This is a genomic window from Streptomyces sp. NPDC055025 (assembly GCF_053608565.1).
Genome location: NZ_JBSGVS010000017.1, coordinates 1 through 104,729, shown reverse-complemented (window position 1 = coordinate 104,729; position 104,729 = coordinate 1). Strand labels below are relative to the sequence as shown.

Here is a 104,729-nt window from a genome sequence, read left to right as displayed (position 1 = left end):
CGGCCCGAGCCCGACTCACAAGATATGACCGGAGCGGGAGCCGCGACCGCTGCCGTCCACGACCCAGGCCCAGTCCCCGGCCCCGGGAGCCGTGGACCGACCCTCCCGCTGGCACTCGCCGATCTGCCCGGCGGATGGCTCGACCTGGTCCGCCGGGTCGGCTCCGTCTTCGCGCTCGACGTCTACGGCGTGGATCTGATCGACGCGGGCGGCGGCGCCCCGCTGATCGTCGACATCAACGCCTTTCCCGGTGTCAGGGGACAGACGGGTGCGCCGGAGGCACTCGCGGCGCTGGCACTGCGGGCGGCGACAGGAGAGGCGACAGGCAGGACGCCAGGCGAGGCAGCGGGCGAGGCGGCAGGGGAGGCGGCGGGAGAGGCGGAGGCGGCCACTGTGCCGGGATGAGACCCGGGTGGCGTCCGGAGACCCTCCTGACTCCCGTGTCTCATGGGTAAGTAATACTCACTTCATGGGCGCGAAGATTACGGGGAAGAGCGCGGACGTGCGCGGCGAGACGTTCGGGGGCGAAGCCGTACGGATCAGACGAGCGGTCGCCCGCGACGCCAAAAGGCTCACCACCCTCGTACGCCGCTCCCGTGCCTACGAGGGCCCGTACGCGCCGATGATCGCCGGATACCGGGTCGGCCCCGACTACATCGAGGCCCATGAGGTCTTCGTGGCCATCGGCCCGGCTGACCGGATCCTCGGCTTCTACGCCCTCGTCCTGCTCACTCCCGCTCCCGCTCCCGCCACTCCCGCCACAGTCGCTCCTGCCACGGCGGAACTCGATCTGATGTTCGTGGCCGACGACGCGCAGGGTCTCGGTCTCGGCCGTCGGCTGATCGAGCATATGAAGGCGGGGGCGCGCGAGGCGGGGCTCGATCGTGTCCGTATCGTCTCGCACCCGCCCGCCGAGGGCTTCTACCGCAGCGTGGGCGCCCGTCGGACCGGCACGGAGGCCGCGAATCCGCCCGCCGTGATGTGGGACCGCCCCGAACTGTTCCTCCCGGTCACGCGTGAGGAGAACGCCTACGCGCCCGTCACGCGCGAGGGAAGCGGTTACGCGGCCTCGTCCACATGACCGACGCCGTCGTGCAGGGCGGCGGCCCACTCCCGCAGAAGCACTTCGTACGCGTCCGAGGGCCACGTGCCGTCGGCGGCGTCGGCCGCGTCGACAAGCGCGCGGATCCGCTCATTGGCCGCGACGGCGTCGCGGGCCGAGGATGCGGTGGCACGAGTGGAGGACATATGACAAGCCTAGAGGCAGGACGGATGCCGGGAGGCCGTTCGGAGCGCGTCCTTGCTCACACTCCGCCGCCCCACCTCACCCCCGCGACAACAGGACGGCGATCGCGCAACTACCGCCGGGCTTTCCAGCTTCCCCAGGCCAGACAGGCGAGGATCACGGCGATCGCGAGGTCGTCGATGCCGCCGGTCCGGTTCGCCGTCGCGAGGGCGCCGACGGTGAGAGCGGCGAAGAGGACGGCGAGGATGGTCCAGAACCTGATCACGTCGCCCCCTGGTGACAGTTGTGGAAGTCACCGTAGCCGACCGCCTGCCGGCACGGGCCCCGTCCTCGTTGCCGCCCCCGTCGCAGTTGTGACCGAAGGGTGGAGGGGCCCGCTTCGTGAGCGCCCGGCGCACCAGTAGCGATGGCGGGGGGACGGCTCCCAGCCTCTGCGGGCACCAGGGTCTTTCGTTTGGGTCAGGCTGGGTGAGGGAGCGCCCGTCGCGGCAGCGGCCGGTGTCCGGGCGGCTGTTTCACTGGCTGCGCCGGCCGGGGGTGAGTGAGTTGAGTCCGGTGTCGATGGGTTGGGCTGCGCGTTGGACGTCGGCGCTGACCGCGTCGCGCAGTTCCTCGGGGGTGGGGCGCAGCCCGCATCGCCTATCTGCTCGGCGTCGGCCACCTCGTCGGGCTCGTCGGTTACGACGCCCGCCGCTCGCGGAGCTCGTCCAGGAGCGACGGGTTGACGATCGTGACGATGGCCTCGATGTCCCGGTCGTCGACGGCAGCCCATAGGACGTCGCGTGCGGCCCGGTACTTCGCGGCGAGCCGGTCCCGCTTCTCCTCGGGGAGTCGGGCTGCTCGGTCGGGGTGGCTGTTGTGGGCGTTGTCCGAGATCTTCACCAGTGTGGCGTTCCGGTCGCTGACGATGTGCCGGATCTTTTCCTCGTAGGGCACGCCGCGCTGATTGGTCACGGCCTCTACGACAGAGACGACGTGACGCGGGACGCCGGCGTCGCGCAGCTGGCCGGCAGTCCAGTCGGTGTCCTCGATGACGTCGTGCAGTAGTCCCGCCATGACCCAGTCGTCACCGAACGGTGCGAGTCCGGCGGCGACCGCGCGGACGTGCCTGATGTACGGCACCCCGATCTTGTCCACCTGTCCCGCGTGCGCGCCGAACGCGAGCGCGTCGACCTCGCTGACCGTCTTCATCGAACCCCTACCAGGGAGCCAGGAGTACAAGCGGCCCCAGAACAGTCCCCGGTCGAACAGTAGCGGAGGATTCATCGCGGGGACTTCCTGGACCACGGCACCGGATGCCGCCAGTGCTCCACCGGGGCCGGCCACTAAGAACGACCCTACTGGTCAGCCCGCCGATTCGCCCGCGTGGGGGCTCAGGGTGTCCGTGCCGATCAGTACGAACAGGGCGATGCCGAGCAGTATCCGGTAGATCACGAACGGCATGAAGCTCTTGGTCGTAATGAACTTCATGAACCACATCATTGATTGACGCCCTCTGCGGTCCTGATCTGGGCTTTCATCCATCCCTCAAGATCGACTGGGAGGGGAGTGGGAGATACGGGAAGCCAATCCGGGGTCAATGTCACCACGAACCGTTCCCACCGCTCCTGCAGTGAGTCCATGATACGGCGCTCCATGGCTGCCGTGACGTTGCTGTACAGCCCTTCAACGCCAGCAACCTCGTGACCCATCCGCGACTCCACTGCGATCCGGGAGTGCATCCCACCCGCCTCGTCAATCCACTCCTTGTGGCCGTGCCGCAGCAGGTACAGCCGCTTCCCCCCGTAGCTCGTTGTTGGGATCTTGGGCACCGGGCGGCGCGACCTGACCTTCTGTGGCTGCCCCAGGCGGAGCCGCTCGAACTCAGGTGATGCGTCCCGGCCGTCGGCGATGGGGCGCCAGTAATGGTAGGTGAAGTTCGCATTGGCCAGCAGTCCGCCTGTGATCGACCGGAAGACGTACTCGCCGTCATGACTTGCCAGCAGCAGTTCCAGCAGTTCGGCCAGGAAGGGCGGCACCACAAGCGTGCGTCTCGACTCGTATTTTGGCGGGAACAGCTTCAGCATGCCGCCCTCCCGTTGGTGCTGCCACTGCACTCGGACGGCGGGCATTATCGCTGGGCCGTACCGCTCGACGTCTTCGGCATGCCGCTCCTTGCGGTCTTCTTCTTCCGGGTCGTCCAGTGGATCGGAAGCTGGCCATGTGGGGTGTGAGTACACCCGCTGCAGCGCATAGAGCTCGGCTGGCCGCATTCCGGTAGTCGCCATCGTCCAGACGAACACGAAGCCATCCAAGCCCCAGAAGGTCAGCGCGTTGCAAGCGAGTTGGTGGACGTCCTCGATGCGCATTTCGCGCTTCCGTTCACGCGGCTTCTTCTTGTACTTTCCTCGCTTCTGCTTCTTCCCCTTTGGGACGGGAGAGGAGGTTCGTAGTTCATCGTCGACTGCGTCATCCATGAGCATGGAGAAGACGGTGAGGATTTCTTCTCCGTACTTCTCGCCAATGTTGGGCAGTGCCTTGAGTTGCTTCTTCCATGCCCGGTAGGCGGTGGGCTTGATGTCGCCAACAGCGGTTTCGCCCCATCGGGGCACGATGTAGAGCCTGAGCATGGAGCGGATCGCCTTGTCCCGAAGGTGCCCGACATCAAGGGTGTCGAGCCAGGTGCGGCAGTAGTCCCGCATGAGGACCGCTCCGTCACGACGGCTGATGTACCTGTCGTTGCGAACGTCCGACTCCCGGTCCAGCCCGTAGTCGTATGCCTCCTCCTCGGTCCATTTCGTACTGGACTTCGAGTCGAAGAGCTTCTTGCCGGTCTCGGGGTGCAGCTTGCCCGTTTCCCATCGGACCCGACAGCTGTTCCCCCGCCACTCGACCCACGGCATGTGCGTACTCCCTGGTGAGTTAAATGCGGATCGCCAGCAGGCACCCCTGACTGCCGGCCTCCGCGTGACTGCCTCTACTCTGCCGTGCCCACGGGGCATCCGGAGCACGCTCGGCAGTCAACACCCTGGCCCTTGAGGAGTTGCCTGATGCGCTCCTGAATAGCGCGGTCGGCCGCTGCCTTAGGGGTCAGGACGCACACTCTCGCGCCGTCGACGAGCCGGTAGGTGTTGGCTATGTGTCCCGGTCCGAGATCTAGCTCGATGACTGTGCTCATAGGTCCCCCTGTCTACTCGCGGAGAACCCCTCCAGGTAGACAGAGCGTGCCACGTCGGGCACGCGTGTGACACCCGTTGCCCAGTGATTCTTTTCGGACGGGGCGTCACAATCCCGTCACACGCAAATGGTTGTACGGGAAGTGGGACGAATTAGCGATTGTCGGGACCGTCGGGGAGGAGTCCGCGCTCGCGCAGGGCGGCGAGTGCCCGGTCGCTGATCTCCTGAGCTTGGCCCATGGTCACGCCGGGGGTTGTGATGCCGACTGCGTCTCGGATGATCGCCCGGACGGTGTCGTCGACGTCCACGGGCAGTCGCCGGCTGCGGGCGTCGCGCGCGAGTTCGCCGCCGTCCGTGAGCCGGATGGTGTCGGCGCCGTTTAGGACTGCCAGGCAGGAGCCGGGGATCATGCCGAACCCGGTCTCGATCTTCGCGTAGGTGAGATCGGAGGCGGAGACGCCGTTCTCCACGTTGCGGTAGGGCATGTGGCTGAGGCCGAGCGCCGCAGCGGCTTTCTCCTTGCTGGAGTAGCCGAGGGCGATGCGCTGCTGCTTGACCAGGTCGCCGAGCAGTTGGAGCTGCTGGGCGGCGCTGTCGGTGGGGGCGGCCATGGCCGTCATCTTCTCAGCTACCTACAGCTACCGCTAGATGCGACTTGCGCCATGGCAAGAACGTGACCTTTGGGTAGCGGTCCCTGTGGAGGAGTTTGGAGCCTTCGGGAGTTATTTAGAGGTTACTCACTAGTACCTCTAGAATCCTCTTGGTTGGGGCGCTACGTTCTCTGCATGGAACAACCCCCAGCCACCACCTACCAGGTGGACGGGGCGGAAATCCGCACCCGCCGCATGGAACTCGGTCTCAGCCAGGCCGAGTGCGCCGCCCGAGCCCGGATAGCGAGGCCCTACCTCTCGCAGCTCGAAACCGGAGAACGACGGCACCTGAGGCCCCCCACGTACAAGGCGCTCCGCGCCGCCCTCGCACTCACCGACCACCGGCTCCTCGCCCCAGACGAGAGCCGGCCCAGAAAGGAGAGACATGGCAGCCCCCACGAAGCCGAAGCCGGTTCTTGAGAACTACTACAGCGTCTCCGAGGCCGCGGTTCGACTCGGCCTCCGCAAGAAGGAGGACCCCAGCAAGAAGGGGGAGAAGTGGCTCCGCGACGGGGTCAACCTCCACGGCTTCCCCAAGCGCCGCATGGCCGGGCAGTTGCTCTTCAGCGAGTCCGACCTCGCCGAGATCGCCGAACTGCACAGCAGTCGAGTTCACGGCAACACCGGCAAGCGCAAGAGGCGCACGGTGAGCCGTAAGCCGACGGTCAAGGCCGTGATCGGCGGCGTCGCACTCGCTGACGACGCGCTCGCCAACGCCGCCTAGCAGCAGGTCGGCCCCGACCGCCGGGGGCCTAAGCCCGGCAGCGGGGGCCTGGAGCACCACCCCTCTACATGCAATCCATCTGCAAGAGAGAAGAGGACTCGTGTCCGACATCATCCCATCCGCATCGCCGGATGACACCAACCCCAGCGCCCCTGAGAGCGCAGTCCAGTCGCTGATCAACGGCGGCTACGGCGAACGTCAGGCGCGGGAGATCCTTTCCTTCGTTCGCGGCGAGGCTCGCGAACAGGGTTACGCCTCCGGACAGGCCGCCGCCCGTAAGGAAATCGCCGCCGACTTCGACCGGTGGGCCGCGAGGACCACGGACTCCCTCACGCCTGGGCAGGCCAGCGTGATCGTGCTGCACGGTCTCTGCGAGTGCAGCGGCGGCGTCAAGCCCTGCTATATGGGCGGTACGTCGTGACTGCGAATCCGATCGAGCGTCTGGACGTGCCGCTGACCGTGGTCGCCGACCAGACCACCGCGTACAAGCGGGGCCGCCGGATGGCTGGGTTGACTGCCGAGGACCGGCACCTCATCGACCCCGCCGACACTGCGTTCGCCGCTCTGGCCTGCGAGCACCCCAACGCCTGCTCCACCAACGCCAGCTACCCCAACTGGACCCCCGGGAGGGCGGCATGAACTCCTTCACCGCAACGTACTTCCTGGACAAGAAGAGCGACTTCCGAGGTAACTCTTCGGTCCATCCGGTCTTCTACGTGGAACCGAACGGAGAGCACCGGAACGGCTACATCACCCTGCAGATCGACGCGAACCTCAGCGCGGACGAACAGCTGAAGATCGCCGACCGCCTCGCGGATGCTGCCGGGGCCTGGCGCGACGGACTCGCTGCCCGTGCCGACAGCGAGCGCACGGCCGCCGACGAACTCGCCGAGGCCCACGCCGAGATCGCCCGCCTCAAGGCTGAGGCCGGTGAGGACGCATGAGCGCCACCCTCGCCCCCCTGTTCCGTAGCGCCGCTGCTGAGCTTCGCACCCGGGGTCACCATCAGGGCCACTACACCTGCCCGACCGGCGAGGTGTGCACGGTCGGCGCCCTGTCCGCAGCCGCGACGGGCAATCCGGTTCCGGCTGGCACGATTGATGCCCGCACGTGGGCCGCAATCGAGTACCTGTCGCCGCGTATCGACTCCGCGATCGTCGACGAGGATCCGATCGAGCGGATCGCCGACTGGAACGACCGCACCTCGACCACCCCGGCCGATGTGCTCACCGCCCTCGAAGCCGCCGCGAACGCGCTCGAATCGGAGCTTGCCGCAGCCGATGCGGCCGTCCACCGCACGTTCGACCGCGACGAGTCCCGGTGGACGGCCGGTCAGCGCGGCAGCTACGTGGAGGCCATCGCGACCGTCTACCAGCAGCACGGACAGGCGGCGGCGTGATGACGCTCCTGAGCCCCGAGACGGCCGCCATGTCGGAGCTGCTGTCCGACCTCCCGGACGCGCCAGTGGGCGTCCGCCGGGTGGTCGTGTCTCCGCTGGTGCGGGCCCTCGGCCTGGTGCCGGTGGAACCGGACTTCCAGGCGTCGGTGGATGCCGGGTTCGTGGAATGGCCCGACGAGTGGGCTGCGCGTGTCCTCGGGGAGGCGTGATGGGCCTGGAGCTGATCGGCGGCCCGATGCCGGAGCGCGGCACAGCGGAGGAACGGCGGCGGGCGGCGGTGCATGTCGCCGACCGGATCGCCTCGGAACACCCGCACCTCACCGGCCGCGAGCTGGCAGCCGACCCGCAGGCCCGTGCCGGGCTCCTGCACCTACTCGACCTGCTCGGTCTCAAGCCCGAGCCCGCTCCTGGGGGAAATCGCAATGCCTGAGTTGCTGGTCCGGATCGACGGGCAGACCGTGCCGCTGAGCAGCTGCTTCTGGGTTATCGCCGACCCCACCGGCTGCGTCTACTCCTCCACTCGCGGCACCACCGCAGTCGACGAAGAGGCCGCGCACCGGCACTTCACGCCCCGCCAGAACGACCGTGCCCGTCAGAACAGGCAGGTTTGGACTGTGCGGCTCCTCACCCGCGAACAGTGGCGCGAGCAGGCCAAACCCTGCTTCCTGGACCGCTGCCAGCACGCCAAGCCCGCCAGGTGACTGTCCTGATTCCGGCTGGGCTGGTCGGTATCGCGCTCTGCGCCCTCGCCGTCTGGCCCAGCCTCTGGCCCCACCGCACCACACCACCAGGAGACGAGCCGTGAGCCTCATACCCACCCTCAACAGGCACGGACGGCACCGGGCCGTCGGCGCCCTGGCCAACCTGGAACACCAGGTCCGGCAGCAGCGGATCCAGCTCGTTGGAGCCAGCGAAGCCATCCGGAAACTTCAGCAGGACCGCCGCAGCGCACTCGATGCAGTCGATCACCTGCGGGTCCGCCTCGGCCACGTTGAGCAGGAGAACGTCAGGCTCGGCCGTGCGGTCGAAGACCTCACCCTCGAACGCAACCAGCTCGACGAGGAACTCGCCGCGGTGAAGCGCAGGTTCGGCGCCCAGCTCGCCGCTGACGCCAACCAACACGCGGTCACCGTCCCGGCAGGCATCCGCGATACCAGCGCCCCCGAAGACCAAGCCACCGCACCCATCGACGTCATGCCGCTGTGGCAGGCCCTCGGCGTCAGAGCCACACGCGGCAACCCCAACCCAGCACACATCCCGCCGGCTGCCTGACCCGCCGGGCCGCTGGCGGCACACACCCAGCGGCCCGGCGCCCAACACGAACGCCCCGCCGAGGCGAATTCGGCAGGGCATCCACCATCAGCATCCCAGGAGAAGACATGCCCGTCACCATCAACGCCCACCAGCTCGGGCGCCTCATCGACAAGGTGCGCGGCCACATCGGTAACGAGTACATCGAGGTCCTGCACGGTATCCGGCTCGACGTCGATGCTGCCCACCTGCACGCCGTTGCGTCGGACCGGTACACCGTCGCTGCTGCCCGCTATCGCCTCAACCACGACGACAAGGACCAGGCGCCGTGGGGGCGCACCATCCCCGCCAGCTGGCTGAAGCCGCTCCGCGAATGGACCAGCGCCCACGGCGGTGGAGACACGATCACGATCAGCACCGAGCCGGGGCGCGTCAACTTCACCACCAACCACACCGAGATCCGCATCCCGGTCTCGGACGACCAGGAGTTCCCGAACTGGCGGGCCCTGCTGCAAGGTATCGCCGCCGAGGTTCCCACGATTTCCGCGTTCCCGGCCGTCGACTCCCGCATGCTGACCCGTTGGGCGGCTGGCGGAGATACTCTCCGCGTTCAGGTCACCTCCAATCTGAAGGCGTTCATGGTCTTCGGTGAGGGTTTCATCGGAGCCCAGCAGTCTGCGCGGTACGCCGGGATCGGTCCGTGCGAGGAAGAGACATTCGAGCAGGCGCTCGCTCTGTGGCCCCACGTCTTCACTGGCGACGAAGACATCGCCGACATGGCGAAGGACATGCCCGCCGAGGAACGACCCCGCTGGGAAGTGGCCTCTACGGTCCCCGACACGGTGGAGGACCTGCTCCGGCAGACGCTGCGGTCGACCAGTGAGCTACTGGGTGCCCCGAGTGAGGATCCGGGCGCCGTGGCCTCCTACGCCATCGCAGGGGTCAACGCCTGGTCCGCGTACCGGCTCCTCAACGCCCTCCACACGGCCGATCCCCGCCTCGCCGCGCAGACCGTCGCCGAACTGGCCGAGGAACTCGACGCGGGCGACTTCAGCGAGACCGCGTGGGACATCGCCGAGAAGGCCGGTCACGACCCGCAGAAGTGGCACGACGACTACGAGGCCCACGTCAAGAAGCTCGCGGCGAAGCGCGCCGCAGACGCGGCCTGACCGACCACCCTCCCCGGCGGCGCGTCGAGACCCCCGCTCCGCGCCGCCACCCCGGGCCCGGCACACCCCCAGCCGGGCCCGGGGCCACCACCGAAAGGCCAGCACATGAACACACCCATCCCGGCAGCCACCGCCCGCCACGTCCTCTGGATGTACGGAGCCGACGGAGGCACCGAACCCGGACTGTTCACCCACCAACTCCTCCGGCTCATCGGATACGCCGACCACGACAACAAGACCAAACTCGCCAGCCTCTACCCCGCCGAAGCTCGGGCCGTCCAGATGGCACAGCTCGACCCCGACGGCATCAAGACTCTCCTGAAGATCGCCGCGGGCGGCCCGTCCATCTACTGCATCCGCTGCCGGAACGCCGACGGACCCTTCACCCCGGACGACCTCTGCGAGGGATGCGCCCGGCCGATGCCCCTCGGCGGTGTCATGTGACCACCACCATCGTCGAGCCGGCCGTAACCGAGGCGGTTGCGCCGGGCCTGTACGACATTCCAGCGGATCTCTACCACTCCGATCCCATACCTGACGGCAGCCTGTCCTCGACCGGAGCCCGCAAGCTCGCCACCGAGTGCCCAGCCAAGTTCAAGTACTGGCTCGACAACCCAGAACCTCCGAAGCGCCACCTCGACCTCGGCACCGCCGCCCACAGCGTGGTCCTCGAAGAAGGCGAGAACGTCGTCGTCACCGACTACGACGACTGGCGCACGAAGGCGGCCCGCGAAGAACGGGACGCAATCCGCGCTGACGGCGGCCTGCCGCTCCTCTTCCACGAGGGCGAGCAACTGACCGCCATGGTCGCTGCACTACGCGCCGATCCCGAGGCGTCCCGCCTGCTGGAGCCCGGCTCCGGTGTTGCCGAGCAGTCCTTGTTCTGGGAGGACCGCGGGATTTGGCGCCGGGCCCGCTTCGACTGGCTGCGCCACGACGGCCAAATCGTCGACTACAAGACCACCAAGTCGGCGAACCCTCTCGACCTCTCCAAGGTGTTCCACGACTGGGGCTACCACCAGCAGCAGGAGTACTACATCGACGGGGGCATCGCCCTCGACGTGATCGACCCGGAGAAGCCGTTCCAGTTCGTGCTCCAGGAGAAGGAGCCGCCGTACCTCGTGGTCGTCACCACCTGCGACCCGACGGCCCGCGGTATTGGCCGGCACCTCAACGAAGTCGCGCTCAACACCTACGCCATCTGCCGTGAACGTGGCGAATGGCCCGGCTACCTCGAAGCACCTCTCACCGCGCTCCCCGTCTGGGTTGAGCGCCAGTACGCCTAGGAGAACCCGCATGAACCAGATCCTCGGCCAGCCTGTGCGCGCCGGCCGGCAGAACCAGCAGTCCCAGAGCAACGAGTACGACGACGGCCCCTTCGTCTTCCGGCCCGCCACCAAGGACGGCTTCAACGCCACCATCGCCATCCAGGGCCCGTCCGGATCCGGCAAGACATGGACCGGGCTCTGCATCGCCAGCGGACTGGCCGAGGGCCAGCGCTTCGCAGTCATCGACACCGAGCGAGGCGCCGCCGCCCTCTACGTCAACGACCTCCCCGCCACCTTCGACACCCTGCCGATGCACCGCTACGACCCCCGGGACCTACAGAAGGCCCTGGCCGCCGCAGCCCAGGCACGCTACCCGGTCGTCATGGTGGACAGCCTCTCCCACTTCTGGAAAGGAACCGACGGCACCCTCGACCAGGTCGAGAAGGCCAAGTCCAAGTACGGCGGCAACAAGTTCGCCGGCTGGAAGGACGGCACCCCCCTCCAGAACGAAATGATCGAAGCGCTCATGGCCTACCCCGGGCACGTGGTCGTGACCATGCGGTCCTACGTCGACTGGGTTCTTGAGAACGGCCAGCCCGTCAACAGGGGCATGCGCGTCGAGCAGCGCCGCGGCATCGAGTTCGAGTTCGGCGTAGCTGCGGAGATGGACAAGAGCAACCGGCTTCGCTTCATCAAGTCCCGCTGCCCGTCGTTCAGGGGACTGGTCCTTGACCAGCCCAACGGCGCGCGCGATATCGCCAAGCCCTACCTGGACTGGCTGCGCGACGGCGGCAAGGAAGTCGACCCGGTCATCTGGATCGACGCGGCGAACTCGCCAGAGGCCACCCCGGACAGCCTGCTTGCTCTCTACCGCGAAGTCGAAGCGGCCAGCGCCCTCGCCACTCCGCTCCTGCACCCGGACACCGGAAAGCCGACCAGCCTCGGCGACCGCATCAAGGAACGCGGCGCCTCGCTCAAGGCCGCAGCCGCTGCCTAACCCACCTACCTACGGGGCCGTCGTGGCCCGAACCTACGACGGCCCCGCCCCCGGAAGGAAATCACATGACCGTGCTCCAGATCTGGTACTGCCAGCGTTGCCGAAGCTCCTGCAAGGTCCAGCCGCCGACCGAGGCACCCGCCTGCCGCTGCAAGACCCCGGTACCCAGCCTTCACCCCACCGAGGTCACGGTCATACCGCAGCCGAAGCGTCGCCCCATGCACGCCCTCAGCAACGAGGAAGCACGCCTCCGGGCGATGGCCCGCAAGGGCACTCGGGTCCGCGTCACGTTCGAGGCCGAGATCACCGACGCCGTGCAGTGGACCGCCGGCGACCAGCGAGGCCTGGAGTTCGACCTCGCGACCTCTGACGGCCGCCGCTACACCATCGACCCCCAACTGCCCGGCCTCCACATCGAAGCCATATCCGCAGACGAGGAGACAGCGTCATGACCGACCTCTCACCCGACCTCGCCTTCACCGAATCCCGGACCATGCGGGCCCACACTGCCGGTCGCGTCGATGTCCTCGACAAAGTCAAGGCGCTGGCGCTACTGCCCGACGGCATGCACGCCACCACCGAGATCGTCGCCTCCTATTACGAGGTCGACGTCGAGGCCGTCAACAGTCTCGTCCGCAGGAACCGCGCAGAGCTGGAAGGGAACGGTCTCCATAAACTGACTGGCGCCGAACTGCGGCAGTTCGAGCTGGTCAACCTGACCAGCTCGGAGGCGGCTCCAAATCGACGCTCACTTCGGCTCTTTACGCGCCGGACCATGTTGAACGTCGGCCAACTCCTCGCCGAGTCGGACGTTGCCCGCCGGGTTCGCACCTACCTGTTGGACATCGAGGAGCAGGCCACTCCGGAGCAGAAGGCCACGGCGATCGAGAAGGCCGCCGAGGCTGAGGCTCAGCTTCGGGCGATCGAGGTCTTGGCGCGGATCGACGGCAACAGCTCCTACGCCCGAGCGATCAGCCGGCACATCGCCGCCCGGATGCTCGGCGAGGAGCCGGATGTCGACCCGGCAGACATCACGATCACCTGCGACGAGTACCTGAGGGACAAGGGCGTCCGCGACGAAAAGCAGCTCCGATCTGCACGCACACGATTGGGCACGGCGGTCGCCGCTCTTTACTTCGCCAGGTACGACATGAAGCCCCAGAAGATCGACCGCCCCATCAACGGTGTCCACCGCAAGGTTGCCGTCTACACCCGCCGCGACATCGATCTCTTCGACAAGGCGTGGGCCGAGGTCGGTCGCCACTACGACATCCAGACCCGGCTTGACGGGAACGCGGCGTGACCACTTCCGAGCAGCCCGCCCTTGACGGCACCATCCCCGCCGCAGCACCGGTCCGCCGCCGGGTCGACAACTACGAGACGTGGATCGACGAGGTGCGGCCCACGTTCGAGACTGTCGCCCGCTCCGGCCGCCGCTTCACCTCATACGAGATAGCCGACGAATACGACCTCCCCGAGCCGCCCAACCCGAAAAGCCACTGGGGCACCTTCGTCCACCGCCTCGCCGGGGACGGCCTGATCGAGCACGTCGGGTTCGAGGAAACCGCCCGGCCGACGGGCGAGCACTCCGCGGTGAAGGTGTGGCGCGGCACCCGGGCGACGCGCCAGGGGAGGGCGGCATGAACCTCGCCTGGATCTGGCCCGCCCTCATTGCCGTCGGCCCGATCCTTCACGCCCTTCACCTACACAACCGACGACGCGCCGCGCGAAATGCGGCCCAAACCGTCACCGCCGACACCCGGCCCGGCACCGACACCAAGACCCTCGCCACCTGCCACGCCATCTGGAACACCAGCCGAAAGGAAACGCCGTGAGTCGCCGCCCCATCCCCGCCGAAGCCTTCGACCACGGCGACCAGCGCCGCTACAACCGCGGCTGCCGCTGCCGCCCATGCACCCGCAGCGCAACAGCCGCGAGCCGCCGTAACCGCTACCTCCGCGACACCGGCCGCGGCAGCCTCACCACCCCGGACCGGGCCGCAGCCCACATCGCCCGCCTACGTGCCAGCGGCACACCCGACGCCGCGATCTGCACGACCGCAGCCGTCGTTCCCGACGTCTTCTACCGGATCCTCCGTGGCGAAGGACGCATCCGCTACGCCACCGAACGGCGCATCCTCGCCGTCAACGTCCCGACGGGGGAGACCTCCAGCCGGTCCGGCGCGCACGTCCCGAATCTCGGTACTGTCCGACGGCTGCGGACACTCGCCGCCGATGGATGGCCGTCCGCCGAACTCGGACGCCGCGCCGGCAAGCAGAAACAGTTCATCGTCTACCTGCAGAACTCCAGTACTGACGCGCGGGTTCGCCTGTGGGTCGCCGGCTACATCCGCGACCTTTACATCGACCTTCACGGCCTCATCCCCGAGGCGGAGGGCGTGCGGTCGGCATTCGCTGCCCGAACTCGTGGTGCCGCTGCACGCAAGGGGTGGGCGCCCAGCGCGTACTGGGATCTCGACGACTTCGACAACCCGAACTTTGAGCCTGCCGCGGTAGACACTGCCGGCCGCAACGAATTGGCGGCTGCCCGCCGCTCTGAGGTCGAGCACCTGGACAACTTCGGGCTTCCCGAGCGCGAGATCGCCGCGCGCCTCGGCATAGCCGTGTCGACGGTCCACGCCATCGTCCGTGAGCTGCGCACCGGGCAGCGGCGGGACCGGACGGGGTTGGCCGCATGAGCGCCCCGGCCCGAGACCCGGTCACCGGGCGGCTCATCCCGCCCGCACTCCGCCGACCGATCCCGCACAAGTGCTCCGCCGGGGTGACCCCATGCGGGAGGCCAGCCCGGTTCTACGCCTGCGGCTGGCGGTGCGTGGATCACGCGCCCGGCGTGAAAGCCGCCTGAACACACGAGCGCCCCGCGTCTGCGGGGCAGGGAGGGAGGGAACGTGTCAGTCGTCGGACTCGGCGGATGGCTTCTTGCGGCGCACCACGATCTTGCGCTTTGGGGCGGGCTCGTCCGCCTCGATCAGTTCGCGCTCCTCGCCGAGGGCTTCCAAGGCGCGCTCGTAGAAGTCCACGCCGACGATGACGGCGACACGTTTCCCGCGACTGGTCATGACGGTCGTCTCGTCGAAGTAGCGGGCGCGCTCGATCGCGTCGGCGAGCGAGTTTCGCACATCGGCGATCTTCTCCTGGTGCTCCTTCTTGGGCGCGGTCATGTCGGTACTGTACCTCACAGACTTCATGTACATCATCGCGTTGAGCGCTATTATGTACATGAAGTCGACGGGGTGTACGCCTCGAACCCGATGGCCCAACAGGGCCTGGTTCCGTGCGCCCACTCGGCCCCCATATCCACTCACACCCCCAAGGGGGACCCCTTGATCGTCGAAGGCTTCCACGGCCCCGGAGGCTGGGCAGAAGGCCGACGCCTCCTCGGCCTCAAGACCCGCGCCGTCGGCATGGAATGGGACGCCAACGCATGCGCCACTGCCAAGGCTGCCGGACACACCGTCATCCGCTGCGACGTCTCCCAGTACCCCACCGCGCCGTTCAAGGGCATCGTCACGGACAAGGTTGACAGCCCGCCCTGCCAGGCATGGTCGAAAGGCGGACACCAACTCGGCCTCATAGACCAGCCCCTCGTCCACCAGGCCGTCGAAGACCTCGCAGCCGGACGCGACACGCGCAAAGAACTCGGTGCCGCCTGCCGCGACCCCCGGTCGATCCTCGCCGCCGAACCCATGCGCTGGCACCACGATCTGAGGCCCGACCGGATCCTCATGGAGGAAGTACCGGCCGTACTGCCCCTCTTCCAGCAGTACGCGCGCATCCTCCGGTCCTGGGGATACAGCGTTTGGGTTGGTGTCCTCAACGCCGCCGACTACGGCCTCGGCCAAGCCCGTCTCCGCGCCGTCCTCATTGCCTCACGCGTCCGCGACGTCACCGCCCCCACTCCGACGCACACGCAACACCCGGCCGATGACTTGTTCGGCGAACGGCTCTTGCCGTGGGTGACGATGGCCGACGCACTTGGCTGGGGCTACACCCGCCGCCCCGCACCGACCGTAACCGGCGGCGGCACCGAGACCGGCGGAGCCGAGCCTTTCTCCTCGACCAGCCGCGCGGCGATGCGCGCCGCGATGGACGACCCCGGGCACTGGGCTTGGCGCAAGCCGGCGCCGACCGTCACCGGAACGGTGGGGCACGTCGGCGGCAAGCAGGCTGGCGGCCACCTCAACCTCACCATCCCGGAGGCCGCGCGCCTTCAGGGCTTCCCCGACGGCCACCGGTTCGTCGGCAACAAGGGACAGCAGTCCCTCCAGGTCGGCAACGCCATCCCGCCGCCCCTCGCCGCACACCTGCACGCCGCGGCCAACGGCATAACCGTGCTGCCGCAGCACGTCCAGGCCGCTGCGTGATCTCGCCCCGCGTCCGCCGCCGCGCACACACGTCGCCCTAACCCCGCCGCGCCAAGGCCCCGCCGCAGACCTATCCGAACCTGCCCGAAAGAAGATCCGATGCCCTGGTTCAAGATCGACGACAAGGCGCATTCCCACCCGAAGATCATGCGGGCCGGGAACGCGGCGCTCGGTCTTTGGGTGCGCTGCGGGTCCTACGCCGCACAGCACCTGACCGAGGGCATCGTTCCCGGCGTCGTGGCCCAGTTGTACGGCACCGCCCCACAGGCCAAGAAGCTCGTCAAGGCCGACCTGTGGCACGAGCGCGGCCACTCCTGCGGCCGCTGCCCTCAGCCGGGGGAGGGTGACTACGTCATCCACGACTTCCTCGAAGACGGGCGTAACACCTCCCGCGCGAAGCACGAAGCCGAGCGGAAGAAGGCCCGCGACCGGCAGGCGAAGCACCGGGAATCGCGAACTTCCGGGAGCGAAAGCCCCTTGAAAACGGATCGATTTGAAGTCGATTCATCCTCGAAAAAAAGCGAAAGTGCCTCAGAAAAAAACGAGTTCTGGGACTCCAGTGCAGGTCAGGGGCATGAGTCACGGCGTGACGAAATCGTCACGGGTATCCATGCCGGTGCCGCTCCTGTTCCTAACCCCAGTACTTCCTACGGAAGTACTGGTGCTGCTGCCACCGACGACCGTCGCCCCGGCCTCCCCGATCAGCTCGCCGAACTCAAGCGCGGCATCGCCGCAGCCGGCCTCGCCGGAGTCGCCTGGGACCTCCGCGAATCCGGCTGGGAGTACACACGGCAAGCCATGAACCGCGTCGGCGTTCCGGCGATGGTCGCCCACGCCGTTAATTCCGCCCGGCTCAAGGGCCTTCCTGCCGGTGCCTCCGCCTGGGTTCAGGGCTGGCGCTCCCTCGAAGCAGCACCCGACAACAGCGAAGACGTCACCTACCTGCCTGCCGCAGTCGGTGGGTTCCCACAGACGAACCGCCAGCAGCAAGAGACCGACGACCTCTTCGGCCGCGCCATGCAGCGTGCCAAGACCCGCATGACCCAGGAGGGATCATGACCCCCGACGAGACCGTCGTGCTCGCCCGCTACGTGCGGGCCCTGTGCCCCCAGCAGAAGTTCGACGAGTACACCCCCGACGCCTGGCACGACGTACTTGGAGACTGGCCCCTCTCCGCAGCGCGAGCCGCGGCCGCCGCCGTTGCCAAGCAGCAGCCCTTCGTCAGCCCCGCCGAGATCATCGGCGAGATCCGCAAGCAGCGCGACGCCAAGGCCGACAGCTTCCAAGGGCCCGGCCTGCCCGCAGAAATTCCCGACGCGGACCCGGATGACGTTCCCGCCTATCTCGCCGCTCTCCGTGAGCAGCGCACCCGGGCTGCGGATGGCCAGGAGCTGAAGCGGCGACCGGTTGCCGAGCTGATTTCCGGCGTGGTCTCCAGCTTTGGCGTTGTCCCCGGCAGCGACACGGAGGAAGCTCCGTCCGTTCGTCGGCCTGGGGCATTGTGCGTTGAGTGCCCGGTGTGCCATGCGGCGATCGGCCGCCCGTGCCGGTTGAAGCTCCAGGGTGGCGCACGTCACGAGCTGAGGAAGCCGCACTCGGCCCGCGGCCGTGTGGCCCGCGGCGAGCCTGCGACCACCGAGTCCCCGGAGGAAATTGAGCGTCGTCGCGCCGTGTCGCTGGCCCACCTTGATCGGCTCGCCGCCGACGAGGTTGAGACACTTGGGGAACCGTCGTGACCGACTTGGATCCGGATGACGTGCGGGCGATGCGCCGGGAGAACGGCGGCTCCGACTTCCGCCTGTACCTACGCCAGCAGATTGCCGCCGGCCGCGACCGCAGAGCCCAGCCCCAAACACCGGCCGCCCGGCCATTACCGCCCGGCCGCCGCCCGGGCGCCTGGCCCCCCCGGGCTCAGCCCGCCCCCGCCGATACCCGAAGCGCCGTCCGGCGCGTGGGATGCCGCGGTCGCCCGCTACCGGCGCGACGGGGACCCCGATGCCCCGCCCTGTGAATGCCACGGATGCACAACCACCACCAGCGAGGAGAACCGATGACCCGCCACATTCCGGCACCCATGCCGGCCAGCCTTCGACCGTCCCGTGTCCCGGCGCATCCGGCGCGGGGTGTGGTGTGCCCGTGGTGCCGGGCCCAGCCCGGCAGTCCGTGTGTGGTGCCGTCGTCGCGGCGCCGTACCGAGCAGGTACACCAGCAGCGCATGGCGGCCCGGGCGCAGTTCGTGGCGTGCTGCCCGACGTGCCAGGTGGAACCGACCGTGCCCTGCCACCTCGACGGGTGGCCGTTGAAGGACGGTGCGGTGCACGCCCGCCGGCACGAGGAAGCCGAGGTGGCGGCATGAACCGCGACTGCGAGATCCCCCAGTGCCCGAGTCTGGCCCGCCCGAACCGCCGCACCTGCGCCACCCACCGGGCCCGAGTCCACCGGGACGCGATCCCCGCCGAGCCCGTCCCGCTCGTCGACCTGGAGGAGGTCGCGTTCGTGGTCTACGAACGGCTGTCGGCGGCTGGCATGCCACGGCCCGAGCAGCGGCTGGTTGTTGTCGAGTTGACGGAGCGCAGTGTGCCCGCCCTGGAGATTGCGCGGCTTGTGGGTGTCAGCGAGCGCACTGTCCACCGCTGGAGAAGTGTCGCGTGATGGCCGCCGACGACCGGGACCGGTCGTGCCTGCTGCCGCGCCCGCGACGGTTTATCGGCGGGCCGAGCCGGTCGCCACATCTGCCCGCCGACCTGCCGTTTCCTTCGTCCCAGCCTTCCAATTCCCGCCCGATCAAGGTGTTTTGGCTGGGAGAATGAAGTACCGCAAACACCCATAAACCTTCCATCGGCGTGTGGGCTTCGAGGGAGCCGACGAACCGGTTCCCCGGCCCGACCGCCCGCACCAACCGATATGCCCTGAATGTCCAGACCGTTGACCGACCAGAGGAACCCGACATGACCCTGCCCGAACTCACCGTCCAGCCGACCGGCTACGTCGTGACCTGCCTCCCCGAAGGCCACGACGACCGATGGACCTTCACCATCCAGGTCCGCTACAGCGGCCACGACCAGTGGGCCATCAAGCACGGCATCCGCCACTACGGCACCGACGGCACCTGGTCCTACGAGCCCGACTTCGACGAAGACGACAAGGCCGAAGCCAAGTGGCTGGCCGCGCACCGCTTCGACCACGACACCGCGCTGAAGCTGGCGCGTGAACTGGCGCCGACGCTCACCTACCGCGGCGTGAGCGTGGCCGACGCCCTGGCCACTCCCACCCCGTGACACGCAGTACGCCCCGCCCGGGTCCTAACCGGGCGGGGCGCCCCGACAGCCTTCCACACACCTTGGAGAACCCGATGACCGATCAGCAGCACAACCCCGGAGCCTTCTACTGGAGCGCCAACTCCGACCTTTGCAAGCACGGAGCTGAACCCGACTGGGAAATCGACGGCGAGGCATGGGACGCCTGGTCCGACCGGCACCCCGTCAGCGACGACGGCCACATCTGCCTCGACGCCCCGGCCGGGGAAGCCTGCCTCGACTGCTCCGCCGACGAGGTCGGCATGGTCCCGTGGGCGGACTGCCGTGTCCGAGAGCACGCCCGGCCGAAGCGCGGCATGGTCCCGAACCCGGACGTCAGACATCAGCCGGTGACGGTCTGGGTCGGCACCCACGAGTGCCTGGACCGCGAGTGTGACGAGTACTTCACCGACGACGGTGACACCGACCCCGGCGTGGAGGGCTGCTCCCACATTCGCGAGGAGCGGGCGTGCTCCTGCCAGCGGGGCGACGACGGCGAGTACAGCAGCGCCCCGTGCCCGGCTGTCGTCCCTGCTGCGTAACCCCGCGTGTCCCCGCCCGGCGGCTATCCGGGCGGGGACCCCGCGACCCCGCAAGCCCACCACAGACCCCAGGAGACCCCGTGACCACCCAGCCTGAGCCGTACACGTACACGTACACCGACCCCGACGGGGACACCTTGAGCATCCGGCGGACCGTCACCATCGACGGCTCTGCGATCCCCGCAGTGTCGATCAGCGCCCGTGAGCGTGACTCAGCGGCGGGGGTGATGATCCCGGTCGCCGACGTGGAGCGGGTGGTGGCCGCGATCCGTACCGCCGCCGGGCAGCCGGCCGACCGGGCCGCCCTTCGCGAGCACATCGCGGAAGCGTTCGCGCGCTACGACTGGAACGTGGCCCCCGTGTTCCGGAGCGTCAATCCGAACGCGGACCACTACGGTCTGGCCGATGCGGTGCTGGCTGTGCTGCCCGAGCCCGCCGCCGACCGGGGCGCCGACCAGACCGCCGAGATCGAGCGGTTGCGGACGGAGCACGCGACCTGGCGGAAGCTCGGGCGGCGCAACCTGGAGCGGGCGCACGAGGAGAACGCACGCCTACGTACCGACCGGGCCGCCGTCCTGCGGGAGGCAATCGCCGCCGTTGAGGACCCGCAGCAGCGGGCCCGGACGACGACCGGTCTCGGCCTCGGCTGGGAGGCGGCGCGCGACGTGCTGCTCCGGATGGCTGCCGAGGCGCAGCAGCCCACCGCCGAGGAGCGGTCCAAGCCGGTCAACCCTGCCGCGCTGGTTGAGGTCCGCGACCGGTGCCCGCACTGCCGCGACCAGCAGCTTGTACCGCGCCGTCAGATGGCCGAGCACCTGGCGCGCCTCCATCCCGACCAGGCCACCGCCGTGGAGCAGCCCGACACCCGGTCATCGCCAGCCACCGAGCCGACGCCCGCCGAACTGATCCGGGACCAGGTCCGGGAGTGGCAGAAGGACTGCGTGTGGCTCGACGTGGACGGATCGCCTCTGGTCCTCCCGGGGTCCTGGCCGGACGCTCAGTCGCTGATCGACGCGATTCGCACTGCCGTCGTGGAGGAGTGCCGGGATGGCGGGGATGGCTCACAGCCCGACGCCCGGCGCGAGCGGTACGTGGCCGCGGTCCTCGCGGCTCTCGCTCGTGACACGACGAACGGCCCGAACTGGGGCGCTGCCGCCGACGCCGCCATGGCCGTGGCGGACGAGGAGCAGCGGGAACTGCGTGCCGAACTTCACGAGTCTCGGGCCCTTGCTTCCCGGCGCGAGTCCGAGCTGATCGGCCGCCGCGCCACCATCAAGAGCCTGCGTGCCGAGTTGGAGCAGGCCCGCGCCGAACGCGCCGTCCTGGCCCCGATGCTCGACGGCCTCGCGCGACTCGTCGCCACCAACTCCCGGGACTGGGGCACCGACCGGGTCGACGCGTGGCTGTGGGCCGTCATCTGCGGCTGGGACTGCGAGGAAGCCGAGCACACCGACACCTGCACGCACGGCGCCATGGAGGAAATGGCCGCGCGCCACGGCTGGGACGAGGAGACCGTGGCGAAAGCCCGGCGGTACCGCGCCGTTGTCCGGACCGTTGAGGAGTCGGGCCCGGTGTCCAAGGGCGGGGCGCGCGAGCCCCACGGCGGGGCGTGACGGCCCCCAGGAACGCCCCACACCCCAAACCGGCACCCCCGAGTGACACCCCGCGCCTGAAAGCCCGCCAGGCGGGCGCACAGCCAATCCAGAACCGAACGCACAGCCGAGGAGCGCCAGATGACCGACCAGCCCGCCCGCTACGCCGTGTACGGCGAACTCATGTGGCCCGAGTGGAACCAGACCTCCGAGAGCTACGGCGTCGACGGCAAGGACACCGCCGAGGCCCTGCTGGACGCTCACGCCGCTGAGGTCCAGAACGAGACCATCCCCGACTGGGAAGCCGTGTACGAGCCGGGCAACGTATCCGACTACCTCATCGGCTACGCGAACAGCGAGGCCGCCGCGAAGGGCGCAGCCGTCGCATGGGTCCTGTCCCAGACGGACAAGAACGCCGCCCGCCTGGAGTGGGAAGAGCTGCCCACCGGGGAGCGGCACGACCAGTGGTTCGACCTGACCGAGCGGCACGACGACGGGATCGGCACGGCCACCGGGGTCACCGTCCGCCGCCGGTCCCGGCCGTACACCGCTGCCGAAATCGCGACAGTCGACACCACCGAGTGACACCAGCGGCCCGCCCCCGGGTCGAACGGGGGCGGGCACCCAGCCACCACACCACACACCCCCGAAGGAGAACCACATGCTCACCCCGGACAACTGGCAGATCATCCGCGACCTGACCACCTGGGTCGACATCCACAACGGCCGCTCGGAGCACGAGATCGCCATGCGCATCATGAAGATCACCGAAGAAGCAGGCGAAGTCTCGCAGGCGTACATCGGCATGACCGGCCAGAACCCCCGCAAGGGCGTCACCCACTCGCTTACCGACCTGCAGGGCGAACTGTGCGACGTGATCCTCACCGCCGCTGTCGCGCTCGCGTCGATCAGCGACGAGCCGGCGGCCATCTTCGACGCGAAGGTTGCGCACGTTGCCGAGCGCGCGATGGGGGTGACCCGATGACCGACCAGACCCGGCCGACTCCCGGCAACCGCCGCTTCTACCAACTGCACCGCCCCGTCGACGTCTCCGGCATCTCCGGCACCGGATTCCCCGCCGAGGTTGCGGTTTTCAGCGACGGACACGCCGCCATCCACTGGCCCGGCAAGTTCCCCACCACCACCCCGCACCCCGGCGGCTTGGCCTGGACAGAGGGCATCCACTGCCACCACGGCACCACCCTCCAGCCCCTCACCGACCCGCGCCTGGCCCGCATCGCCGAAGCCCACACCAAGCACGTCGGAGAGGGCGGCCTCACCGACGGACTCTGCACCGAATGCGACCACCCGCACCCGTGCCCGACCTACGTGTGGGCGACGACCGACCGCGACCCGCTTGCGACGTGGGACCCGGCCGACGGCGAAACCGAGGTGACCCGATGACCACACCCGCCGACGAACTCCGCACCGCCGCCCGCCGATGCCGAAGCGGCATGCTCGCCGTCCACATCGACTTCGACGTGCCCCTCGCCGACTGGCTGGACGTGGCAGCCGACCTGATCGACAGCTACCCCGACCTCGGCCGCACGCACATCGACGGCGAGCCCTGCACGGACCTCGCCTGCCGCACCGTCCACGCCGCCCTCGCGGTGGCCCGGCAGATCAACGGAATACCCCGGTGACCGGCCCGTCATCCACGCCCCGGGGCGAGCGCGCGCGTCGCCCCGGGGCCACCTGGGACACCACCCTCGTCCGTACCGAGGCCGTGGTGGCAGACGGGGAGCCGGAGCCCCAGCCCAACCGGGCCGCGCGCCGCGCCATCCGGCGAGCAGCCGGGAGGCGGACGTGACCGCCGCCCGGGTGCTCGGCGCCGCGATGCCCCTGCTGCTCCTCACCGCCGCAGCCGCCGTCGCCGTGCTGCTCCACGCCGAGGACCGCGCCATCCGCCGGCGCGAGGCCCGTGCCGCGGAGCAGCGCGCCCGGCCACCCTGCGCTCCGTGCCGGGCCGTCCTCGACGAGTTGGAGCTCCACCGCGCCGCCGTCCGGCACGCCTGCTGCCCCGGCTGGTGGACACCCGCCCGCACCTACGCCCACCACCCCGACTGCACCAAGGAGCGAACCCCGTGACCACCCGACAGTTCACCCGCAACGAACTCGCCGCTATCGGCGTCCCGCCCGACAGCCCCGACGACATCGAGTACGACGACGACCTCCTTGCCGACGAACCCGTCACCACACTGAAGTACACCGCCCTACGCCGCGTCGTTTTCCGGGCTCCCGACGATGGCAAGAGCTATGCCGTCGAGTACGAGACCCGGCTCGACACCGGCGACTTCGAGGTCAACGAGTACAGCCCCGAGGACCACGGCTGGTACGGCGACACCGTGGAGGCAGTCGAGGTGGAAGAGCGGCAGGTTCTCGTCACCCGCTGGCTTCCGGTGGAGGAGGCCGATCATGCCTGACCCGTACCGGATCCTCGTCACCGGAAGCCGCGACTGGGACAACTACGACCTCGTGCGTGACTCGCTCACCATGGCGATCTACCAGAACGTTCCCGCGATCATCGTCCACGGCGCGTGCCCGTCCGGTGCTGACGCGATCGCCTCGTGGTGGATCCGCCGCTACCGCTTCCTCGGCCTGACCGAGGAGCGCCATCCTGCGGACTGGAAGCAGTACGGCCGCGCTGCTGGGCCGCGCCGCAACGAGCACATGGTCCAGCTCGGCGCCGACCTCTGCCTCGCCTTCATCAAGAACGGCTCCCGGGGCGCGAGCCACACCGCCGCGCTCGCGGAGCAGGCGGGCATCACCACCAGGAGGTACACCGCATAACCACCACTACGGAGTGCGCCACGTCACACCCCAAGAGGGACATGTGTCCGCATCCCCCCAGTGCCGCAGCGGCAACCTGAACAGGAACCCAAACGCCGACCAGGAGGCGAAATGACGGATCCTGCCGAAGACCGCCAGACGGTAATCGAGACCATCGTGACTGCCGCTGTCGCCGCCGACCCCGACCCGCACGCTTCATACCAAAAGTGGGCCGACCTCCTCGCTGACGCCCCCGAATCCGTGCACTTCCTCGCGGTGTTCCGCGCCGCCCTCCCCGAGGGCACACCCGGCTCCGCAGCATCCTGACCACAGACCGCGAAGCACAACGCCCGTCGCCCACATCAGGGCGACGGGCGTCGCCGTATGACTGATCACCCCCTGGACGACCCTGCCAAGGAGCACTGACCATGCAGATCGACTTCGTCCGCCTCGCCACCCCCAACACGATGACCAGGGACGCCTACCGCGAGTTCTGCTGGGGTCTCAGCCTGCCCGAGACGGACACCGGGTACGGCCTGCTCTGCGGCCATCACGGCGACGGCCGCCTAGGCAGCGTGATCCTCGACGACGTTGAGTACGTGCGGCTCCTTGCGCAAAGCGGCGGCGGTATCGAGGTCCCGGCAGAGAAAGCTGTCGCTGTCCTCGATGACTGGCCGAACCTTCGTGCCGACGCCGACAGCGTCTGGGACTGAGGTCAACCCCCGGGGCGGGCGGCTGCGGTACGACTGATCCACCCGCCTGGGTGACGCGCACGCGGAACCCAGCCGAGGACGCCCACTGCGCCGGTATCAACGGGCACATGATCACGATGCTCGCGCGTGGCCTTGCCGCCGCCGCCCTCCTCACCCTCCCGCTCACCGTTCCCACCCCGGCCGCCGCCGACCGGAACCCGATCGCCATCCCCATGACCCTCACCGACGGCATCCGCGCCCTCCCCGGCGCAAGCGAACTCCGCGACGGCTACAAGCGCACGGCCTTCCGGCACTGGGTCGACGCTGACCGGGACGGCTGCACCACCAGGGCGGAGGTACTCATCGACGAATCCCAGACCCCGCCAGTGGTCGGCGCCGGCTGCAAGGTGACCACCGGCGAGTGGCTCAGCTACTACGACGGCGTCACCGTCACCGACCCGGCAGGGCTCGACATCGACCACATGGTTCCCCTCGCCGAAGCCTGGGATTCGGGCGCGTCCGCCTGGACTGCAGAGAAGCGCGAGCAGTACGCCAACGACCTGACGGCCGACCGCAGTCTCGTCGCGGTAACCGCGAAAACCAACAGGTCGAAGGCCGACCAGGACCCGTCCACCTGGATGCCCCCGCGGGCTGGCGCGCGCTGCCAGTACCTCGCGGACTGGGTGTCCACCAAGCTGCGCTGGGCGCTGACCGTCGACTCGGCCGAGCGGGCCGCGCTGACCCGGCTCGGGGCGGGCTGCGAGGAGCCGGTGGAGTACGAACCTGCGCTGTAACCGCCAGATGAGCCGCGCCCGCCCTCCCCGTGGGAAGCAATGTGACTCGATTCGGTGAAGGTTAGGGCAGACGCCTTCTCCGTTTCCTGATCACTGGATACGTTCGCCCTCTGCCAACGGGGAGGGGGGCCTCTAGTGGACCCGTTAGACGACATCGACGCACGAAAAAGCAATGAGGATGATCTTGTAGACGGCCAGCTGCCGATGACAGCCAGGCAAGAGAACATCAGTCTGGCCTTCACTCGCTTGGTTACCTACGCGGCCGGCTGCGCCGTCAAGACGCACGACACGGACTACGAGGGGGTAGACCTGACGCTGACGTCGTCAGCGGACTACAAACGCTACTGCGGAGTTGAGTTTGAGCTGCAGCTCAAGGCGACAACACAAAGCAGATACCTGACCGACACGCACATGGCGTGGCCCATGAAGGTGAAGCCATACCGCAAGCTCACGAGGCCAAAGCGCTACATCAGGGCATACCTCGGCGTGCTCCTCCTACCGGAGGATGCAGATACGTGGCTGACCGTAAACGAAGATCGACTGATCGCGGAAGGTCGCATGTACTGGGAAGCTGCCGACTTGTTTCCATCGGCATCCGGAGACGCTGCGACCAAGACGGTTCACCTACCGCGCAGTAACCTCTTCGTGGGGGAACAACTTCTTGGCATCATGAAGACCATCGGCGACATCGAGGAGGGCCCGCGGTGAGCACCTCAACACTCGACGAGTACGCCGATGCGGCTGCCAGCCTCACGCCGTCGGCCGTCGCCCAGTTCCTGGCGATCCACGACTGGCAGCTTGAAACCCAGCAGCCGCACGTCAAGGAGGTTTGGCGACTTCCAGGACCTGACGGCGACGAGGGACGCGTCATGCTCCCTCTGGCAACTGACTACACGGACTTCCCTCAGCGTTTCCGCGACACCCTGGTCTCCTTGGGGCACATCCACGCGCTCGACGCCGTCACCCTCTACGAACGGATCATCGCAACCAGAGCCGACTTGTTCTTCGTCCGCCTGGACCAGAACATGATCGACGGAACGATCCCCTTCAGCCAGGCCGAAAAGTCCCTTCAGGCGCTGCTCCGCATGATGCGTGCCGCCGCCACGACGGCTGCCGACCCGAGCCACACCCACCGCGGCCGTCGCCCAACGAGCGTCAATGAGTTCCTGGAAGACGATGTCCGCTTGGCCCACACCAAACGGGGGAGCTTCGTTTTCACTGTCGTAACCCGGCTTGGCGACAGTCCTCCGCAAAACGAGGACGATCCAGTCACGCCTTTCCCCCGCAAGGTTATGGAAACGCTGGCCCGAGGCCTTGAAACCACTCAGCGTCTTACCCGGGAATGGGACTCAACCGTTCTCGAAAACCCCGCAGGGGAGGGCGTCAGTGCGAGCCTTGTTGAGTCGCTCGAAGATTTGACCCAGCCTGATCACCTGCGACAAGTGGATCTTTCCTTCGAATGGGCGGCGACGGAGCCGCGACCCGATGTCGGCTTGGCGACTCTTCGCTTCGACCGGGACGTCATGACCGAACTGCCGCGCGTCCGCGAACGGCTCATCCGCCAGGAAGAGCCACCACGCCGGGTCACATTGCGCGGCTTCGTAAAGACTTTGAGCCGCGATGACGCAATTGGCGAAGAGGATGAAACCGCTTCCGTGGTGCTTTCCGCCGACGTGAACGGCAAGCAGCGCCAAGTTCACTCCACGCTGTCCGGCGAAGATCACGAGTGGGCCATCCGGGCCTACCGGCAGAAACTTCCCTTCACCGTAACCGGAGATCTCGCCTATGAGCGCCGATCGTGGCGCCTCACGGGAGACATTGAGGTCGACGCCAGCTTCCTCCAACATCAGACTCAGCAACTCCTGCAGGTTGAAGACACCAACCCGCCTGACGGTGACTCTGCCGGACCGCTTTAACCATCGCCCGCTCCACCCCCGGGGGCAGGTGATCTCGTGCCACACTGGGCGCAACGGTGCGGGGTCAGGGGGGCCTCGCCGATCGAACCGCCAGCGGGCAGGGAGTCGCGACCCAACCGCAGCAGAACGCCCGCCCGGGGAACTGGGCGGGCGTTCTGGCATCCTGGGAGTGCGCGGCCTCGCACTAGACAAGAGCTGTTCCAAGGCCAGCGGGCAACCGTGAAGAGTGCTGACGAGGGCAACTGCCGCGCGCACCACATGTATTACGCGAGGCTCGGGAATCGCGCGACGTGCATGTTCGCTGTCGGGCCCCACGCAAGATTGAAGCGCATCGTGCTTCCCTGCTGCCCCGCAACATGGGCAAACAGCATGCCGATCGTCGCGGAGCCACCGATTTTGTCCGGCCGACCGCTCTCCCCCTGCGCGGCCTCAGGGCTGGGCTCGAAGGTGGTGAACTCAAGGTTCTGAGTCTCTGGCCAGTACACCGCCACCGTTACAGGAGGTGACTGGCGTGTCATCCTTGCGTACACGTCATTGATCGTGTCGCTCTCAAGGGCAACCACAACGTTGTCGCCAGAACGATGTCCGTGGCTGGCAAAGAGAGCCCGCGTCTCGTGACTGGCCAGCGAGCGCGCCACGGCAAACGCGGCCTTGCGGCGTAGCTCCCGCTCACTTGCCACTGCGCCACCTCCGCAAAAGGTCTTCCCAGTTGTTCTGCATCTCGTCCAGTGCCCCCTCGTAGCTATGGTGCACGACATCCCATGAGCCGTCGCCATCGGGGATGTCACGAATCGGATCGTGGTCCTGGAGAATTTCCCCGCCGCTCGTGAACAGGTGGCGGTGGATGGTTCCGCCGCAGCAGTCGATACGGCCCACCTCTTCCCAAGCGCCATACTCCCTGGTCAGCAACATGATGGCGAAGTCGACGATCTTGTTGCGGTACGTCCGCATCCGTATGCGCAGGAGCTCATCCTCGGCGCACGAGATGTCGAAGTCGGTCTGTTCAGCCGGCGGTACCGGCGGCGGGCGGTAGACCTTCCGCTCAGCCTTACTGCCCATGTCAGCGAGTCTGCCCCGACGCCTGTTGCTGTTGTTTGCCAACGTTCACCCTCCCCCCTCGAAGGAGTGACGAACGGTACCCGTTCGGGTCACCCGGCATGAGCAGGTTTCGGGAACTTCACCCCTGCGCTGAAGCCTCTGCCGGCCAAGAAGACCCAGCCAAGACGGCTGCCGAGGAGGGGCTGGTACAGCGCCCCCGGAGGCCGTCATTCCGGACGCGGCTACCATCGAACACATGACCGAACATTCGGCCCCGCGCGTGACCGTCACCCTCCCCGGGGAACACGTGACCGAGGGGCGCCTCCACGCCCGCCGGCAGGACGCGGACGGCCGATGGTGGTACCAGGTCACCGTCGAGCTACCGTCCGACCTCGTCCACCCCATCGACAGCGAGGACTACAGCCAGGTGGTCACCGACCGGGCCGCCGCCACGGGCTGGGTCCTCCAGACCTTCCCCGCCGGCCACGCCGTCGTCCACGAGGCCACCTGCTGGGTACCCTCCGGGCACCTCGCCGCAGTGGACGGCGAGCGGGCCGCCGACCTGATCGCGGGCGGACGCGCCGAGGCATGCGACGTCTGCAAACCGACGCCCTAGCCGGTCACTGGAGTGCGGTACGGGCCAGGACCTCCGTCATACCGTCGGCAGCCGCCACCAGCCGTGCCGACTGCTGCGGGTCGGTGACCACCTCTCGACCAGCGGAGAAATGCAGCAGCCTGACCGCATGTTCGAGCGCGCCACGCAGGTCGGTGATCTGCTGGCGCAGGTCGGCGGTGGACTGATCGGGGACCTCGGCGCGGTCGGGTGTGATGGCCATGATCGGATCTCCTGTGCAGAGCGGGACCGGGCGTGCCGATCGCGCCCGGAGTGAGCGGGGAAACCCCCGGCGGGGCCGTCGCGTGCCTAGCCGAGGTGGCTGATCTGCAGAATGCGTACCGTCTTGCTGGGCGCCTGAGTGATGAGTAGGACAGCGAAGGTGTGAGCGAGTGCGAGCATGCGGGTGACGCCGTCGTCGATCCCGTAGGGCTCCGTAGCCTCGAAGGGATCTTCGCAGACAGTCAGAATGGCCTGGTCAAACTCTTCCCGTGCCGACTCGAGAAGACTGTCCCAGACGGCTTCGATGATCGGGTCATAGCGCAGCTCGTACACGAGCTACAGCCTGTCATCTCAGGCTGCGCCCTGTGACCGGAATCGGGCAGCCGCCTGCTGGAGACGCTCACTGCCGTTGATCCATTCGCCGGCCGGCTCCTCGCCGCGGGCTTCGGCGGCGGTGATGTTCCGCCCGCGTTCAACTGCGGCGAGCGTGTCCTTGGCGATGCGCTCCCAGCGGGCAAACACCGAGAGCAGCTCATGGGCCGGCGCCCGGTTGATCTCACCAAGGAAGCGCTGAGCCAGGCCAGGGCTGCCGAGGGCGTCGCAGATGGACTCGATGGTCCAGGGTTCGCTCATCCCGGCCTCCAATCAACTGGCAGTGCTGTTGGCAGGCTACCGGACCACAGGCCAACTGCACTGGCAATCGCTTGCTAGACAGTGCACCGGCATGCCGCTTGCCGCTACAGAAAGACGCTACAACGCTGGCAACTGAAACGAGCCCCCTCAGAACCGCAGCGCCGGATGACAGTCCCCACGCAACCGCCGCACCCCCAGCTCGGTCTCGTCCGGCTCCTCCCGGCTGCGGGTGACCTCGTCACAGCCCGGGTTCCCGCACCACGGCACGCCCTCCCAGCCGACAGGCCGGCGCCCCTCCCGCACGTCCTCGTCCAGGCGCGCCCGCATGTCGTCCCTGTACGGCTTGTGGGCGACTGTCTGGCGGCCCAAGGGGCATCCAGCCGTTCACGACGGCGTCAGTGCCCTTCAGGCGCGCGCGCTGGGCATTCCGGAAGGTCTGGGCGTCGAGCGCCCCGCATCTTTTGAGTCGGTCTGCCACTGATTGCTCGAACTATGGCGCGCCGTCACGTACTTCCTGTCAGCCTGCTTGCGACGTCTGCGAGTACTGCGAACAGAGAGGATTGATGCTTAGTGGCTTCTACTGGCTACCAGGCGAGGCGTGCTCGTTTGGTGAGGGCCGCAGGGGTCGGCTCGGCCGTCGTGCGCTGTCACGAAGACACCTGGAAGTTCATCACCGGCTACTGCTGGACGAAGTACAACAAGTTCCCCCTCGTCACCAGGGATCACGAAGCGGCCGGAGAGGGGATGAAGGAAGTATCACTTTCCGGCCCGAATCTGGCCATGATCCTGACTCGTATGGGCTTGGTCGGGGCACCAGTCAATCCGTTCACCTACAACCGGTCGGTCGCCCGTCGGGTCTATGAGGCCGTAGCTGCCGTGGTCGACACCCTCGATCCCGACACAGAGCACGGAGACATCCCAGTGATCGTCATCGACGACAGGCCGCCACCTTCCTCGTAAAGGAAGCGTGAAGACGTCCCGCCCACGGGAGATGGGCGGGACGCCGCTCTTGGGTAGAACCACTCACCGTGGGAACTGTGCCAACCAGTCGGGCACCGGCTTCCCCTCCGCGCAGTAGTGCAGCAGGGCGTACTTGTAGCTGAGAAGGTCGACCGTGCGCACCGAATGCAGAGCGTCAGGGTCTTCCCTCCCGAGTTGCCCGAGCGCCGCCTGGCGCTGCTCCCGATAGATCCGCGGGCGCTTCCGCTCGAACTGCAACAGCAGCCGTCGGAGCCGACCGTCGTCGAGCTTGTTCGCAGCCTCGTACAGGCGGGCGAGCCCCTGCCGCTGCGCATCGCCATCGTCCCCGTCGCGACCCGCGCGAGCGCCAGCGAGTGCGGAGGAATGTTCTAAGCCTCCCTCTTCTCGGTCCGTCTTCCAGTCAGTGTTCTGGTCCGTCTTATACGTAGTTAGGGACTGGTTGACCGTCTGCTGGTCGGCCGCATGATTGTCCACACCAGTCCAGCCCGTGTCCGGGAGCACGCGTATCACCTTCACGCACCCACCGCCCCAGGGCAGCCTTCGGCGCCCGCCTGTACAAACATGAAGCTCCTACAAGTTCCACGGGCCCACGACCCGCTCAAGTGCGAGACGGCCGGGGAGCAGAAGCTCACCCGGCCGTTAACGTCACAGAGGCCGATCAGCCCAGGTGGCCAAGCAGGACAGACACCGCGCCGAAGAAGCCATTGATTTGCGGCAAGTACACGGCGGCCTCTGGCCCCGACAGCTCCACCTCGGACTCGCCGCACAGGTAGAACGTGGGCCGGCCCAGCACGCCCCCGCTGTCCGTGCGGATCAACGCCACACGAAGGACCGTTTCGTCGCCGCCAGACAGAGGCCTCGGGTTCGGCAGCGAGTACTCCGCCGACAGATGCGTCAACACACCCGTCTGCGCTGCGTAGTCGGCGTTGTGGCCACCCAGACACCACGACGGGCACGGCGGCAGAGATGCGGCGGGAGCGGGGGAGAGGGGGGATGAGAGCGGCGACGAGTCGGCCGGGGCACTGGCCGACGCAGTGTCAGTTAACGCGGTGTCAGCTACCATCGAAGATGAACCTTCTTCCGGGTTCGAAGCAGATTAAGTGACCAGCGGGTGATGTCGCTGGTCACGGGCCGGGCGCCTGATGAACGCCCGGCCCTTTTGCGTCCCCGAGGCGCACCGCGCCCTGGGGCCTTGCGGAGTCGGCTGATGAGACCGGCTTGATCGAAAGACTAGAACGGGCCAGGGTCACTGCCGGGTGTCATGGACTGTTACAAGAAGCGTGTGACACTCCCGACTGACCCCAATGACTTGATTGAGTTAGCAGGTCAGGACAGGTTTTATGTGTCACGGGGACGCTCTGACCTCGGAAGTTTCCCAGAGGAAACCCACTCGCATATTGCGTAATTGGACTTACTCGGACCGCTTTGGACTCGACTCTCTTGTCCTGAAAACACCCTCAGCCCTCCTCCCGTCAGCCGCGCCAGCGAACCCCCGCCCCGCCGACCAGCGAGGTAATGACTCGCTGGTCCAACCAGCAGACCCACTCGGTCGGCACGGCCGCCCTCCTGCACTTGCCGAGCGCCGGTCCACGACTACCTCGAAGCGATTGTCCGCATCGACAGACCGACGCACCCCGCTGACCACAACGTCCTCCCAGGGATTCGTGAACGATGCGGACAGCCGATCCGTCCGCATCGCCCGGCTGGCGAGCCCGTCCCGGACAGTGACACAAACTGGCGTGATCACGTTCGGGGGGTCTGTATGTCGCCGACCCGATCGCTGGTGATCAGCTTTCACGAACAACCCGCCATTTCCTAGGAAGAGGGTCTTCCTGTCAAAGAATTGCGTATTCCACTTCATGGCGTGACCTGCGGAAACGACACGAGTAACTAATCGAAACTCATCCCGGCAGCCCCCCGAACGCAAGCAGCGCAAACAGCCGCCCCACCCGCACAACCACCTGGCGAAAAACGTAGACCAGTCGGCGGGAACCCACGCCGCTGAGAGACCAGATCCGGCGAGGCCCAGCGCTCCAACCCAACGCACTGAACAGTGCGTTCACGCAGGTCCGTGAGCTGTACGGTTTCCCAGAGGCAACCGCACGCCCACGGAACTTCCGAGCACTTCCGAGAACTTCCGAGCACATCCGAGACGAGAATCCTGGCCGGAAAACGACGATCACGCGACACCGGCAGACCTCCTCTCGCGGACGGGATCGGTTGATCACGCTAGCCGGATCCGGACAGTCGACCCTCTGTCTGCGTCGGGAACCGGAAGCCTCAGAGTTGGTAATTTAGTTACCACTAAGTGACCACCTTTCCGCAGGTCACGCCACCACCAGCACGTTCCCGGAGGCCGCCGCCCCGGTGCGCCACGGAAGCCGATTGAATGCGAGATTTCTACCGATTCGACCGTGACCGGAAAACGACGGTAGAGAGAGCAGGGGTCCGGGAGGTGCTACTCGACGGCCGAGCGGTACTGGCGCTGGCAGAGATGACCGGGCTCGATGGTGAGGCGTCAGTCTCAACGACGAACTGCTCGCGCTGAACGGACTTGCCAGCATCGATGTTGAGGGACCTTGCGACCTCGGCCGACGCTGATGCCTCGCCCGACCCGATGAGTCGCGCGGTATGGCTGTTGGGGTCAGCAGCTTCGCTTGGTGTCGGTGATGTGACGTACACGCCAGCTCCCGCTCGCCCGATGGCGAACCCTTCGCTCTTGAGTGCGGTCAGCGCGCGTTGCACCGTGACGTTCGAGATGTGGTATTGCGCCATGAACTCGGCGGTTGTCGGTAAGGAATGTCGCCGGACATGATCAGGGATCGAAGGTCGGCGGCCACGCGGTGAGATGCCGACCGCTCGTCTTCCTCTACTCGCTGCAACTTCGGACGCATTGGTGCCTTGACGGCGGCGGGGAGAAGGGCGAGAAGCCGAGAGGGTCTGTAGTTGTGGGTGCGGTTGTGGAGAGGTTTCTCGCTGGTGATGGCGTTGACCTCGGCGGCGCTCGCCTGTTCCCGGGAGTCGAACCACTCGACGTCTCGCGTGGCCACCTCGGGCCACCATTCCTTGTCGGTGGCGTGTCGGTACCAGCGGTTCTTCGGGTCACTGGCAATGCCCACGTAGAGCAGCTGGTCGGTCTTGTCGTAGAGGCGGTAGAGCGCAGTGCGTTCGGCGGGTTCGGTCATCTGGACCCTTCCTCTTGGTGCGGAGCCACAGCTCGTTACACGTGGAGGTTGTGCGTACAGTGGTGAAGCGGGCATGGCGACATGGCCTGACGGTGGACGGCTGTTCGCCGCAGTGCAGGTCAGCGCTTTGAGTGCTTGTGGAACTACTGGACTACGGTCCGCTACGTAGACGTGTAAGTCAAGCGGGTCGCTGAAAGATCCTGAGGAGGAGACTTGGCTGGGAGTAAGCCGGGCTACAAAGAGATCGCGGGAGAGCTGCGCGCTCAGATCGAACGTGGAAAGTACCGGCCCGGCGAAAAGATCCCCAGCCAGTCCGCCCTCATGGCCGAGTTCGCAGCTGGGAGAGAGACAGTCACCAAGGCCCTGCGTCTACTCGAAGACCTGGGCCTGACCGACAACACTCAAGGCCGCCAGGCGGTAGTTCGCGAGTTCAAGCCGATCCGGCGGTCGGCGGTCGAGCGCCTCTCCAGGGAGGTGTGGGGTGGCGGTGCGTCAATGTGGTCAGTTGATGTGAAAGACGCCAAGCCGGTGGTGGCCGGCTTGGAGGTTCACTCGCTTGAGGCATCCCCCCGCGTCGCTGAAGTGCTCGGGGTTCGGCGCGGCGAGGCGGTGGTGCTGCGCAGGCGGTACTACGTCCTCAAGGGGAAGCCGGTATTGATGGCCGACTCGTACATCCCTGGCGACCTGGCCGCTGGAACGCCTATCGCCGAGGCGGACACAGGGAAGGGCGGCATCTATGCGCGACTGGAGGACCTGGGTCACGGGCCGGTTCGCTTCAAGGAGGAAGTGCGCACCCGGATGCCGCTCCTTGCCGAGGCTGAGCTACTTCAGCTCCGACCCGGCACGCCAGTCCTGTGTATCTTCCGTTCCGCCTTTGACGCGGATGGGCGCACGGTGGAGGTCAATGACATGGTCTTGGATGGGGGCTCATACATCGTCGACTACGTGATCAACGCCTGACCCCCTTTGAATCTTGGCCCCCGCCGTGAGCGGGGGCCTTTTTTCGTTTCTCGGAGACTGTGACCCATGGCGCTTGACCTAGACGTGTAAGTGCAGGCACTCTTGGAACACGCCGACATACACGTCTAAGTGTGTCGGTCGATCCATGCCCTTCTATCCGGGAGCAGCGATGCGCCACGAGACCCAGCGGGCCACGGAGAACGTGGCCACCACCCCCATCAAGTTCCTGAACGCGACCGAGACCGCAATCCGCCTCGACGTCTCCCGTTCCACCATCTACAACCTGATTGCCTCCGGGAAGCTCACGGCTCACTGCATGGGCGGCGGCAAGATTCGCCCGCGTGGTTTGCGTATCCCAGAGTCGGCGGTCACTGACTACCTGAACGGGTCGGTCGTCGCACCGCCCGAGGCGTCTGCCGCCTAGAACCAAAAGAACCCCCGGCCCGGCGTTGCAGCGCCTTGTGGACCGAGGGGGACCCACCCACAACCCATGAAGGAGCGGATCCGTATGGATCTTACCTACCCCACCCCCACCCCGACTCTCTCCCCGGCGGATATCGCCGCTCATGAGGCGTCGTCGTATGTCCGCCGTTCGGCTGTCGTGTCGGCCGATCCGTTCGCGGATGAGCTGCTGCATCGGGCCCGCAACCCGCGCTCCGCCACCGTCGTCGCTTCGGACAACGATGTGCAGCGGGAGGATGAGGCTCTGCGTCGGGCCCGTGCCCCTCGTTCGGTCGTGCTGTCGTCGGAGGGTGGTTCGTCTTCGGAGGGTGAGTCGACGCGGCGGGAGGATGAGGAGCTGCGCCGGTTCCGTGGCCCGCGGTCGGCTGTCGGCTCCCGGTCTGTGGCGGTGGCGGCGTGAGCGCGGATACGTCTGCCGTGCTGAAGGCTGCCGCCGAGATCAGCGCGAAGAACAACTACTTCTGGGTGGGCCGGTCGGGCGAGCTGGCGGCCGGCCCGTCGGTGGCGATCTTCCTGGATGCGGTTGCGGAACGCCTCACGCTGGACGGCTGGGCGCGCACCTACGACACGCAGGACGAGGTGTCCACAGCCAGCCTGGCCGTGGCTTCGGATGCGTCGATCCGGTCGATGCTGCGTCAGCTGATCGGCTTCTTCGTGGAGGAGTTCGGCAGCAGGCGGGAGCCGCTGACGCTGTGGTCGGCGATGTCCCGGACGAGTGCCGGGCGGTTCGGTGACACCGATCTGCTGGCAGTCGGCGACCGGATCCTGGACGCGATCGTGCAGGCCCGCACCGGATCGGATCGGGCGCAGTCCGGGGCGTGGTCGGAGCGGCTGGGCCGCACCCACGACGAGATCACCGAGCTGCTCGCGGCCGGCGCCGAGTTCGCCCGTACCTACGGGCCGAGTGGGGTGTCGTGATGGCACCCGCAGTCCGGGGTGACATCGCCGAGCAGCAGGCGGCGGACAAGCTCACGCAGCAGCGGATCGCTGCCGCCAAGCAGGCGGCGAAGGACGCGGAGGCCGCGCGTAAGGCCATTCAGGTCACGCGTAAGACCAACACTGCCCGCCGCTAACCCCCGTTCGGCCGGGGCCGCGTAGTGACACCCCCGCCTCCGCGGTCCCGGCTTTCCATCCACTCTTCTCACAGATAGGCACCCCCATGTCTTCGAACCTGTCCGTCGCGTCCGCTTCCGATCGTCTCGCTGTCTCGCTGCTCTCTGAGGCGCGTGCCGCCCAGGCCACCGGCGACCGCGATCGGATGACCGGCGTGATGCTCGCCGCGATCGACCTCGACCAGGCCAGCCCCGACCAGCCGCGGCTCATGGACGAGATCCGCGGACTCCAGCTCCCGGCCGCCGCCTGACCCGGCCCGCCCTGTCGGCCCCAGGCCTCCACGGCTGCGCGGGAGATCGACACCGACCCGAAACCGGACCAAGGAGTCCTGAGATGAAGAACTGCACCTTCTGTTCCATCGCCGCAGGGGAGGCCCCGGCTGTCATCGTCCGCGAATGGCCCGATGCCCTTGCGATTCGCCCACGCAGCGGCGGCGTGAACGACGGGCACGTCTTCGTGCTGCCGCGCGTCCACGTTGAGGACGCCGGCACCGATCCGGAGGTGACCGCCGCAGTGATGCGCCGGGCCGCCGAGCTGATGGCCGAGCACCCCGCCGCGAACATCATCACCAGCAAGGGGGAAGCGGCGACGCAGAGCGTCTTCCACCTCCACGTCCACGTCGTGCCCCGCCAGGAGGGCGACCGCCTGCCCCTGCCCTGGACCCCGCAGCACACTGCCCGCGCCATCGCCGCGCGGACTGGAGAGACCCGATGAGCACCGTCAGCCTCGTCATGGCTCGCGAGCCCATCCCCGCTGGCCCCACGGTGTTTCTGGCCGGACCGACCCCCGACAAGAGTGCCCCAGTCCCGTCCTGGCGGCCCGAGGCCCTCGCCCTCATCACCGGCCAGTGGACCGGCCCGGAGCCACTGACCGTCCTGACCCCCGAGTCCCGCGATGGCGTCCGGGCCGAGCACTACGAGCAGCAGGCCGACTGGGAGACCGAGGCCCGCGCCAGCGCCACGGCGATCCTCTTCTGGATCCCCCGCGACATGCGCACGATGCCGGGCATGACGACCAACGTCGAATTCGGCCTGGACGTGGCGACCGGCAGGGCGGTCCTCGGTTGTCCGCCGGACTGCCCCAACCCCGAGCGCAACAGGTACTTGATCTACGTCGCTCGCCGTCATGGCATCCCCGTCTGCGACACCCTGCCGGCCACCGCTGCGGCTGCTCTCGGCCTCGTCACGGTCCGGTACTAGCCCGTCATCAACTGCCAACCCTTTCAAGGAGACCAACATGTCCTCTGCCCGTCATTTCTTCCCCAAGGGCACCCTCAGCTCGGAGGCGCTCGACGCCGACATCAAGGCGGACGTCTCGACGTCGCGCACTGCCCAGAGGGACCTTCAGGAGGCTGGCCAGCATGGGCTCGCCGCCGACATGGGCCGCAAGGTCGACGAGCACCTCGACGAGCTGAACGACGCGAAGACCGACTCCTGGAAGCCCCGGCATTCCGCCTGACCCGGCCCGTCCTGCCGCCCCCCAGGCCCCCACGGCTGGTGACGGCAGAGAGGGCCGGAACAGCCGACCCGACTACCAGAGGAGAACCGATGTTCGGCAAGAGCGACAAGCGCTGCGCCCAGATTGCCGTCGCCGCCGCGGCGGTCGGCAAGACCGACCAGACCGCTCAGCTCCTGATCAAGGAGACCTTGACCCCGGAGGAGATGGAGCGCGCCACGGAGTACATCAAGTCCGGGCAGACCCTCCTCGGCCGTTGACCTTCGGCCGTTTCCTCACCTCCACCCCACAACCAGCAGAGAGGAGCCCGTAATGGGTCCGTTCGACTACCTCCGTGGTGAGCCCGTCACCGTTGAGAACACTCAGGAGGAACTGACACTGCTCTCGCAGGCCGCCCAGGCCGCCGAGATCAAGGGCAACAGGAACCTTGCGGAAGGCCTCCACAAGGACATCGACAAGGAGCTGGACACACTCAGCAAGCTGAAGCGGGGCCGCTGACGTGTGGTCCGCGATCGTCGCGGTCGTCGGCACCCTCCTCGGCGCCGTCGTCGCCGGGGGCATGCAGCACCTGGCCGCAGCCCTGGCTCGCCGGGACCAGCGGCGGCGAGAGGTTGCCGCGGCAGCCGAGGGCCTCCTCGGGGCGGCGACGGACCATCGGAGCCACCAGTACCTGAAGCGCGTGGCCCGGCGGGATGGCCTGCCGGACACGGGCGAGGCCCGTGAGAAGCGGTACGCCGCGCACTCAGCCACCACGAAGGCGATGACCGCGCTGATGGTGGCGACGTCCGACCGCCGACTCATCTCCCTTGCCCGCGATCTGGTCAACGCGTCCTTCGCCCTGGGTGACGCGGACGATCTGGACGCGGCCGGCGACCTAGCCCGTCACGCGCACAACGCCTTCCAGACGGCAGTCGCCGACTACATCCACAACTGACCCGCACCACCCACCGATCCACCTACCGAAAGGGGCCCTCATGGCTCTGTTCAGCAAGCCGACTCCGTCGGCAGAGAAGCCTGACCTGACCACCCCGGAGAACTTCGCGAAGGGCCAGGAAGTCTACGGCCGCATGGTGCGCGGCGAGATCACGGACGTCACCGCGGAACTCCACAGGGTCTACGGCACAACCCCCGCCGAGTGACTGGAGATCAAATGGCCGACGTGACGATGCAGGACGTTCTGGTGGCGCTGTACAGCGTCCCGCACAGGATCACGATCCACTCCGAGATCGGCGGCTTCCACTACACGTGCAGCTGCGGATCCCGCAGTCATCGCTTCAACTCCGAGGCCGCCGCGAAGAGGGCAGGCCAGGGGCACAAGCAGCGCAAGTCGCAGTAGCCGCCCGCAGGAGCGCCACCACCACCGCTGTCAACTATCCGTCCGTCTGACCGCCAGCTGCGGACACTTAACGACCAATCGAATCAAGGAGTACCCCATGTTCGGGCGCAAGAACAAGCCCAGCGCTGCCGAGGTGGTCAACCGGACCGCGCAGGGAGTCCGCCAGGCCGTCGCCGGGGACCGCGGCTTCGACGCCCTCAACAAGGTCACCAGGGCCCTTGGCCTCGGCCACCTCGAAACGTGCGACGACCCCAAGTGCACGGCCTGCAACTGACCCACAGCCCTGGTCCGGTCACCACGGACGTCGCCGCGAAGGCAGACCAGGGCACGTACCCAAACCACCTCCTCGCCCTGGAAGGGCCTGCCATGAAGAAGCTCATGTGGATCCTCGCCGCCCTGGTCGCGGTGGTCCTGTTCCCCGGCCTGCCCGGAGTCGTCGCCGCGATCGCCGCTCAGGTCGCCGTGTGGGCGTCCGGTGACCGGTTCCTCGTCGGGCTGATCTTCGGGCTCGTCGCCCTCCCGCAGCTGCGGCAGGCCGCCTACCGCATCAAGTACTGACCCACCCACCACCCCAGGAAGGACTTGACCGTCATGACCGCCCCGCCCCAGGTGAACGGCCACACGCGCCCCGCCGCAGCCCTGCCCGTAATCGGGGACTGGCGGCCCGTCCAGATCAGCGGCAACGCCACCGTGTGGGAGAAGCCCACCCCCGTCCAGGAGCAGCCCGAAGTGCCCCCCGCCCCCCAACCCGAACTGGCGCCCACCGAGCCGGCCCTCGACCACGAGGCCCTCGCCAAGGCCGAAGCCATCCGCATTGCCGCCGCGGCCGACGCTGAGGCGAAGCGCATCCAGGCCGAAGCCGACGCCGCGGCGGTCGTCGCCAAGGCGGAGGCAGAGGCGGAGAAGCAGCGCATCGCCAACGAACGTGCCGTCATGAAGCTGGACGCCGACCGGGCCGCGAACGACAAGCGGATCGCCGACCTGGAAGCCCAGCGTGCAGCAGCCGAAGCCGCCGCGGCAAGGACCCGCAAGGAAGCCGCCGCGGAAGCGCAGCGCGAAGTCGACCGCGGCAAGGAGCAGCAGCGCACCGAGAACCTGTGGAAGTGGGGGGCCCGTGCGATCTACCTTGTCGGACTGATCATTGCCGCACCGATTCAGTTCATCGCGTTCTGGGACGAGAAGCGCCCCTTCCTTGTCGCCGCCCCGGCCCTCCTTGAAGGGCTGGCCTTGGTCCTTGCTGCTGGTGCTGCGTGGGCGGTCGCGCACCGGCGGGACGTGATGCCGTACCGCGTCGGCATCATGATCGGTGCGCTCATCGCTGGTGGCATCAACATGTGGCACGGGCTCACCGATCAGGCGATCGGTCTGAACGCCGGCCTCATCGGCACCCTCGCCTCTCTCGGTGGCCCGATCGTCCTCATGGCTTACGAGCACGGCATCGCCCAGAAGGCCGACGGGATTCCCTCGGGTCGGGAGCTCCGCGCCGCCAGGAAAGCGAAGGCTGCGGAGGAAGATGCCCGCGCCAAGGCGAAGGCGGAGAAGAAGGCTGCCGAGGACAAGGCGGCAGCTGGCAAAGCGGAGCAGCAGGCCCGCGCGCTGGCCGAGCAGCAGCGTCGTGACGACGACCGCAAGGCCGAGCACGAGGGCGTGTGGCTGGTCGCCAACGCGATGCGGTCGGCACGTGGCGCCGAGTTCATCACCGAGCAGATTTGGGGCGACGCCTGGTACCGCGTCACCGGCTCGAAGCACGTCGGCATCACCGCTGAGATCGAGGCCCAGACGCGTGCCGCTCAGGCCCGCATGAAGGCTGCCACAGAGTGCCCGGCCGACGACCCTAAGTCGCAGGTCGAATCCCATTACCCCACACGTTCGAAGAAGGACCCGAACGCCCCCGACGGGCGCCGCTTCAACGGCGGCATCCCGCCCCTCCGGCAGCCCGGAGACGCCCTCCCGAACAGCGACGCGGCACGCAAGGCCGCCTCCCTCGCCGCCCGCCAGGACAACACCACGGAGGAGCAGAAGTGACCACCATTGACTGGACCGAAATGAAGGTCATTCAGGGGGAGGTCATCCGCCCTGCCGAGCCCACGGTGAGCGTTCGCAAGACCCGTTCCCGGTCGGCCTCTACGGCGGCCATGGTGGTCGCCGCAGCAACCGGCCGCGGTTTCCGTCGGCTCGGCCGGGCGTGGGTTATCGGCTACCGGGATGACTACCCGCAGATGATCCGCACCGCCAAGGCTGAGCTGCGTGCGGCCGAGGGATCCGTGCGTGAAGAAGATGCTGCGAAGACCGCGGTCCAGCAGCGGCGTGAGGCGTACCTCAAGCACCGCCTGTTCTACCTCGCCAAGACCGGCGGCGGGGTTGTCGGCGGAGGGGTTGTCGGGGGTGTCGGGCTGATCGTCAGCGGGTGGGTTGACGTCGCCCTCCTTCTCGGAGGGTTCGCCACCGCGGCCTGGCACGGCCGGCACCCGGCCGCCAACGCACAGGCTGCGGCGGAGATCCTGACGGCCGACGGCGCCGCCCCGGTGATTGGCGGGGATGCCCTCCTCGATGCGCTTACGGCCATCAAGGTCCCGGCCGGATCCGTCATTGTTGGGGTCACCCCGGGCCCGGATGACACCAGTGAGACCGTCGTGAACCTGCCGGCCAACTTCACCGTCACCAGCCTGCGCGGCAAAGCCGAGGAGCTGGCGGGTGCGCTGGGCCGCGACACCACGATGATCGACATTCGGAAGGTGGCGCACGCCAACCAGGCCGCCGTGTGGGTCTCCAGCACCGACCCGTTCGAGACGCCGCGGCGGTCCCCGCTGATGGACCAGCAGGTCGCCATCGACGCCTTCCGCGATGGGGTACCCGTCGCCTGGGGGAAGCGCGGCAACCCCATCCGGCTGCCGATCAACAACTCGAACTTCCTGATCGCGGGCATGACCCGGTCCGGGAAGGGTGTGGGCGCAGCCAACCTGGTCGTTGGCGCCGCATTCGACCCACGGATCAACCTGCGGATCGTCGCGGGCAAGAACAACGGCGAGTGGGACCCGGCCGCCAAGGCGGGCCTGGCCGCAACGTACTTCAAACCCAACCCGCACCGCCTCAACGGGCTCCTCAAGGCCCTGTGGGCGGACAAGGACCGCCGTGAGCGGATCCTCGGCAAGGCCAGCAAGAGCAAGATGACCGCAGCCACGATCATGGAGCTGGGTGGCATAGAGCTCCTCGTCGTTGACGAGGTCGCCACGTACACGCGGTCCGGCAACGAGCTGCGCGACGAGAACCTGAAACTGCTCACTGACCTGTCTGCGGTTGCTGCGGCGGCGGGCATCCTCATTGTGCTGATCACCCAGTACCCGGAGGTCGACGTCATCCCGCAGGCGTTGGCCATGAACTGTGGCACCAGGTGGGCGATGCGGGTCGACAACGGCACGCAGTCCAACGCCATCCTCGGTGGCAGCGCAAGCTCCTCCGGGCGGGACGCGTCGAAGTTTGACCCGCCGCGGCCGGGTCTCGGTTGGATGGTCAACCCGTTCGCCGGGGTAACCGGCCTGGCCCGGTCCTTCGACCTGGATGAGGACGAGCGGGAGGAGATCACCCTCCTCATGGGCCGGGCGGCAGACATCCGTGAGTCGGCGGGCCGGCTGGTCGGCCAGTGGGACGACCCGATCGAGCAGCAGCTCCTTGACGCCACGGGCCTGTCGTCAGCCGCGGGAGGCCCGAAGCAAAACGGCGTCCCGGGGCGGAGTCTTCAGCACCTGACCCCGGAGCAGAAGTTCCAGATCAAGTGCTGCGAGCAGGCACTGAAGGCCATGGACCACCTCGGCCGCGATGTGGCGCAGACCGACGAGATGGCCGACTTCATCGGCGCCATCAAGGGCGACGAGCTTGGGAAGGCGCTTCGCGCAGCAGGTGCCGGATCCACAGTGAAGATCACGCTCCCGGGCCGCGAGGGGCAGGTCCGCGGCTATCAGCGGTCTGACATCAAGGACGCGTTGAGCATGCTGCTCGGTGACTAATTGCCCCCATTTAGCACGTCTTGTCGGTTACCTGATCGACCACTTTGCCCCATCTTGCGTGGCGTTCGGTGCCCGGATTCAATCCGGGCACCGTTCACCCTCGAAGATCCATTACCCACCCGGCAAGTCGGGTCAAAGTAGAGCAAAACCACTGCCAGTGGTGCGTAGACCACCCCGAAATCAACCGAAACATCCCACACCAAGGAGGCGACCATGACCACCTGGCAGCCCACCCGCAAGGGCCTCAAGGAGTTCCTCCGCGACGTCGCGAACAACCCCGGCAAGAGCTACTACTCCATCTCCGACTGTGCCCAGCCCTGGGGCGACACCCGAAAGTACCGGGAGATCGTCTTCAAGCCGTCCCGGCTCTGGGTCGGCACCTGGGGCCACCACGGCGCAGAAGGTGTCCTGTCCCTCTACGGGCCAATCAGCGACGTCCAGCCTGCCGGGCTCAAGTCCCTCTTCGAGAAGGGCGGCCCCCAGTACTTGCCTGACCCGGAGAAGGTCGCCAAGGACGCGCAGCCGAAGCGCCCCCGCATCTTCGCCCGCCAGCCGATCGGCTGACGCATCCGACAACGATCAAGGAGAAGCCATGCAGGACACCCGGCTCTTCGAGACCGCAGTCCGTGACGCCGTCGTGGTCCTCAAGCTCATTCGGGAGGACGTCTTCACCGGCCCCGCCTACACCACAGCCGACCTCAGCACCGAGAACGCGAAGGCGGCCGGCTGGACTTTCGAGCAGATCGAGGCCGAAGCAATGCGACGCCTCGGCACGTAACTCAACCGGGGCGCCCCTCCCAGCCTGGCAGCAGTCAGGGGCGCCCCTTCCGCCCGCCACGCGCTCGCGCGCAGGGAGCGACCCAACATGACCACGATCACCCACGCCCCGACAAGTCCGCCCGTTGCGGCAGTGCCCACCCTCGACCTGGACGCCCGGCTCGCGCTCGCGGACGCGGCCATGACAGTCCGCCTCGACCACGCCCAGCTCGCCTTCGCCGTGAACACCGCCCACCTGCCCGACACCGCAGCCGAGGTGCCGATCGCTCCGATCCGGCCCGAGCCGGCGTCCACCCCCCCAGCGAGCCCGCTGGCCGCCTGCCTCACCCGCGCCGCCCACATCCTCCAGGAGCGCGGATGGGTCCGCGGCGGACTCCGCGACAACAACGGGGCCGTGTGCGCGATCGGAGCCATTCGAGCCGCCACCCACCCCAACCGAGATCTCGCCGACGACGCCTGCGTCCTGCTGCTCGACGTCATCCAGCGACACCACCCAAACGCCGAAACCGTGCCGTCCTGGAACGACGCCCAGACTCACGCCGGCTCCGTCGCCAGCATGCTCCGCGCAGCTGCCAACACCGCCTGATCGAAAGGAAGGGCCGTGGAAGACGAGTGCATCCTCTGCGGAGCCCCCGGAGGCTATCCGTACTGCGACGACGACTGCCGTGAGGCTGATTGTGACGAGGACGAGCAATGACCTGGAACCCCGACGAGAAGCCGCCGCGCGACGCCAGGGACGGAGACAGCCGCCGCCCTCAACCTAACGGCCGCCCCGACCAGCCCACAGCCCCCGGCGACTTCGCGAGCAACGGCCGCACACCCGCCCCGTCCATTCGCCGCGGCGAAGACACCCGCATGCACCGCCGCCCCCGCGTCACCGCCTCCTGAAAGGAGCCCTCCTTGGCACCGACCTCCACGGCCTGTCCCTGCTCTTCGCAATCATCGGAGCCGTCGCCCTGGTCGGCGGCGTAACCCTAGCCCTCCTCGCTATCCGCCCCCGCCTCAAAGGCAAACGCATCAACGACCACGCCAGCTACGCCAGAGCCGAACCCGATGCGATCACGCAAGCCCTGGCAGAAGACCGCCGCCCGGCCCGCCTCCAGGCACTGTCGACGCTGGCACTCCAGAAGATGCAGCTGCTCCGCATCGCTGGCGACACCACGCTCGCGGCGGTGCTGACCATCGCCGCCGCCATCCTCACCCGCTAACCCAGCCCGCTGTCTGAAGGAGAAGACCGTGACCGTTCGCCCCGCTGTCGCGGAGGGCCAGCTCTACCGCGACCTCGCCCCCGACATGAAAGCCCGCGACCGACGCCTGCGAGTCACCGAGGTCGGCCCCTCCCAGGCAACTCTCATTGTCGAGCACGACCGCGAAGGTACAGCCGGGCGCACCACCCGAGCCAGTCTTGCCCGCCTTCGCGGCGGCGCCTTCGAGCTTCTGGAGGACCCGGCCGACACCGACCCCCTGTACCTGGCTCTGCTCGCCGCCATGTCGCGGGTGCGCGGCGCCAAGGCCACCCCCGCCGACTACGCCCGTGCAGCTCTTAACGTCGTCCGCACCGAAGTGAGGAATGGAACCATGACGGGCAACTCCCCGAACACCCCATCGAACCAGGCGCAGACACTCAGTGGCGACCCGTGGCTGTGCGAGGTTCCCTGGCACAGCCACACCGACACCGAGCGCGGGCCGACTTGCCGACCCGACACCATCCACCACGCCGACCTCGATCCCACCCCGGAGCCCCAGCGATGATTCAGCCGGGCCAGATCTACCGGTCCGTCGCTCCGATCCCTGGCGAGCCTGCCAACTACCGGCGCATCAGGGTCGTCGGCAGGCCCATGACCATCACCGGCGTCTACAGATTCGGCACAGTCTCGGTCGCCACTCTCACCGAAGACGGCCGCGAAACCCGGCACCGCAACATCAAGATGAACCAGCTCCACGCCACCGCCACGACCCGCGACGGGAAACCCCGACCCCAACGACCCCCACGGCGAGGACGACTGCTGCGAAGCCACCTGCGGCTGCTGCCCCCGAGTCAACGAGCACGGCCACTGCCGACTCGCCCCCGGCAGCGAAGACGACAGCACGTACTGCGACCAACACGGAGAAGGCTGGCTATTCGACCGCTCACCCGAAGCCGAACGGCGCTACCAGATCCTGCGCAGCACCTGACCACCGGGCCCGCTCCCACCCCGGAGCGGGCCCGTCTTTATCTCGGCTTGTCATCACGGGTGTGCACAATTGGCTCACAACGTGCTTGCTTCCCGAACCACCGCCGAGGAGCCCGCCATGCACCACCCCGCCGACGAAGACGCCTACCAGTGGCCCACCTGCGTGACCCCGAAGTGCGGGCGGCAGTTGTGGGCCAGCGAGAGCGGCCGTCAAGCCTGTAGGCCCTGCGAAGACCAGACAGCGAAGCGACTCGCCGAACTCGGCGGACTCTTTGGTCGGCTCAACGAAACCGCCACGTTGATGCGCGGCGCCCGCCGGCCCGGTGGAGCAACCTCCGGATCCCGCACCCCGCCTATTCCGCCCCGGCTCGAAGTCCTCGCCCTCACTGCCAACGGGGGCATAGCAACCCGGCTCCAAGCCATCGAAGACTCGTGGCGGCAGGCCCTCGGATGGCCCACCCCGCCCACCGTCGACAACCGCACCACCTACCCGGTTCACCGAGACGCCGAAGGTCACCTGCGCCTCGGCCAACCGGTAAAGGGCGATCGTGTCTACCCGCACTGGCGCACCCAGCATGCTGCAGCGGCCGTTCCAAAGCACCTCAAGTTCCTGATGAACAACCTGCTGTGGGCGGTCGACTCCTACGAGTCCGTCGGTCAGGACATCGAAGACCTTCGCCTCCTGCATGCCGAATGCACGGTCATCGCGGCAGATGAGCGGCGGCCCGGCCGGGTCTCGATCGGCCGCTGCCCCGCCGTGAGCGACGAAGGGCCGTGCGGGGCGCAGTTGACCGCAAGCGCGGCCAGCCACCGGGTACGTTGCCAGGCATGCGGGGCCCGGTGGGAGACGCTGGGGGAATGGCGGGAGCTGAGGGCAGCTCAGGAAAAAGCGCTGGCCGAAGCAGCAGGACTTGCGGCATGGCAGATGAGCAACTACCTCTTACCGTCCGATGCGGATGCGGGCGAACCATGACCCCAGAAGCACGAAGAGGCGCCGGATACTGCCGGCGCGTCTGCGGGGCCCGCATCCAAGCAGCCCCCATCCAACTCTGCCGCGCCTGAGCTGATGAAGATGGTCAACGACCTGAGGCGCGCCGAGAGACCTCCGCCCATTGAGGCGTGACTTGACAGAATGATGTGTAAAGCGGATTCTTGATCGTGGCCTACGAGTCACATCACGCTTCCTGAGACCCTCGCTGTGGAAACCCCGGCGGGGGTTTTTGTGTACCCCGGGAGGTGCTGTGGTCGCATTCCCCAACCCCGACAGCATCGAGATTCACTTCGCCCAAGTCAACGGACAACGCGACATCGGCGACCTCTGGGAAGCCGCCCGGGAAGCTGGGGTCAAGCCCGGAACCATCAGCGTCTGGGTAACCCGCAAGAAGATCGAACCCGTGCTCGTCGGCCCGGCAGGCACCTACTTCCACCTGCCGACCGTCCGAGAAGCCGCAGAAGCCCGGCGGAAGTTCAAGCCCGCCGACCCTGCCGCGAACAGCCGCCGCCCGCACAGCCGGGCCGCTGCCTAGTCTCCTGCGCTGGTGGGCGCAGGCCGGGCCTCGAAGCGCCCCCAGCGCTCGGCCCACCTGTCCGCCCAGCCCTGCGGGGGGCTGGGCGGACACAAACCCAGGGCCCAGTCAGCCCCGACGTCCCGCCGCCACCAACCCCCAGGCCACGGCGGCGGGACACCCCAAACGAGGACGCCGTCGGCAGACGAAGGCCGTCGTCTCAAGCTGGCCAGCAACCGGTTCGAATCCGGAACGGCGGCGATCCTTGAACACCCCGAGACGCCTGCCGAGGAGGTGCCGTGTTCCCCGAAGGTACCCCCACCGTCACCCTCACCGGGACCCTCCCTGGCGCGGCCGTCGGCACCCCCTTCGCCGGACGCATTGTCCTCACCCCGTCGGCGGTACTCATCGACCCCGACCGGCACGCCATCTACCCGGGCGGCGGACGCGTCGACTTCGATGAGAACGGCACGTTCGAGGTGGAACTCATTCCCAACAACGCGGCAGGCATCGAGCCCGACGGATGGCTGTGGGAAGTCGACGTTCAGCCCCTACGCGGACGGCGCACCACCTTCTGGGCGGACATTCGCGGGAACGACGGGGCAACCATCCACCTCGACTCACTGGTTCCCATGCCGGCACCCGGTGGTGGGCCAGGACCAGGACCCGCAGGCGAATCCGCCTACGAGGTAGCGGTCGATGAGGGCTTCGACGGGACCGTCAGCGAATGGCTGGCTTCCCTCATCGGACCGGCGGGTGCCACCGGACCGCAGGGTGATCCTGGCCCCAAAGGCGACACCGGACCGCAAGGCGCGACAGGGGCCGCTGGGCCACAACCCCCACTCGGGGCGGCCGGCGCCGGGGCGACCATCGCACTCCGCTCCACAGACGCCACCACGACGAACGCAAGGACACCCACCGCCCACGCCAGCACCCACGCCGCTGGCGGCACCGACCCGGTCACGCTCACCCAAGCGCAGATCACCGGGCTCGCCTCGGCACTAGCCGCGCTCGCACCACTGGCCGGAGCTCACTTCACCGGAGCCGTGGTAGTCGACGACGCCGCGTTCAGCGTTCTCGGCACCGGCAAGGGCTACAGGTTCCGCCCTCTCGGGTCACGGCTCGACTGCGAAGCAACCGGATCCGACTGGATGTTCTCCGTGTTCTCCGGGCCCGCGTTCGACGGCACCCAACGGACCTACCTGCGTCTCGAAGCCGGGGTGCAGCTCGCCCACGCCGTAGGCCGCTGGGAGTTCTCCGCCAGCCCCGACTCCGGGGCTGTTCACACCCTCGACGGCGAAGCCGGTACCGCCGGGTTCTTCGGCGCCTCACCCGTCACCCGGCCCACCGTCTCCGGATCCTGGTCCGACGGAACCGCCCAGGCCAGTCTCGCCGCGGCACTCGACACGCTCGGGCTCATCAACGACACCACCACCCCGTAGGAGGCCCGCGCCATGGCCGACGACCTGCTCGTCATCATCCCCACCCGCGGCCGGCCCCAGGCCGTGCCGGAGATCGTGCAGGCGTGGGACGACACCGGGGCGACCGCGGACCTGTTGTTCGCCGTGGACACCGACGATCCCGAGCTGGCCGCGTACAAGAAGCACGCCGTGGCGCTGAAGGCCGACGGGCGTGTGCGGTTCACGTTCAGCAAGCGGCGCCGCCTGTGCGGCACGCTGAACACGCAGGCGGTCAAGGCGGCCAAGCAGTACCGGTTCCTCGGGTTCATGGGCGACGACCACCGGCCCCGGCCCGCAGCGATGTCGTGGGATGCCCGGATCCGGGAGTGCCTGTCCGGCGGCCCCGGCATCGTCTACGGCAACGACCTGCTGATGGGCGAGCAGATGCCGACCGCGGTCGCGATGACGTCGAACATCGTCGAGACGCTGGGCTACATGGCCCCGCCAGCACTGGTCCACCTCTGTCTGGATCTCTGCTGGCTCGACTGGGGCCGGGGCATGGGGCGGATCACCTACCTGCCCGACATGGTCATCGAACACCTGCACCCTGCGGCGTTCAAGGCCGAGATGGACGCGGGCTACGAAGAGGTCAACAGCTCCGAAATGGTGTCCGCCGACTCGGCCGCCTACTACCAGTACCGGGACGGCGGCGCACTCCAAGCCGACCTCGCCCAGCTCCGGACGCTCGTAGCGGGGACGGTCTGACCATGCCTCTGTCATCTCTGAGCCCGAGGCTTCTCCAGCCTCCGTCGCCGACTCACGTCCGCGTTTTCGCCGAGGCCAAAGTCGCCGGATTCCCCTACATGGCATGGAAGGTTGTCACCACCGAAGAGTGGGACGCCTCAACACCCGAACAGCGACGGGGCTGGCGAGATGAGGCCAGAGACTGCCTTCTCGGGACGATCGCCATCGAGAAGGGCCAAGAGGCGGCAGACGCCGCGCTCGTGACCTACTGACCGCCGATCCGGAACTGACATCTTGAGCGACTCCGAGGAGGCCCCTATGCAAGTCCTGCTGACCGGCGCCTCCGGGTTCGTCGGCCGACACCTCGAACGTGCCATGGTTGACCGAGGCTGGACTGTCACCAGCATCGAGCTGCGCTACCCGTTCCTCTACGACGCCCTCGACTTCTTCCGCAAGGACGATCAGCGGTTCGACCTCGCCATCCACTGTGCGGCGGTCGTCGGCGGCAGGGCCAGCATCGACGGCAGCCCCCTCGGGGTTGCCACCAACCTGGCCCTGGACTCCTGGTACTTCCGGTGGCTGATCCGCACTGGCACCCCACGAGCCGTGTACTTCAGCTCGTCTGCCGCGTATCCGGTGGCGCTTCAGCAGCCGGGCCTGGTCCGTCGGCTCGTCGAGACGGACATCGACTACGACCAGCCCGGACAGCCCGACGCGACCTATGGCCTCGCGAAGTTGGCGGGGGAGCAGCTCGCTGGGTACGCCGAGGCTGAGGGCTGCCGCGTCCACATCCTCCGGCCGTTCTCCGGCTACGGCGAGGACCAGGACGACTGCTACCCGTTCCCCGCATTCATCGGCCGCGCCAAGCGACGCGAAGACCCGTTCGAGATCTGGGGCGACGGCAACAGCACCCGCGACTGGATCCACATCAGCGACCTTGTGGGCGCCACCCTTGCCGCCGTCGACCAGGACGTCACCGGGCCCGTCAACCTCGGCACCGGCAGAGCGACCAGCTTCGACGAACTCGCCACCCTCGTCACCGCCGCAGCCAGATACCGGCCGCAGTACAAGCACCTTGCTGACACGCCCCGAGGCGTCCATCACCGGGTGTGCGACCCGTCCCGGATGCTCGACTTCTACCAGCCGCGCGTGCCCCTCGAAGAGGGAATCCGGCGCGCGCTCAACACCTGACCACCCCACCCGGAAGGCCCGCGCCCATGGCCCGCTACTTCATCACCTTCGACAACGGGATGAAAGCACCCGTCGTCGCCGCCGAGGTCGAGCAGAACGTCGACGGAAGCGAGTACCGCTTCCTCGACGTTGACGGCCGGATCGTCGCCTACGTCCCCGTCATCAATGTCCTCAGCATCATCCTCACCGAGGACGTCACCGTGAAGGCGGTGACCGGCTGATGGCTCGCCTGCAGATCCTCGAACTCCCCGAAGGCGCCGGAGACGACCGGCCGCCATACCTACTCATCATCGACCAAGTCGACGAGGCCACCGCCGACGACATCGCCCGCTGGCCCAACGACAGCGCCGAGCGGACCGGCGCACGCCACATCCTCTGCTTCAGCGAAACCATCGACATCCCCGCGAACGAGATCGCCCTCAGCGACCTCAACGACGCCGCCGACGGCAACGTCGTGCGGCTCCGGGTCGAACCTGACCTCACCGGATTCCACGAGATGGTCATGGCCGAAGTCGCACGGGCACAAGCCACCGCACGGGCCGCTGCACTGTGACCGCCTACGCCATCCAACTGGACAAGGCCGACGACCTGGTGGTCGACGACGAACATCTCACCATCGACCTCACCGCCGGCTGGGCCGTGTTCAACGACCCTTTCGGCACCGCACTCGCCATCCCCGCCAGCCGCATCCGCAGCATCCAACGCCTCGACGAACCAGAAGACGAGCACGTCGAAGGAGCGTGAGAGCAATGGCCGCTGGCCAGGAAGCGACACCAGCCGACTTCAAGGCAGCAGAGAAACTCCGCGAGTACTGGACCACCGGACCAGGCGGAATCAAGATCGCATGGAACACCCCAGGCGACTTCGACCGCTGCGTCACACTCCTCGACAAACACATGCCCGGCAAAGCCCAGGGCTACTGCAACCTCCTCCACAAACGCAGCACTGGTACATACCCAGGCCAGCATGCGAAGGCATTGCGCGACAGCAAGGTGGATGGCTGATGGGCAGCCAAGGCCGGCGGACAGCACCCATGCCCAAAGGCTGGGATCGCACACGCCAGGCCATCCTCAGGCGCGACAACTGGATGTGCCAATGGGACGTATCCACTGGCGGCAAGTGCGTCGAGCCGGCCAGCGAGGTCGACCACATTATCCCCGTCTCCATGGGTGGAGGCGAGCAGCACTCAAACCTCCAGTCCCTCTGCCGCTGGCATCACGCACAGAAGACCGGCAAAGAAGCCAGCACTTTTGCACACGCCAAACCACCCAAAGAAAGACCCCGAGAACAACACCCCGGAATCATCAGCTGAGTTGAAACAATGGGCAGATGAAGAGCTGCCCAATCTGCGCTCAACCCATCGAGCGAGATGACCGCAAGGGCGGCCCGCTGCCCACCTACTGCTCGACCGCCTGTAAGAACCGAGCCCGCAGCGCACGCGAGCGAGAGAACGGCACAGCTCAACGCCGCCAGCAGCAAGCGCGAGCGAGTGCTGAGGCCCAGCAAGTGCAGCGACCCTGCGTCGTGTGCGGCGACCTCATGGCCAGTGCGCTCCGCAAGCAGTGCGGGAAGCCCGAGTGTGTGAAGCGACTCAAGGCTGATCGCATGCGTGACTACATGCGAACCCGTCGCGCCGATACGGAGCTCGCAGCTCAGCATCGCGACTACGACCGCCGGTCACAGCTCAAGCGACTGACAACGCACGGCCACTGGCGGCAGGTGTACCCCGCGCGGGCCCTGCGCACGGACGCGCTGCGGCGGGCCCGGTTGCAGGCCGCCCTGGTGGAGGCGTTCGCCCCGCGCGCCGTGCTGGACCGCGACGGGTGGGTGTGCCAGCTCTGCCTGCAGCCCATCGACCCTGCGGTTGCATGGCCGGCTTCGCTCAGCCCGTCGGTCGACCACGTCATCCCCCTTGCCAAGGGCGGACTGCATGCCATGACCAACGTCCAGGCCGCCCACCTGGGATGCAACAGTCGCAAGGGTGATCGAGTCGAAGATGATCGCGAGCTTGTGGATCATGGCTTTTACTCGGCCAAGATCACCCTGGGGGGAGACTCCTAGATCATCTAAATCTGCGGATCGGACTGGTTAGCCATGCCCAGCCTGCGCAACACTGGGACTTGTTGATCAAGCTCTGACCTGCGGGGATGTCGGCGCCTTCCAGGCCGTCGGCCCTCCGGATCCTGTCGCCCAATTCGACTAAGGCGATATGGCTGGTCCGGTAGGCAAAGGTGTAACGCGACAGGTAGTCTGGATGCATGTCGAAGCCGACCTCCGCGCAGTGCGCCAGCCCCCGTTGTGGTGCCGCACTGCCTGCGGGGAGCTTGGCGCGGACCTGCTCGAATCGGTGCCGCCAAGCCGCCTATCGGGCACGTCGGCACACGCAGGGTGTCCCGGCTGAGATGGCGAGGCGCCGCCAGTGGGTGCGTCGTTCGAAGTCGAAGGTCCCGCTGACGGCAACCGGTTCAATCGCATCCAGCACGGATCCGTCAACGTGGACGACGCGTCGCCAGATCGCACGATCCAAGGTCGGTGCCGGCCCCGGCTTCGTACTCACAGCCGAAGACGGCATCGTCTGCATCGACCTGGACCACTGCCTCGTCGACGGGCGGCTCGCCGGATGGGCTGAGCGGATCCTGACGCAGGCCGGCCCGACGTTCGTAGAGGTCTCGGCCTCCGGATCCGGGCTGCACATCTGGGGCCGGGGGGTCGTCGGCCGCGGACGGAGGATCCGCTGCGGTGAGATGGCTGTTGAGGTGTACGACCGGGGCCGATACATCGCGATGGGCAGCCGGTACGAGGACGCCCCACTGGTCCTTGCCGATCTAAGTCCGCTGATTGCTTCGTTGAGCTGAACGGTCTGCCGGAGGGGGTGATCCCCAATGGCTGGTCGTGGATTCGCTCCGAAGGAGACGCGCTCCCGAGCGCGGGACGCCAAGTCCAGAGACGCCGAGATGCAGCGGCTGGAGGATGACGGCGCCGCCCGCGGGGATCACCTGCCGGAGGGAGTGCTGCCCGACCAGGAGTCGTGGCACCCGATGACGGTGCGGTGGTGGGAGACATGGCGTTGCTCGCCGCAGTCGCAGACATTCGTCGCGACGGACTGGGACTTCCTTTTGGACACGGCGCTTCTGCACCACGTCATGTGGACGAAGGGGCGCTGGGAGTTCGCTTCCGAGGTGCGGCTGCGGGCCGCCAAGTACGGGGCGACGCCGGAGGATCGGATGCGCCTCAAGATGAAAATCGAGACGCCGGCAGACCGCCAGGTCCCGACCGAGACGCCACGTTCAACATCGGATCGTCGCAAGAACCTGCGGATCGTGTCGGAGGATGTCGGGTAGGGGGTGCCATGCCGTGGCGCGGGCCCCAGTACGACGGCGAGTTCCCCTCTCTCGGGCACGAGATCGTCGAGCACATCGAGCAGTACCTCTGCCATGGCCCTGGCGATGTCATGGGCGAGGATATCGACCTCGATGACGAGTTCTACGCCTTCATCGTCAAGGCATACCGCCTGGAGCCAGAGACAGGGCAGCGCGTCTATCGCCGGGCATTCCTGTCGAGGGCAAAGGGGCGCGCGAAGTCCGAGATCGCCGGGATGCTCGTGTGTGCTGAGGCGCTGTTCCCCGTCCGCTTCGCGGGATGGGACGCGAACGGTGATCCTGTTGGGCGACCGGTCCGGTCGCCCAACATCCGGTGCATGGCCACCGAAGAAGGCCAGTCCGGGAACACCTACGACAACGTCACCGTAATGATGGAGCACGTTGCCGAACACTTCGGTGACGAGTTTCCCGGCATCGACTTCGGAAAGTCGACCGCGTCGTCAAGCCGAGTGATCCTGCATCAGCAACGTGGTGAAATCGCGCCGTCGACATCCTCGGCCGGCGCCAAGGATGGCGGCAAGGAAACCTTCACGGTTTTCGATGAGACTCACCTCTACATCACGCCCGAGCTGCGGAAGATGCACAAGACGGTGCTGCGGAATCTCCGCAAGCGGTTCGCGGCGCAACCGTGGTCCCTTGAGACGTCGACGATGTACGAGCCCGGACAGGACTCGGTTGCCGAAGCCACGCACGCCTACTACAAGGCGATCAAGGAAGGGCGTATCCGCGACGCTGACGCGGCTGGCCTGCTCTTCGATCACCGGCAGGCTAAGGACGGAACCGACCTGGGTGATCGCGATGCACTCCTGGCCGGGCTGAAAGAGGCATACGGGCCCGCTGCGGCTTGGATGGATCTGGACGGCATCATCGCCGAGATCTGGGATCCGCAGTCGGCGCCTTCGGACTCGCGCCGGTACTGGCTGAACCAGCCGGTTGCCGCAGAGGATGCCCTACTGGATCCCGCCGAGTGGACCAAGTGCACGTCGGATCTGCGGCTCGATGACGGCGACGACATCGTCCTCGGCTTCGACGGCGGCAAGTCGGACGACGCGACTGCGCTGATTGCGATGCGCGTGTCGGACCGCCTGGTGCAGCCGCTGGGGATCTGGGAGCGCCCGGAAGGCCCGCTAGCGAAGGGCTGGGAGGTCGACCGCAAGCAGGTCTCCGACCTGGTTGCGCACGCCTTCGGGCGCTGGCAGGTCCGGGCGTTCTTCGCCGACGTCAAGCTCTGGGAGTCGTACATCGACGAGTGGGCCGACACCTACCGGGACGAACTAGTGGTGCGGGCCTCCCCGAAGGCTGCGGTTGGCTGGGACATGCGCGGCCGGCAGCAGGAGTTGACGCTGGCAACCGAAGCGCTGGTGCAGGCCATCCGAGATGGCAAGTTGCCGCACACCGATCATCCGACGCTGAACCGGCATGTCGGCAACGCGCGCCGGCGCCCGAACCGTTGGGGCGTCAGCTTCGGCAAGGAGTCGCGTGAGTCCCCGAAGAAGGTCGACGGTTTTGCCGCCATGCAGCTGGCCGACATGGCGCGACGAGCGTTGCTTGCGTCGCCGGATTGGGCGAAGCGGCAGAAGAAGCGGCAGCGAACAGGCCGGGTTCACGGGTTTGCGTGAGGAGGTGGGTGGCGCGTGGTGATGTCGAACGAGGATGCGATCTCCACAGCGCGTCGCCTGCTGACGCTCCGGGAGTTGGAGCAGCCGCGGCTACAGCGGATCAAGAACTACATGGGCGGCAAGCACGACTCGGTGTACGTCCCGAAGGGTGCGCGCGCTGAGTATCGGTGGCTTGTCGAGCGGGCGAAGGTCAAGATCCTCCCGCTGATCGTCACCGTGGTGGCCCAGAACCTGTATGTGGACGGCTACCGCCCCGCTGGCAAGGACGAGAACGCCTCGCCGTGGGAGGTGTGGCAGGCGAATCGCCTGGACGCCCGCCAGCACGGGGTCCACAGGGCGGCGCTGACCTACGGTGCGGCGTACGCCCTCGTGATGCCCGGCAAGCCGGTCCCTGTGATCACGCCGTTCAGTCCGCGCCGGATGACCGCGGTGTACGCGGACCCTGTGAACGACGAGTGGCCGATCTACGCGATCGAGGACCGGCTGGAGAACACCGCGGATGGCCAGCGCCGCGTGGTGCGGGTCTATGACAATCAGGCCCGGTACACGCTGCGCGGGAAGCCTGACGGGTCCGAACTGGCCATGGACGGCGCCGATGCCATCATGACGCATGGTCTGGGCGTGTGCCCGGTCGTGCGGTTCGTCAACACCGAAGACCTGGACGGCGACGGCGTGCTCGGCGAGATCGAGCCGCTCATCGATGCCCAGGACCAGCTGAACATGACGACGTTCAACCTGTTGATGGCCCAGCAGTACGCCGCCTTCAGGCAGCGCTGGGTCACTGGGATGGCTCCGCCTCAGGATGAACAGGGCAACCCCCTGGAGCCCTTCCGCTCCCGCGTGGACGGCCTGTTCGTCGCGGAGGACGCGGATACGAAGTTCGGGGAGTTCGGGGCCACAGACCTTGGTGGGTACCTCAACTCCCGCGAGGCGACGATCCGGCACATCTCCACACTGTCGCAGGTACCCCCCTATCACTTGCTCGGGCAGATGGTGAACCTGTCGGCAGAGGCCCTGGCCGCCGCCCGTGACGGACTCGACCGGAAGATCGACGAACGCGAGTCGCTCTTCGGTGAATCTTGGGAGCAGACGCTCCGCCTGGCCGCCCTTGCCGCGAAGGACACGGACGCCTGGAACGACACGGCCGCCCAGGTCGTCTGGCGTGACACGTCAGCGAGGTCTCTGGCGCAGACTGTTGACGCCCTCGGGAAGCTGGTCACGATGCTCGGCGTGCCCCCGCAGGAGCTGTGGGAGCGCGTACCAGGTGTCACCCAGACCGATGTGGGCCGCTGGAAGGTGGCCGCAGAGGAGGGGGACGCGATGAACCGGCTGAACGGCATCATCGAGAAGCAGATGGCGCCCCCGCCGGCGCTCACCGCAGCCCCGCCGGAGGCCGAACTGCCCCCGGCGGCCTGACGTGGCTGGACTGAGCGCCCGACTGGCGCTCCAGTACCGGCGCCGACAGGCCCTGATCTCCGCTCGCCTGGTCCGCCAGATTGCACGGACCTGGCGGGACTTGGTGCATCCGGCGCAGGTCGACGCCATGTGGCCGACTCTCCGCTCCTTGCTGGCCACCGAGGTCCGTCAGGCGAGAGTCGAGTCGGCCTCCCTGGCGCAGAAGGCGTACACGGAAGCCAGGGAGTCCTCAGGGGTAGCGGATGACCTGTTCATCCCCTCCCCGCCAAAACTGCTTACCGACGACGAACTGTTCCGAACCCTCGACATCACCGGCCCCGTCGAGTTCAAGAGGGCCATTGCCGCGGGGAAGACACCTTCGCAGGCGGTGGACGCCGCCGCGGTCCGCATGGTCGGCTCATCCCAGTACCTGGCGCTCGAAGCCGGCAGATCGGTGATGAACCAGTCCATCGACCGTGATGAGCGCGCCACCGGCTACTCGCGGGTGACGGACAACGACCCGTGTGCCTGGTGCGCAATGCTCGCCTCCCGCGGGCCGGTGTACAAGACCGCCAAGACCGCTGGTGACCCCCGCCAAGGTGGCAATAGGTACCACGATCTTTGTAACTGCCAGGCGTGGCCTGCGTTCACTCTTGACGAGCCGTTTGTTGGTGTAGCCGAGAAGCTCTACGAGGACTGGCTCCAGCAGACACGGGGCCATGGCGGGAAGCACGCGGTCAACGCGTTCCGCCGCTGGTGGCAAGCAGAAGGCCGGGCCGCCTACACAGCACCCGACCGACCCTAGCCCTCTTCGCCCGGACCGCTGACAGGCGGCCCACCCAGCAAAAACATGGCGCTCGCCGACACGGTGGGCGCCATTTGCATGCCCACCTCCGCGTCAGCCGACAGGCAGGCGCCATCCCGACATGGGAGTCAAAGATGCCCGAGAACAGCCCGGAGGCAGGCGCCACGCCGGCCGTCCCGACCCCCGCCGAAGCGGTAGCCGCAGGGCAGATTCCCGCCCGGGCGCCCCAGCCGGCCCCTCCGACGTCGCCCACCCAGGCGGTTGACGGCAAGGCCGAAGTGACGGACTGGGAGTCCGAGGCGACCAAGTGGAAGGCCCTGGCCCGCCAGCACGAGAACAAGCACCTGGGTGCGCTCGGCTTCAAGTCCAAGGACGAGATCGAGCAGCTCCGAACCTCCGCCAAGAAGTACCAGGAGGTCGAGGACGCCCAGAAGACGGAGATCCAGAAAGCCACCGAGCGGGCGCAGACCTACGAGCAGAAGCTCGCCGACATGCAGGCCACGAACGCCCGCCTGCTGGCCGCGGCCTCGCACAACATCCCTCCGGAGCTAATCGACCTCCTCGGAACAGGAACAGACGAGGAGATCAACGCCCGAGCCGAGGTGCTCGCCGAGCGACTCAAGCCGGCCGAGCCCGCCCCGGCGCAGCAGCGGCCCGTGGAGTCCCTGACCCCCGGCGCCGCCCCGGCATCCAGTACGGCCGACACCACCCCGGATCAGTGGATCCGGCAACTGGCCGGCCGCAACACCTGACCTAGCACGCAGCATCCGGAATACCCCGCCATGGGTCCGGGCCAGCTGCCCATCCGTAAGGAGATCCCATGGCCACGTACAACCAGCTCATCAGCCGTGACGCCAGCAACGACCCGCTGGTGCCGACCCCCGTGTCGGCGCAGATCATCCAGGAGATGCCGGCGGCTTCGGCGCTCCTCCAGCGGGCCGCGCAGGTGCCGATGTCGACGCGCACGCAGCGGCAGCCGGTCCTCGACGTCATGCCGATCGCGTACTTCGTGGGCGGCGACACCGGTCTCAAGCAGACCTCGGCGCAGGACTGGAAGAACGTCGACCTCATCGTCGAGGAAATCGCGGCGATCGTCCCGATCCCCGAGGCGTACCTCGACGACGCCCAGATGCCCATCTGGGAGCAGGTGCGTCCCCGCCTCGTCGAGGCCATCGGCGCCAAGCTGGATGGTGCGGCCCTCTTCGGGACCGACAAGCCGTCCACGTGGCCCACAGCCGTCTACCAGTCTGCGGTGGCGGCTGGCAACGCCGTCATCTCGGGTGCTGGCGCCGACTTCGCGGTCGACGTGGCCTCGGTCGCCGAGAAGGTTGCGGCGGACGGCTTCGCGGTGAACGGGTTCATGTCCCGGCCCGGCCTCACCTGGAAGCTGAACGGCATCCGCTCCGACCAGGGTGTGCCGATCTACCAGCCGAACCTCCAGGGCACCCCGGGCGGAACCCTGTACGGGTACCCGATGTCCGAGCTGACCAACGGTGCGTGGGACACCTCGGAGGCCGAGCTGCTGATGGGCGACTGGCGGAAGGCCATCGTCGGAATGCGCCAGGACATCAGCTTCAAGATGTTCACCGAGGGTGTCATCTCCGACGACGACGGCAAGGTCATCCTCAACCTCATGCAGCAGGACTCGGTCGCGATGCGGGTCGTGATGCGGGTGGCGTTCGCCACGGCCAACCCGGCGACCCGCCTGAACACCAACTCGGCAACCCGCAGCCCCTTCGGCGTGGTCCAGTCGACCACCGCCGCTTCCTGATCCACGGTCGGCGCGCCGGTTTGCACGGGCCGGCCGCCCCTGCGACAGATCGGAGTTCCTCTTGCGGGTCCTGGCGATGTTTCACGCCTACCCACCGGCCCACAATGCGGGCGCCGAGTGGGCGGCACATAGCCTCCTGAGGGAGCTTGTGGTCCGCGGCCACGAGGTGGATGTCCTTCTGTCGCAACCAGCTTCCTCGTCAGTGCCCTACCAGCTCGACGGGGTGGCCGTTCACCCGTATCGAGGTAAGGCGGATCCTGGGCCGTGGATGCGGGGAGACAGGCGCGCACAGGTGATCGTGACGCACCTGGAGAACACTCCTCGCGCCTCCATTCTCGGGGAGTTGAACCGGATTCCGGTCGCTCACCTGCTGCACAACGCCTACGAGAAATCGAAGACATGGCTGTTCAAGGGCAGCCCGTCCTTGGTCGTGTACAACACGGACTGGATGCGCGCCGACGCTGAAGCGTGGTGGAAAATTCACCGCGGCGACCGGCCCATGCCGTGGGGCATCACAGTCCACCCCCCAGTCGCAGTCGCCGACTACCAAGCGTCCCCGGGCGACCGCATCACCCTGATCAACCTCACCGCGGAGAAGGGCGCCAACACCTTTTACGCGCTTGCCGAGCGAATGCCCCGCCGAAAGTTCCTGGGAGTTGTCGGCGGCTACGGAGAGCAGATCATTCGGGACCTGCCCAACGTAGAGATCGTCCCGCACACGCCGGGAGACCGGATGGCGAAGGACGTGTACGCGCGGACACGGATCCTGCTTGCGCCTTCCTCCTACGAGTCCTACGGCCGGGTGGCAGTTGAGGCCATGTGTTCTGGGATCCCCGTGATTGCTCACCCGACACCGGGTCTCATGGAGTCTCTCGGAGACGCGGGCACGTTCTGCGACCGCGACGACCTGGACGCCTGGGAGTCGGTGATCAAACATCTGACGACGCAGGCCGCCTTCCCGAAAGCGTCAAAGGCGGCGTTAGCGCGCGCGGCGGGCCTCGACCCGTCGGCGGAGCTTGACGTCTGGTGCGCGGCCATGGAGGGGGTGGCGAAACGTGGATCCTCTCGCTGATGTGACAGCTCTGGAAGACCGCATCGGGCGCCCCCTGACATCGCCGGAGGTTGCCCGAGCGCAAGCCCTCCTGGCGGACGCCTCAGCACTGGTGCGGGCATTCACGGGCCAGGACTTCAGCCGCACGGATGGCGAGACGCTCATCGTCCGCTCCCAGCAGGGCGAGATCCGGCTGCCACAGCGGCCAGTACTCGCCGTGACATCGGTTGTCGCCGTTGGCGCTGGCGGAGCCCCCGACCTGCCCGTCGTCGGCTGGCGTTGGGACGGCCTGGACATTGTCCGAACGTCCTCAGACAGTCCGGTTATCAACCTTCCTGAGCTGTGGTACGAAGACGACCTCGACGCCTACCCGGGCACGTACCGGGTGGTCTACAGCCACGGCACCGACAGCGTGCCGTCCAACGTGATAGCGGTTGTGGCCGCCATGGCTTTGCGGACGCTGACGGCACCGTCCTTGGCCGGCGGGGTGACGGGTGAGTCGATCGGTCCATACAGCTACCGTACAGATGGGTCCAGCATCGGGACCGCCGTGGTGCTGGGCGAGGGCGACCGCCGGATCCTGGCGCGCTACCGGCGAACGTCGGGCATGTCGATGGTCAGGTTCCAGTGACCGCGCCCCTGCGGGTAGTCGCCCGAGTCCACGCCATGCCTCCGCAGCACAACGCGGGCGCCGAGCACATGCTGGTTGCGATGCTCCGACCGCTGGTGGAGCGTGGCCACGATGTGTCGGTGTGGCTGTCCCGCTTCGAGCGAGGCGTGAAGGAGTACGAGTACGACGGGGTCCGCGTCGTACCACTCGGCGCGCGCCTGGACTTCGCGTCGGCTGTGCGCCACTCATCTATCACCTTGTCCCACCTGGAGAACGTCCCGCCAACCGCAGCGCTTGCCCGCGGGTACGGGAAACCGCTCGGGGTGATCTGCCACAACACGTTTCCGGAGACCTTCCGCAACGTAGCGGCCGGCGCAACCGCTCTGGCCGTCTACAACAGCGAATGGATGCGGACCGCAGCGGACATTCACTTCGTCGACCACCCAGAAGGCGTCCGGCCCTCCAGGTCGCTGGTTGTCCGCCCGCCTGTGACTGCCGCAGAGTACGCCACCAAGAAGCGCGGGGACCGCATCACCCTGATCAACCACAGCAAAGCCAAGGGCGGCGAAGTTCTGCGCCGGCTGGCTGAGCGGATGCCTGACACGCGGTTCCTTGCGGTGACGGGCGGCTACGACGAACAGGTCCCGTTGGATGACCTGCCCAACGTTGAGACCGTGCCCCACATGGACGGACACAGCATGAGGGACAAGGTGTATGCGCGCACCCGGATCCTCCTCATGCCCTCCGCCTACGAGTCGTGGGGTCGGGCCGGCGTTGAGGCCCTCGCGAGCAGCATCCCTGTCGTTGCTCATCCGACGCCAGGGTTGTGCGAGTCCCTCGGCGACGGCGGGATCTTTGTCGAACGCGCCGACATCGACGGCTACGAAGCAGTCCTCCGCAAGCTTGAAAATCGCTCGGAGTACGCCTTGGCGTCGAAGAGAGCGAAGGCCCGAAGCGCCGAACTCGATCCGGGCGCGGATTTGGCCGCTTGGTGCGACGCCGTGGAGGAGGTGGCCAATGCGGGTTCTTCCCGAGGGTGACACCGTCACAATCGTGCGCCCCGGCGCTTCCACCGAGGACAACTACGGCAACGATGTTCCCGGTCCGCCCGACGAGATCGTCGTGCACGGCTGCGCGCTGGAGCCGAGGGACGGAACCGGCGCGGGCGCCAACGAAATCGTCGACGCGCGCGACACCGTTTTGGCCGGGGTGAACCTGTACGCACCCTACGGGACGGACATTCGCCCCACAGATAGGGTGCGCATCGGCAATGTCCTGTACGACGTCTATGGGCAGCCGGGTGGGTTCCGATCGCCCTTCACTGGGTCGACGGGACCGGTCGTCGCAGCCCTGATTGTCGTCACGGGCTGACAGGCCGAGCCCGCTCGACAGCTGCGACCAGTGCCGCAGCTGCCTTGTTGGCGCTGCGCCGGATGGACAGGCTGTGCGGGTCCGAGTGCGGTGGCCGCCCGCCGGTGAGCAGGCTCTTGGACTCTGCGGCTGGCGCGCTGCCAGGCAGAACGAACTGCACATACCCGTGGAAGAGGCGGGTCCCCGGCTTGAGCCGGGTGCCTGTGACATCGGCCGCGCGTATGCGGAACTCCCGCGCCTGTTGCCCCACGTCCTTCTTCGTGATGGTGATCCATTCGCCGTCGAACTTGATGGATCCCAGTACGCCCTTGGCTTCCATGCCGCCCCCTGTTATGCGAGTCGAGGAGGCGGATCCTAATGGCAGCACGCTTTCGTGGGTCACACAAAGGCATCGGACAGCTCCTTCGTTCGCCGATGATCCAGGCAGAGATGGTCCGCCGCGCAGGCAAGATCAAGGCCGTTGCGGAATCGGCTGCGCCGGTCGGGACGCCTCCCGGCGATCCTCATCCAGGTCTCTACAAGGGGTCGATCATGGTGACCTCCACAGCGCATGGCGGACGGAAACGCGATCGCGCGACCGCGACAGTCACGAACCGCGCCTACTACGCCCGTTGGGTCGAGTACGGGTCGGAGAAGGTAGTCGGCCGACACGTCATGCTGCGCGCCGCTCAGACGGGTGGTCGGAACTGATGGCCGACGTTGGCAGTGTCGACGTGGAGATTGCCCTCGTCGCCTGGTTCAAGTCGACCCTGTCCGTGCGAACTCTGACCGACCTACCCGCCGCCCTCGTCGAAAAACTCCCCGTTCTCCAGATCCAACGGGTTGGCGGGGATGACGACGGGCTCCGCCTGGATCGGGCCCTGATCGACCTCAACGGATATGCAGCAACCCGCCTGGCCGCCTCGGAGCTGATGGCCCTGGCGCGCGGGGCGCTTCTGACCCAACTGCCGGGGACCGTGACGGAAACGGCTGTGTTCGGGCGAGTCCGCACAGTCTCGGCGCCTTCGTGGCGCCCCTACGAAAATCCGAACCTGCGCCGTCTTGGCGCCACCTACGAGCTGTTTTTCCACCCGGTCTCCTGACCGGTCGGGCCCGCGCCGTGCCCTTTCCCGCCCGTGCGCGGGCTTTTCCATGTCTGGAGACATCATGGTCAACATCACCCGCGCCGCGGATCTCACGATGGTCGGTGCGAACGGAGGGGCCTGGGTGGCTCCGGTGGGGACGCCTGCGCTGGCGTCTCCGCTGGATCAGCCGGGGGATCCGTGGGCCGCCCTGGGCGCGATCTCTGACGACGGACTCGTCAACGGCTGGGACGAGGAGTCTCAGGCATTCACGCCGTGGGGACTCACCAGCCCGTTCCGCACCCAGATCACTCAGTCGGTGCGCACGTTCTCCGCGACGATGTGGGAGACCTCCCGCACAGCGGTCATGAGTCTCCACTACCGGCTGGACGAGGCGGATCTGGAGCCGGACGTCGACGGTCTCACGAAGTTCGCGGAGACCGCGTCACCCGTGCCGGACCGGCGTGCGTTCTGGTTTCTGGTTGTCGACGGCGACAACTACCGCGGCTTCTATGTGCCGCAGGGCGAAATCAGCGAGAGGTCTGACGTCACGTACAAGCAGGACGAGATCTCGGGCTTCGAGTGGACGATCACGACGTACCCGGACGAGGCCGGTAACACCGTGTACCACGTCGACAAGCTGCCGCTCACGCCGGCCGATCCGCTCTCCTGAACCGGATGGGTGGGTCACATCTGCTGGCGCGGGCCCGGCCCGCCCATCCTTCACTCCCCTTGCCCGCGCCACGATTGAGGAGGCCCGCGCCGATGGCTGCGACCAGCCGCAAAACCAGCAGTACCCCCCGCAAGACCGCCGCCCGCACGCCACGCGAACTGGCCCCATCCGTGCACGAGCCGCTTGCTGATGGCGAGCTCGACGCTGCCGAGGCCCAGGAGGCGGAGGCCACTGGCACGTACATCACCGTCGCGCTCTGCGGTGAAGGCCTGCGCGTCATCCCTGCCGGGGCATGGCCTGTGTCTGCTCAGAGAATCCTCCGGCAGGGGGACTTCGACGGCTTCATGGAGGCGGTGCTCCACGAAGAGGACTACGAACTCTACGAGGAGATTGACCCGACTCTCGACGAGATCAACCTCTTCATCGAGGACGCAGGAAATCTCTCTGGCGAGCCCCAGGGAAAATCGCGTGGACCCGCCAGGTCGTCAAGGCGCACGCGGAGGCGCTAGAGGGCGATCTCGCCTGGTACTACCCGCGAGACGCGGATCAGATCGACGCCTACTGGCGGGGCGAGATGACAGTCCGCCGTCTGCGCGTGCTCATCGAGCGGTTGCCTCCGGAGTCCGCGACGATGACAGCGCTGCGTAACGCGATGACGGCGGAAGAGCACGAGCAGCTCGCCCGGAAGGGCGAGCCCGAAAAGGGCCGCTGGTCGCAGATCGAGCAGCTGCTGGCAGGAATCTCGGACGGGCTGCGGGATCTCCAGTACATCACCGTGGTGGCCAACTCGGACGGCAAGGGGCGTAAGCCGAAGCGGCCGGAGCCGATGCGACGTCCGGGTGTGGGTACATCGAAGGCCCGTGAGGCGCTGACAGATGAGCATGCCAACTTCCTCTTCAACATGATCAATGGCGGCGGCGCGTCCTGACGCGCACGGGAGGAGGCTCCCGTGGCAATCACCGTCGGCAGTGTCGAGGTCGATGTCATCCCCAACACCAGGGGGATCTATCAGCAACTGCGTACTGGACTCGTCCCCGCCGCCACCCGCGCGGGCGAGGACGCGGGCAATGCTGCCGGGCGGTCATTTGGGCCCGCGATGGCTGGCGCCGTCGGCGACACCGTCGCCGCCCGGATCGGCCAGCAGCTCGGCGAGCAGATCGCTCTGCGTATCACCGCCTCCATCCGCGACGCGATGCGGGACGGCATCACGCAGGGCGGCCGGACGGCTCGCCCCGCAGCAACTCGGCAGGGCGACGAAACGGCGGGCGCATTCTCGCGCGCGCTGCGCGCCCGCCTGCAGGCAGCATTCCGGTCCCTGCCCGAGATCCAGATAGGCGCCGACACCTCCGAGGCGGACGCGGACCTACAGGCTCTTCGTGTCCGCATGGAGACGCTGGCGGGCCAGCGAATCGGTATCGACATTGACGCCGGCGCGGCCCGCGCGGAAATCCGGCTCATCGAGGCTGAACTCACTCGTTTGGGTGCCAAGCACCCGAACGTGCAGGTCCGGGCTGACACGGCCACCGCTCTTGCGGAGCTCGCGGCGGTCCACGCGGCGATTGACGCCGTCGATGGCAAACGAGCAAGGGTTGATGTCGATACGTCGGGTGCTGTGGGGGCGATCCTGCACCTCACGGTTGCCATCGGTGGACTCGCCGCGATCCCTGCGATCCCGGTTCTCGCTGCAGGAATTGGCGCTATCGGATCTGCTGCCGTTGCCGCCGGGGTCGGCGTGGGTGCACTGGCTGCTGTAGCGGCGCCCGCGATCATCAGCATTGGCGGGGCCCTCCAGGCGCAGAAGGCTGCACAGGATGCGGTCGCCGACTCGACTCTGCGCGGCGCCCAGGCCGCTTCTCAGGGCGCATCGCGTGCTCTGCAGATGGCTGGCGCGCAGCAGGCCCTTGCCGTGGCGGAGCGGAACGGCGCTCGACAGATCGCGCAGGCTCAGCAGCAGGTGCGGCAGGCGAAGACCGCTGCCGCGGATGCGATTGTGCAGGCGGCTCAGCGGAATGCCCAGGCAGCTCGGGCGATTGAGGACGCCGAGCGGTCCCTGGCCCGCTCTCAGGAGGATGCCCGCCGCGCCCAGCAGGATCTGACGGACGCTCGCCGTGCGGCCGCCCGAGAGCTTGAGGATCTCAACACCCAGTTGAGTGGGGCGCAGCTGTCGCAGCGGGACGCGGCGCTCGGGGTGCAGGAGGCCGAGGCAGAGCTGAACCGCGTCCGCGCTGCGGGCAGGAAGGCTTCGACGCTGGACGTCGACCGGGCGCAGCTTGCCTACGACCAGGCCGTGCAACGTCTGAAGGAACAGACCACTGAGACGGGTCGCCTGAAGGCGGAGACCACAGAGGCGAGTCGGGCCGGCGTCGAAGGGTCGGACACCGTCCGCTCGGCTCAGGAGCGCCTTGCTCAGGCACAGGAGCAGGTTCAGGATCGCACCCGGGCGATGCGGGACGCGCAGGTCGACGCGGCACGCACGCAGGTGGAGACTGCCCGGCAGGTCGAGCAGGCACAGGAACGTGTCGGTGAGGCCACGGCGAATGTCGCGCAGGCGCAGCAGTCCGCGGCGGAGGCTGTGGCAAGTGCCCAGCGTCAGATAACTTCCGCGTCGCTGTCGGCGGCCGGGGGCGTGGATCAGGCTGCCGTAGCGCAGGCCAAGTATCGGGCCGAGCTGGCGAAGTTGACCCCATCCGCACGAGGTACGTTCAACGCGTTCGTTGCGCTGCGGGGCGCGTTCAAGGCGTGGTCAGAGTCGCTCCAGCCCGCTGTGATGCCGATTTTCACGCGCGCGCTGAACGGGCTGAAGAACAGTCTGCCGGGGCTGACTCCGTTCGTGCTGGCGGCGGCGGATGCGATAGGGAGGTTGCAGGACAAGGCGACGCGCGGCTTCAAGAGTCCGTGGTGGCAGTCATTCCGCACGGACCTCGCCAGGTCGGTGACGCCTGCCGTCGTGGGCCTCGGCGTCGCCTTCGGGAATGTCTTCAAAACCATCGGCGGCGTTGTCGACGCGTTCCTCCCGCACATGGATTCCATCAGTCAGCGGATGCAGGAGATCACTGGCCGGTGGGCCACGTGGGCTACCGGCTTGAAGGGTAGTCCTGCATTCGAACGGTTCCTGAGCTACTCGGCGCAGATGGGGCCGGTGCTGGCCGCAGCGCTTGGCGACATCTCCAGCGGCCTTTACCAGGTGTCGCATTCGCTGGCTCCACTATCGGGGCCGGCCCTTCAAATTCTCGGTGCACTTGGTCGAGGGATCGCGTCCGTTGCAGAGACGCTGCCGTGGCTGGTCCAGTTGCTTTACTCGGTCTGGATCGCCACCAAGCTGTGGACGCTTTCCATGATCGCCTTCAACTTGGTGATGGCCGCCAACCCGATCACCTTGATCGCGATCGGGGTCGTCGCGCTGGTCGCGGCGGTTGTCTACGCGTACAAGCGTTTCGACTGGTTCCGGGCGCTTGTGCAGACTGTCTGGTCGGCAATTCAGACCGCCGCCTCGTGGGCGTGGAACAACGTTCTGAAGCCAGTCTTCACCGGTATATGGACGGCTCTTCAGACGGTGGGCCGGTGGGCGGTCTGGCTGTGGCAGTCGGTCCTCAGCCCGGTGTTCGGGTTTATCGGCACCGCCGCGTCGGTGCTACTAACGGCGATCGTCGTGATCGCACTGTTGCCGATCATCGCCGTAGTCAAGCTGCTGGGCGCCGTGGCAATGTGGCTGTGGGACAAGGCAATCGGACCCGCCTTCCGGGCAATCGGTGCCGCCGCGATGTGGCTATGGAAGAGCGCCTTCTCGCCCGTCTTCGGCTGGATTGGCGGCGGGGCGAAGTGGCTGTGGAACAGCGGCATCAAGCCCTGGTTCGCTGCGCTCAAAACCGACATCCGGGCAGTTGGAACGGCAGCAAGGTGGGTATGGGACAAGGTTCTCAATCCGGTGTTCGGCTGGATCGGCGATAAGGGGCGCTGGCTTTGGGAGAAGGCGCTGAAGCCCGCATTCGACCAGGTCAAGAAGGGCGTCAAGGCGGTCGGCGACAGCTTCAACTCGGCAAAGGACTTCATCGGTAAGGCCTGGTCGAAGGTTCAGGACATCGCGAAGAAGCCGGTCCGTTTCATCATTGACAAGATCTACAACGCGGGGATCGTCCCGACCTGGAATTTGGTGGCTGCGGCGTTCGGGGCGCCAAAGATCAAGAAAATGAAGACGGAAGGCTGGGCGACAGGAGGTGTTCTGCCCGGCTATACCCCGGGGAAGGATGTCCACAAGTTCTACTCGCCCACCGGCGGAGGCCTGGAACTGTCGGGCGGCGAGGCCATCATGCGGCCCGAGTTCACTCGCGCGGTGGGCCCTGGTTTCGTGAAAGCCATCAACCGCATCGCCTCGGCCAGAGGTTCGTCCGGCGTGCAGGCTGCGCTCGCCCCGGCGCTGGGGGGCAACCCGCCTGCCACTCCGTCGCAGAGGTTTGCCGACGGCGGAATTTTCAACTGGATCGGGAAGACCGCTGCGGGTATCGGCTCGGCAGCGTGGGACGGCGTGAAGAAGAGCGCATCCTGGCTGACAGACGGACTGGAGAGATCGGCCCGCGCCGGCGTCAAGTATGTCGTGGATCCGCTGCTGAAGAACTTCCCCGGGGCATCAACGGATTTCGGACAGATGATCCGGAGAATTCCGACGAAGATCCTCGACAGCATTTTCGGGTACAGCAAGTCCGCCGACAAGAAGGGCGCGGGAGGGGTAGGCGGCCCCCGGATTCAGGCGGCACTGCGATGGGCACGCACACAGAACGGGCTGCCCTACCAGTGGGGCGGCAACGGCAACCCGAGCTGGGACTGCTCAGGCCTGGTCAGCGCAATCGAATCGAAGATCCGAGGGCAGAAGCCCCACCGCCGCTGGGCGACCGGCGCCTTCAGCGGCCGGACCGCACCTCCCGGCTGGGTCCTCAATGGCAAGAGCCCCTTCCAGATCGGCATCACGAACGCGGGTGTCGGCCACACCGCCGGCACCCTTGGCGGCGTCAATGTCGAGTCCCGCGGTGGCGACGGCGTGGTGATCGGAAAGGGGGCACGCGGCTGGAACGACAAGCTATTCACCAGCCACTACGGTTTCCAGCCCGGCAAGTACGACGACGGCGGCTACCTGCCCGAGGGTCTCTCCGCAGTCTTCAACGGAACCGGCCGACCTGAACCGGTATTCACCACCGCCCAGGCAAACGCGCTGACATCCATCGCGGCAGGTAGCGGCGGTGGAGCAGGGTCGGGGGAGATGACCGGCACGCTCGTCCTGGATTCCGGAGAGCTCATGGGCACCTTCACCGGCGTCATCCGGCAGGAGAACGCCCAGGTGCTGGCGGCCCTGCGGGCACGTCCGAACGGGAGGTGACATGGCGATTCCCGGAAACTTCCTCTCGGCGACAACGGAGACGGTGGATCCGAACACCTCCGGCTGGCTGGCCAAAACAAACTGCGCAATCAGCCTCGGTACGGGCGGACGGAACGGCGACGGATGCCTGAAGCTGACATCAACGGCCTCGGGTGAGATGCAGGCTCGCACCTACTCGTCATATGCAGTCGTTCCGGGCGTCACGTATGCCGCGTTCGCCGACGCCTCCGGGGCGACGGTTCCGGAACGTATCGGTATCCGCTGGCTCAACCCGTTCAGCGTGGAGGTTGGTGTCACCTGGGGGCTGACCACCTCCTCGGCGTCCGCGACATGGCATCGCATCAGCGTGGGCGGAGTCGCCCCAGCGTTCGCTACGCGCGCCCAGGTATTGGTGTCCGCCAGCCCTGTCGTGGGCGGGGTGACCAACTATTTCGAGAACGTATATTTCGGCTGGCCACAGCGCTTCGCCGGAAACCTGCTCAGTTTCAATGCCGAACAGGCCGAGATCGACACCAGCAGCTGGGCCGCCGAGACCAACAGCACCATGAGCCGCACGGTGCCGATGGTCCAGTGGCCGGTCAACTGGTACTACTCGGGCGGCGAGATGGCCACCCTCACGGTCACCGCCAACGGCAACGCGTCCGCCCTGTGTACCGAGCGGGCCCCAGTGACACCCGGTACGGAATACCTGGCGTTTGGCTACCTGATGCCGCCCACTTCAGGCTCGGCCTGCTGGGTTGAGCTGCGCTTCTATGATGCGGGCGGCTCCCAGCTGTCCGCATCGCGCAGCACACTCGCCGCCCCCGGAACTGGTACCTACCGGCAGATTGCGTCCGCGGTCGCCCCTCCGGCTGCGGCAACCGCCTCTATGGCGTTCGGTATAACGTCGGGCACGGCCGGACAGGTCATGCGGGCTGACGGCCTCGTCCTCAAGGTCCGCACGGCGACCACAACGGGCTCGGCGCCGGTCGATAACGGCGTACTGTTCACGGACTCGGCGTTCGAGCAGGGCGTCGGGCAGTGGACTGTGCCAGCGGGAGCCGCGACGATTGCCCGCTCCACCCCTTGGGGTGCCCAGCCGTGGGCCGACGGGTACAGCCTCACCGTCACCAGCTCCACTGCGACCGCCAGCACTGTGCGGTCCGGTAAGTATCCGGTGACGGAGCTGCTGAACTGGAAACCGGACTTCGTTCTGAAGCGGACGGCCGGCGGATGGACCGTCGGTATCGCCATGCGCTTCTATGATGCTGCGGACGCGCTGATATCGACTGTGACCAGCCCGGCCGTCGCACTGCCCTCGGACGGCCTGTGGTACCGAGTCGATGGGGACATGGCGGCGCCCGCCGGTGCGGTCACCGGCCAGATCGACATCCTCCTCACGGCCACCACGACCTCGTCCACCGTGCAGGTGGACGATGTGCGCCTGCGGCAGGCACTCCCTGCTACAGAGGTCACGGGCTCCGACGAGACTGCCAGTATTCGGCTGATCGTCAGGGCTATCGAGACAACGCGGCTGACGACGGTGTACCGCGTTCTACCTGACGGATCGAAATCCCTCCTGCGAGGCAGGGGCGGCCTGATAGACCGGCTCGCAATCACTGATTCGACGATCAGCGTCGAGGACTACGAGGCGCCGCTCGGTATCCCCGTCGTCTACCGGATCGAGCACTACAGCACCACCACAGGTCTCCTGACGGGCTGGAGAGTCACCAATCCGGTCACCCTCGCCCCAGGCAACCCGAACTGGGCCTGGCTCAAGGACGTGGCACGGCCGCAACTCAACCTGCGGCTCCTCATCAGGGAGGCGCCCGAGTGGAGCCAGCCGATCGAGCAGAACATCATGCGGATCCGGGGCCGGCAAAACGCCCTGGTCCTGTCCGGTGACCGGTCGGGCCGCGAGGGTTCACTCATCCTGTGGACGCAGTCCGACACGGAACGGGAGGCGCTGCGGCTCCTGCTGTCCGCCGGCAGCCCGCTTCTCTGGCAGACAGCCCCAGGCATGGGCGAGACGGACATGTACGTCTCGGCGGGAGGATCGGCGTTCCCTCGGGTCACCACCTATGCGCCGGAACCGTGGCGGGAGTGGACGCTGCCGCTCACAGAGATCGACCGACCGTTGACCGGGATTGCCGGCTCAGCCACATGGACAGTGCAGGACGTCCTGATCGAGAACCCCAGCGTCCTGTCGCTGCTGTCTCGCTACAACACAGTGCTCGACCTGGCCCTCGACCAGCGCATGGCGTAGGAGGGGGAGACCGTGTACACGCCCCCGTCGGATCGGTTCCTGACGACGCTCGCCACTGCCCACACGCCCGTCACCGAGGTGCAGCTCCACCGCGCCGACGGCATCGTGCAGATCCTGCCCCACACCGACGGCAGCGTTACCGCGAACCGTGGGGCGACCGTCCGCCGCACCTGCACTGTCACCATCCCCGACACATCGTTGCTGCCTCTACGCCCCACCGAGCAACTGTCCATCTACGGTGCCCGTCTGCGGATACTGCGCGGCATCCGCTACCCGGACGGCACCGTCGAGACGGTGCCTTTGGGCCTGTTTCGGGTGGACAGCGTGGAAGGTGACCCGGACTACGGCCCGGTCACCATTTCCGGCAGCGGCCTTGAAGCCGCCATAGCGGACGACCAGTTCCTCACGCCCTACACGACCCGAGGTGGAACAGCCGCTGTTGCCGCCATCACAGGCCTTGTGCAGGGCAGCATCCCGAGCGCAGTCATCGTCAACCGGGCAGCCGATGCCACACTTGGAACGACGACCTGGGATGCACAGAGTGACCGGTGGGCCGCCGTCCAGGCGTGCGCCACAGCCATCGGCGCCGAATGCTACGCCGACGCCGACGGCCAGTTCATCATCGCCGAACTCCCCGACATCGCCACCGCATCGATCGACTGGGCCGTAGACGCAGGCGAACAAGGCGTCCTCATCTCGGCCATCCGAGCCTACAAACGTGACGGCATGTACAACGTGGTCGTCGCGTCCGGCGAGAACACCGAGGACAACATCCCGCCCGTATCCGCGACCGCGCAGGACAACGATCCGACGTCCCCAACATATGTCGGCGGCCCTTTCGGCCGTGTCCCCCGCTTTTACTCGTCCTCGTTGCTCATCTCTAACAATCAGTGCGCCGCAGCAGCAGGCAAAATCCTGATGGACTCGATCAAGCCGTCTGCGACGGTATCCATCGAAGCAGCCCCGAACCCATGCCTTGAGCCCGGCGACATCATCCGCGTCACATACGGATCGGGCGAACGGGAACTACATCAGATCCAGTCACTCACCATCGACTTGGGGCTGGGCAGCACAACCATGGAGACCATCGGCGGCAAGGAGGACGCATGACACCCTCCCGGGCTGAAGCGACGGGCGCCGCCCTCGCGGCCGGATTCGTCCAGGCTGCACGCGCCGCCGGCGCCAGCGACCCACAGGTGCGCGGCGCGGACTGGCAAACGGCTGTTGTCACTGCCGTCGGTGTTGACGGCACCGTCAGTATCGGCAGTATTCGAGCTCGCCGCCTAGACACCTATCAAGGCGCTCAGGTCGGCGACATGATCGCCATTACTCAGAGCGGCGCCGGAAACTGGGTAGCTCTCGGACGACTCGCTGTCACCGAGCCTCTGGTGTCACTCACTCCGATCACCGCCAACGCCGCCACCACAGCGTCCACAACCGAAGTCGCGGTCATCACCTCACCATCCATCACCCTAAAGAACGGACGCGCCTACCGATTCGAGCTCCGCGGCCTGGTCCAGCACGCCACGCTCAACACGACAGACCTCGTCGCCTTCCGGCTGCGTCGCACCAGTACCACCGGTCCGCTGATCCGCAATCTGGGCTCGGTGCCGGTGACCAACCTGACCAGCGGTGCGCGGAATCACGCCGTCAACCTGACACACATCGGCGTCAACACAAGTGGCGCAGACATCGGCGGCCCTGTCCTTGCAACGTACAGCTGGGACGCCGGATCCTCTGTCACTTTCATTTTCGCCGCCTCGACGGCCACTCCAGCAACCCTGACGATCACTGATGCGGGCCCGGCCGCCGCATTCGCCGGCGCTGGCGCCATCACGTAAGGACCGAGCATGCCGATCGATGACGCCTACGGGCAGGGATTCGCATCCTTGGACTATGGCGAGACTCCGGACCTGAAGATCATGGGTGAGGGGCTGCTCCGGATGGCCGGGCAGACCGTGATGCGATTCGCCACGGCCACCGCTCGCAACGCCGCGCTCACCTCGCCTGTGGCGGGGATGGCAACCTGGCTGACCGACGCGGCCCGGCTGGAGATCTACAACGGGTCGGCGTGGGCGATCTGGCCTCCTCGACCCGTCCAGACCGAGCAGGTCTCGGACGCCCCTTACAACGCGATCATGACCACAACTGACTACACGGCAGTGGCCTGGCCGCGGCCCACGTTCATTGCTCCGTCATCAGGGTCAGCGCTCGTCACCATCAGCGGCATCCTGCTGAACACGAACACGGACGCCAGCACCATCTGGGCGGCATGGCGGGCCAGTGGATCAAACGGCTTCGTCTACCAGGATTTGAATACGACCGGCGTCAGCGCGCAGGCCGTCCGTGTGGCGGCGTCACGCACGCGGCTACTGACGGGCATGACTCCTGGGACCACGATCACGATCATCCCTCAGTGGAACATTTCATCCGGCTCCAGCTCCACCGCGTCCACAGTAGGCGGCACCCTGACAGTCCAGCCTGTCGCCTGATCTCTGGCGACGCCCGCACCCACTCCAGCCCCGCGCCGTCGGCCGGGGCTTTCTTCATGCCCGGAGGCACCATGGCCTGGTATCCAGGCGCCACGAAGTACGAGTTGCAGCCCGAGTCCGATAGTCAGCCAGCTATCAAGCCGACCCAGTTCATCGTCCACTCGATCATCGCCCCGTGGACAGCGCGGCGCGTGTACGAGTACTGGCGCGACTCCACCAGCTTGGAGTCCCACTTCGGGATCGGCTACGAGGCGGGCGACGTCGGCCAGTTCATCGGGACCGAGACCCGCGCGGACGCGAACGCCGGGGCAAACCGCAGGGCCGACGGGACCGGCGCCGTGTCGGCCGAGACCGCATCCAACACCGAGGGCACCGACCCGTGGACGGCCGCGCAGGTCGAGGAACTGATCGACCTGGGTGTCTGGCTGCACCGCACCCACGACATCCCGCTGCGGATCTGCCGCACCCACGACGACAAGGGATTCGGCTACCACTCGATGTTCCCGCAGTGGTCGACATCCGGTACGGCCTGCCCCGGCAAGGCCCGAATCCAGCAGTTCAAGACGGTCGTGTTCCCGGGCATCGTCGCCCGCGCCACCGGCCAGACCACCGAGGAGGACGACATGCCCATCACGGACGCGGATGCCGAGAAGATCGCGAAGCGGGTGCTGACCCTCGACGGGGTCATCGTCAACCCGGTCTCCGGAACCAACAACACACACATCGCGCTGGCCACCGCCGCGCGCAACATCGAGATCGTGACGCGCCGCACCGAGGTCCAGGTCACCGGCCTCACCGCGGCAGTCAAGGCGCTGGCCGGGCAGGTCGGCGCAGACACCGCCACCGTGGTTGCCGCCGTACAGAAGGCGATCGCCGAGGCGGTCGTCAAGGTCGACGTCGACATCACCGGGGCATCGTGAGCTACGGCCGCGACACCCCGCCAACCGACTGGCCCGGCATGGAGATGACCGACATCACTCGGCTGACGGACGAAATCTACTTCGGCTGGGTGGCTGACCAGGCCACCCCCGTGTTCTGGCACTGGTGCGCAGCCCTGGCAGACGTGCCCGAAGAGCACACCGTGTCGGGCCGCTGGGTAGCCGCAGGGACGAGCGCACACAGCGTCCTGACCCGGGAGCCCCTGCACCTCGAACCGTCCCTGCTCTGGTCCTGCTGCAAGCTGCACGGCTTTGTACGCAGCGGCCAGTGGACCCAAGCTTGATCACTCTGCAACCACCCCTAAAGCGATCACCTACCAGCAGAAGGACACCACCGTGAAGATCTTCGGCCGTGAACCCGCGCTGCTCCTCGGCTTCGCAGCGGCGTTCCTCCAACTCCTCACCGCCTTCGGCCTGAACGTCAGCGACACCCAGCAGACCCTCATCACGACCTTCCTCGCGTGCATCGTGGCCGTCGCCACCGCGATAGTCCTCAAGTCGGGGGCACTCGGCGCCACGATCATGCAGCTCGCGCAGGCTGGCCTCGCACTGTTCGTCGGCTTCGGCCTCGACTGGTCCGCAGACACGCAAGGCAAGGTGATGGCCGCACTGTCGGCTGCTCTCGCCATGTGGACCCGCACCCAGGCGACCGCGCCCGTCCCGGCCGTGCGGCTGGAACAGTCGAGCCCGGTCAAGCCCGCGTCGCCTTCGGGCGTGTAGATGCGGTGCCGTGCGCTGCGGCGGATCCGAACGCACCTTGGCCGCCGCGGCGTCTTCCTCCTCATCATCGGGGTCGGGGAGAGCGCATGGGGTGCCGGAATCGTCGTCGACCCCCCTTCCACGGCAGGCCTCAGTCTCCTCACCGACCGCTGCCCGCTCGGCACGTGGGCCTGGCTGTGGATTGCGGCCGGCACTGTGGCCGGAGTCACCGCGTTCCTGAAAGTCGGCCGCGACTGGGCTGGCTTCGCCGCGGCCTTCGCCCCTCCCACCGTGTGGGCCCTGGCCTACGCTGCTGCTGCCATCAGCGGCGACTACTCCCGCGGCGGGTTCGTCGCAGTCTGGTACCTGACGATCGTTGGGATCATCATGTGGGCGGCCGGAGTCCCCGAGTATTCGGTTCCTCCGACTCCGCGCCGCCCAAGGAAAGAGGGCTCGTGAACATTGGCGAGTGGGCGGCAATCGTCGGCTCGGCAGGCAGCGTCCTCGGCGGCGGCGGGTTCTTCATGGCCCGCGCGACTGTGCGGGCCGCGCAGGCGACCGCCGCCGCGAACCGGGCGGCAGCCATGGCGCAAGCGGCACCCGCCCAACAGGCCGCAAACCTGGCAGTCCTGGAAGCCACGGTGAAGCGCGTCGATGAGGAGAACGGCTCTCTGCGAGGCCGGGTGCTCCGGTGCGAGACGCTCATCAAGGCGTTCTCGTGGACGGTCGACGAGTTGTACCGCTGGTCGCGGGCGCCGGTTGGGGACCCTCCGGGCCCGCATCCTCTGGTGGACGAGTACAACCGAACTGGAGTGTGACGACGATGCCCCTGGAGCCTGCGACGCCGCCGGTAGATGACACGGCTGCCGACACGGGAACGCTGGTGGAGATGGGCCTGGTGGACGAACCGCCTGTCCCGCCAGACGAATCTGCGCCCCAGCCGCCTGAAGAGCCTGAATGACGACGCCCCCGCCGCCCATCACGGGCGGCGGGGGCACTCTCGCGTCTGAACGATTTACCCCCAGCCGTCGAGGAAGTCGCCGTTCAACTGCGCGGAGCAGATGTTGTAGCCGCCCTGCGCCTGCCCCGTCTTCGTCTCCCCGTCGATCGTCACCGAGCAGTGAATGTCCCCGCCGCCCTGCAACTGCGCGGTCACCTGGTAGTACAGCGCATCGTCCTTGACCTCCAGAGTTTTGGTCACGGGCAGCCGGCCGCCCTGGAGGTTGGTGCCGTCGCTCCCGTAGGTGACGTCGACACCTGACGGCGCCGATCCCCACACCTTGAACACGGCCTGGCCTTCCGGCGCTTCTTCCGGCTTGTCTTCCTTCGGCTTGGCCGCGGCCTTGGGCGTCGCGGTCTTGGTAACGGTGACGGTCAGCGTCGGCTTGGCCTCGTCCGCTGCGGGGTTGTCGGCTTGCGGCGTCTCGGTGACGGTGACCGTCGGCGCGGGCTTCGCGCTCGCCGCAGCCTCAGTCTCGCCGCTGCCGGAGGTGCCGATGCCAACGCCGACGAAGAACAGGAGCGCTGCGGCAGGGATCACGATGCGCTTCCGTGCCCACTTGGGCCGGGACGGCTGTGCTGGTGGCGGCCCCCACTGCGGCTGGGTTGGCATCGACGGCGGCTGGTTGTACGACATGGTCCCCCCTGGGCATGGTTCGTGGAGGGATGACCGTAGCGGCCACGAAAGGCCCAGCGTGCGATGAGTGAGCTAGGGGTGACAGAGTTGTGACCAAAGAGTGGAGAGCTACCTTGTTTTCGCTGTTCCCGCCCTGCTGGAGCTGTCTAGCCACGGGACCTGACCGCAGGTGAACCAGGCCGCCCCAGCCGACACGCAGCAACCGTGGCCTTTGTCTCCGGTGCGGCAAGGGTGGCCATTTTTTGTCATGCCTGCGGGCTGAACGGCGGATTTTCGAGTCGCCGGGCGATGACCCACTTCTGGTCTCCGCGTCGACAGGTCAACACGAGTCGGATCGAATTGCCTCCGTTCTCCCCCTGCCACGTGCCCTGGCTCTTGCCCTCCATCCAAGGGGCAGGCCTGGTGCGCTGCATCGCCAGAGGGCGACCGGCGCCCACTTCAAGCGGGAACGCTTCTGGTCCACGCCCATGTTCGTCTGTGCCGTTGATGTACGGGGAGAACCGGAAGGGCCCCCAGACGAAGGCGTCGACATCGTCCTGCGTTAGGCCTCCGCTGGGGTGGAGGACGATGTGGTCCATGTCGTCGTTCCCAACGGTGATCACTACTTCGTCAAGGTGGTGCAGTGCGTCGGGGCCGTTGAGGTGGACGTTGAGCAAGGCTTGGTTGTGGCCAGTCTCGGTCAAAGCGAGGTCGAACTGCGGCGTGAGGTCGGCATGCCACCCGCCGTAGAGGCCGCCGCCGATCGCGACGGAGGCTGGCACCCAGGTCACGGCGATACCGGCGGACCAGTAACGGCCCGACTCGCTTATCATTCGCTCTCCTTCGGTTCGGTGGTGCGGCGGACCCCACTCGCGGGAGCGGCGGGCGGTGGTGATCAGCTCTGGGTCGGGGCGCCGCCGGCACCGACGCCCCAGGCTGCGGCGCGGTCGGCTTCCAGCTCCTGCGGGTCCCGGCTGTCCATGTAGGCGATGAACTCGTCGGCGGTACGGGACGTGTGGGTGAACCCGATCGCAGCGAGCTGCTGGCCTCTGGTCGCGTCCGAGGCGGTTGCCTGGAACGCCTTGTCCCGAATACCGCTCGCTGTCCGGTCGACCCACTCCGCGGCGACGTCGCGCAGCCACAGTCCCCAGTCGCCTCCGTAGTTGGCGATGTGCCAGGGGTAGACCTGCACGTCGCCCTCGAAGAACAGGGCGCCGTTCTGGGTGACCTGCAAACGGATCGTCTGCGCTTCGGTCATTCTCAGCCTTCCTTCTTCTCGTGGTACTTGCGGGTGTGGTTGCGGATGCTGGCGGGTGCCCCGGTGTACTCGCAGTACGGGCAGACGATCCAGTTGCCGTCATCGACAGCTGCCTGCATCACCGAACGGTCCAGCTCGGGGCCGAAGTCGTGCTCGTTGAGGAGTCGCGCGACGGACCCTTCGTATCGGGCGGCGACGAGTGCCGCTTCGGCGACCTTGTCGTGGCCCTGGGAGAAGAACTTCCCAAGACCGACCTCGTTGCCGCAGCCACACCAGCAGTTGCCGGTCGGGATGAGGCGGGGCTTGTTGCTGTTCGTCATGACTTCAAGGTAGCAACCCAAGAGTGCACGTCAAGACTTCATGTCAAGAACTACGTCGATGGGCGTAGGGGCTGGACGCGCGCGACAGGCGCGACTCCGTGGACGGCGCGACGGGGGATCTAGCGCATAACGTCGGCTGAAGCGCCAGGGCTTCGCGCGTGGTCTAACCCTCGATAACCTGACTTATAGAAGGTCAGAAACGGTACAATGAAGCATGCCTGACGACCTGCCGCAGTTCCTCCGCGACCGCCTCGACGAGGACTATGAGGCGGCGCGGCGCACGCTCGGAACCAACGTCATGGCGCGCGTCCTGCGCGGTCAGCCTGCGCCCCGCTGGGTGCCCAGCCCGGAAGGAGACGCCGGAATCTGGGACACCGACGGCACTCCGCGCGTGAAGTTCGTGTGGGCACGGGAGCGTGACCACATCGTCCGCCATGACCCGGCCCGCGTCCTCGCCGATGTCGAAGCCAAGCGGCAGATCGTGGATGCCTCCGCTGCCCGTTGCCCGGTCGGCTGCCGAGTCGAGCACTCGTACAGCGGCTCGTGCATGCTGCGATCGGTCGGCCCGGCGTGGGAGGCGGACGGTGAACGATGGGTGCACGGCGAGAACGGCGAACCCACCCGCCCGCGTCATACCGCCGAGTGGACGTTGCGCCTGCTCGCCCTGCCCTACGACGGCCACCCCGACTACCGGCAGGAGTGGAAGCCGTGACCGAAGTCGAACCGCGCCCAGTCGAGACGACCGTCCCGCTCGACCCGAACACGGCCCTCTCCCCGGCCGCCCTCGACCGCCTCGACCGGTCCGTGCCCGAGAACACCAAGACCGCCTATCGCAGGCAGGCCCGGGACTTCATCGCCTGGTGTGAGGAGCGTGGCCGCGACGCCCTGCCCGCCAGCGCGCAGACTCTCGCCGACTACGTCAGCCACCTCTGCGACCTCGACCAGGCGCCATCCACCATCGAGCAGGCCATCGCCACCATCCGCGTCGCCCATCGCGAAGCCGGGCACGACGGCAAACCCGACACCCGTGCTGCCCTCCGCATTCTCAAGACGCACAAGCGGGATCGGGCCGAAGCCGGAAAGCGCAAGCGCAAGGCGCCACCCGTCACCCTCGACGTCCTCCGCGCCATGGTCGAGGTCGCTGGCCCGACCACGCTCGCCGGACGCCGCGACCGTGTCCTGGTCGTCCTCGGGTTCGCCATGATGGCCCGCCGCTCCGAACTCGCCGCCCTCCGCATCGAAGACGTCACCTTCACCGACGACGGGCTCACCATCCTGATCCGCTCCAGCAAGACCGACCAAGAGGCAGAGGGCGCCGAGGTCAACATCCCGCACGGCGTCCACCCCGACACCGACCCCGTCCGCGTCACCCGCGCCTGGCTCGACGCCCTCGACGCCACAGAAGGCCCGCTGCTCCGCGCTATCAACCGTTGGGACCAACTCCAGCCCGGAGGCATGTCCGGCGCCGCCATCAACGAACGCGTCCGCAAGCTCGCCATCGAAGCAGGTGTCCCCAACGCCGTCACCTTCACCGCCCACGGCCTCCGGGCGGGCGGCCCCACAGAAGCGGCCAAGGCGGGGCAGCCCGTCAGCTTCATCGCCGACCACGGCCGATGGTCCAAGACCTCGCCGCAGGTGCTGGAGTACATCCGGCCTGTCGACAAGTGGCGCGACAATCCGATGCGAGGGATCGGCCTGTGACCATGACCGCGCAGGAAGCGCTGGAGGAAGTGCGACGCCGGGACGCAGTAGAGCGGGAATGGTTGAGTACCACGACCGAGGGGCGCCCCACCTTTGCCGAGGCCGAAATCCTCGACCGGCGGGGAATCCCGTCCTGTCATGTCTGGCGAGTCCCTGCGGGGGAAGTGCCGCCTCACCTGTCCGCCATACAAGCTCTTCGCCAGTGGCAGGCCAGGGCGTGCGCCATGTGCAGCGCCCGCAGAGGGCGTCTACTCGTGGATCACTGCCACCAGACGGGGCGGGTTCGCGGACTGCTGTGCACCAGCTGCAACACGGCCGAAGGAATGGGGCGAGGAGGTTCATTCGCCGCGTACCGAGCACGGCCGCCTGCGGTCATGCTCGGGCTGGAGGAGCAGTACGGATCGGCATGGGACGGCTTCGGCGCCTGACCGCCCGTGCCGGACTGACCCTGCGCCCACCTCGCCCCCCGTCGAGGCGGGCGCCCGCCTGTCAGGCTTCTGGGCTGAGGTGTTCGCCAGGCTTGACTGCCGCAACGCGCACTCTGGTGCAGCCGGCGGCTTCGAGTTGCTGTCTGCGGTGCTCGGCGCTGGCCTTGTCGTAGCTGACGGCGGCGGCACGGGATATGCCGTCGAGGTCAGTCCAGGTGAGCCCGTAGCTCTGCAGTGTGGTCATCATGCGACCCATCATTGCTGCTGGCACTGACAATGCCCCGTGCCGACCGGAGGCGCGCCCAGTCCGGCTCGACCGCAGGCAGCCTGCGACACTGGATCCGGCCCTTGCTGTCACCCCCGGCGCCGAGTGCCACCTCTGAGGGAGGATTCCGTGACCTATCGCGCGTACCCGAATCCTGACCGTGCGCTTCGACAGGTTGAACGTGGACGCCCGCCCGTGCCGCCTCGCGAGCCTTCCGAGTTTGAGCTGCACATGGCCGCGCAAGCAAGAGTGGCTCTTGCCGCAGCAGGTGCGTTGCTCAGGCCGATCGCGGAGGACTTGGTCCGCAGGCCTATCGTGCCCCGCCCGTAGACTTAGCTCTATCAACCCCCGGGCCGCGGCCCACGACAAGGGGATTGCTTCCCGCCCCCGTACCGGAGTGATGCCCGGTACGGGGGCGGAGCTGCGTCAGCCCTCGCCCGCGTCGGCTTCGCGGGCGGCTTTCTTGACGGCCATCTCCAGCTCGTACCGGTTCACCCCAGTCGTTGCAGCAGCGTGCTCCACGATCGCCTTCTGCACAACGGCCGCCGCCTCCACCCACGGCCGCCAGCCCTCCGGGGTGTAGCCCTCCCGCGTCGCTTCCCGCTGGGCTGCATTCGCCGCGCGCTGGAGTCTGAGCAGGTCGTCGGGGATCTCGATATTCGCCACGGGCGGATGCTACGCGGCCTCCGCCCGCTCCTCACCCACCGCCGCCGCCCACTCCACCAGCAGCAGCCGATACCGCTCCTGCTCCACCGGCGACAGCGTGCTGTCCGCCGCGGCCCACAGGTCACGGATCTCCGCGTTCACCACGGCGGCAGGGCGCACAGAAGCAGGGCGAGGGGTCGACGGCATGCGGACAGACTATCGACAAGGACTGACAATCACCCGGTAGTTGGACGGAAGGTCACGAAGCTGCCCTTGTTCGGCAGCGTCACCACCAGCCCGCGGTCGCGCAGCTCCTGCACCGCCCGCCGGATCGTGTTCGGCGCCACCCCGTATTCGGAGCCCATCGCCCGCTCGTTCGGCAGCCGCGCCCCATACGGCAGCCGGCCTGCCCGGATCTCCTGCTCGACCCGGTTGGCGACCTGCACATACACGTACTCGAAGGGCTCGGAACTCATATTCGGAACGTAAGGCTGCCTCACGCCGTCGGCATCCGCAGGTGGCGCCATGCGGCCACCTGCGGCGGCATATAGCGGTAGCGTCTGAGCAGCAGAAACCCCCGCAGCCGATGGCACGGCCCGGGGGTACGGACGACGCTAGCTAGACGGAGCATCGACATGACGGATCCTATCGACGCAGGCACGCCCGAGCCCGCCGAACAGGCAGCCATCGAACCGACGCCGGCTGAACGGCAGCGGAGAACCCGCTACGCGGCGTTCCTGGACCACGTCACCGGATGCCGCCAGTGCTCCGCCGGGGTCAGTCACTGCGCCCGCGGTGGGGAACTCCGGCTGACATGGAAAGCGGCGCTGCGCGAATCGCCCCCCGGATGATTCACACCGGGTGTGCGACATGCGCGCGGATGGGTGGACGCCGCACCCTTTTGCTCGGGCCTGGGATGAGCTTTACTCGAAAGTCATCCGCAACCGGACGGGTTTGGTCCGGCGGGCGGTACGGGGGATGCGAGGAGGTCCGTTGTGCGCACGCCAAGCGCATGGGCAATGCGTGACAGATGGCTCAGCTTGATCTCCCAGTTACCCGATTCAATGCGCTGAAGCGTTGACCGGTCGACGCCGGCCAGTTCCGCCAGTTTCTCCTGTGTGAGATCCCTGTCAATGCGCCACCCCTTAACGCTACGGGCGGCGGCACGGCGGTCGGAGAGGATCCAGGGATGGTCAGAGGCTGGCACTCGACAAACGCTCTGACGAAGATGATCATAAGTCAGCAGCAGTTCTGCTGCTTTTTGTGATCAAGGCGAGTCCGTGGAGCCGTGGCTGCGGCAAGCGTTTCTCTGCTCGCGTGATGACCACCGCCTGCCCCTGTCGAGCACCCCCGACGGGGCAGGCGGTCTATGTGCATCTTCTGGACAGCCGCCGAGTGATGCGTGCTGGGGCTCGGCGGCCTTGAGCGGCCAGGGCGGGGCGCGGGCGAATCACCCCTCCAGGTGACAGCCTCGCCCTGGTCTTCGGTTTCAGGCTGGGAGAGTGGGAGGCGAATGGGAGATGAGCAAGGTGATCAGGCTCGAATCGCCTCTGACTTCCTCTAGGAAGCTCTAGGTTCCGCAGTGCCTCTGGATGGGGCGCCCAGACCCGTCAGCCCGCCGATTCGCCCGCGTGGGGGCTCAGGGTGTCCGTGCCGATCAGTACGAACAGGGCGATGCCGAGCAGTATCCGGTAGATCACGAACGGCATGAAGCTCTTGGTCGTAATGAACTTCATGAACCAGGCGATAACGGCATATCCCACCACGAACGCGATGATCGTGGCGAAGATCGTGGGGCCCCAGGACACATGGCCGTTGCTCGCGTCCTTCAGTTCGAAGGCGCCGGAGGCGAGGACCGCGGGGATCGCGAGCAGGAACGAGTAGCGCGCCGCCGCCTCGCGGGTGTACCCCATCAGCAGACCACCGCTGATCGTCGCGCCCGAGCGGGAGACACCCGGGACCAGTGCCATCGCCTGGCAGATACCGAAGATCAGACCGTCCCTCACCCCCAGCTCCTTGAGGGACTTGCGCTCCTTGATCGCCCGGTGCTTGCCGCCGGTCTCGTCACGCGCCGCCAGTCGGTCCGCGACACCGAGGACGATGCCCATCACGATCAGTGTGACGGCGATCAGCCGCAGATCACGGAACGGTCCCTCGATCTGGTCCTTGAAGGTGACTCCGAGCACCCCGATCGGGATCGAGCCGACGATGACCAGCCACCCCATCTGGGCGTCGTGGTCGCCGCGCATCGCCTTGTTCGTCAGCGAGCGGAACCACGCGGAAACGATACGGGCGATGTCCTTGCGGAAGTAGATCAGGACGGCGGCCTCGGTACCGATCTGCGTGATCGCGGTGAATGCCGCGCCCGGGTCGTGCCAGCCCGCGAACGCCGCCGTCAGCCGCAGATGCGCGCTGGAGGAGATGGGCAGGAACTCGGTCAGTCCCTGGACAAGCCCGAGGACGAAAGATTCGAACCAAGACATGGGGTACTACGCCATCCAAGAGAGGATCATGCACTGGCCGGCGGAGCCGCGGGCACAGTGGCGGACTGAGAGCTGACGGTCGATGCGCGGTTAGATCATATGGATGGGCAGGTTGTCCTACTCACGTGGTCCTACGTCTCGCGCCTGCTCGTCACTACGGGCGTGGCGTCGTTGAGGCCGATGGCATGGCGATCAGCGACCATTGATCAGCGATCACATACCGGGTTGGGGCAGCCTAGCGTCTGAAGATGACGACACGGCTGGCGGCCCCCTGCCATCGGCGGGCGGCGACCCCGTCATCGACGGGCCGGGTCCCGTGTCACCGGCGGTCGGCCGCGCTTCTTGCCAGACGTGCTCACATAGGGCATTTCCGTGCGGTGAATGTCCTACACATGGCTTATCGCGGAGAGGGATAGCTCACAGGCACGCGCTCTGCTGCTCGTTCGGCGTGCTGTCCTAATATCTGGGCATGACGGTCCTGCCTGACGACGGGCTTTCCCTGGCCGCCGAGTTTCCCGACGCGACCCGCGAGCACTGGCAGAGCCTGGTGGCAGGCGTTCTGCGTAAATCGGGCCGTGATGTCTCGGGGCCGGCCGCCGAGGAGGCACTTGCCACGACGCTTCAGGACGGGCTCATCACCCGTCCGCTCTACACCGCGGAGGACGCGCCCGGCGACGGCTCGTCAGGTTTCGCGGGCTCCTCGGGTTCCCTCGGCTCTGCCGGGGCCGCCGGCTATCCGGGTTTCGCGCCGTTCACCCGGGGCGGCCGGCCCGAGGGCGGTGCCGTCTCCGGCTGGGACGTACGGCAGCGTCATACGCGTCCCGATCCCGCGCAGGCCAATGAAGCCGTGCTCGCCGACCTGGAGAACGGCGTCACCTCCCTGTGGCTGGGGGTCGGCGCCACCGGAGTCCCGGTGAGCGGTCTGGCCGCCGCCCTCACGGGTGTGTATCTCGACCTGGCTCCCGTCGCCCTCGACGCGGGCGACGCGTTCGGGCCCGCCGCACGGGAGTTGCTCCGGCTCTACGACGAGCGCGGGGTGGCGCGTCATCAGGCGCGCGGCACCCTCGGCGCCGACCCCGTCGCGCTGCTCGCCCGTACCGGACGGGAGACGGACGGCCACACCGAGGAGGCCGTGGCGCTCGCCGCGCTCTGCGACCGTGAGTACCCCGGTCTGCGCGCCATCTCCGTCGACGCGCTGCCGTACCACGAGGCCGGTGCCTCGGACGCCCAGGAGCTGGGCTGTTCGCTCGCCACCGGGGTCGGCTGGCTGCGCGAGCTCACCGCCGCCGGACTCTCCGTCGAAGCCGCGTGCGGGCAGCTCGAATTCCGTTACGCGGCCACCGCCGACCAGTTCCTCACGATTTCCAAACTCCGTGCCGCGCGCAGGCTCTGGGCCCGGGTGGCCGAGGTCTGCGGCGCCCCCGCCGCCGGGGCGCAGCGCCAGCACGCGGTGACCTCCCCGGTGATGATGACCCGGCGCGATCCCTGGGTGAACATGCTGCGTACCACCATTGCTTCACTGGCGGCCGGGATGGGCGGCGCCGACGCCGTGACCGTACTGCCGTTCGACCATTCCCTCGGGCTCTCGGACGCCTTCTCCCGCAGGATCGCGCGCAACACCTCGACGATCCTGCTGGAGGAGTCGCATCTCGGACGGGTCATCGATCCGGCGGGCGGCTCCTGGTACGTGGAACGGCTCACCGACGATCTCGCCCACGCGGCCTGGGCGTGGTTCCAGGAGATCGAGCGCGCGGGCGGTCAACGCGCCGCCCTGCGCGGCGGACTGATCGAGGAGCGGCTCTCCGGCACCTGGCGGGAGCGCTCCGCCAAGCTCGCACGGCGGCGTGAACCCATCACCGGGGTCAGCGAGTTCCCGCAGCTCTCGCAGCCTTCGGTGGAGCGGGACCCGGCGCCCGAACCTCCCGGTGGCGGACTGCCCGTCGTCCGCCGCGACGAGGCGTACGAGGCGCTCCGCGCCCGCTCCGACGCGCATCTCGCCGCCACCGGCGCCCGGCCCCGGATCTTTCTGGCGGCTCTCGGACCGGCCGCCGCGCACACGGCACGGGCCACCTTCGCCGCCAGCCTCTTCCAGGCCGGCGGGATCGAACCGGTCCATGAGCCGGTGTCGGTCGACGCGGACACCGCCGCCGACGCCTTCACCCGCAGCGGAGCGTCCGTCGCCTGCCTCTGCTCCAGCGACGCGCTCTACACCGAACAGGCCGCGCCCGTCGCCGCGGCGCTCAAGTCCGCCGGCGCGTCGCGGGTCTTCCTCGCCGGCCGGCCCGGCGAGCACCGTGAGACATATCTGGAGGCCGGGGTCGACGAGTTCGTCGTCGCGGGCGGCGACGCGGTCGCCGTCCTGACCTCCGTCCTCGACCGGATGGGAGTGGCGTGATGGGGATCCCCGACTTCGCCGGCATCGGCTTCACCGACAGCGGACCGGTCCCCGGTGACACCGCCGGTGTGACCGAGGACCAGTGGCGTACGGCCGTCAAGGAGCGGACCGGCCGCGCCGACGGCGAACTCGTCTGGGAGACCCCCGAGGGCATCGCCGTCAAACCGCTCTACACCGAGCGGGACACGGCGGGCCTGGACTTCCTCGGCACCTACCCGGGCATCGCGCCGTATCTGCGCGGCCCGTACCCCACGATGTACGTCAACCAGCCCTGGACGATCCGGCAGTACGCGGGGTTCTCCACCGCCGAGGAGTCCAACGCCTTCTACCGGCGCAATCTCGCCGCCGGGCAGAAGGGCCTGTCCGTCGCCTTCGACCTGCCGACCCACCGCGGCTACGACAGCGACCATCCACGGGTGACCGGCGATGTCGGTATGGCGGGCGTGGCCATCGACTCCATCTACGACATGCGGCAGCTCTTCGACGGCATCCCGCTGGACCGGATGAGCGTGTCGATGACGATGAACGGCGCCGTGCTGCCCGTACTCGCCCTCTACATCGTGGCCGCCGAGGAACAGGGTGTACCGCCGGAGAAGCTGGCCGGGACCATCCAGAACGACATCCTCAAGGAGTTCATGGTCCGCAACACCTATATCTATCCGCCGAAGCCGTCGATGCGGATCATCTCCGACATCTTCGCGTACACCTCGCGGAAGATGCCGCGCTACAACTCCATCTCCATCTCCGGCTATCACATCCAGGAAGCCGGCGCGACGGCCGATCTGGAGCTGGCCTACACCCTCGCGGACGGGGTGGAGTATCTGCGCGCCGGAATCGGGGCGGGGCTCGACGTGGACGCGTTCGCGCCGCGGCTCTCCTTCTTCTGGGCCATCGGCATGAACTTCTTCATGGAGATCGCCAAACTGCGGGCGGCCCGGCTGCTGTGGGCCAAGCTCGTCAAGAAATTCGACCCCCAGAACGCCAAGTCGCTCTCCCTGCGCACCCATTCGCAGACCTCCGGCTGGTCGCTCACCGCGCAGGACGTCTTCAACAACGTCACCCGCACCTGTGTGGAGGCGATGGCCGCCACCCAGGGACACACCCAGTCGCTGCACACGAACGCGCTGGACGAGGCGCTGGCCCTGCCCACCGACTTCTCGGCCCGGATCGCCCGCAACACCCAGCTGCTGCTCCAGCAGGAGTCGGGCACATGCCGGGTGACCGACCCCTGGGGCGGCAGCGCGTACGTCGAGAGACTGACGTACGACCTGGCGCGGCGCGCCTGGCGGCACATCGAGGAGGTCGAGGCGGCGGGCGGTATGGCCCAGGCCATCGACGCCGGAATCCCCAAACTCCGTGTGGAGGAGGCCGCCGCCCGTACCCAGGCGCGGATCGACTCGGGGCGCCAGCCGGTCATCGGCGTCAACAAGTACCGGGTGGAGACGGACGAGAAGATCGACGTCCTCAAGGTCGACAACTCGGCGGTGCGGACCCAGCAGATCGAGAAGCTGCGCCGGCTGCGCGCCGAGCGCGACGAGAACGCCTGCCAGGACGCGCTGCGCGCGCTCAGCGCGGCGGCGCGGGCGGGTGGCGGCGGTGGCGCCGGCGGCGCGGGCACGGCAGGCGGCGCCGGCGACGGCCTGGACGGGAATCTGCTGGCACTCGCGGTGAACGCGGCCCGTGCGATGGCCACCGTCGGCGAGATCTCGGACGCCCTGGAGAAGGTGTACGGGCGCCACTCGGGCCAGATCCGTACGATCTCCGGTGTGTACCGGAACGAGGCAGGCACCTCCCCGGCCGTCGAGCACACCCGTGCCGTGGTCGAGGACTTCGAACGGGCCGAGGGGCGCCGTCCGCGCATCCTGGTGGCCAAGATGGGGCAGGACGGGCATGACCGCGGCCAGAAGGTGATCGCGACGGCCTTCGCGGACCTGGGCTTCGACGTCGATGTCGGCCCGCTGTTCCAGACGCCGGGCGAGGTCGCGCGGCAGGCGGTCGAGGCGGACGTCCATATCGTCGGTGTCTCCTCGCTGGCGGCCGGGCATCTCACGCTCGTACCGGCGCTGCGCGAGCAGCTCGCGGCCGAGGGCCGGGAGGACATCATGATCGTCGTCGGCGGGGTGATCCCGCCGCAGGACATCGAGGAACTGCGCCGGGCCGGCGCCGCGGCGGTCTTCCCGCCGGGCACGGTGATCCCGGACGCGGCACGGGATCTGCTGAGCGCGCTGAGGGCGGCGCTGGGGCATGACGCCCTCTCCGGGGGAACGGATGACGGGTCCGCCCCGTCCGCGGGGTCCGCCCCGTCCGCGGGGTCCGCCGGGTCCTTCTCCGGCGGCGCGGGTGACGGAACCGCCGTCTCCGGCCCTGAGCGGTGAGCGCGTGGCACCACGGATCGACATCGACAGTTACGCCAAGGGTGTGCTGGGCGGCTCCCGTTCGTACATCGCCCGTGCGGTCACCCTGGTCGAGTCCACCAGGCCCGACCACCGCGGGCTGGCCCAGAAGCTTCTGACCGAGCTGCTGCCGCACTCGGGGAAGGCGCGCAGGATCGGGATCAGCGGTGTGCCCGGCGTCGGGAAATCCACCTTCATCGACGCGCTCGGGACGCTGCTCACGGGCCTCGGCCACCGGGTCGCGGTGCTCGCCGTCGACCCGTCCTCCACCAGGACGGGCGGCTCCATCCTGGGCGACAAGACCCGGATGGAGCGGCTGGCGGTGGACCCGGCGGCGTTCGTACGCCCGTCGCCCACGGCGGGCACACTGGGGGGCGTCGCCAAGGCGACCCGGGAGACCATCATCGTGATGGAGGCCGCGGGGTACGACGTGGTCCTGGTGGAGACCGTGGGCGTCGGCCAGTCGGAGACGACCGTGGCCAATATGGTCGACTCCTTCCTGCTGCTCAGCCTCGCGCGAACCGGCGACCAGCTCCAGGGCATCAAGAAGGGCGTGCTGGAACTGGCGGACGTCATCGCCGTCAACAAGGCCGACGGCCCGCACGAACGCGACGCGCGCTCCGCCGCGCGTGAACTCGCCGGCGCGCTGCGGCTGATGCACCCGGCGGACGCGGCATGGACACCACCCGTGCTCAGTTGCAGCGCGGGGGAGGGCACGGGCCTGGACGCGGTGTGGGAGCGGCTGGAACAGCACCGCGCGGTCCTCGGCGCGGACGGCCGGCTGGCCAGGAAGCGCAGCGATCAGCAGGTCGACTGGACCTGGTCGATGGTCCGGGACCACCTCCTGGACCGGCTGCGGGAGCATCCGGGGGTACGGGAGCTGACACCGGCGCTGGAACAGGGCGTACGGGAGGGGACGCTGACGGCGACGCTGGCGGCGGAACGGATCATCGAGGCGCTGCGCCTCCCGGTGTAGTGCCTCCCGGCGGGGGCTGGTGCGGGGGGCCTGGTGCGGGGCGGTGCGCGCCAGCGGTCCGGGGCGGTGCGCGCCCGAGGCGCGGGTGCGGTGCGGGCGCGGGGTTTAACCGGATGCGCGGTGGGGGGCCGGCGATTAGCCTCCGGGCATGAGCTGGCTGCCCGCTGATTTCGTCCATCCCGTCCGTGTCGCGCTTCCCGGCGGCTACCATCTGCGTCCGATATCGGGCGCGGACACCGACCTCGACTACCCGGCCGTGATGGGTTCGCGCGAGCGTCTCTGGTCGATCTTCGGGAAGGCGTGGGGCTGGCCGCCGGCGACCATGACCTACGAGGAGGACCGGGCCGACCTGGTGCGCCACGAGGTCGAGATCGCGGCGCACAAGTCCTTCAACTACGCGCTGTTCGACGACGCGGGCACCGCTCTCCTCGGCTGTGTGTACATCGACCCGCCGGAGAAGACCGGTGCCGACGCCGAGATCTCGTGGTGGGTCGTGGACGACCGGGTCGGCACCCCGCTGGAGGCCGACCTGGACGGACTCGTGCCACGCTGGATCGCCGGGACCTGGCCCTTCGAACGGCCGCGCTACCTCGGACGCGATCTCTCCTGGCAGGACTGGCTCGCCCTGCCGGATGCCTCTCCTGACGCTGTCCGACCGTCACCCGGCGGCCACTGAAGCGGGACCGGCGCGGATCAGGAGGCCGCGGGGAGCCGCCCGTAGAACTCGCTCGGGTCCGCGGCCAGCGACGCCTTGACGTGTGCGCTCCAGTCGCCGACGACGACCTCGACCTCGCGCGCCTCCACACCGTCCAGAGCCGCGCGCGCGACATCGGCGGGGTCGAGCAGGGGCCCGTCGTAGTCGACGCCCGCCATGATCTCGGTGTCCGCCGCGCCCAGGATCACACCGGTCACCAGGGTGTTCTGACCGGCGAGTTCGAGGCGGACGCCATTGGTCAGGCTCCACTCGGCCGACTTCGCGACGCTGTAGGCGTTGTTCCCGTCGTACGAGAACCACGACGCGGCGGACAGCACGTTCACGATCGCTCCCCCGCCGTTGGCGGCCAGCACCGGGGCGAAGGCGCGCACCATGTCGAGAGTGCCCCAGAAGTGCGTGTCCAGCTCCAGGCGGATGGTGTCGACATCACCGGTGACAAGGTTCGTGCCGGTGGCGATGCCCGCGTTGTTGATCAGCAGATCGACGTCCTGGGCGGCCGCGGCCGCCGCCTTGACCGACACGGGATCGGTGATGTCGAGCCGGAGCACCTCCACGCCCGGAACGCCGACGCTCTCGGGACGCCGCGCCGTCGCGTAGACCTTCGCGCCCCGCTTCAGCAGCTCCTCGGCGAGATGACGGCCGATGCCACGGTTCGCGCCGGTCACCAGCGCGGTCGAGCCGGAAATTCGCATGCCCTGTTCCTCCATCCGATCACCGGCCCCGACGGGCCGGTACGCCATCGAACGTACGGGGGAGAGGGGAGCACGGGCGATACCTGAAAGGGGCGCGAACATATCCGTCTGTAGCACGCTCGCCGGACCGCCGACACCAATGGGCACCACGGAGAATGGACGTGGAACAGGGAGCGGTCTACGGTCACCCTCATGGACCTCCTCTCCGACGTACTGGCGGTGACCGGCGTCCGCGGCACTCTGGGAGCCAGGATCGAGGCCGCCGAGGAATGGGGCGTCCGGTGGAGCGGCATCCGCGGCGCGGCCTTCTACGCCGTCACCGCGGGCACCGCCTGGCTCGGACTGCCCGGCCGGCCGCCGTTCCAGCTCATGCCGGGAGATGTCGTGCTCCTGCCGAACGGAGCCGAGCACACACTCAGCAGCGCTCCGGACACCGAGATCCGGGCATGCGACTGCGAGGCGGCGGCCCAGGCCAAGGCCGAGGCGGGAGTGCTGCGCTTCGGCTCCGGGGAGGTCCGGACGCATGTCCTGGGGGCTTCCTACGAGTACGACCCGGCCGTCTCCCTCCAGATCCTGACCCTGCTCCCGGAGGTCGTCCACCTCCGCGCGGACAACAGCGGCAGCGGCCTGGACGACACCGTCCGGCTGCTCGCCCGGGAACTCGTCCACACCCAGGTCGCGACCGCCGTCGTCCTCAACCGCCTGGTGGACGTCCTCCTCGTCCAGCTCCTGCGGGTCCTGCTCACCAGAAAGGCGGACGAACTGCGCGGGACATGGCTGGGAGTGCTCGGCGATCCGCTCGTGAGCGTCGCCATGACGAAACTCCACCACGACCCCGCGCGGGCCTGGACCGTGGACAGCCTCGCGGCCGAGCTGGCCGTGTCACGCACCACCCTCTCGCGGCGTTTCCTCAGCGTGGCGGGCGAGACCCCCGGCGGCTATCTCACGCGATGGCGCATGGATCTGGCCGCGGTGCGGCTCAGGGACAGCGACGAACCGCTGGAGGCCATCGCCCGCTCCGTCGGCTACACCTCGGTGTACGCCTTCAGCCGTGCCTTCCGGCGCGCCCGCTCCCAGGCTCCCGGCCAGTACCGGATCGCATCGCGCGCCACGGACCCGCGGCGCGCCCCGGCCGCCGCCCCCGTATGAGCGCTCGGTGAGCGCTCAGCGGCCGGGACCTCAGCGGCCGGGACCTCAGTGTCCGGGACCGGAGGTCAGGACCATACGGAAGCGGGCCTTGCCCGCGAGCATCCTGTCCAGCGCCGGGCCGGCCTCGGTGAGCGGTACTTCCTCGGTCATGGGCCGGACGCCGGTGAGGGCGGCGAAGCGCAGGGTCTCCTCGACCTCGCGCGAGGTGCCGGAGGCATGTCCGTACACCTTGCGGGTGCCGGTGATCAACTGGTTCGTGCCGATCCGGAGCGGCTCCCGCTGAAGCGCGACGACGATCAGTTCGCCCCGGTGGTCCAGCCCGGCCAGGGTGTCGGTCGCCGCTTCGCTGTTGGTCGCGGTGGTGAGGACCACCTTGGCCCCGCCGAGGGCCCGCAGCTCCGCCGCGACGTCCTGGGACCGGTTGTCGATGTAGTGACGCGCCCCCAGTTCACGGGCGAGCGGCTCCTTGTCCTCCCCGCGTGCGATGGCGACGGTCTCGAATCCCATCTTGTCCGCGAACTGCACGCCGAGATGGCCGAGTCCGCCGATGCCGAGGATGGCGACGACATCACCGGGGCGCGCGGCACTGCGGCTGAGCGCGTTGCACACGGTGACACCGGCGCAGCCCATCGGCGCGCTGTCGACGAAGCTGAAGCCGTCCGGGATACGGGCCAGGGCCGAGGCCGGCACCACGACCGTGTCGGCGTAGCCGCCGGGATAGGCCAGACCCGGGGTCTGAAGGGTGGCGCAGTTGATGGCGTCACCGTCACGACACGCCGTGCAGTGCCCGCAGTTGCCGCCGAACCAGCCGACGGCGACGCGCTGCCCCGGCTCGAACTCCTCGACACCGTCGCCGACGGCGTCGATCCGTCCGGCGATCTCATGGCCCGGGACCAGGGGGAACGACGCCCCGGGGAACCCGCCGTCGATCATCATGGAATCGGTGTGGCAGACGCCGCAGGCCTCGACGGCCACCCGCACATGGCCGGGGCCGGGCTCGCGGAACTCCTTCTCGACGAGGTGTGGAGCCGCACCGGGCCGGTCGACCTGCATGGCGCGGTAGGTACGGGTCTTGGTGCTGGTCATCGCTGGCTCCCATGACGTCTGGGGATGTCCATGCGCGGGCCGGCGGTCCGCCGGCCGCTCCGCGCGCCCGTAGGCGCCGCCCATGGGCGTGTACCGGTCACTCCAGTCTCCGTCCCGGCGGCTCCCGCCGCATTCCAGGACGGGAGCCGCGTCCTGGGGCGGGAGCCGCGTTCCAGGACGGGGCCGTGTCCCGGGGCGGGGCCCGCCGCTCTCCGGCGGGGTCGCGCCGTGAAAGGCTGGACGCCGTGTCCGAGGAGGGCCTCGGACGTGTGCGTATGCGAGAGGGGACACCGTATGGATCACCAGGAGCTCGGCCGGCGGTTCGCGACGCTGACCACCGCCCATGTCGCGGACGCCTGTATCCGCGCCCGGGTCCCGGTGCGCTGTGCGCCGCCGTCCGTACGGGCTGTCGTCCCGGGCGGCCGGGTGGCGGGCCGGGTGTGTCCCGCCCGTCACGCCGGCAGTGTCGACATCTTTCTGGAGGCGTTCGAACAGGCCGCGCCCGGTGATGTGCTGGTGGTCGACAACGGCGGACGCACCGACGAGGCGTGTGTCGGCGATCTCGTGGTGCTGGAGGCCGGGGCCGCGGGGCTGGCGGGTGTGGTGATCTGGGGGCTGCACCGCGACACCGCCGACATCCGCGAGATCGGGCTGCCGGTCTTCAGCACGGGAGCGACCCCGACCGGCCCTCAGCGCCTCGACCCCCGTCCCGACGGCGCGGTGGAGTCCGCCACCGTGGGGGAGTGGACGGTGGGGCGCGAGGATCTGGTCCTGGGCGACGACGACGGTGTGCTCTTCGTACCGGCCGACCGTGCCGAGGACCTTCTGACGCTCGCGGAGACCATCCGTGACACCGAGCGGCGCCAGGCCGAGCGCATCCGTTCCGGTGAGTCCCTGCGCGGCCAGGTACGGTTCGACGCCTATCTCGCCGCCCGTCGGCGGACGCCTTCCCTGACCTTCCGCGACCATCTGCGGGCCGTGGGCGGAGCCATCGAGGAGTGACACCGGCGGCCAGGGAGGCCCAGGCCCCAGGGCCCCCGGGTGTCCCGCCGGGGCTGGCGGCGCGTGCCACTCCGCCCCCACCGGGCCCGTGCCAGCCGCCCCGGCCGGCACCGGGCCTCAGCCGATGCTGAAAGCTCCCTCCGGCGGCCGGGGCGAGGGCACCGCCCCGCTGTCCCGTACCACCGTCGCGGCCCCGGTGAACCGCCGTAGCGACGCGCCGTGTTCGACCCGGGCGGGAAAGGCGTCGGACGCGGTACGGCGGGCCAGCGCGGCCGTGTCGATGGGCTCCTGCGAGGCGACCAGCACGGCGTTGCCGAAACGCCGGCCGCGGAGCACGCCCGGCTCCGCGATCAGGGCCAGCTCCGCGAAGACCGCCGCGAAGGTGGCCAGTTGGGAGCGGAGGAAGTCGAAGGGCGCGCCGTCCGCGAGATTGGCGGCGTAGACCCCGTCCGCCCTGAGCACCCGCGCGGCTTCCCGCGCGTACTCGACGGAGGTGATGTGCGCGGGCACCCGGGAGCCGCCGAACACATCCGCGATCAGTACATCCGCCGAGCGCGCGGGCGCGGCTTCGAGCCAGTGCCGGGCATCCGCGCCCCGTACGGTGATCCCGCTGCCGTCCGGCAGGGGCAGCCGCTCCGCGACCAGCGCCAGCAGCCCCGCGTCGGCCTCCACCACACACTGCGCCGAGCCCGGCCGGGTCGCGGCCACATAGCGGGGCAGTGTGCAGCCACCGCCGCCGAGATGGAGCACCGTGAGCGGCTCGCCGTCCCCGGCGGCGCAGTCGACGACATGGGCGAGACGCCGTACGTACTCGAACTCCAGATGCGCCGGGTCGTCCAGATCGACATACGACTGGGGCGCTCCGTCGACCGTCAGCAGCCAGGCCCGCTCCCGGTCCACATCGGGCAGCAGCTTCGCGGTGCCGCGGTCCACGGCGCGGATGACGGGGATCGGCTCGTTCACCGTCCCATTGTGCGCCGTGCGCGCGTACGGTCCCGCGCCCGCCTCCCCGGAGCGGGGAGACGGACGCGGGAGGAGAGACGGACACGGGAGGGGACGGACACGGGACCCATGGACCCGGAGGTCCGCCGGACTCGTCAGAGCAGCGAGGTGACCGTGCCGGCGCCGACCGTACGGCCGCCCTCACGGATCGCGAAACCGAGCCCCGGCTCCAGCGGTACGTCCCGGCCCAGCTCCACGGTCAGCGTGACCGTGTCCCCGGGGCGCGCGACCCCCCTCTCGCCGAGGTCGATGTCGCCGACCACGTCCGCCGTACGGATGTAGAACTGCGGCCGGTACCCGCTGCCGACCGCGGTGGTACGGCCGCCCTCGCGCGCCGAGAGCACATACACCCGCGCGGTGAAGCGCCTGCTCGGTACGAGACTGCCCGGCGCCGCCACCACATGGCCTCGGCGCACCGCGTCACGCGGCATCCCCCGCAGCAGCAGCGCGACATTGTCCCCGGCCTCGGCGGACTCCATCGGCTTGCCGAAGGTCTCCAGACCGGTGACCACCGTCTCCACACCGGCGCCCAGCACCTCCACCCGGTCACCCACGCGCACCGTGCCGCGCTCGACGGCGCCGGTGACCACCGTGCCGCGCCCGGTGATGGTGAGCACGTTCTCCACCGGGAGCAGGAACGGCGCGTCCGTGTACCGGACCGGCATCGGCACATAGGTGTCGACGGCGTCGAGCAGCGCCTCCACGGCCGCGGTCCAGCGCGGGTCCCCCTCCAGGGCGCGCAGCCCCGACACCCGGATGACGGGCGCCGCGTCGCCGCCGTAGCCGTGCTCGGTGAGCAGCTCGCGCACCTCCAGCTCGACCAGGTCGCTCAGCTCGTCGTCGCCCGCGTCGGCCTTGTTGAGGGCGACGACGATGTGGTTGACACCGACCTGGCGGGCGAGCAGCACATGCTCGGCGGTCTGCGGCATGATCCCGTCGAGCGCGGAGACGACGAGGATCGCCCCGTCGAGCTGGGCGGCGCCGGTCACCATGTTCTTGATGTAGTCGGCGTGGCCCGGCATGTCCACATGGGCGTAGTGCCGGGTGTCCGTCTCGTACTCGACGTGCGAGATGTTGATGGTGATCCCCCGGGCGGCCTCCTCCGGCGCCCGGTCGATCCGGTCGAACGGTACGAAGGTGCCGGTCCCGCGGTCGCTGAGGACCTTGGTGATGGCCGCGGTCAGTGTGGTCTTGCCGTGGTCGACGTGGCCCATGGTGCCGATGTTCAGATGCGGCTTGGTGCGCACGTATGCCGTCTTGGGCATGGTTCCTTCCAGGAACTCGAAGCGTGAGAGGGACCCCCGGGCCTTGCCGACCCTCCCCCTGCGGGGTCCGCCGGACGATCCGGGAAGGGTCAGCTTCGGGCGCCGCCGACGGGCGCCGCGAGGAAGGGGAACGCGGCAGCCTTCGGCGCGTCCGCGACTGCGGACGGCGCTGCGAGGAAGGCGTACCGGAACATGTCGCCGATCCTCGCCCACGGCAGCCGCCGCGTCGAATGGTTTTCCCTCCGCGGCCGGTTGACCCGACGGGCGGCCGTCGGCGCGGGCGGCCCTCAGCGCGGGCGGCCGTCAGAAGTGCCGCCGTCAGAAGTGCTTCAGGGCCTCGCGTACCGACAGCGGGGACAGCCGGTCCCTCGACCCCTCGACGAATTGCCGCACCGCCGCCGGGTCCGTCTTCGCGTACTCCCGCAGACACCAGCCGATCGCCTTGCGGATGAAGAAGTCGGGATGGCCGGCGCGGCGCAGGCAGTAGTCGAAGAGCCGCGCGGTGTCGGTGCCGCCCTTGTAAGCGAGCTGGTGCAGCAGGGCCGTACGCGCGACCCAGAGATTGTCGTCGTCGATCCACCGGTCCATGTCGGCCTTCAGCGCGGGATCGGCCGCCACCAGCGCGCCCGCGACATGAGCGGCGAGCGGATCGATGGTGTCCCACCAGGGGACGGTGCCGACGAGATGCCGTACGACGGGCAGGAACCCGGACGAGCAGCGCCCGCTGTACCGGCGCAGATAGTCCACGGCGAAGTACTGGTACTCCCGCTCGGGCAGCTCCCAGCAGCGCAGGGCGATCGCCGCGCAGTCCGTCTCGTCGGGGCGCGCGGTGCCCTCCAGGACCGTACGGGCCAGTGCCCGGCAGCGCGGCGCGGGAATGCCGAGGAAGGGCGCGATCCCCTTCATGTACGCGAAGGACTTCTCCGCGCGCACCGGATCGGCCGCCGTGGGGTACACGGTGGTGAGCCTCTCCAGCACGGTGTCGGACAGCGCGCTGTCCGGTACGGCCGGCTTCCGGGTGACCACTGACGTCATAAGGGCACCCTACGGGCCACCTCTGACACCCGTGCTGACACCCGTGCCGGGACCTGCGCGTTCTCCGGACGTTCCCCCGGAGCCGTCCGTTCTGTTGTGCCCGCTGGGGGGTGACCGCCATCTCGCGCCCGGCGACCGGTCATCTTCGTCGGCTACGCTCGCCGGGTGCTCGCCCCCGTACCCCGGTCCTCGCCAAGCTTCGCGCTCCGTTGCTACCGGGCGCTTCTCTCGCCCTGGGCGCGATTCTCCCTACTCGTGGCCCTGCTGGGCGCGTCGGCCGTCATGGTGCTGCTGTACGAGCCGCAGAAGCTGCTCGCCGACGGCTGGCCGCCGCATGTCAGCGGCGGTATCGCCGTGGTGCTGTTCACCGTGGCGTACGGGCTGTGCGCGACGGCGTTCGTACCGCGCCCGCTGCTCAACATCGCCTCCGGCGCGCTTCTCGGCTCCTATCTCGGGCTGGCCGCCGCGCTCGCGGGGACGGTGCTGAGCGCCGCGCTCTCCTTCGGACTCGGCCGCTTCCTCGGGCAGGAGGCGCTGCGCCCGCTGCTGCGGGGCCGCTGGCTGAAGGCGGCCGACCGGCTGCTCAGCGCCCACGGCTTCCGGTCGATGCTGGCGATCCGGCTCTTCCCCGGGGTGCCGTTCGCCCCGAGCAACTACTGCGCGGCCGTCTCGCATATGCGGTGGACGCCGTTCCTGCTCGCGACGCTCATCGGCTCGATCCCCAACAACGCGGCCTATGTGGTGGCGGGGAGCCGGGCCGCCTCGCCGACGTCACCGGTGTTCCTGATCGCCATGGGCTTCATCGTGCTCTCCGGTCTGGTCGCGGCGGTGGTCGCCTGGCGCAAGCGCCACCACCTCCGCCGCTGACCCCCGCCGCCCCATGCCCGCGCCCGCGCCCGCGCCCGCGCGCCGTGCCCGTGCCGGATCTGCCCCTACGAGACCGGAGCCGAGGCCCCGCCACCGGGCGCTTCGTCGCCGAGTCCGAGGTCGCCGCCCGGCGGCGGCGTGAAGAACCGCGCCACATCGGCCTCGGTGACCTCCGCCAGTTCCCTCGGTGACCACCGCGGTCTGCGGTCCTTGTCGACGACCTGCGCGCGGATGCCCTCCAGCAGATCGGGGGTGGCCAGCGCGGCGCAGGAGGTCCGGTACTCCTGGTCGAGCACCCGCTCCAGCGTCGGCAGCCGGCGGGCCCTGCGCATCGCTTCGAGGGTTGCCTTGAGCGCGGTGGGCGACCGGGTCAGGATCGTCTCGGCGGCCTCCTTCGCCGCGGGCAGGCCGACGGCGAGCAGCCGCTCGACGATCTCCTCCACCGTGCCGGCCGCGTAACAGGCGTCGATCCACTCGCGGTCCGCGGCGAGCCGTCCCTCGGGCGCGGCCGTACCGTACCGACGTACCGTCCCGATGACGTCCGCCGCCTCGCGTACCGCGGGTCCGGCCAGTGCGGCGCGCAGTGCGGCGAGCCGCTCCGAGGGTACGAAGTGGTCCGCGAGCCCGCAGAGCAGCGCGTCCGCCGCGCCCACCGCCGCGCCGGTCAGGGCGAGATGCGTGCCGAGCTCACCCGGCGCGCGGGAGAGCAGATAGGTGCCGCCCACATCGGGGACCAGACCGATCGCGGTCTCGGGCATGGCGACCGAGGACCGTTCGGTGACGATCCGCGGACCGCCGTGCGCCGAGACACCGACACCGCCGCCCATCACGATGCCGTCCATCAGCGCGACATAGGGCTTGGGGAAGCGGGCGATACGGGCGTTGAGCCGGTACTCGTCGCGCCAGAAGGCGGGCGAGGCGGAGCCTCCCGCGCGCACATCCTCATGGACCGCGCGGATGTCGCCGCCGGCGCACAGCCCGCGCTCGCCCGCGCCCGAGAGCAGGACCGCCGTGACGCTTTCGTCGTCCTCCCACTCCGCGAGGGCCTCGGAGATCCGCAGGACCATGGGGTGGGTGAGGGCGTTGAGAGCGCGGGGGCGGTTGAGTGTGATGTGGGCGGTGCGACCCGCCCGGCCGAGCAGTACCGGTTCGTCGTCGTGGACCATGCCGCCCAGTATCCGGCACGCCCGGAGCCGGCGGACGACCGCCTTGCGGGGCACGGCACTTGGGGCGGTCCGGCCCGGCGGGTGCGGGTCAGCCCGGACTGCGGGCCGAATCGGCCGCTCCGGTGACCGAGGACCGATCGGCGGCGACCTTCGTGGTGCGGCGGGTCAGCCGGCGTACGTCGGGGACGGCCAGGACCGCGGCCGTCAGCAGGACGATCAGCGCCGAGCAGCCCCAGAGCGCCGCGCTCCGCCCGAAGACGCTCTCCGCCGGTCCCGCGAGCGCCGTGGCCAGCGGGACCATACCGATCGAGCCCAGCCAGTCGTAGGCCGAGACGCGCGAGAGCTTCTCCTCGGGAATCTCCTGATGCAGAGCCGTCATCCAGGACACACCGAAGACCTCGACGGAGACGCCCGTCAGGAACATCACCGCCGCCAGTCCCGCGGCGGACAGCGGCACCGCGAGCCCGGCCGACGGAAGCGCGAGCGGAAAGACGCAGAGCGTGCCCGCGAGCAGCAGTCTGCACGGTCGCCAGCGCATCATCAGCAGCGCGCCGCCGACGGTGCCCGCGCCGAAGGCGGCGAGCGCGAGGCCCCAGGGGCCGGGGCCGCCCAGCTCGTCCCTGGCGACCAGCGGCCCGTACACCGCCTCGGCCGCGACGACGACCGCGTTGACCACGGCGAACTGTACGACGATGCTCCAGAGCCAGGGTCTTCCGCTGAACTCCCGCCAGCCGTCGCGCAGATCGGCGAGCATCCCGCCACCGGGCTCACGCGCCGGGACATGGCTGACATCGATGAAGGCACGCAGCGATCCCGCCACCAGGAACGCGGCGGCGTCGATGGCGAGGACCCAGCCGGGCCCGAACGCCGCGATCAGCGCGCCGCCCAGGGCCGCGCCGCCGATTCCCGCGCCGTGCATCGCCATCCGGTAGAGGGCGAAGGCACGGCCCGCGTGCTCACCGCTGACGCTGGACATCAGCATGCCCTCGGAGGCCGGGCCGAAGAAGGCATGACCGGTACCGCCCAGACCGGCCAGCACCATCATCTGCCACAGCCGTGGCTCACCGGCGAGTACGAGCGCCGCGAAGGACGCCTGCGAGACGCAGTTGAGCGCGTTGGCCGCGACCATCACCCGGTGCCGGGGCAGCCGGTCGGCGAGCGCGCCGCCGATGAGCAGGAAGAGGACGAGCGGAACCGTACGGGCCGCGGCCACCAGGCCGACATCGCCCGCGTCACCGCCCGACTCCAGCACCGCGAACGCCGAGGCCACCAGCGCGCCCTGGCTGCCCAGATTGGTGACGACCGCCGCGGCGGTCAGCAGCGTGTAGTTGCGGCCCGCCCACGCGGGACGGCGGCCGGGACGCCGGGCAGGGCGCCGGAAGGCACGGCGGGCGGAACGGCGGGCGGCACGGGGGTCCGCGTCGGCGGGAGGGTTCATCCGGGGCCCGTCCCCGACTCGGCGCCCGAGCGCCGGTCGGTCACGACGAGGAGCCCGTCAGCCGTACGGTGCTCATGATCTGCTTGATCGTCGCGTCCGGGATCTCGTCCGGCACGCCCTTGTTGGCGTAGAGCACCCAGGTCGCGTAGTCGCCCTTGGCGTTGGTGAAGGTGAAGGCGATCGACTTGCCGTCGGTGTCGCACTTGTTCTTTTTGGTCACACCCGAGGTGGCGGCCGTCGCGTAGTGCCCCTTGAGCCCGGACGTGGTGGTGTACGGCTGGGCGTCGGTGACCTTCACCTTCTCCTTGACCTTGTCCTCCGGCTCCTGCTGGGCGTACGCGGCCCAGGCCCAGCTTCCCGCCTCGTTCTTCGCGGCGGTCGCCGTGTCCTTGGCGCCCGCGCCGCCCTTGGTGCCGGTGCCGCCGAGGCCGCTGTCCTCCGGCTTCCCGTTCTTGTCGGTGTCCTGCGAGCACCACTTGGACTTGTAGAAGGCGGGTGCGGAGAAGGAGATGACGGGCATGCCGTCGTTCTTCTTGTGGTCCTCGAAGCCGGATATGACGCCGGTGCCCGCGACCTCCCAGTCGGCGGGGACGTCGAACCGTGTTCCGTGCTTCGGGTTGGTGACGACCTTCCAGCCCTCGATCTGCGGCTTGCTCTCCTCGCCGGCCCGGGGGTTGTCGCTCGGCGCGTCCGCGCTCGGCTCCGCGGGCCCGGAGGCGGACGCCGAGGCCTTGGGATCGTCGGCGGCCTTGTCGGCCGTTCCGTCGTCCTTGTTCATCACGAAGAACGCGGTGCCCGCGGCGGCGACCACCACGACCGCGGCGGCGACCACGGCGATGACCGTCGTGCTCCTCTTGTCCGGCGAGGGTCCGGGCGGACCGGGCGGTCCGGGCTGTCCCTGCTGCTCGGGCATGACGTACTGCGGGGTGGTCGGCTGCTGGTACGGGTTGGGCTGCTGGTACCCCTGCTGCGGATACCCCTGCTGCTGTCCCGGCTGCTGGTAGGGGTTCGGCTGCTGGTACCCGGGCTGCTGATAGGGATTCGGCTGCTGGTATCCGGGCTGCTGGTACGGATTGGGCTGCTGGTCCTGCGGGTTCTGCTCGCCCCCGGGCGGCTGCTGTCCTGGCCACATGGCGAGTAACCATAGAGGGGTCGTCCCACCGCTGCCACGTCCGCCCCGTCAGGGGATGGCCAAGCTCCTCTACTCGTGGGTAACATCGCGTTCCATGAGCGCTGAGCAGATGTCCGTCGGCGAGATGCTCGCCGCCACGGTCCCCATGGCCGGGACCCTGGGACTGGAATTCCTGGAGACCACCCCGGAGCGTGCCGTCGTCCGGCTGCCCGACCGGCCCGCGTATCACAACCATGTCGGCGGACCGCACGCCGGCGCGATGTTCACCCTGGGCGAGTCCGCCAGTGGCGCGATCGTGCTCGCCGCCTTCGGAAACCAGCTCGAAAGGGCGGTTCCGCTCGCTGTCAAGGCGGAAATCGGCTACAAGAAACTCGCCATGGGGACCGTCACCGCCACCGCGGCCCTGGGCCGCCCCGTGGCCGAGGTCGTCGCCGAACTGGACGCGGGGGAGCGTCCTGAATTCCCGGTGACCGTCTCCCTGACGCGAGCGGACGGCGCGGTGACAGGTGAGATGACGGTCGTCTGGACCCTCCGCCCGCACTCCTGACCGACCCCGGCCACCGGGTAGGCTGCCCGGCGTGCGCC

General features: G+C 68.2%; 151 protein-coding genes and 2 pseudogenes (1 of these 153 running past the window's edge). 116 read left to right on the top strand and 37 right to left on the bottom strand.

The features are described from left to right. Positions 1–405: the 3' portion of an ATP-grasp domain-containing protein gene (locus ACWGDX_RS13595; RefSeq protein ID WP_453625213.1), read on the top strand. The gene continues 597 nt to the left of window position 1, outside the view; only the last 405 of its 1,002 coding nucleotides appear in the window; its start codon lies off the left edge, out of view; its stop codon occupies positions 403–405. 64 nt (positions 406–469) lie between these two features. Continuing rightward, positions 470–1,081 (top strand): GNAT family N-acetyltransferase, encoded by a 612-nt coding sequence (locus ACWGDX_RS13590; RefSeq protein ID WP_453625211.1) that lies wholly within the window; start codon positions 470–472, stop codon positions 1,079–1,081. Here ACWGDX_RS13590 and ACWGDX_RS13585 read toward each other — a convergent pair. The 6 genes and pseudogenes from ACWGDX_RS13585 to ACWGDX_RS13560 form a co-directional block, all read right to left on the bottom strand. After that, entirely contained in the window at positions 1,060–1,248 is a 189-nt protein-coding gene (locus tag ACWGDX_RS13585) for a hypothetical protein (protein ID WP_453625210.1), read from the bottom strand. The two genes, ACWGDX_RS13590 and ACWGDX_RS13585, sit on opposite strands and share 22 nt — an antisense overlap. Before the next feature lie 110 nt (positions 1,249–1,358). Then, positions 1,359–1,511, bottom strand: coding sequence for a hypothetical protein (locus ACWGDX_RS13580; RefSeq protein ID WP_453625208.1), 153 nt, complete (start codon positions 1,509–1,511; stop codon positions 1,359–1,361). Positions 1,512–1,924: 413 nt separating this feature from the next. Continuing rightward, positions 1,925–2,437 carry an HD domain-containing protein gene (locus ACWGDX_RS13575; protein ID WP_453625263.1) on the bottom strand — a complete coding sequence of 171 codons (513 nt, stop codon included), beginning with the start codon at positions 2,435–2,437 and terminating at the stop codon, positions 1,925–1,927. Between the two features lie 153 nt (positions 2,438–2,590). After that, positions 2,591–2,725 (bottom strand): annotated as a pseudogene (locus ACWGDX_RS13570) (undecaprenyl-diphosphatase); the annotation flags it as partial. Next, entirely contained in the window at positions 2,725–4,128 is a 1,404-nt protein-coding gene (locus tag ACWGDX_RS13565; protein WP_453625206.1) for an integrase, read from the bottom strand. The pseudogene ACWGDX_RS13570 and the gene ACWGDX_RS13565, both read right to left, overlap by 1 nt. 426 nt (positions 4,129–4,554) lie before the next feature. Next, a complete protein-coding gene (locus ACWGDX_RS13560; protein WP_453625205.1) occupies positions 4,555–5,013 on the bottom strand; it encodes a hypothetical protein in 459 nt (152 codons plus the stop codon). Between the two features lie 174 nt (positions 5,014–5,187). On the opposite strand from ACWGDX_RS13560, the gene ACWGDX_RS13555 reads away from it, so the two are divergent. The 19 genes from ACWGDX_RS13555 (at position 5,188) to ACWGDX_RS13465 (ending at position 14,558) form a co-directional block, all read left to right on the top strand. Beyond that, a complete protein-coding gene (locus tag ACWGDX_RS13555; protein ID WP_453625203.1) occupies positions 5,188–5,472 on the top strand; it encodes a helix-turn-helix domain-containing protein in 285 nt (94 codons plus the stop codon). After that, on the top strand, positions 5,438–5,776 hold the full coding sequence (locus ACWGDX_RS13550) for a hypothetical protein (protein WP_453625202.1): 339 nt from the start codon (positions 5,438–5,440) through the stop codon (positions 5,774–5,776). Before ACWGDX_RS13555 ends, ACWGDX_RS13550 begins: the two co-directional genes overlap by 35 nt. Before the next feature lie 100 nt (positions 5,777–5,876). Further along, a complete protein-coding gene (locus ACWGDX_RS13545; RefSeq protein WP_453625200.1) occupies positions 5,877–6,197 on the top strand; it encodes a hypothetical protein in 321 nt (106 codons plus the stop codon). Further along, entirely contained in the window at positions 6,194–6,415 is a 222-nt protein-coding gene (locus ACWGDX_RS13540) for a hypothetical protein (protein ID WP_453625199.1), read from the top strand. Before ACWGDX_RS13545 ends, ACWGDX_RS13540 begins: the two co-directional genes overlap by 4 nt. After that, positions 6,412–6,720: a hypothetical protein gene (locus ACWGDX_RS13535; protein WP_453625197.1), complete on the top strand. Its 309-nt coding sequence runs from the start codon at positions 6,412–6,414 to the stop codon at positions 6,718–6,720. The genes ACWGDX_RS13540 and ACWGDX_RS13535 overlap by 4 nt, the downstream gene beginning before the upstream one ends. Further along, positions 6,717–7,175 carry a DUF6197 family protein gene (locus ACWGDX_RS13530; protein ID WP_453625195.1) on the top strand — a complete coding sequence of 153 codons (459 nt, stop codon included), beginning with the start codon at positions 6,717–6,719 and terminating at the stop codon, positions 7,173–7,175. Before ACWGDX_RS13535 ends, ACWGDX_RS13530 begins: the two co-directional genes overlap by 4 nt. Next, complete coding sequence (locus ACWGDX_RS13525; protein ID WP_453625193.1) at positions 7,175–7,384, top strand: hypothetical protein; 210 nt, start codon at positions 7,175–7,177, stop codon at positions 7,382–7,384. Before ACWGDX_RS13530 ends, ACWGDX_RS13525 begins: the two co-directional genes overlap by 1 nt. Beyond that, positions 7,384–7,605: a hypothetical protein gene (locus tag ACWGDX_RS13520; protein WP_453625192.1), complete on the top strand. Its 222-nt coding sequence runs from the start codon at positions 7,384–7,386 to the stop codon at positions 7,603–7,605. Before ACWGDX_RS13525 ends, ACWGDX_RS13520 begins: the two co-directional genes overlap by 1 nt. Next, positions 7,598–7,876 (top strand): hypothetical protein, encoded by a 279-nt coding sequence (locus ACWGDX_RS13515; RefSeq protein WP_453625191.1) that lies wholly within the window; start codon positions 7,598–7,600, stop codon positions 7,874–7,876. The genes ACWGDX_RS13520 and ACWGDX_RS13515 overlap by 8 nt, the downstream gene beginning before the upstream one ends. A 100-nt stretch (positions 7,877–7,976) precedes the next feature. Continuing rightward, positions 7,977–8,447: a hypothetical protein gene (locus tag ACWGDX_RS13510; RefSeq protein WP_453625190.1), complete on the top strand. Its 471-nt coding sequence runs from the start codon at positions 7,977–7,979 to the stop codon at positions 8,445–8,447. A 107-nt stretch (positions 8,448–8,554) separates the two neighbouring features. Beyond that, positions 8,555–9,595 (top strand): hypothetical protein, encoded by a 1,041-nt coding sequence (locus ACWGDX_RS13505; RefSeq protein WP_453625189.1) that lies wholly within the window; start codon positions 8,555–8,557, stop codon positions 9,593–9,595. A 105-nt stretch (positions 9,596–9,700) separates the two neighbouring features. Then, positions 9,701–10,039, top strand: a complete 339-nt coding sequence (locus tag ACWGDX_RS13500; protein ID WP_453625187.1) for a hypothetical protein — start codon at positions 9,701–9,703, stop codon at positions 10,037–10,039. After that, a complete protein-coding gene (locus ACWGDX_RS13495; protein ID WP_453625185.1) occupies positions 10,036–10,881 on the top strand; it encodes a PD-(D/E)XK nuclease-like domain-containing protein in 846 nt (281 codons plus the stop codon). Before ACWGDX_RS13500 ends, ACWGDX_RS13495 begins: the two co-directional genes overlap by 4 nt. A 10-nt stretch (positions 10,882–10,891) precedes the next feature. Next, on the top strand, positions 10,892–11,860 hold the full coding sequence (locus ACWGDX_RS13490) for an AAA family ATPase (protein WP_453625183.1): 969 nt from the start codon (positions 10,892–10,894) through the stop codon (positions 11,858–11,860). Between the two features lie 65 nt (positions 11,861–11,925). Next, entirely contained in the window at positions 11,926–12,312 is a 387-nt protein-coding gene (locus tag ACWGDX_RS13485; RefSeq protein ID WP_453625181.1) for a hypothetical protein, read from the top strand. Next, positions 12,309–13,163 carry a hypothetical protein gene (locus tag ACWGDX_RS13480; protein ID WP_453625179.1) on the top strand — a complete coding sequence of 285 codons (855 nt, stop codon included), beginning with the start codon at positions 12,309–12,311 and terminating at the stop codon, positions 13,161–13,163. The genes ACWGDX_RS13485 and ACWGDX_RS13480 overlap by 4 nt, the downstream gene beginning before the upstream one ends. After that, a complete protein-coding gene (locus ACWGDX_RS13475; protein WP_453625177.1) occupies positions 13,160–13,504 on the top strand; it encodes a hypothetical protein in 345 nt (114 codons plus the stop codon). Before ACWGDX_RS13480 ends, ACWGDX_RS13475 begins: the two co-directional genes overlap by 4 nt. Beyond that, positions 13,501–13,695, top strand: a complete 195-nt coding sequence (locus ACWGDX_RS13470; protein ID WP_453625176.1) for a hypothetical protein — start codon at positions 13,501–13,503, stop codon at positions 13,693–13,695. The genes ACWGDX_RS13475 and ACWGDX_RS13470 overlap by 4 nt, the downstream gene beginning before the upstream one ends. Beyond that, on the top strand, positions 13,692–14,558 hold the full coding sequence (locus ACWGDX_RS13465) for a hypothetical protein (protein WP_453625174.1): 867 nt from the start codon (positions 13,692–13,694) through the stop codon (positions 14,556–14,558). Before ACWGDX_RS13470 ends, ACWGDX_RS13465 begins: the two co-directional genes overlap by 4 nt. 213 nt (positions 14,559–14,771) lie before the next feature. On the opposite strand, the gene ACWGDX_RS13460 is transcribed toward ACWGDX_RS13465, so the two are convergent. Next, positions 14,772–15,041, bottom strand: a complete 270-nt coding sequence (locus ACWGDX_RS13460; RefSeq protein ID WP_453625172.1) for a type II toxin-antitoxin system prevent-host-death family antitoxin — start codon at positions 15,039–15,041, stop codon at positions 14,772–14,774. A gap of 162 nt (positions 15,042–15,203) precedes the next feature. Between ACWGDX_RS13460 and ACWGDX_RS13455 the strand changes: the two genes are divergently transcribed. The 20 genes from ACWGDX_RS13455 (at position 15,204) to ACWGDX_RS13360 (ending at position 27,845) form a co-directional block, all read left to right on the top strand. After that, positions 15,204–16,244: a DNA cytosine methyltransferase gene (locus tag ACWGDX_RS13455; RefSeq protein WP_453625170.1), complete on the top strand. Its 1,041-nt coding sequence runs from the start codon at positions 15,204–15,206 to the stop codon at positions 16,242–16,244. Between the two features lie 99 nt (positions 16,245–16,343). Beyond that, the gene (locus ACWGDX_RS13450) at positions 16,344–17,303 is read left to right on the top strand and encodes a mucin-2 (RefSeq protein ID WP_453625168.1); all 960 of its coding nucleotides are present in this window, start codon (positions 16,344–16,346) and stop codon (positions 17,301–17,303) included. After that, complete coding sequence (locus tag ACWGDX_RS13445) at positions 17,300–17,980, top strand: zinc finger domain-containing protein (RefSeq protein WP_453625166.1); 681 nt, start codon at positions 17,300–17,302, stop codon at positions 17,978–17,980. The genes ACWGDX_RS13450 and ACWGDX_RS13445 overlap by 4 nt, the downstream gene beginning before the upstream one ends. A gap of 275 nt (positions 17,981–18,255) precedes the next feature. Beyond that, the gene (locus tag ACWGDX_RS13440; protein WP_453625164.1) at positions 18,256–18,600 is read left to right on the top strand and encodes a zinc finger domain-containing protein; all 345 of its coding nucleotides are present in this window, start codon (positions 18,256–18,258) and stop codon (positions 18,598–18,600) included. Beyond that, positions 18,597–18,896, top strand: coding sequence for a helix-turn-helix domain-containing protein (locus tag ACWGDX_RS13435; protein ID WP_453625162.1), 300 nt, complete (start codon positions 18,597–18,599; stop codon positions 18,894–18,896). Before ACWGDX_RS13440 ends, ACWGDX_RS13435 begins: the two co-directional genes overlap by 4 nt. A 296-nt stretch (positions 18,897–19,192) precedes the next feature. Further along, positions 19,193–19,522, top strand: coding sequence for a hypothetical protein (locus ACWGDX_RS13430; protein ID WP_453625160.1), 330 nt, complete (start codon positions 19,193–19,195; stop codon positions 19,520–19,522). Between the two features lie 74 nt (positions 19,523–19,596). Then, positions 19,597–20,082, top strand: coding sequence for a hypothetical protein (locus ACWGDX_RS13425; RefSeq protein WP_453625159.1), 486 nt, complete (start codon positions 19,597–19,599; stop codon positions 20,080–20,082). 80 nt (positions 20,083–20,162) lie between these two features. After that, the gene (locus ACWGDX_RS13420) at positions 20,163–21,695 is read left to right on the top strand and encodes a hypothetical protein (RefSeq protein ID WP_453625157.1); all 1,533 of its coding nucleotides are present in this window, start codon (positions 20,163–20,165) and stop codon (positions 21,693–21,695) included. A gap of 120 nt (positions 21,696–21,815) precedes the next feature. After that, positions 21,816–22,259: a hypothetical protein gene (locus ACWGDX_RS13415; protein WP_453625155.1), complete on the top strand. Its 444-nt coding sequence runs from the start codon at positions 21,816–21,818 to the stop codon at positions 22,257–22,259. A 76-nt stretch (positions 22,260–22,335) separates the two neighbouring features. Next, positions 22,336–22,659 (top strand): MazG-like family protein, encoded by a 324-nt coding sequence (locus tag ACWGDX_RS13410; protein WP_453625154.1) that lies wholly within the window; start codon positions 22,336–22,338, stop codon positions 22,657–22,659. Beyond that, complete coding sequence (locus ACWGDX_RS13405; RefSeq protein WP_453625152.1) at positions 22,656–23,078, top strand: hypothetical protein; 423 nt, start codon at positions 22,656–22,658, stop codon at positions 23,076–23,078. The genes ACWGDX_RS13410 and ACWGDX_RS13405 overlap by 4 nt, the downstream gene beginning before the upstream one ends. Further along, entirely contained in the window at positions 23,075–23,317 is a 243-nt protein-coding gene (locus tag ACWGDX_RS13400) for a hypothetical protein (RefSeq protein WP_453625150.1), read from the top strand. The genes ACWGDX_RS13405 and ACWGDX_RS13400 overlap by 4 nt, the downstream gene beginning before the upstream one ends. 163 nt (positions 23,318–23,480) lie before the next feature. Further along, on the top strand, positions 23,481–23,762 hold the full coding sequence (locus ACWGDX_RS13395; protein ID WP_453625148.1) for a hypothetical protein: 282 nt from the start codon (positions 23,481–23,483) through the stop codon (positions 23,760–23,762). After that, positions 23,759–24,097, top strand: coding sequence for a hypothetical protein (locus ACWGDX_RS13390; RefSeq protein WP_453625146.1), 339 nt, complete (start codon positions 23,759–23,761; stop codon positions 24,095–24,097). Before ACWGDX_RS13395 ends, ACWGDX_RS13390 begins: the two co-directional genes overlap by 4 nt. Continuing rightward, positions 24,090–24,464: a DUF2493 domain-containing protein gene (locus ACWGDX_RS13385; protein WP_453625145.1), complete on the top strand. Its 375-nt coding sequence runs from the start codon at positions 24,090–24,092 to the stop codon at positions 24,462–24,464. The genes ACWGDX_RS13390 and ACWGDX_RS13385 overlap by 8 nt, the downstream gene beginning before the upstream one ends. Positions 24,465–24,575: 111 nt before the next feature. Then, a complete protein-coding gene (locus ACWGDX_RS13380) occupies positions 24,576–24,770 on the top strand; it encodes a hypothetical protein (RefSeq protein ID WP_453625143.1) in 195 nt (64 codons plus the stop codon). A gap of 101 nt (positions 24,771–24,871) precedes the next feature. Then, on the top strand, positions 24,872–25,156 hold the full coding sequence (locus ACWGDX_RS13375) for a hypothetical protein (RefSeq protein WP_453625141.1): 285 nt from the start codon (positions 24,872–24,874) through the stop codon (positions 25,154–25,156). A 107-nt stretch (positions 25,157–25,263) separates the two neighbouring features. Continuing rightward, positions 25,264–25,929 (top strand): HNH endonuclease family protein, encoded by a 666-nt coding sequence (locus tag ACWGDX_RS13370; protein WP_453625139.1) that lies wholly within the window; start codon positions 25,264–25,266, stop codon positions 25,927–25,929. Positions 25,930–26,064: 135 nt separating this feature from the next. After that, positions 26,065–26,637: a DUF4365 domain-containing protein gene (locus ACWGDX_RS13365; protein ID WP_453625138.1), complete on the top strand. Its 573-nt coding sequence runs from the start codon at positions 26,065–26,067 to the stop codon at positions 26,635–26,637. After that, positions 26,634–27,845 carry a hypothetical protein gene (locus ACWGDX_RS13360; RefSeq protein WP_453625136.1) on the top strand — a complete coding sequence of 404 codons (1,212 nt, stop codon included), beginning with the start codon at positions 26,634–26,636 and terminating at the stop codon, positions 27,843–27,845. Before ACWGDX_RS13365 ends, ACWGDX_RS13360 begins: the two co-directional genes overlap by 4 nt. Before the next feature lie 263 nt (positions 27,846–28,108). On the opposite strand, the gene ACWGDX_RS13355 is transcribed toward ACWGDX_RS13360, so the two are convergent. Both ACWGDX_RS13355 and ACWGDX_RS13350 read right to left on the bottom strand, forming a co-directional pair. Continuing rightward, positions 28,109–28,525: a hypothetical protein gene (locus ACWGDX_RS13355; protein ID WP_453625135.1), complete on the bottom strand. Its 417-nt coding sequence runs from the start codon at positions 28,523–28,525 to the stop codon at positions 28,109–28,111. After that, on the bottom strand, positions 28,515–28,904 hold the full coding sequence (locus ACWGDX_RS13350) for a DUF7718 family protein (RefSeq protein WP_453625133.1): 390 nt from the start codon (positions 28,902–28,904) through the stop codon (positions 28,515–28,517). The genes ACWGDX_RS13355 and ACWGDX_RS13350 overlap by 11 nt, the downstream gene beginning before the upstream one ends. Positions 28,905–29,139: 235 nt before the next feature. Here ACWGDX_RS13350 and ACWGDX_RS13345 point away from each other — a divergent pair, with 235 nt between their 5' ends. Then, entirely contained in the window at positions 29,140–29,499 is a 360-nt protein-coding gene (locus tag ACWGDX_RS13345; protein ID WP_453625131.1) for a DUF6233 domain-containing protein, read from the top strand. A 4-nt stretch (positions 29,500–29,503) separates the two neighbouring features. On the opposite strand, the gene ACWGDX_RS13340 is transcribed toward ACWGDX_RS13345, so the two are convergent. From ACWGDX_RS13340 to ACWGDX_RS13325, 4 genes are all read right to left on the bottom strand, one after another. Further along, entirely contained in the window at positions 29,504–29,719 is a 216-nt protein-coding gene (locus ACWGDX_RS13340) for a hypothetical protein (RefSeq protein ID WP_453625129.1), read from the bottom strand. A gap of 86 nt (positions 29,720–29,805) precedes the next feature. Then, on the bottom strand, positions 29,806–30,051 hold the full coding sequence (locus tag ACWGDX_RS13335) for a hypothetical protein (RefSeq protein ID WP_453625127.1): 246 nt from the start codon (positions 30,049–30,051) through the stop codon (positions 29,806–29,808). Positions 30,052–30,069: 18 nt separating this feature from the next. After that, the gene (locus ACWGDX_RS13330) at positions 30,070–30,351 is read right to left on the bottom strand and encodes a hypothetical protein (protein ID WP_453625126.1); all 282 of its coding nucleotides are present in this window, start codon (positions 30,349–30,351) and stop codon (positions 30,070–30,072) included. Positions 30,352–30,498: 147 nt separating this feature from the next. Continuing rightward, positions 30,499–30,720, bottom strand: coding sequence for a hypothetical protein (locus ACWGDX_RS13325; protein ID WP_453625124.1), 222 nt, complete (start codon positions 30,718–30,720; stop codon positions 30,499–30,501). A 201-nt stretch (positions 30,721–30,921) separates the two neighbouring features. Here ACWGDX_RS13325 and ACWGDX_RS13320 point away from each other — a divergent pair, with 201 nt between their 5' ends. Then, positions 30,922–31,311, top strand: coding sequence for a hypothetical protein (locus ACWGDX_RS13320; RefSeq protein WP_453625122.1), 390 nt, complete (start codon positions 30,922–30,924; stop codon positions 31,309–31,311). Positions 31,312–31,506: 195 nt separating this feature from the next. Then, positions 31,507–31,704: a hypothetical protein gene (locus ACWGDX_RS13315; protein WP_453625120.1), complete on the top strand. Its 198-nt coding sequence runs from the start codon at positions 31,507–31,509 to the stop codon at positions 31,702–31,704. A 286-nt stretch (positions 31,705–31,990) separates the two neighbouring features. Here ACWGDX_RS13315 and ACWGDX_RS13310 read toward each other — a convergent pair whose 3' ends face one another. The 4 genes and pseudogenes from ACWGDX_RS13310 to ACWGDX_RS13295 all read right to left on the bottom strand — a co-directional run bounded on the left by ACWGDX_RS13310 (position 31,991) and on the right by ACWGDX_RS13295 (position 34,517). Continuing rightward, positions 31,991–32,155, bottom strand: coding sequence for a hypothetical protein (locus ACWGDX_RS13310; protein ID WP_453625267.1), 165 nt, complete (start codon positions 32,153–32,155; stop codon positions 31,991–31,993). Then, a pseudogene (locus ACWGDX_RS13305) lies at positions 32,156–32,395 on the bottom strand (hypothetical protein); the annotation flags it as partial. Between the two features lie 1,337 nt (positions 32,396–33,732). After that, positions 33,733–34,107 (bottom strand): hypothetical protein, encoded by a 375-nt coding sequence (locus ACWGDX_RS13300; RefSeq protein WP_453625118.1) that lies wholly within the window; start codon positions 34,105–34,107, stop codon positions 33,733–33,735. Next, entirely contained in the window at positions 34,062–34,517 is a 456-nt protein-coding gene (locus tag ACWGDX_RS13295; protein WP_453625116.1) for a GIY-YIG nuclease family protein, read from the bottom strand. The genes ACWGDX_RS13300 and ACWGDX_RS13295 overlap by 46 nt, the downstream gene beginning before the upstream one ends. A gap of 213 nt (positions 34,518–34,730) precedes the next feature. On the opposite strand from ACWGDX_RS13295, the gene ACWGDX_RS13290 reads away from it, so the two are divergent. The 46 genes from ACWGDX_RS13290 to ACWGDX_RS13065 all read left to right on the top strand — a co-directional run bounded on the left by ACWGDX_RS13290 (position 34,731) and on the right by ACWGDX_RS13065 (position 63,640). Further along, on the top strand, positions 34,731–35,477 hold the full coding sequence (locus tag ACWGDX_RS13290) for a GntR family transcriptional regulator (protein ID WP_453625114.1): 747 nt from the start codon (positions 34,731–34,733) through the stop codon (positions 35,475–35,477). A 169-nt stretch (positions 35,478–35,646) separates the two neighbouring features. Next, the gene (locus ACWGDX_RS13285) at positions 35,647–35,901 is read left to right on the top strand and encodes a helix-turn-helix transcriptional regulator (RefSeq protein WP_453625112.1); all 255 of its coding nucleotides are present in this window, start codon (positions 35,647–35,649) and stop codon (positions 35,899–35,901) included. Positions 35,902–35,985: 84 nt separating this feature from the next. After that, positions 35,986–36,339 carry a hypothetical protein gene (locus ACWGDX_RS13280; RefSeq protein ID WP_453625110.1) on the top strand — a complete coding sequence of 118 codons (354 nt, stop codon included), beginning with the start codon at positions 35,986–35,988 and terminating at the stop codon, positions 36,337–36,339. Next, positions 36,336–36,857, top strand: coding sequence for a DUF6197 family protein (locus ACWGDX_RS13275; RefSeq protein ID WP_453625108.1), 522 nt, complete (start codon positions 36,336–36,338; stop codon positions 36,855–36,857). Before ACWGDX_RS13280 ends, ACWGDX_RS13275 begins: the two co-directional genes overlap by 4 nt. Continuing rightward, positions 36,857–37,012, top strand: coding sequence for a hypothetical protein (locus ACWGDX_RS13270; RefSeq protein WP_453625106.1), 156 nt, complete (start codon positions 36,857–36,859; stop codon positions 37,010–37,012). The genes ACWGDX_RS13275 and ACWGDX_RS13270 overlap by 1 nt, the downstream gene beginning before the upstream one ends. Before the next feature lie 86 nt (positions 37,013–37,098). Next, a complete protein-coding gene (locus tag ACWGDX_RS13265) occupies positions 37,099–37,302 on the top strand; it encodes a hypothetical protein (protein WP_453625104.1) in 204 nt (67 codons plus the stop codon). Positions 37,303–37,385: 83 nt separating this feature from the next. Next, on the top strand, positions 37,386–37,766 hold the full coding sequence (locus tag ACWGDX_RS13260) for an HIT family protein (protein WP_453625102.1): 381 nt from the start codon (positions 37,386–37,388) through the stop codon (positions 37,764–37,766). Then, entirely contained in the window at positions 37,763–38,251 is a 489-nt protein-coding gene (locus ACWGDX_RS13255) for a nucleoside 2-deoxyribosyltransferase domain-containing protein (protein WP_453625100.1), read from the top strand. The genes ACWGDX_RS13260 and ACWGDX_RS13255 overlap by 4 nt, the downstream gene beginning before the upstream one ends. Positions 38,252–38,288: 37 nt before the next feature. Then, positions 38,289–38,510, top strand: coding sequence for a hypothetical protein (locus tag ACWGDX_RS13250; protein WP_453625098.1), 222 nt, complete (start codon positions 38,289–38,291; stop codon positions 38,508–38,510). 89 nt (positions 38,511–38,599) lie between these two features. Continuing rightward, positions 38,600–38,767: a hypothetical protein gene (locus ACWGDX_RS13245; protein ID WP_453625096.1), complete on the top strand. Its 168-nt coding sequence runs from the start codon at positions 38,600–38,602 to the stop codon at positions 38,765–38,767. 52 nt (positions 38,768–38,819) lie between these two features. Next, a complete protein-coding gene (locus ACWGDX_RS13240) occupies positions 38,820–39,005 on the top strand; it encodes a hypothetical protein (protein ID WP_453625095.1) in 186 nt (61 codons plus the stop codon). A 1-nt stretch (position 39,006) separates the two neighbouring features. Beyond that, positions 39,007–39,441, top strand: coding sequence for a hypothetical protein (locus ACWGDX_RS13235; RefSeq protein ID WP_453625093.1), 435 nt, complete (start codon positions 39,007–39,009; stop codon positions 39,439–39,441). A gap of 40 nt (positions 39,442–39,481) precedes the next feature. Then, positions 39,482–39,646 carry a hypothetical protein gene (locus ACWGDX_RS13230; RefSeq protein WP_453625091.1) on the top strand — a complete coding sequence of 55 codons (165 nt, stop codon included), beginning with the start codon at positions 39,482–39,484 and terminating at the stop codon, positions 39,644–39,646. Positions 39,647–39,666: 20 nt separating this feature from the next. Beyond that, complete coding sequence (locus ACWGDX_RS13225; RefSeq protein WP_453625089.1) at positions 39,667–39,843, top strand: hypothetical protein; 177 nt, start codon at positions 39,667–39,669, stop codon at positions 39,841–39,843. A gap of 97 nt (positions 39,844–39,940) precedes the next feature. Further along, positions 39,941–40,117, top strand: a complete 177-nt coding sequence (locus tag ACWGDX_RS13220; RefSeq protein ID WP_453625088.1) for a hypothetical protein — start codon at positions 39,941–39,943, stop codon at positions 40,115–40,117. 92 nt (positions 40,118–40,209) lie between these two features. Beyond that, positions 40,210–40,401: a hypothetical protein gene (locus tag ACWGDX_RS13215; protein WP_453625086.1), complete on the top strand. Its 192-nt coding sequence runs from the start codon at positions 40,210–40,212 to the stop codon at positions 40,399–40,401. A gap of 33 nt (positions 40,402–40,434) precedes the next feature. Then, a complete protein-coding gene (locus ACWGDX_RS13210) occupies positions 40,435–41,868 on the top strand; it encodes a hypothetical protein (protein ID WP_453625084.1) in 1,434 nt (477 codons plus the stop codon). Then, on the top strand, positions 41,865–43,847 hold the full coding sequence (locus ACWGDX_RS13205) for a hypothetical protein (RefSeq protein ID WP_453625082.1): 1,983 nt from the start codon (positions 41,865–41,867) through the stop codon (positions 43,845–43,847). The genes ACWGDX_RS13210 and ACWGDX_RS13205 overlap by 4 nt, the downstream gene beginning before the upstream one ends. 213 nt (positions 43,848–44,060) lie before the next feature. Beyond that, on the top strand, positions 44,061–44,411 hold the full coding sequence (locus ACWGDX_RS13200) for a hypothetical protein (protein ID WP_453625080.1): 351 nt from the start codon (positions 44,061–44,063) through the stop codon (positions 44,409–44,411). Positions 44,412–44,439: 28 nt separating this feature from the next. Then, on the top strand, positions 44,440–44,625 hold the full coding sequence (locus ACWGDX_RS13195; RefSeq protein WP_453625078.1) for a hypothetical protein: 186 nt from the start codon (positions 44,440–44,442) through the stop codon (positions 44,623–44,625). 87 nt (positions 44,626–44,712) lie between these two features. Beyond that, entirely contained in the window at positions 44,713–45,210 is a 498-nt protein-coding gene (locus ACWGDX_RS13190; protein ID WP_453625076.1) for a DUF6197 family protein, read from the top strand. A gap of 298 nt (positions 45,211–45,508) precedes the next feature. Beyond that, complete coding sequence (locus ACWGDX_RS13185) at positions 45,509–45,832, top strand: Pycsar system effector family protein (protein WP_453625261.1); 324 nt, start codon at positions 45,509–45,511, stop codon at positions 45,830–45,832. Positions 45,833–45,860: 28 nt separating this feature from the next. Continuing rightward, positions 45,861–46,376 carry a DUF6354 family protein gene (locus ACWGDX_RS13180; RefSeq protein WP_453625074.1) on the top strand — a complete coding sequence of 172 codons (516 nt, stop codon included), beginning with the start codon at positions 45,861–45,863 and terminating at the stop codon, positions 46,374–46,376. Between the two features lie 540 nt (positions 46,377–46,916). Then, positions 46,917–47,771, top strand: a complete 855-nt coding sequence (locus tag ACWGDX_RS13175) for a hypothetical protein (RefSeq protein ID WP_453625072.1) — start codon at positions 46,917–46,919, stop codon at positions 47,769–47,771. 268 nt (positions 47,772–48,039) lie between these two features. Beyond that, positions 48,040–48,324, top strand: coding sequence for a hypothetical protein (locus ACWGDX_RS13170; protein ID WP_453625070.1), 285 nt, complete (start codon positions 48,040–48,042; stop codon positions 48,322–48,324). Between the two features lie 278 nt (positions 48,325–48,602). Continuing rightward, on the top strand, positions 48,603–49,745 hold the full coding sequence (locus ACWGDX_RS13165; RefSeq protein WP_453625069.1) for a hypothetical protein: 1,143 nt from the start codon (positions 48,603–48,605) through the stop codon (positions 49,743–49,745). A 12-nt stretch (positions 49,746–49,757) separates the two neighbouring features. Continuing rightward, positions 49,758–50,468, top strand: coding sequence for a glycosyltransferase family 2 protein (locus ACWGDX_RS13160; RefSeq protein ID WP_453625067.1), 711 nt, complete (start codon positions 49,758–49,760; stop codon positions 50,466–50,468). 2 nt (positions 50,469–50,470) lie between these two features. Then, the gene (locus tag ACWGDX_RS13155; protein WP_453625065.1) at positions 50,471–50,719 is read left to right on the top strand and encodes a hypothetical protein; all 249 of its coding nucleotides are present in this window, start codon (positions 50,471–50,473) and stop codon (positions 50,717–50,719) included. A 46-nt stretch (positions 50,720–50,765) separates the two neighbouring features. Beyond that, positions 50,766–51,638, top strand: coding sequence for an NAD-dependent epimerase/dehydratase family protein (locus ACWGDX_RS13150; RefSeq protein WP_453625063.1), 873 nt, complete (start codon positions 50,766–50,768; stop codon positions 51,636–51,638). A gap of 26 nt (positions 51,639–51,664) precedes the next feature. Beyond that, the gene (locus ACWGDX_RS13145) at positions 51,665–51,859 is read left to right on the top strand and encodes a hypothetical protein (protein WP_453625061.1); all 195 of its coding nucleotides are present in this window, start codon (positions 51,665–51,667) and stop codon (positions 51,857–51,859) included. Beyond that, positions 51,859–52,191: a hypothetical protein gene (locus tag ACWGDX_RS13140; RefSeq protein WP_453625059.1), complete on the top strand. Its 333-nt coding sequence runs from the start codon at positions 51,859–51,861 to the stop codon at positions 52,189–52,191. Before ACWGDX_RS13145 ends, ACWGDX_RS13140 begins: the two co-directional genes overlap by 1 nt. Then, positions 52,188–52,382 (top strand): hypothetical protein, encoded by a 195-nt coding sequence (locus tag ACWGDX_RS13135; protein WP_453625057.1) that lies wholly within the window; start codon positions 52,188–52,190, stop codon positions 52,380–52,382. Before ACWGDX_RS13140 ends, ACWGDX_RS13135 begins: the two co-directional genes overlap by 4 nt. A 5-nt stretch (positions 52,383–52,387) precedes the next feature. After that, on the top strand, positions 52,388–52,642 hold the full coding sequence (locus ACWGDX_RS13130) for a hypothetical protein (protein WP_453625055.1): 255 nt from the start codon (positions 52,388–52,390) through the stop codon (positions 52,640–52,642). Further along, entirely contained in the window at positions 52,642–52,950 is a 309-nt protein-coding gene (locus ACWGDX_RS13125) for an HNH endonuclease (protein WP_453625054.1), read from the top strand. The genes ACWGDX_RS13130 and ACWGDX_RS13125 overlap by 1 nt, the downstream gene beginning before the upstream one ends. Before the next feature lie 293 nt (positions 52,951–53,243). Further along, entirely contained in the window at positions 53,244–53,699 is a 456-nt protein-coding gene (locus ACWGDX_RS13120; RefSeq protein WP_453625052.1) for an HNH endonuclease, read from the top strand. A gap of 362 nt (positions 53,700–54,061) precedes the next feature. Beyond that, positions 54,062–54,493, top strand: a complete 432-nt coding sequence (locus tag ACWGDX_RS13115; RefSeq protein WP_453625050.1) for a hypothetical protein — start codon at positions 54,062–54,064, stop codon at positions 54,491–54,493. 27 nt (positions 54,494–54,520) lie between these two features. Further along, entirely contained in the window at positions 54,521–54,979 is a 459-nt protein-coding gene (locus tag ACWGDX_RS13110) for a phage terminase small subunit (RefSeq protein ID WP_453625048.1), read from the top strand. Between the two features lie 8 nt (positions 54,980–54,987). Next, the gene (locus tag ACWGDX_RS13105; RefSeq protein ID WP_453625046.1) at positions 54,988–56,637 is read left to right on the top strand and encodes a Terminase; all 1,650 of its coding nucleotides are present in this window, start codon (positions 54,988–54,990) and stop codon (positions 56,635–56,637) included. 21 nt (positions 56,638–56,658) lie between these two features. Next, positions 56,659–58,053, top strand: coding sequence for a phage portal protein (locus ACWGDX_RS13100; protein ID WP_453625044.1), 1,395 nt, complete (start codon positions 56,659–56,661; stop codon positions 58,051–58,053). Between the two features lies 1 nt (position 58,054). After that, entirely contained in the window at positions 58,055–58,837 is a 783-nt protein-coding gene (locus ACWGDX_RS13095) for a VG15 protein (RefSeq protein WP_453625042.1), read from the top strand. A 134-nt stretch (positions 58,838–58,971) separates the two neighbouring features. Next, the gene (locus ACWGDX_RS13090) at positions 58,972–59,589 is read left to right on the top strand and encodes a hypothetical protein (RefSeq protein ID WP_453625040.1); all 618 of its coding nucleotides are present in this window, start codon (positions 58,972–58,974) and stop codon (positions 59,587–59,589) included. 68 nt (positions 59,590–59,657) lie between these two features. Next, positions 59,658–60,608, top strand: coding sequence for a phage major capsid protein (locus ACWGDX_RS13085; RefSeq protein ID WP_453625038.1), 951 nt, complete (start codon positions 59,658–59,660; stop codon positions 60,606–60,608). 298 nt (positions 60,609–60,906) lie between these two features. Beyond that, a complete protein-coding gene (locus tag ACWGDX_RS13080; protein ID WP_453625036.1) occupies positions 60,907–61,680 on the top strand; it encodes a glycosyltransferase family 4 protein in 774 nt (257 codons plus the stop codon). Between the two features lies 1 nt (position 61,681). Further along, positions 61,682–62,290 (top strand): hypothetical protein, encoded by a 609-nt coding sequence (locus ACWGDX_RS13075; RefSeq protein ID WP_453625034.1) that lies wholly within the window; start codon positions 61,682–61,684, stop codon positions 62,288–62,290. A gap of 80 nt (positions 62,291–62,370) precedes the next feature. Beyond that, a complete protein-coding gene (locus ACWGDX_RS13070; protein WP_453625032.1) occupies positions 62,371–63,309 on the top strand; it encodes a glycosyltransferase family 4 protein in 939 nt (312 codons plus the stop codon). Beyond that, positions 63,287–63,640: a hypothetical protein gene (locus ACWGDX_RS13065; RefSeq protein WP_453625031.1), complete on the top strand. Its 354-nt coding sequence runs from the start codon at positions 63,287–63,289 to the stop codon at positions 63,638–63,640. Before ACWGDX_RS13070 ends, ACWGDX_RS13065 begins: the two co-directional genes overlap by 23 nt. Here the strand turns inward: ACWGDX_RS13065 and ACWGDX_RS13060 are convergent. After that, positions 63,630–63,959, bottom strand: coding sequence for a DUF4429 domain-containing protein (locus ACWGDX_RS13060; RefSeq protein WP_453625029.1), 330 nt, complete (start codon positions 63,957–63,959; stop codon positions 63,630–63,632). The genes ACWGDX_RS13065 and ACWGDX_RS13060 overlap by 11 nt on opposite strands. A gap of 38 nt (positions 63,960–63,997) precedes the next feature. Here ACWGDX_RS13060 and ACWGDX_RS13055 point away from each other — a divergent pair, with 38 nt between their 5' ends. From ACWGDX_RS13055 to ACWGDX_RS12985, 15 genes are all read left to right on the top strand, one after another. Continuing rightward, the gene (locus ACWGDX_RS13055) at positions 63,998–64,330 is read left to right on the top strand and encodes an HK97 gp10 family phage protein (RefSeq protein ID WP_453625027.1); all 333 of its coding nucleotides are present in this window, start codon (positions 63,998–64,000) and stop codon (positions 64,328–64,330) included. After that, positions 64,330–64,722, top strand: coding sequence for a phage tail termination protein (locus ACWGDX_RS13050; protein ID WP_453625025.1), 393 nt, complete (start codon positions 64,330–64,332; stop codon positions 64,720–64,722). Before ACWGDX_RS13055 ends, ACWGDX_RS13050 begins: the two co-directional genes overlap by 1 nt. 64 nt (positions 64,723–64,786) lie before the next feature. Next, positions 64,787–65,374, top strand: a complete 588-nt coding sequence (locus ACWGDX_RS13045) for a phage tail tube protein (protein WP_453625023.1) — start codon at positions 64,787–64,789, stop codon at positions 65,372–65,374. Positions 65,375–65,466: 92 nt separating this feature from the next. Continuing rightward, positions 65,467–65,883, top strand: coding sequence for a hypothetical protein (locus ACWGDX_RS13040; protein ID WP_453625021.1), 417 nt, complete (start codon positions 65,467–65,469; stop codon positions 65,881–65,883). Between the two features lie 65 nt (positions 65,884–65,948). After that, positions 65,949–66,302 carry a hypothetical protein gene (locus ACWGDX_RS13035; protein WP_453625019.1) on the top strand — a complete coding sequence of 118 codons (354 nt, stop codon included), beginning with the start codon at positions 65,949–65,951 and terminating at the stop codon, positions 66,300–66,302. 21 nt (positions 66,303–66,323) lie between these two features. After that, positions 66,324–70,742 (top strand): hypothetical protein, encoded by a 4,419-nt coding sequence (locus ACWGDX_RS13030; protein WP_453625017.1) that lies wholly within the window; start codon positions 66,324–66,326, stop codon positions 70,740–70,742. Position 70,743: 1 nt separating this feature from the next. Then, entirely contained in the window at positions 70,744–72,987 is a 2,244-nt protein-coding gene (locus ACWGDX_RS13025; RefSeq protein WP_453625015.1) for a hypothetical protein, read from the top strand. Positions 72,988–72,999: 12 nt separating this feature from the next. Further along, on the top strand, positions 73,000–74,097 hold the full coding sequence (locus ACWGDX_RS13020; RefSeq protein WP_453625013.1) for a DUF5047 domain-containing protein: 1,098 nt from the start codon (positions 73,000–73,002) through the stop codon (positions 74,095–74,097). Further along, complete coding sequence (locus ACWGDX_RS13015; RefSeq protein WP_453625011.1) at positions 74,094–74,828, top strand: hypothetical protein; 735 nt, start codon at positions 74,094–74,096, stop codon at positions 74,826–74,828. The genes ACWGDX_RS13020 and ACWGDX_RS13015 overlap by 4 nt, the downstream gene beginning before the upstream one ends. Before the next feature lie 9 nt (positions 74,829–74,837). Next, complete coding sequence (locus ACWGDX_RS13010) at positions 74,838–75,479, top strand: hypothetical protein (protein WP_453625009.1); 642 nt, start codon at positions 74,838–74,840, stop codon at positions 75,477–75,479. A gap of 71 nt (positions 75,480–75,550) precedes the next feature. Next, the gene (locus tag ACWGDX_RS13005; protein ID WP_453625007.1) at positions 75,551–76,399 is read left to right on the top strand and encodes a peptidoglycan recognition protein family protein; all 849 of its coding nucleotides are present in this window, start codon (positions 75,551–75,553) and stop codon (positions 76,397–76,399) included. A 44-nt stretch (positions 76,400–76,443) separates the two neighbouring features. Then, on the top strand, positions 76,444–76,701 hold the full coding sequence (locus ACWGDX_RS13000; protein WP_453625005.1) for a hypothetical protein: 258 nt from the start codon (positions 76,444–76,446) through the stop codon (positions 76,699–76,701). A gap of 52 nt (positions 76,702–76,753) precedes the next feature. Further along, complete coding sequence (locus ACWGDX_RS12995; RefSeq protein ID WP_453625003.1) at positions 76,754–77,137, top strand: hypothetical protein; 384 nt, start codon at positions 76,754–76,756, stop codon at positions 77,135–77,137. Continuing rightward, complete coding sequence (locus tag ACWGDX_RS12990; RefSeq protein ID WP_453625001.1) at positions 77,138–77,575, top strand: hypothetical protein; 438 nt, start codon at positions 77,138–77,140, stop codon at positions 77,573–77,575. It begins immediately after the preceding gene. Then, positions 77,572–77,934, top strand: coding sequence for a hypothetical protein (locus ACWGDX_RS12985; protein ID WP_453625000.1), 363 nt, complete (start codon positions 77,572–77,574; stop codon positions 77,932–77,934). Before ACWGDX_RS12990 ends, ACWGDX_RS12985 begins: the two co-directional genes overlap by 4 nt. A 197-nt stretch (positions 77,935–78,131) precedes the next feature. Here ACWGDX_RS12985 and ACWGDX_RS12980 read toward each other — a convergent pair whose 3' ends face one another. The 4 genes from ACWGDX_RS12980 to ACWGDX_RS12965 form a co-directional block, all read right to left on the bottom strand. Continuing rightward, positions 78,132–78,752, bottom strand: a complete 621-nt coding sequence (locus ACWGDX_RS12980; protein WP_453624998.1) for a hypothetical protein — start codon at positions 78,750–78,752, stop codon at positions 78,132–78,134. Between the two features lie 245 nt (positions 78,753–78,997). Continuing rightward, positions 78,998–79,564 carry a hypothetical protein gene (locus ACWGDX_RS12975; protein ID WP_453624996.1) on the bottom strand — a complete coding sequence of 189 codons (567 nt, stop codon included), beginning with the start codon at positions 79,562–79,564 and terminating at the stop codon, positions 78,998–79,000. A gap of 62 nt (positions 79,565–79,626) precedes the next feature. Next, positions 79,627–79,989, bottom strand: a complete 363-nt coding sequence (locus ACWGDX_RS12970; protein WP_453624994.1) for a hypothetical protein — start codon at positions 79,987–79,989, stop codon at positions 79,627–79,629. Between the two features lie 2 nt (positions 79,990–79,991). Next, positions 79,992–80,309, bottom strand: a complete 318-nt coding sequence (locus tag ACWGDX_RS12965; RefSeq protein ID WP_453624992.1) for a hypothetical protein — start codon at positions 80,307–80,309, stop codon at positions 79,992–79,994. Between the two features lie 214 nt (positions 80,310–80,523). Here ACWGDX_RS12965 and ACWGDX_RS12960 point away from each other — a divergent pair, with 214 nt between their 5' ends. From ACWGDX_RS12960 to ACWGDX_RS12950, 3 genes are read left to right on the top strand one after another with little or no spacing between them, the layout of a single operon-like run. Continuing rightward, the gene (locus ACWGDX_RS12960; RefSeq protein ID WP_453624990.1) at positions 80,524–81,021 is read left to right on the top strand and encodes a DUF6221 family protein; all 498 of its coding nucleotides are present in this window, start codon (positions 80,524–80,526) and stop codon (positions 81,019–81,021) included. After that, complete coding sequence (locus ACWGDX_RS12955) at positions 81,018–82,010, top strand: tyrosine-type recombinase/integrase (protein WP_453624988.1); 993 nt, start codon at positions 81,018–81,020, stop codon at positions 82,008–82,010. Before ACWGDX_RS12960 ends, ACWGDX_RS12955 begins: the two co-directional genes overlap by 4 nt. Beyond that, on the top strand, positions 81,923–82,438 hold the full coding sequence (locus tag ACWGDX_RS12950) for an endonuclease domain-containing protein (protein ID WP_453624987.1): 516 nt from the start codon (positions 81,923–81,925) through the stop codon (positions 82,436–82,438). The genes ACWGDX_RS12955 and ACWGDX_RS12950 overlap by 88 nt, the downstream gene beginning before the upstream one ends. Positions 82,439–82,499: 61 nt before the next feature. On the opposite strand, the gene ACWGDX_RS12945 is transcribed toward ACWGDX_RS12950, so the two are convergent. The 7 genes from ACWGDX_RS12945 to ACWGDX_RS12915 form a co-directional block, all read right to left on the bottom strand. Then, a complete protein-coding gene (locus tag ACWGDX_RS12945; RefSeq protein ID WP_453624985.1) occupies positions 82,500–82,685 on the bottom strand; it encodes a hypothetical protein in 186 nt (61 codons plus the stop codon). Between the two features lie 444 nt (positions 82,686–83,129). After that, positions 83,130–83,369, bottom strand: coding sequence for a hypothetical protein (locus tag ACWGDX_RS12940; RefSeq protein WP_453624983.1), 240 nt, complete (start codon positions 83,367–83,369; stop codon positions 83,130–83,132). A gap of 9 nt (positions 83,370–83,378) precedes the next feature. Next, on the bottom strand, positions 83,379–83,555 hold the full coding sequence (locus ACWGDX_RS12935) for a hypothetical protein (RefSeq protein ID WP_453624981.1): 177 nt from the start codon (positions 83,553–83,555) through the stop codon (positions 83,379–83,381). 29 nt (positions 83,556–83,584) lie between these two features. Further along, positions 83,585–83,824, bottom strand: a complete 240-nt coding sequence (locus ACWGDX_RS12930; protein WP_453624979.1) for a GntR family transcriptional regulator — start codon at positions 83,822–83,824, stop codon at positions 83,585–83,587. A gap of 20 nt (positions 83,825–83,844) precedes the next feature. Further along, positions 83,845–83,985, bottom strand: coding sequence for a hypothetical protein (locus ACWGDX_RS12925; RefSeq protein WP_453624977.1), 141 nt, complete (start codon positions 83,983–83,985; stop codon positions 83,845–83,847). Positions 83,986–84,282: 297 nt separating this feature from the next. Continuing rightward, entirely contained in the window at positions 84,283–84,555 is a 273-nt protein-coding gene (locus ACWGDX_RS12920) for a helix-turn-helix domain-containing protein (RefSeq protein WP_453624975.1), read from the bottom strand. A 403-nt stretch (positions 84,556–84,958) separates the two neighbouring features. After that, positions 84,959–85,831 (bottom strand): undecaprenyl-diphosphate phosphatase, encoded by an 873-nt coding sequence (locus ACWGDX_RS12915; protein WP_453624973.1) that lies wholly within the window; start codon positions 85,829–85,831, stop codon positions 84,959–84,961. Positions 85,832–86,300: 469 nt separating this feature from the next. On the opposite strand from ACWGDX_RS12915, the gene ACWGDX_RS12910 reads away from it, so the two are divergent. The 4 genes from ACWGDX_RS12910 (at position 86,301) to ACWGDX_RS12895 (ending at position 92,271) form a co-directional block, all read left to right on the top strand. Then, complete coding sequence (locus ACWGDX_RS12910; protein ID WP_453624971.1) at positions 86,301–88,226, top strand: methylmalonyl-CoA mutase family protein; 1,926 nt, start codon at positions 86,301–86,303, stop codon at positions 88,224–88,226. Beyond that, positions 88,226–90,601 (top strand): methylmalonyl-CoA mutase, encoded by a 2,376-nt coding sequence (gene scpA, locus ACWGDX_RS12905; RefSeq protein ID WP_453624969.1) that lies wholly within the window; start codon positions 88,226–88,228, stop codon positions 90,599–90,601. Before ACWGDX_RS12910 ends, scpA begins: the two co-directional genes overlap by 1 nt. Before the next feature lie 4 nt (positions 90,602–90,605). Then, a complete protein-coding gene (gene meaB / locus ACWGDX_RS12900; protein WP_453624967.1) occupies positions 90,606–91,595 on the top strand; it encodes a methylmalonyl Co-A mutase-associated GTPase MeaB in 990 nt (329 codons plus the stop codon). Between the two features lie 148 nt (positions 91,596–91,743). Then, positions 91,744–92,271: an N-acetyltransferase gene (locus tag ACWGDX_RS12895; protein WP_453624965.1), complete on the top strand. Its 528-nt coding sequence runs from the start codon at positions 91,744–91,746 to the stop codon at positions 92,269–92,271. 17 nt (positions 92,272–92,288) lie between these two features. Here the strand turns inward: ACWGDX_RS12895 and ACWGDX_RS12890 are convergent, their stop codons facing one another. Continuing rightward, positions 92,289–93,002 carry an SDR family oxidoreductase gene (locus tag ACWGDX_RS12890; RefSeq protein ID WP_453624963.1) on the bottom strand — a complete coding sequence of 238 codons (714 nt, stop codon included), beginning with the start codon at positions 93,000–93,002 and terminating at the stop codon, positions 92,289–92,291. 192 nt (positions 93,003–93,194) lie between these two features. On the opposite strand from ACWGDX_RS12890, the gene ACWGDX_RS12885 reads away from it, so the two are divergent. Then, a complete protein-coding gene (locus tag ACWGDX_RS12885) occupies positions 93,195–94,151 on the top strand; it encodes an AraC family transcriptional regulator (RefSeq protein WP_453624961.1) in 957 nt (318 codons plus the stop codon). A gap of 45 nt (positions 94,152–94,196) precedes the next feature. On the opposite strand, the gene ACWGDX_RS12880 is transcribed toward ACWGDX_RS12885, so the two are convergent. Continuing rightward, positions 94,197–95,237 carry an alcohol dehydrogenase catalytic domain-containing protein gene (locus ACWGDX_RS12880; protein ID WP_453624959.1) on the bottom strand — a complete coding sequence of 347 codons (1,041 nt, stop codon included), beginning with the start codon at positions 95,235–95,237 and terminating at the stop codon, positions 94,197–94,199. A gap of 294 nt (positions 95,238–95,531) precedes the next feature. Here ACWGDX_RS12880 and ACWGDX_RS12875 point away from each other — a divergent pair, with 294 nt between their 5' ends. Continuing rightward, the gene (locus ACWGDX_RS12875; protein WP_453624957.1) at positions 95,532–96,239 is read left to right on the top strand and encodes an RraA family protein; all 708 of its coding nucleotides are present in this window, start codon (positions 95,532–95,534) and stop codon (positions 96,237–96,239) included. Between the two features lie 117 nt (positions 96,240–96,356). On the opposite strand, the gene ACWGDX_RS12870 is transcribed toward ACWGDX_RS12875, so the two are convergent. The 3 genes from ACWGDX_RS12870 to ACWGDX_RS12860 form a co-directional block, all read right to left on the bottom strand. Further along, positions 96,357–97,202, bottom strand: a complete 846-nt coding sequence (locus ACWGDX_RS12870; protein ID WP_453624955.1) for a spermidine synthase — start codon at positions 97,200–97,202, stop codon at positions 96,357–96,359. Positions 97,203–97,336: 134 nt separating this feature from the next. After that, positions 97,337–98,506: an elongation factor Tu gene (gene tuf / locus ACWGDX_RS12865; protein ID WP_382855393.1), complete on the bottom strand. Its 1,170-nt coding sequence runs from the start codon at positions 98,504–98,506 to the stop codon at positions 97,337–97,339. 318 nt (positions 98,507–98,824) lie between these two features. Further along, entirely contained in the window at positions 98,825–99,541 is a 717-nt protein-coding gene (locus ACWGDX_RS12860; RefSeq protein ID WP_453624953.1) for a DNA alkylation repair protein, read from the bottom strand. Positions 99,542–99,706: 165 nt separating this feature from the next. Between ACWGDX_RS12860 and ACWGDX_RS12855 the strand changes: the two genes are divergently transcribed. Next, complete coding sequence (locus tag ACWGDX_RS12855; protein ID WP_453624951.1) at positions 99,707–100,408, top strand: TVP38/TMEM64 family protein; 702 nt, start codon at positions 99,707–99,709, stop codon at positions 100,406–100,408. A 65-nt stretch (positions 100,409–100,473) separates the two neighbouring features. Here ACWGDX_RS12855 and ACWGDX_RS12850 read toward each other — a convergent pair whose 3' ends face one another. From ACWGDX_RS12850 to ACWGDX_RS12840, 3 genes are all read right to left on the bottom strand, one after another. Next, positions 100,474–101,574 carry an enoyl-CoA hydratase/isomerase family protein gene (locus tag ACWGDX_RS12850; RefSeq protein ID WP_453624949.1) on the bottom strand — a complete coding sequence of 367 codons (1,101 nt, stop codon included), beginning with the start codon at positions 101,572–101,574 and terminating at the stop codon, positions 100,474–100,476. 88 nt (positions 101,575–101,662) lie between these two features. Beyond that, complete coding sequence (locus tag ACWGDX_RS12845; protein WP_453624947.1) at positions 101,663–103,012, bottom strand: MFS transporter; 1,350 nt, start codon at positions 103,010–103,012, stop codon at positions 101,663–101,665. Positions 103,013–103,052: 40 nt separating this feature from the next. Then, entirely contained in the window at positions 103,053–104,144 is a 1,092-nt protein-coding gene (locus ACWGDX_RS12840; RefSeq protein ID WP_453624945.1) for a hypothetical protein, read from the bottom strand. 94 nt (positions 104,145–104,238) lie between these two features. Here ACWGDX_RS12840 and ACWGDX_RS12835 point away from each other — a divergent pair, with 94 nt between their 5' ends. Beyond that, positions 104,239–104,691, top strand: a complete 453-nt coding sequence (locus ACWGDX_RS12835; protein WP_453624943.1) for a DUF4442 domain-containing protein — start codon at positions 104,239–104,241, stop codon at positions 104,689–104,691. Positions 104,692–104,729: the final 38 nt, after the last annotated feature.

Bases quoted from the DNA above. Each gene is read 5' to 3' on its own strand.
- ACWGDX_RS13400 (WP_453625150.1), top strand. From the start codon at position 23,075: ATGACCACACCCGCCGACGAACTCCGCACCGCCGCCCGCCGATGCCGA.
- ACWGDX_RS13035 (WP_453625019.1), top strand. From the start codon at position 65,949: ATGACAGTCCGCCGTCTGCGCGTGCTCATCGAGCGGTTGCCTCCGGAG.
- ACWGDX_RS12835 (WP_453624943.1), top strand. From the start codon at position 104,239: ATGAGCGCTGAGCAGATGTCCGTCGGCGAGATGCTCGCCGCCACGGTC.
- ACWGDX_RS12980 (WP_453624998.1), bottom strand. From the start codon at position 78,752: ATGTCGTACAACCAGCCGCCGTCGATGCCAACCCAGCCGCAGTGGGGG.
- ACWGDX_RS13585 (WP_453625210.1), bottom strand. From the start codon at position 1,248: ATGTCCTCCACTCGTGCCACCGCATCCTCGGCCCGCGACGCCGTCGCG.
- ACWGDX_RS13150 (WP_453625063.1), top strand. From the start codon at position 50,766: ATGCAAGTCCTGCTGACCGGCGCCTCCGGGTTCGTCGGCCGACACCTC.
- ACWGDX_RS13230 (WP_453625091.1), top strand. From the start codon at position 39,482: ATGGCTCTGTTCAGCAAGCCGACTCCGTCGGCAGAGAAGCCTGACCTG.
- ACWGDX_RS13350 (WP_453625133.1), bottom strand. From the start codon at position 28,904: ATGGGCAGTAAGGCTGAGCGGAAGGTCTACCGCCCGCCGCCGGTACCG.
- ACWGDX_RS13010 (WP_453625009.1), top strand. From the start codon at position 74,838: ATGCCGATCGATGACGCCTACGGGCAGGGATTCGCATCCTTGGACTAT.
- ACWGDX_RS13175 (WP_453625072.1), top strand. From the start codon at position 46,917: ATGCACCACCCCGCCGACGAAGACGCCTACCAGTGGCCCACCTGCGTG.
- ACWGDX_RS13160 (WP_453625067.1), top strand. From the start codon at position 49,758: ATGGCCGACGACCTGCTCGTCATCATCCCCACCCGCGGCCGGCCCCAG.
- ACWGDX_RS12960 (WP_453624990.1), top strand. From the start codon at position 80,524: ATGCCTGACGACCTGCCGCAGTTCCTCCGCGACCGCCTCGACGAGGAC.
- ACWGDX_RS13450 (WP_453625168.1), top strand. From the start codon at position 16,344: ATGCCCTGGTTCAAGATCGACGACAAGGCGCATTCCCACCCGAAGATC.
- ACWGDX_RS12850 (WP_453624949.1), bottom strand. From the start codon at position 101,574: ATGGTCCACGACGACGAACCGGTACTGCTCGGCCGGGCGGGTCGCACC.
- ACWGDX_RS13330 (WP_453625126.1), bottom strand. From the start codon at position 30,351: ATGAGCGAACCCTGGACCATCGAGTCCATCTGCGACGCCCTCGGCAGC.
- ACWGDX_RS13550 (WP_453625202.1), top strand. From the start codon at position 5,438: ATGGCAGCCCCCACGAAGCCGAAGCCGGTTCTTGAGAACTACTACAGC.
- ACWGDX_RS13345 (WP_453625131.1), top strand. From the start codon at position 29,140: ATGACCGAACATTCGGCCCCGCGCGTGACCGTCACCCTCCCCGGGGAA.
- ACWGDX_RS13565 (WP_453625206.1), bottom strand. From the start codon at position 4,128: ATGCCGTGGGTCGAGTGGCGGGGGAACAGCTGTCGGGTCCGATGGGAA.
- ACWGDX_RS13440 (WP_453625164.1), top strand. From the start codon at position 18,256: ATGCCACGGATGCACAACCACCACCAGCGAGGAGAACCGATGACCCGC.
- ACWGDX_RS13090 (WP_453625040.1), top strand. From the start codon at position 58,972: ATGCCCGAGAACAGCCCGGAGGCAGGCGCCACGCCGGCCGTCCCGACC.
- ACWGDX_RS13480 (WP_453625179.1), top strand. From the start codon at position 12,309: ATGACCGACCTCTCACCCGACCTCGCCTTCACCGAATCCCGGACCATG.
- ACWGDX_RS13070 (WP_453625032.1), top strand. From the start codon at position 62,371: ATGCTCCGACCGCTGGTGGAGCGTGGCCACGATGTGTCGGTGTGGCTG.
- ACWGDX_RS13375 (WP_453625141.1), top strand. From the start codon at position 24,872: ATGCAGATCGACTTCGTCCGCCTCGCCACCCCCAACACGATGACCAGG.
- ACWGDX_RS13380 (WP_453625143.1), top strand. From the start codon at position 24,576: ATGACGGATCCTGCCGAAGACCGCCAGACGGTAATCGAGACCATCGTG.
- ACWGDX_RS12860 (WP_453624953.1), bottom strand. From the start codon at position 99,541: ATGACGTCAGTGGTCACCCGGAAGCCGGCCGTACCGGACAGCGCGCTG.
- ACWGDX_RS13015 (WP_453625011.1), top strand. From the start codon at position 74,094: ATGACACCCTCCCGGGCTGAAGCGACGGGCGCCGCCCTCGCGGCCGGA.
- ACWGDX_RS13060 (WP_453625029.1), bottom strand. From the start codon at position 63,959: ATGGAAGCCAAGGGCGTACTGGGATCCATCAAGTTCGACGGCGAATGG.
- ACWGDX_RS13260 (WP_453625102.1), top strand. From the start codon at position 37,386: ATGAAGAACTGCACCTTCTGTTCCATCGCCGCAGGGGAGGCCCCGGCT.
- ACWGDX_RS12890 (WP_453624963.1), bottom strand. From the start codon at position 93,002: ATGCGAATTTCCGGCTCGACCGCGCTGGTGACCGGCGCGAACCGTGGC.
- ACWGDX_RS13200 (WP_453625080.1), top strand. From the start codon at position 44,061: ATGACCACCTGGCAGCCCACCCGCAAGGGCCTCAAGGAGTTCCTCCGC.
- ACWGDX_RS13520 (WP_453625192.1), top strand. From the start codon at position 7,384: ATGGGCCTGGAGCTGATCGGCGGCCCGATGCCGGAGCGCGGCACAGCG.
- ACWGDX_RS13425 (WP_453625159.1), top strand. From the start codon at position 19,597: ATGACCGATCAGCAGCACAACCCCGGAGCCTTCTACTGGAGCGCCAAC.
- ACWGDX_RS13215 (WP_453625086.1), top strand. From the start codon at position 40,210: ATGAAGAAGCTCATGTGGATCCTCGCCGCCCTGGTCGCGGTGGTCCTG.
- ACWGDX_RS12895 (WP_453624965.1), top strand. From the start codon at position 91,744: ATGAGCTGGCTGCCCGCTGATTTCGTCCATCCCGTCCGTGTCGCGCTT.
- ACWGDX_RS13100 (WP_453625044.1), top strand. From the start codon at position 56,659: ATGTCGAACGAGGATGCGATCTCCACAGCGCGTCGCCTGCTGACGCTC.
- ACWGDX_RS13555 (WP_453625203.1), top strand. From the start codon at position 5,188: ATGGAACAACCCCCAGCCACCACCTACCAGGTGGACGGGGCGGAAATC.
- tuf (WP_382855393.1), bottom strand. From the start codon at position 98,506: ATGCCCAAGACGGCATACGTGCGCACCAAGCCGCATCTGAACATCGGC.
- ACWGDX_RS13590 (WP_453625211.1), top strand. From the start codon at position 470: ATGGGCGCGAAGATTACGGGGAAGAGCGCGGACGTGCGCGGCGAGACG.
- ACWGDX_RS12925 (WP_453624977.1), bottom strand. From the start codon at position 83,985: ATGTCGATGCTCCGTCTAGCTAGCGTCGTCCGTACCCCCGGGCCGTGC.
- ACWGDX_RS13500 (WP_453625187.1), top strand. From the start codon at position 9,701: ATGAACACACCCATCCCGGCAGCCACCGCCCGCCACGTCCTCTGGATG.
- ACWGDX_RS13065 (WP_453625031.1), top strand. From the start codon at position 63,287: ATGCGGGTTCTTCCCGAGGGTGACACCGTCACAATCGTGCGCCCCGGC.
- ACWGDX_RS12975 (WP_453624996.1), bottom strand. From the start codon at position 79,564: ATGATAAGCGAGTCGGGCCGTTACTGGTCCGCCGGTATCGCCGTGACC.
- ACWGDX_RS13140 (WP_453625059.1), top strand. From the start codon at position 51,859: ATGGCTCGCCTGCAGATCCTCGAACTCCCCGAAGGCGCCGGAGACGAC.
- ACWGDX_RS12970 (WP_453624994.1), bottom strand. From the start codon at position 79,989: ATGACCGAAGCGCAGACGATCCGTTTGCAGGTCACCCAGAACGGCGCC.
- ACWGDX_RS12875 (WP_453624957.1), top strand. From the start codon at position 95,532: ATGGATCACCAGGAGCTCGGCCGGCGGTTCGCGACGCTGACCACCGCC.
- ACWGDX_RS13045 (WP_453625023.1), top strand. From the start codon at position 64,787: ATGGTCAACATCACCCGCGCCGCGGATCTCACGATGGTCGGTGCGAAC.
- scpA (WP_453624969.1), top strand. From the start codon at position 88,226: ATGGGGATCCCCGACTTCGCCGGCATCGGCTTCACCGACAGCGGACCG.
- ACWGDX_RS12930 (WP_453624979.1), bottom strand. From the start codon at position 83,824: ATGAGTTCCGAGCCCTTCGAGTACGTGTATGTGCAGGTCGCCAACCGG.
- ACWGDX_RS13245 (WP_453625096.1), top strand. From the start codon at position 38,600: ATGTTCGGCAAGAGCGACAAGCGCTGCGCCCAGATTGCCGTCGCCGCC.
- ACWGDX_RS13340 (WP_453625129.1), bottom strand. From the start codon at position 29,719: ATGGCCATCACACCCGACCGCGCCGAGGTCCCCGATCAGTCCACCGCC.
- ACWGDX_RS13255 (WP_453625100.1), top strand. From the start codon at position 37,763: ATGAGCACCGTCAGCCTCGTCATGGCTCGCGAGCCCATCCCCGCTGGC.
- ACWGDX_RS12915 (WP_453624973.1), bottom strand. From the start codon at position 85,831: ATGTCTTGGTTCGAATCTTTCGTCCTCGGGCTTGTCCAGGGACTGACC.
- ACWGDX_RS13000 (WP_453625005.1), top strand. From the start codon at position 76,444: ATGACCGACATCACTCGGCTGACGGACGAAATCTACTTCGGCTGGGTG.
- ACWGDX_RS13250 (WP_453625098.1), top strand. From the start codon at position 38,289: ATGTCCTCTGCCCGTCATTTCTTCCCCAAGGGCACCCTCAGCTCGGAG.
- ACWGDX_RS13130 (WP_453625055.1), top strand. From the start codon at position 52,388: ATGGCCGCTGGCCAGGAAGCGACACCAGCCGACTTCAAGGCAGCAGAG.
- ACWGDX_RS13385 (WP_453625145.1), top strand. From the start codon at position 24,090: ATGCCTGACCCGTACCGGATCCTCGTCACCGGAAGCCGCGACTGGGAC.
- ACWGDX_RS13145 (WP_453625061.1), top strand. From the start codon at position 51,665: ATGGCCCGCTACTTCATCACCTTCGACAACGGGATGAAAGCACCCGTC.
- ACWGDX_RS13435 (WP_453625162.1), top strand. From the start codon at position 18,597: ATGAACCGCGACTGCGAGATCCCCCAGTGCCCGAGTCTGGCCCGCCCG.
- ACWGDX_RS13005 (WP_453625007.1), top strand. From the start codon at position 75,551: ATGGCCTGGTATCCAGGCGCCACGAAGTACGAGTTGCAGCCCGAGTCC.
- ACWGDX_RS13040 (WP_453625021.1), top strand. From the start codon at position 65,467: ATGGCTGCGACCAGCCGCAAAACCAGCAGTACCCCCCGCAAGACCGCC.
- ACWGDX_RS13210 (WP_453625084.1), top strand. From the start codon at position 40,435: ATGACCGCCCCGCCCCAGGTGAACGGCCACACGCGCCCCGCCGCAGCC.
- ACWGDX_RS13490 (WP_453625183.1), top strand. From the start codon at position 10,892: ATGAACCAGATCCTCGGCCAGCCTGTGCGCGCCGGCCGGCAGAACCAG.
- ACWGDX_RS13525 (WP_453625193.1), top strand. From the start codon at position 7,175: ATGACGCTCCTGAGCCCCGAGACGGCCGCCATGTCGGAGCTGCTGTCC.
- ACWGDX_RS13505 (WP_453625189.1), top strand. From the start codon at position 8,555: ATGCCCGTCACCATCAACGCCCACCAGCTCGGGCGCCTCATCGACAAG.
- ACWGDX_RS13285 (WP_453625112.1), top strand. From the start codon at position 35,647: ATGCGCCACGAGACCCAGCGGGCCACGGAGAACGTGGCCACCACCCCC.
- ACWGDX_RS13055 (WP_453625027.1), top strand. From the start codon at position 63,998: ATGGCAGCACGCTTTCGTGGGTCACACAAAGGCATCGGACAGCTCCTT.
- ACWGDX_RS13295 (WP_453625116.1), bottom strand. From the start codon at position 34,517: ATGACCGAACCCGCCGAACGCACTGCGCTCTACCGCCTCTACGACAAG.
- ACWGDX_RS12845 (WP_453624947.1), bottom strand. From the start codon at position 103,012: ATGAACCCTCCCGCCGACGCGGACCCCCGTGCCGCCCGCCGTTCCGCC.
- ACWGDX_RS12990 (WP_453625001.1), top strand. From the start codon at position 77,138: ATGCGGTGCCGTGCGCTGCGGCGGATCCGAACGCACCTTGGCCGCCGC.
- ACWGDX_RS13470 (WP_453625176.1), top strand. From the start codon at position 13,501: ATGAACCTCGCCTGGATCTGGCCCGCCCTCATTGCCGTCGGCCCGATC.
- ACWGDX_RS13120 (WP_453625052.1), top strand. From the start codon at position 53,244: ATGCGTGACTACATGCGAACCCGTCGCGCCGATACGGAGCTCGCAGCT.
- ACWGDX_RS13085 (WP_453625038.1), top strand. From the start codon at position 59,658: ATGGCCACGTACAACCAGCTCATCAGCCGTGACGCCAGCAACGACCCG.
- ACWGDX_RS13110 (WP_453625048.1), top strand. From the start codon at position 54,521: ATGGCTGGTCGTGGATTCGCTCCGAAGGAGACGCGCTCCCGAGCGCGG.
- ACWGDX_RS13575 (WP_453625263.1), bottom strand. From the start codon at position 2,437: ATGAAGACGGTCAGCGAGGTCGACGCGCTCGCGTTCGGCGCGCACGCG.
- ACWGDX_RS12945 (WP_453624985.1), bottom strand. From the start codon at position 82,685: ATGATGACCACACTGCAGAGCTACGGGCTCACCTGGACTGACCTCGAC.
- ACWGDX_RS13105 (WP_453625046.1), top strand. From the start codon at position 54,988: ATGCCGTGGCGCGGGCCCCAGTACGACGGCGAGTTCCCCTCTCTCGGG.
- ACWGDX_RS13025 (WP_453625015.1), top strand. From the start codon at position 70,744: ATGGCGATTCCCGGAAACTTCCTCTCGGCGACAACGGAGACGGTGGAT.
- ACWGDX_RS13560 (WP_453625205.1), bottom strand. From the start codon at position 5,013: ATGGCCGCCCCCACCGACAGCGCCGCCCAGCAGCTCCAACTGCTCGGC.
- ACWGDX_RS13155 (WP_453625065.1), top strand. From the start codon at position 50,471: ATGCCTCTGTCATCTCTGAGCCCGAGGCTTCTCCAGCCTCCGTCGCCG.
- ACWGDX_RS12965 (WP_453624992.1), bottom strand. From the start codon at position 80,309: ATGACGAACAGCAACAAGCCCCGCCTCATCCCGACCGGCAACTGCTGG.
- ACWGDX_RS13445 (WP_453625166.1), top strand. From the start codon at position 17,300: ATGACCCCCGACGAGACCGTCGTGCTCGCCCGCTACGTGCGGGCCCTG.
- ACWGDX_RS12840 (WP_453624945.1), bottom strand. From the start codon at position 104,144: ATGTGGCCAGGACAGCAGCCGCCCGGGGGCGAGCAGAACCCGCAGGAC.
- ACWGDX_RS12910 (WP_453624971.1), top strand. From the start codon at position 86,301: ATGACGGTCCTGCCTGACGACGGGCTTTCCCTGGCCGCCGAGTTTCCC.
- ACWGDX_RS13530 (WP_453625195.1), top strand. From the start codon at position 6,717: ATGAGCGCCACCCTCGCCCCCCTGTTCCGTAGCGCCGCTGCTGAGCTT.
- ACWGDX_RS13195 (WP_453625078.1), top strand. From the start codon at position 44,440: ATGCAGGACACCCGGCTCTTCGAGACCGCAGTCCGTGACGCCGTCGTG.
- ACWGDX_RS13220 (WP_453625088.1), top strand. From the start codon at position 39,941: ATGTTCGGGCGCAAGAACAAGCCCAGCGCTGCCGAGGTGGTCAACCGG.
- ACWGDX_RS12935 (WP_453624981.1), bottom strand. From the start codon at position 83,555: ATGCCGTCGACCCCTCGCCCTGCTTCTGTGCGCCCTGCCGCCGTGGTG.
- ACWGDX_RS13280 (WP_453625110.1), top strand. From the start codon at position 35,986: ATGGATCTTACCTACCCCACCCCCACCCCGACTCTCTCCCCGGCGGAT.
- ACWGDX_RS13265 (WP_453625104.1), top strand. From the start codon at position 37,099: ATGTCTTCGAACCTGTCCGTCGCGTCCGCTTCCGATCGTCTCGCTGTC.
- ACWGDX_RS13515 (WP_453625191.1), top strand. From the start codon at position 7,598: ATGCCTGAGTTGCTGGTCCGGATCGACGGGCAGACCGTGCCGCTGAGC.
- ACWGDX_RS13190 (WP_453625076.1), top strand. From the start codon at position 44,713: ATGACCACGATCACCCACGCCCCGACAAGTCCGCCCGTTGCGGCAGTG.
- ACWGDX_RS13240 (WP_453625095.1), top strand. From the start codon at position 38,820: ATGGGTCCGTTCGACTACCTCCGTGGTGAGCCCGTCACCGTTGAGAAC.
- ACWGDX_RS13405 (WP_453625152.1), top strand. From the start codon at position 22,656: ATGACCGACCAGACCCGGCCGACTCCCGGCAACCGCCGCTTCTACCAA.
- ACWGDX_RS13485 (WP_453625181.1), top strand. From the start codon at position 11,926: ATGACCGTGCTCCAGATCTGGTACTGCCAGCGTTGCCGAAGCTCCTGC.
- ACWGDX_RS13300 (WP_453625118.1), bottom strand. From the start codon at position 34,107: ATGGCGCAATACCACATCTCGAACGTCACGGTGCAACGCGCGCTGACC.
- ACWGDX_RS13430 (WP_453625160.1), top strand. From the start codon at position 19,193: ATGACCCTGCCCGAACTCACCGTCCAGCCGACCGGCTACGTCGTGACC.
- ACWGDX_RS12885 (WP_453624961.1), top strand. From the start codon at position 93,195: ATGGACCTCCTCTCCGACGTACTGGCGGTGACCGGCGTCCGCGGCACT.
- ACWGDX_RS13050 (WP_453625025.1), top strand. From the start codon at position 64,330: ATGGCCGACGTTGGCAGTGTCGACGTGGAGATTGCCCTCGTCGCCTGG.
- ACWGDX_RS12950 (WP_453624987.1), top strand. From the start codon at position 81,923: ATGGTCCAAGACCTCGCCGCAGGTGCTGGAGTACATCCGGCCTGTCGA.
- ACWGDX_RS12880 (WP_453624959.1), bottom strand. From the start codon at position 95,237: ATGACCAGCACCAAGACCCGTACCTACCGCGCCATGCAGGTCGACCGG.
- ACWGDX_RS13415 (WP_453625155.1), top strand. From the start codon at position 21,816: ATGACCGACCAGCCCGCCCGCTACGCCGTGTACGGCGAACTCATGTGG.
- ACWGDX_RS13370 (WP_453625139.1), top strand. From the start codon at position 25,264: ATGATCACGATGCTCGCGCGTGGCCTTGCCGCCGCCGCCCTCCTCACC.
- ACWGDX_RS13410 (WP_453625154.1), top strand. From the start codon at position 22,336: ATGCTCACCCCGGACAACTGGCAGATCATCCGCGACCTGACCACCTGG.
- ACWGDX_RS13125 (WP_453625054.1), top strand. From the start codon at position 52,642: ATGGGCAGCCAAGGCCGGCGGACAGCACCCATGCCCAAAGGCTGGGAT.
- ACWGDX_RS13535 (WP_453625197.1), top strand. From the start codon at position 6,412: ATGAACTCCTTCACCGCAACGTACTTCCTGGACAAGAAGAGCGACTTC.
- ACWGDX_RS13460 (WP_453625172.1), bottom strand. From the start codon at position 15,041: ATGACCGCGCCCAAGAAGGAGCACCAGGAGAAGATCGCCGATGTGCGA.
- ACWGDX_RS13270 (WP_453625106.1), top strand. From the start codon at position 36,857: ATGGCACCCGCAGTCCGGGGTGACATCGCCGAGCAGCAGGCGGCGGAC.